The 112,173-nt window shown below is 71.2% G+C and carries 104 protein-coding genes and 4 tRNA genes (2 of these 108 only partly in view); 54 read left to right on the plus strand and 54 right to left on the minus strand.

Going from position 1 to position 112,173, the window contains the following annotated elements:
* The 4 genes from ACIBP6_RS33065 to ACIBP6_RS33080 all read left to right on the plus strand — a co-directional run.
* Positions 1 to 565 carry the 3' portion of a hypothetical protein gene (locus ACIBP6_RS33065; RefSeq protein WP_397057745.1) on the plus strand. The gene continues 779 nt to the left of window position 1, outside the view, so the window shows 565 of its 1,344 coding nt (coding positions 780–1,344); the start codon falls outside the window, past its left edge; it ends in the stop codon at positions 563 to 565.
* Positions 566 to 644: 79 nt separating this feature from the next.
* Positions 645 to 1,847 carry a cytochrome P450 gene (locus ACIBP6_RS33070; RefSeq protein WP_397057746.1) on the plus strand — a complete coding sequence of 401 codons (1,203 nt, stop codon included), beginning with the start codon at positions 645 to 647 and terminating at the stop codon, positions 1,845 to 1,847.
* A 50-nt stretch (positions 1,848 to 1,897) separates the two neighbouring features.
* Complete coding sequence (locus ACIBP6_RS33075) at positions 1,898 to 5,125, plus strand: ATP-binding protein (RefSeq protein ID WP_397057747.1); 3,228 nt, start codon at positions 1,898 to 1,900, stop codon at positions 5,123 to 5,125.
* 48 nt (positions 5,126 to 5,173) lie between these two features.
* The gene (locus ACIBP6_RS33080; RefSeq protein ID WP_397057748.1) at positions 5,174 to 6,133 is read left to right on the plus strand and encodes an NAD(P)H-dependent flavin oxidoreductase; all 960 of its coding nucleotides are present in this window, start codon (positions 5,174 to 5,176) and stop codon (positions 6,131 to 6,133) included.
* 110 nt (positions 6,134 to 6,243) lie between these two features.
* On the opposite strand, the gene ACIBP6_RS33085 is transcribed toward ACIBP6_RS33080, so the two are convergent.
* From ACIBP6_RS33085 to ACIBP6_RS33095, 3 genes are read right to left on the minus strand one after another with little or no spacing between them, the layout of a single operon-like run.
* Entirely contained in the window at positions 6,244 to 7,086 is an 843-nt protein-coding gene (locus ACIBP6_RS33085; RefSeq protein ID WP_397057749.1) for an ABC transporter permease, read from the minus strand.
* On the minus strand, positions 7,083 to 8,072 hold the full coding sequence (locus ACIBP6_RS33090) for an ATP-binding cassette domain-containing protein (RefSeq protein WP_397057750.1): 990 nt from the start codon (positions 8,070 to 8,072) through the stop codon (positions 7,083 to 7,085). Before ACIBP6_RS33090 ends, ACIBP6_RS33085 begins: the two co-directional genes overlap by 4 nt.
* Before the next feature lie 19 nt (positions 8,073 to 8,091).
* Complete coding sequence (locus ACIBP6_RS33095) at positions 8,092 to 8,664, minus strand: NADPH-dependent FMN reductase (RefSeq protein ID WP_397057751.1); 573 nt, start codon at positions 8,662 to 8,664, stop codon at positions 8,092 to 8,094.
* A 350-nt stretch (positions 8,665 to 9,014) separates the two neighbouring features.
* On the opposite strand from ACIBP6_RS33095, the gene ACIBP6_RS33100 reads away from it, so the two are divergent.
* A complete protein-coding gene (locus ACIBP6_RS33100) occupies positions 9,015 to 10,397 on the plus strand; it encodes a hypothetical protein (protein WP_397057752.1) in 1,383 nt (460 codons plus the stop codon).
* A gap of 56 nt (positions 10,398 to 10,453) precedes the next feature.
* Here ACIBP6_RS33100 and ACIBP6_RS33105 read toward each other — a convergent pair whose 3' ends face one another.
* The gene (locus tag ACIBP6_RS33105; protein ID WP_397057753.1) at positions 10,454 to 11,788 is read right to left on the minus strand and encodes an esterase/lipase family protein; all 1,335 of its coding nucleotides are present in this window, start codon (positions 11,786 to 11,788) and stop codon (positions 10,454 to 10,456) included.
* Between the two features lie 229 nt (positions 11,789 to 12,017).
* Here ACIBP6_RS33105 and ACIBP6_RS33110 point away from each other — a divergent pair, with 229 nt between their 5' ends.
* The 3 genes from ACIBP6_RS33110 to ACIBP6_RS33120 all read left to right on the plus strand — a co-directional run bounded on the left by ACIBP6_RS33110 (position 12,018) and on the right by ACIBP6_RS33120 (position 13,647).
* Positions 12,018 to 12,968: a DUF6221 family protein gene (locus ACIBP6_RS33110; protein ID WP_397057754.1), complete on the plus strand. Its 951-nt coding sequence runs from the start codon at positions 12,018 to 12,020 to the stop codon at positions 12,966 to 12,968.
* A 5-nt stretch (positions 12,969 to 12,973) separates the two neighbouring features.
* Positions 12,974 to 13,336 carry a hypothetical protein gene (locus tag ACIBP6_RS33115; RefSeq protein WP_397057755.1) on the plus strand — a complete coding sequence of 121 codons (363 nt, stop codon included), beginning with the start codon at positions 12,974 to 12,976 and terminating at the stop codon, positions 13,334 to 13,336.
* Positions 13,337 to 13,398: 62 nt separating this feature from the next.
* Positions 13,399 to 13,647: a hypothetical protein gene (locus ACIBP6_RS33120; RefSeq protein WP_397057756.1), complete on the plus strand. Its 249-nt coding sequence runs from the start codon at positions 13,399 to 13,401 to the stop codon at positions 13,645 to 13,647.
* A gap of 2 nt (positions 13,648 to 13,649) precedes the next feature.
* On the opposite strand, the gene ACIBP6_RS33125 is transcribed toward ACIBP6_RS33120, so the two are convergent.
* Entirely contained in the window at positions 13,650 to 14,057 is a 408-nt protein-coding gene (locus ACIBP6_RS33125; protein ID WP_132611336.1) for a DUF2267 domain-containing protein, read from the minus strand.
* Between the two features lie 263 nt (positions 14,058 to 14,320).
* On the opposite strand from ACIBP6_RS33125, the gene ACIBP6_RS33130 reads away from it, so the two are divergent.
* Positions 14,321 to 14,653, plus strand: a complete 333-nt coding sequence (locus ACIBP6_RS33130) for a chorismate mutase (protein WP_397057757.1) — start codon at positions 14,321 to 14,323, stop codon at positions 14,651 to 14,653.
* Here ACIBP6_RS33130 and ACIBP6_RS33135 read toward each other — a convergent pair.
* The 3 genes from ACIBP6_RS33135 to ACIBP6_RS33145 all read right to left on the minus strand — a co-directional run bounded on the left by ACIBP6_RS33135 (position 14,650) and on the right by ACIBP6_RS33145 (position 17,327).
* Complete coding sequence (locus tag ACIBP6_RS33135) at positions 14,650 to 15,225, minus strand: dienelactone hydrolase family protein (RefSeq protein WP_397057758.1); 576 nt, start codon at positions 15,223 to 15,225, stop codon at positions 14,650 to 14,652. The genes ACIBP6_RS33130 and ACIBP6_RS33135 overlap by 4 nt on opposite strands.
* Positions 15,226 to 15,290: 65 nt before the next feature.
* The gene (locus tag ACIBP6_RS33140; protein WP_397057759.1) at positions 15,291 to 16,181 is read right to left on the minus strand and encodes a class I SAM-dependent methyltransferase; all 891 of its coding nucleotides are present in this window, start codon (positions 16,179 to 16,181) and stop codon (positions 15,291 to 15,293) included.
* A gap of 90 nt (positions 16,182 to 16,271) precedes the next feature.
* On the minus strand, positions 16,272 to 17,327 hold the full coding sequence (locus tag ACIBP6_RS33145) for a trypsin-like serine peptidase (protein WP_397057760.1): 1,056 nt from the start codon (positions 17,325 to 17,327) through the stop codon (positions 16,272 to 16,274).
* 395 nt (positions 17,328 to 17,722) lie between these two features.
* On the opposite strand from ACIBP6_RS33145, the gene ACIBP6_RS33150 reads away from it, so the two are divergent.
* Positions 17,723 to 18,499 (plus strand): hypothetical protein, encoded by a 777-nt coding sequence (locus ACIBP6_RS33150; RefSeq protein ID WP_397057761.1) that lies wholly within the window; start codon positions 17,723 to 17,725, stop codon positions 18,497 to 18,499.
* Between the two features lie 374 nt (positions 18,500 to 18,873).
* On the opposite strand, the gene ACIBP6_RS33155 is transcribed toward ACIBP6_RS33150, so the two are convergent.
* Entirely contained in the window at positions 18,874 to 20,103 is a 1,230-nt protein-coding gene (locus tag ACIBP6_RS33155; RefSeq protein WP_397057762.1) for a serine hydrolase domain-containing protein, read from the minus strand.
* Between the two features lie 164 nt (positions 20,104 to 20,267).
* On the opposite strand from ACIBP6_RS33155, the gene ACIBP6_RS33160 reads away from it, so the two are divergent.
* From ACIBP6_RS33160 to ACIBP6_RS33170, 3 genes are read left to right on the plus strand one after another with little or no spacing between them, the layout of a single operon-like run.
* Positions 20,268 to 20,855, plus strand: coding sequence for a hypothetical protein (locus tag ACIBP6_RS33160; RefSeq protein ID WP_397057763.1), 588 nt, complete (start codon positions 20,268 to 20,270; stop codon positions 20,853 to 20,855).
* A 23-nt stretch (positions 20,856 to 20,878) separates the two neighbouring features.
* Positions 20,879 to 22,045 (plus strand): sensor histidine kinase, encoded by a 1,167-nt coding sequence (locus tag ACIBP6_RS33165; protein ID WP_397057764.1) that lies wholly within the window; start codon positions 20,879 to 20,881, stop codon positions 22,043 to 22,045.
* On the plus strand, positions 22,042 to 22,710 hold the full coding sequence (locus ACIBP6_RS33170; protein ID WP_397057765.1) for a response regulator: 669 nt from the start codon (positions 22,042 to 22,044) through the stop codon (positions 22,708 to 22,710). The genes ACIBP6_RS33165 and ACIBP6_RS33170 overlap by 4 nt, the downstream gene beginning before the upstream one ends.
* 6 nt (positions 22,711 to 22,716) lie before the next feature.
* Here the strand turns inward: ACIBP6_RS33170 and ACIBP6_RS33175 are convergent, their stop codons facing one another.
* Positions 22,717 to 23,100, minus strand: a complete 384-nt coding sequence (locus ACIBP6_RS33175) for an STAS domain-containing protein (protein WP_397057766.1) — start codon at positions 23,098 to 23,100, stop codon at positions 22,717 to 22,719.
* Positions 23,101 to 23,367: 267 nt separating this feature from the next.
* Between ACIBP6_RS33175 and ACIBP6_RS33180 the strand changes: the two genes are divergently transcribed.
* Complete coding sequence (locus ACIBP6_RS33180; protein WP_397057767.1) at positions 23,368 to 25,467, plus strand: PQQ-dependent sugar dehydrogenase; 2,100 nt, start codon at positions 23,368 to 23,370, stop codon at positions 25,465 to 25,467.
* A gap of 11 nt (positions 25,468 to 25,478) precedes the next feature.
* On the plus strand, positions 25,479 to 26,378 hold the full coding sequence (locus ACIBP6_RS33185) for a sugar phosphate isomerase/epimerase family protein (RefSeq protein WP_132611312.1): 900 nt from the start codon (positions 25,479 to 25,481) through the stop codon (positions 26,376 to 26,378).
* A gap of 39 nt (positions 26,379 to 26,417) precedes the next feature.
* Here the strand turns inward: ACIBP6_RS33185 and ACIBP6_RS33190 are convergent, their stop codons facing one another.
* The gene (locus ACIBP6_RS33190) at positions 26,418 to 27,023 is read right to left on the minus strand and encodes a dihydrofolate reductase family protein (protein ID WP_397057768.1); all 606 of its coding nucleotides are present in this window, start codon (positions 27,021 to 27,023) and stop codon (positions 26,418 to 26,420) included.
* Between the two features lie 87 nt (positions 27,024 to 27,110).
* Positions 27,111 to 28,877 carry a serine/threonine-protein kinase gene (locus ACIBP6_RS33195; RefSeq protein WP_397057769.1) on the minus strand — a complete coding sequence of 589 codons (1,767 nt, stop codon included), beginning with the start codon at positions 28,875 to 28,877 and terminating at the stop codon, positions 27,111 to 27,113.
* Positions 28,878 to 29,462: 585 nt separating this feature from the next.
* Between ACIBP6_RS33195 and ACIBP6_RS33200 the strand changes: the two genes are divergently transcribed.
* The 3 genes from ACIBP6_RS33200 to ACIBP6_RS33210 all read left to right on the plus strand — a co-directional run bounded on the left by ACIBP6_RS33200 (position 29,463) and on the right by ACIBP6_RS33210 (position 31,480).
* Positions 29,463 to 29,744 carry a hypothetical protein gene (locus ACIBP6_RS33200; protein ID WP_397057770.1) on the plus strand — a complete coding sequence of 94 codons (282 nt, stop codon included), beginning with the start codon at positions 29,463 to 29,465 and terminating at the stop codon, positions 29,742 to 29,744.
* Positions 29,745 to 29,885: 141 nt separating this feature from the next.
* Positions 29,886 to 30,386, plus strand: coding sequence for an SET domain-containing protein (locus ACIBP6_RS33205; RefSeq protein ID WP_397057771.1), 501 nt, complete (start codon positions 29,886 to 29,888; stop codon positions 30,384 to 30,386).
* Positions 30,387 to 30,565: 179 nt separating this feature from the next.
* The gene (locus ACIBP6_RS33210) at positions 30,566 to 31,480 is read left to right on the plus strand and encodes a TIGR03620 family F420-dependent LLM class oxidoreductase (protein WP_397057772.1); all 915 of its coding nucleotides are present in this window, start codon (positions 30,566 to 30,568) and stop codon (positions 31,478 to 31,480) included.
* 89 nt (positions 31,481 to 31,569) lie between these two features.
* On the opposite strand, the gene ACIBP6_RS33215 is transcribed toward ACIBP6_RS33210, so the two are convergent.
* Positions 31,570 to 32,439, minus strand: coding sequence for an LLM class F420-dependent oxidoreductase (locus ACIBP6_RS33215; RefSeq protein ID WP_397057773.1), 870 nt, complete (start codon positions 32,437 to 32,439; stop codon positions 31,570 to 31,572).
* 179 nt (positions 32,440 to 32,618) lie between these two features.
* Positions 32,619 to 33,749: an MFS transporter gene (locus ACIBP6_RS33220; protein ID WP_397057774.1), complete on the minus strand. Its 1,131-nt coding sequence runs from the start codon at positions 33,747 to 33,749 to the stop codon at positions 32,619 to 32,621.
* 195 nt (positions 33,750 to 33,944) lie between these two features.
* Here ACIBP6_RS33220 and ACIBP6_RS33225 point away from each other — a divergent pair, with 195 nt between their 5' ends.
* A complete protein-coding gene (locus tag ACIBP6_RS33225) occupies positions 33,945 to 34,493 on the plus strand; it encodes a TetR/AcrR family transcriptional regulator (protein ID WP_397057775.1) in 549 nt (182 codons plus the stop codon).
* Between the two features lie 119 nt (positions 34,494 to 34,612).
* Here the strand turns inward: ACIBP6_RS33225 and ACIBP6_RS33230 are convergent, their stop codons facing one another.
* The 3 genes from ACIBP6_RS33230 to ACIBP6_RS33240 are packed head-to-tail and all read right to left on the minus strand — an operon-like array spanning position 34,613 to position 39,957.
* On the minus strand, positions 34,613 to 35,230 hold the full coding sequence (locus tag ACIBP6_RS33230) for a hypothetical protein (protein WP_397057776.1): 618 nt from the start codon (positions 35,228 to 35,230) through the stop codon (positions 34,613 to 34,615).
* Between the two features lie 4 nt (positions 35,231 to 35,234).
* Positions 35,235 to 39,638: an FtsK/SpoIIIE domain-containing protein gene (locus tag ACIBP6_RS33235; protein ID WP_397057777.1), complete on the minus strand. Its 4,404-nt coding sequence runs from the start codon at positions 39,636 to 39,638 to the stop codon at positions 35,235 to 35,237.
* 16 nt (positions 39,639 to 39,654) lie between these two features.
* Positions 39,655 to 39,957 (minus strand): WXG100 family type VII secretion target, encoded by a 303-nt coding sequence (locus ACIBP6_RS33240; RefSeq protein ID WP_165969683.1) that lies wholly within the window; start codon positions 39,955 to 39,957, stop codon positions 39,655 to 39,657.
* Positions 39,958 to 40,107: 150 nt separating this feature from the next.
* Here ACIBP6_RS33240 and ACIBP6_RS33245 point away from each other — a divergent pair, with 150 nt between their 5' ends.
* The gene (locus tag ACIBP6_RS33245) at positions 40,108 to 41,412 is read left to right on the plus strand and encodes a hypothetical protein (RefSeq protein WP_397057778.1); all 1,305 of its coding nucleotides are present in this window, start codon (positions 40,108 to 40,110) and stop codon (positions 41,410 to 41,412) included.
* Between the two features lie 18 nt (positions 41,413 to 41,430).
* Positions 41,431 to 42,900 (plus strand): tetratricopeptide repeat protein, encoded by a 1,470-nt coding sequence (locus ACIBP6_RS33250; protein ID WP_397057779.1) that lies wholly within the window; start codon positions 41,431 to 41,433, stop codon positions 42,898 to 42,900.
* 11 nt (positions 42,901 to 42,911) lie between these two features.
* Here ACIBP6_RS33250 and ACIBP6_RS33255 read toward each other — a convergent pair whose 3' ends face one another.
* Positions 42,912 to 43,898, minus strand: coding sequence for a helix-turn-helix domain-containing protein (locus tag ACIBP6_RS33255; RefSeq protein ID WP_397057780.1), 987 nt, complete (start codon positions 43,896 to 43,898; stop codon positions 42,912 to 42,914).
* Positions 43,899 to 44,089: 191 nt separating this feature from the next.
* On the opposite strand from ACIBP6_RS33255, the gene ACIBP6_RS33260 reads away from it, so the two are divergent.
* The gene (locus tag ACIBP6_RS33260) at positions 44,090 to 47,044 is read left to right on the plus strand and encodes a S8 family serine peptidase (protein WP_397057781.1); all 2,955 of its coding nucleotides are present in this window, start codon (positions 44,090 to 44,092) and stop codon (positions 47,042 to 47,044) included.
* 53 nt (positions 47,045 to 47,097) lie between these two features.
* Here ACIBP6_RS33260 and ACIBP6_RS33265 read toward each other — a convergent pair whose 3' ends face one another.
* Together ACIBP6_RS33265 and ACIBP6_RS33270 are read right to left on the minus strand one after the other, a co-directional pair.
* On the minus strand, positions 47,098 to 48,021 hold the full coding sequence (locus tag ACIBP6_RS33265; RefSeq protein ID WP_397057782.1) for a CHRD domain-containing protein: 924 nt from the start codon (positions 48,019 to 48,021) through the stop codon (positions 47,098 to 47,100).
* Between the two features lie 139 nt (positions 48,022 to 48,160).
* Entirely contained in the window at positions 48,161 to 49,408 is a 1,248-nt protein-coding gene (locus tag ACIBP6_RS33270) for an MFS transporter (RefSeq protein WP_397057783.1), read from the minus strand.
* Positions 49,409 to 49,491: 83 nt separating this feature from the next.
* Between ACIBP6_RS33270 and ACIBP6_RS33275 the strand changes: the two genes are divergently transcribed.
* The 6 genes from ACIBP6_RS33275 (at position 49,492) to ACIBP6_RS33300 (ending at position 54,094) form a co-directional block, all read left to right on the plus strand.
* A complete protein-coding gene (locus ACIBP6_RS33275; RefSeq protein ID WP_397057784.1) occupies positions 49,492 to 49,929 on the plus strand; it encodes a winged helix-turn-helix transcriptional regulator in 438 nt (145 codons plus the stop codon).
* Between the two features lie 136 nt (positions 49,930 to 50,065).
* Entirely contained in the window at positions 50,066 to 50,287 is a 222-nt protein-coding gene (locus tag ACIBP6_RS33280) for a hypothetical protein (protein ID WP_397057785.1), read from the plus strand.
* Entirely contained in the window at positions 50,284 to 51,267 is a 984-nt protein-coding gene (locus tag ACIBP6_RS33285; RefSeq protein ID WP_397057786.1) for a polyprenyl synthetase family protein, read from the plus strand. The genes ACIBP6_RS33280 and ACIBP6_RS33285 overlap by 4 nt, the downstream gene beginning before the upstream one ends.
* Entirely contained in the window at positions 51,260 to 52,411 is a 1,152-nt protein-coding gene (locus ACIBP6_RS33290) for an oxygenase MpaB family protein (protein ID WP_397057787.1), read from the plus strand. Before ACIBP6_RS33285 ends, ACIBP6_RS33290 begins: the two co-directional genes overlap by 8 nt.
* 75 nt (positions 52,412 to 52,486) lie before the next feature.
* A complete protein-coding gene (locus ACIBP6_RS33295) occupies positions 52,487 to 52,639 on the plus strand; it encodes a hypothetical protein (protein ID WP_165970245.1) in 153 nt (50 codons plus the stop codon).
* 90 nt (positions 52,640 to 52,729) lie between these two features.
* Positions 52,730 to 54,094: an alanine/glycine:cation symporter family protein gene (locus ACIBP6_RS33300; protein ID WP_397057788.1), complete on the plus strand. Its 1,365-nt coding sequence runs from the start codon at positions 52,730 to 52,732 to the stop codon at positions 54,092 to 54,094.
* A 51-nt stretch (positions 54,095 to 54,145) separates the two neighbouring features.
* Here the strand turns inward: ACIBP6_RS33300 and ACIBP6_RS33305 are convergent, their stop codons facing one another.
* Complete coding sequence (locus tag ACIBP6_RS33305) at positions 54,146 to 54,676, minus strand: flavoprotein (RefSeq protein ID WP_397057789.1); 531 nt, start codon at positions 54,674 to 54,676, stop codon at positions 54,146 to 54,148.
* A gap of 290 nt (positions 54,677 to 54,966) precedes the next feature.
* Positions 54,967 to 55,896, minus strand: a complete 930-nt coding sequence (locus tag ACIBP6_RS33310) for a sulfotransferase (protein WP_165969518.1) — start codon at positions 55,894 to 55,896, stop codon at positions 54,967 to 54,969.
* Positions 55,897 to 56,191: 295 nt separating this feature from the next.
* On the opposite strand from ACIBP6_RS33310, the gene ACIBP6_RS33315 reads away from it, so the two are divergent.
* On the plus strand, positions 56,192 to 58,021 hold the full coding sequence (locus tag ACIBP6_RS33315) for an ABC transporter ATP-binding protein (protein WP_397057790.1): 1,830 nt from the start codon (positions 56,192 to 56,194) through the stop codon (positions 58,019 to 58,021).
* A 3-nt stretch (positions 58,022 to 58,024) separates the two neighbouring features.
* Here the strand turns inward: ACIBP6_RS33315 and ACIBP6_RS33320 are convergent, their stop codons facing one another.
* The gene (locus ACIBP6_RS33320; protein ID WP_397057791.1) at positions 58,025 to 58,573 is read right to left on the minus strand and encodes a hypothetical protein; all 549 of its coding nucleotides are present in this window, start codon (positions 58,571 to 58,573) and stop codon (positions 58,025 to 58,027) included.
* Between the two features lie 12 nt (positions 58,574 to 58,585).
* Positions 58,586 to 60,550 carry a serine/threonine protein kinase gene (locus ACIBP6_RS33325; protein ID WP_397057792.1) on the minus strand — a complete coding sequence of 655 codons (1,965 nt, stop codon included), beginning with the start codon at positions 60,548 to 60,550 and terminating at the stop codon, positions 58,586 to 58,588.
* A 148-nt stretch (positions 60,551 to 60,698) separates the two neighbouring features.
* Between ACIBP6_RS33325 and ACIBP6_RS33330 the strand changes: the two genes are divergently transcribed.
* Positions 60,699 to 61,493, plus strand: coding sequence for a hypothetical protein (locus ACIBP6_RS33330; RefSeq protein WP_397057793.1), 795 nt, complete (start codon positions 60,699 to 60,701; stop codon positions 61,491 to 61,493).
* Positions 61,494 to 61,708: 215 nt separating this feature from the next.
* On the plus strand, positions 61,709 to 62,338 hold the full coding sequence (locus ACIBP6_RS33335) for a GntR family transcriptional regulator (RefSeq protein WP_397057794.1): 630 nt from the start codon (positions 61,709 to 61,711) through the stop codon (positions 62,336 to 62,338).
* 31 nt (positions 62,339 to 62,369) lie between these two features.
* On the opposite strand, the gene ACIBP6_RS33340 is transcribed toward ACIBP6_RS33335, so the two are convergent.
* From ACIBP6_RS33340 to ACIBP6_RS33385, 10 genes are all read right to left on the minus strand, one after another.
* Positions 62,370 to 63,899, minus strand: a complete 1,530-nt coding sequence (locus tag ACIBP6_RS33340; protein WP_397057795.1) for a tripartite tricarboxylate transporter permease — start codon at positions 63,897 to 63,899, stop codon at positions 62,370 to 62,372.
* Position 63,900: 1 nt separating this feature from the next.
* Positions 63,901 to 64,362: a tripartite tricarboxylate transporter TctB family protein gene (locus ACIBP6_RS33345; RefSeq protein WP_397057796.1), complete on the minus strand. Its 462-nt coding sequence runs from the start codon at positions 64,360 to 64,362 to the stop codon at positions 63,901 to 63,903.
* Between the two features lie 55 nt (positions 64,363 to 64,417).
* Positions 64,418 to 65,410 carry a tripartite tricarboxylate transporter substrate binding protein gene (locus ACIBP6_RS33350; protein WP_397057797.1) on the minus strand — a complete coding sequence of 331 codons (993 nt, stop codon included), beginning with the start codon at positions 65,408 to 65,410 and terminating at the stop codon, positions 64,418 to 64,420.
* Between the two features lie 90 nt (positions 65,411 to 65,500).
* On the minus strand, positions 65,501 to 66,151 hold the full coding sequence (locus ACIBP6_RS33355) for a 3-oxoacid CoA-transferase subunit B (RefSeq protein WP_397057798.1): 651 nt from the start codon (positions 66,149 to 66,151) through the stop codon (positions 65,501 to 65,503).
* Positions 66,148 to 66,816 carry a 3-oxoacid CoA-transferase subunit A gene (locus ACIBP6_RS33360; RefSeq protein ID WP_397057799.1) on the minus strand — a complete coding sequence of 223 codons (669 nt, stop codon included), beginning with the start codon at positions 66,814 to 66,816 and terminating at the stop codon, positions 66,148 to 66,150. Before ACIBP6_RS33360 ends, ACIBP6_RS33355 begins: the two co-directional genes overlap by 4 nt.
* Before the next feature lie 8 nt (positions 66,817 to 66,824).
* Positions 66,825 to 67,976, minus strand: a complete 1,152-nt coding sequence (locus tag ACIBP6_RS33365; protein WP_397057800.1) for an acetyl-CoA acetyltransferase — start codon at positions 67,974 to 67,976, stop codon at positions 66,825 to 66,827.
* Complete coding sequence (locus ACIBP6_RS33370) at positions 67,969 to 68,328, minus strand: Zn-ribbon domain-containing OB-fold protein (RefSeq protein ID WP_397057801.1); 360 nt, start codon at positions 68,326 to 68,328, stop codon at positions 67,969 to 67,971. Before ACIBP6_RS33370 ends, ACIBP6_RS33365 begins: the two co-directional genes overlap by 8 nt.
* The gene (locus ACIBP6_RS33375; protein ID WP_397057802.1) at positions 68,318 to 68,791 is read right to left on the minus strand and encodes a hypothetical protein; all 474 of its coding nucleotides are present in this window, start codon (positions 68,789 to 68,791) and stop codon (positions 68,318 to 68,320) included. Before ACIBP6_RS33375 ends, ACIBP6_RS33370 begins: the two co-directional genes overlap by 11 nt.
* The gene (locus tag ACIBP6_RS33380) at positions 68,788 to 69,327 is read right to left on the minus strand and encodes an FAS1-like dehydratase domain-containing protein (RefSeq protein ID WP_397057803.1); all 540 of its coding nucleotides are present in this window, start codon (positions 69,325 to 69,327) and stop codon (positions 68,788 to 68,790) included. The genes ACIBP6_RS33375 and ACIBP6_RS33380 overlap by 4 nt, the downstream gene beginning before the upstream one ends.
* 2 nt (positions 69,328 to 69,329) lie before the next feature.
* On the minus strand, positions 69,330 to 70,889 hold the full coding sequence (locus ACIBP6_RS33385) for an acyl-CoA dehydrogenase family protein (protein WP_397057804.1): 1,560 nt from the start codon (positions 70,887 to 70,889) through the stop codon (positions 69,330 to 69,332).
* A gap of 359 nt (positions 70,890 to 71,248) precedes the next feature.
* Between ACIBP6_RS33385 and ACIBP6_RS33390 the strand changes: the two genes are divergently transcribed.
* The 5 genes from ACIBP6_RS33390 to ACIBP6_RS33410 are packed head-to-tail and all read left to right on the plus strand — an operon-like array spanning position 71,249 to position 76,607.
* Positions 71,249 to 72,709 carry an aldehyde dehydrogenase gene (locus ACIBP6_RS33390; RefSeq protein WP_397057805.1) on the plus strand — a complete coding sequence of 487 codons (1,461 nt, stop codon included), beginning with the start codon at positions 71,249 to 71,251 and terminating at the stop codon, positions 72,707 to 72,709.
* Between the two features lie 45 nt (positions 72,710 to 72,754).
* The gene (locus ACIBP6_RS33395; RefSeq protein ID WP_397057806.1) at positions 72,755 to 73,660 is read left to right on the plus strand and encodes an NAD(P)-dependent oxidoreductase; all 906 of its coding nucleotides are present in this window, start codon (positions 72,755 to 72,757) and stop codon (positions 73,658 to 73,660) included.
* 2 nt (positions 73,661 to 73,662) lie between these two features.
* Complete coding sequence (tcuA, locus tag ACIBP6_RS33400) at positions 73,663 to 75,138, plus strand: FAD-dependent tricarballylate dehydrogenase TcuA (RefSeq protein ID WP_397057807.1); 1,476 nt, start codon at positions 73,663 to 73,665, stop codon at positions 75,136 to 75,138.
* The gene (locus ACIBP6_RS33405; protein ID WP_397057808.1) at positions 75,122 to 75,925 is read left to right on the plus strand and encodes an N-acyl homoserine lactonase family protein; all 804 of its coding nucleotides are present in this window, start codon (positions 75,122 to 75,124) and stop codon (positions 75,923 to 75,925) included. The genes tcuA and ACIBP6_RS33405 overlap by 17 nt, the downstream gene beginning before the upstream one ends.
* Before the next feature lie 49 nt (positions 75,926 to 75,974).
* Entirely contained in the window at positions 75,975 to 76,607 is a 633-nt protein-coding gene (locus tag ACIBP6_RS33410; protein ID WP_397057809.1) for a GntR family transcriptional regulator, read from the plus strand.
* Positions 76,608 to 76,613: 6 nt separating this feature from the next.
* On the opposite strand, the gene ACIBP6_RS33415 is transcribed toward ACIBP6_RS33410, so the two are convergent.
* Genes ACIBP6_RS33415 through ACIBP6_RS33425 form a run of 3 tightly spaced genes read right to left on the minus strand, consistent with a single transcriptional unit; the run spans position 76,614 to position 79,010 of the window.
* On the minus strand, positions 76,614 to 77,855 hold the full coding sequence (locus ACIBP6_RS33415; protein ID WP_397057810.1) for an MFS transporter: 1,242 nt from the start codon (positions 77,853 to 77,855) through the stop codon (positions 76,614 to 76,616).
* Positions 77,852 to 78,415 carry a helix-turn-helix domain-containing protein gene (locus ACIBP6_RS33420; RefSeq protein ID WP_397057811.1) on the minus strand — a complete coding sequence of 188 codons (564 nt, stop codon included), beginning with the start codon at positions 78,413 to 78,415 and terminating at the stop codon, positions 77,852 to 77,854. The genes ACIBP6_RS33415 and ACIBP6_RS33420 overlap by 4 nt, the downstream gene beginning before the upstream one ends.
* 49 nt (positions 78,416 to 78,464) lie before the next feature.
* Positions 78,465 to 79,010 carry a TetR/AcrR family transcriptional regulator gene (locus ACIBP6_RS33425; protein WP_397057812.1) on the minus strand — a complete coding sequence of 182 codons (546 nt, stop codon included), beginning with the start codon at positions 79,008 to 79,010 and terminating at the stop codon, positions 78,465 to 78,467.
* A 167-nt stretch (positions 79,011 to 79,177) separates the two neighbouring features.
* Between ACIBP6_RS33425 and ACIBP6_RS33430 the strand changes: the two genes are divergently transcribed.
* The 4 genes from ACIBP6_RS33430 to ACIBP6_RS33445 all read left to right on the plus strand — a co-directional run bounded on the left by ACIBP6_RS33430 (position 79,178) and on the right by ACIBP6_RS33445 (position 84,533).
* Entirely contained in the window at positions 79,178 to 80,011 is an 834-nt protein-coding gene (locus ACIBP6_RS33430; RefSeq protein WP_397057813.1) for an oxidoreductase, read from the plus strand.
* Positions 80,008 to 80,904, plus strand: coding sequence for an SDR family NAD(P)-dependent oxidoreductase (locus ACIBP6_RS33435; protein ID WP_397057814.1), 897 nt, complete (start codon positions 80,008 to 80,010; stop codon positions 80,902 to 80,904). The genes ACIBP6_RS33430 and ACIBP6_RS33435 overlap by 4 nt, the downstream gene beginning before the upstream one ends.
* Entirely contained in the window at positions 80,901 to 82,349 is a 1,449-nt protein-coding gene (locus ACIBP6_RS33440; RefSeq protein ID WP_397057815.1) for an aldehyde dehydrogenase, read from the plus strand. Before ACIBP6_RS33435 ends, ACIBP6_RS33440 begins: the two co-directional genes overlap by 4 nt.
* A gap of 240 nt (positions 82,350 to 82,589) precedes the next feature.
* The gene (locus ACIBP6_RS33445) at positions 82,590 to 84,533 is read left to right on the plus strand and encodes a hypothetical protein (RefSeq protein WP_397057816.1); all 1,944 of its coding nucleotides are present in this window, start codon (positions 82,590 to 82,592) and stop codon (positions 84,531 to 84,533) included.
* Positions 84,534 to 84,589: 56 nt separating this feature from the next.
* On the opposite strand, the gene ACIBP6_RS33450 is transcribed toward ACIBP6_RS33445, so the two are convergent.
* Positions 84,590 to 85,585, minus strand: a complete 996-nt coding sequence (locus tag ACIBP6_RS33450; RefSeq protein WP_397057817.1) for an aldo/keto reductase — start codon at positions 85,583 to 85,585, stop codon at positions 84,590 to 84,592.
* Positions 85,586 to 85,689: 104 nt separating this feature from the next.
* Between ACIBP6_RS33450 and ACIBP6_RS33455 the strand changes: the two genes are divergently transcribed.
* A complete protein-coding gene (locus ACIBP6_RS33455; RefSeq protein WP_397057946.1) occupies positions 85,690 to 86,532 on the plus strand; it encodes a helix-turn-helix transcriptional regulator in 843 nt (280 codons plus the stop codon).
* 27 nt (positions 86,533 to 86,559) lie between these two features.
* On the opposite strand, the gene ACIBP6_RS33460 is transcribed toward ACIBP6_RS33455, so the two are convergent.
* Together ACIBP6_RS33460 and ACIBP6_RS33465 are read right to left on the minus strand one after the other, a co-directional pair.
* On the minus strand, positions 86,560 to 87,351 hold the full coding sequence (locus ACIBP6_RS33460; RefSeq protein WP_397057818.1) for an arginase family protein: 792 nt from the start codon (positions 87,349 to 87,351) through the stop codon (positions 86,560 to 86,562).
* Between the two features lie 84 nt (positions 87,352 to 87,435).
* Positions 87,436 to 88,071, minus strand: a complete 636-nt coding sequence (locus tag ACIBP6_RS33465) for a TetR/AcrR family transcriptional regulator (RefSeq protein WP_397057819.1) — start codon at positions 88,069 to 88,071, stop codon at positions 87,436 to 87,438.
* Between the two features lie 189 nt (positions 88,072 to 88,260).
* Here ACIBP6_RS33465 and ACIBP6_RS33470 point away from each other — a divergent pair, with 189 nt between their 5' ends.
* The 3 genes from ACIBP6_RS33470 (at position 88,261) to ACIBP6_RS33480 (ending at position 91,102) form a co-directional block, all read left to right on the plus strand.
* Positions 88,261 to 88,635: a nitroreductase family deazaflavin-dependent oxidoreductase gene (locus ACIBP6_RS33470; protein ID WP_397057820.1), complete on the plus strand. Its 375-nt coding sequence runs from the start codon at positions 88,261 to 88,263 to the stop codon at positions 88,633 to 88,635.
* Positions 88,636 to 88,823: 188 nt separating this feature from the next.
* Complete coding sequence (locus ACIBP6_RS33475) at positions 88,824 to 90,098, plus strand: erythromycin esterase family protein (protein WP_397057821.1); 1,275 nt, start codon at positions 88,824 to 88,826, stop codon at positions 90,096 to 90,098.
* A gap of 737 nt (positions 90,099 to 90,835) precedes the next feature.
* Complete coding sequence (locus ACIBP6_RS33480; RefSeq protein WP_397057947.1) at positions 90,836 to 91,102, plus strand: helix-turn-helix domain-containing protein; 267 nt, start codon at positions 90,836 to 90,838, stop codon at positions 91,100 to 91,102.
* 236 nt (positions 91,103 to 91,338) lie between these two features.
* Here ACIBP6_RS33480 and ACIBP6_RS33485 read toward each other — a convergent pair whose 3' ends face one another.
* Positions 91,339 to 91,659 (minus strand): hypothetical protein, encoded by a 321-nt coding sequence (locus tag ACIBP6_RS33485; protein ID WP_397057822.1) that lies wholly within the window; start codon positions 91,657 to 91,659, stop codon positions 91,339 to 91,341.
* 1,153 nt (positions 91,660 to 92,812) lie between these two features.
* Here ACIBP6_RS33485 and ACIBP6_RS33490 point away from each other — a divergent pair.
* Positions 92,813 to 94,732, plus strand: a complete 1,920-nt coding sequence (locus ACIBP6_RS33490) for a M14 family metallopeptidase (RefSeq protein ID WP_397057823.1) — start codon at positions 92,813 to 92,815, stop codon at positions 94,730 to 94,732.
* Positions 94,733 to 94,844: 112 nt separating this feature from the next.
* Here ACIBP6_RS33490 and ACIBP6_RS33495 read toward each other — a convergent pair whose 3' ends face one another.
* A complete protein-coding gene (locus tag ACIBP6_RS33495) occupies positions 94,845 to 95,387 on the minus strand; it encodes a helix-turn-helix domain-containing protein (RefSeq protein ID WP_397057824.1) in 543 nt (180 codons plus the stop codon).
* Between the two features lie 100 nt (positions 95,388 to 95,487).
* Here ACIBP6_RS33495 and ACIBP6_RS33500 point away from each other — a divergent pair, with 100 nt between their 5' ends.
* Positions 95,488 to 96,732, plus strand: coding sequence for a benzoate/H(+) symporter BenE family transporter (locus ACIBP6_RS33500; RefSeq protein WP_397057825.1), 1,245 nt, complete (start codon positions 95,488 to 95,490; stop codon positions 96,730 to 96,732).
* Between the two features lie 121 nt (positions 96,733 to 96,853).
* On the opposite strand, the gene ACIBP6_RS33505 is transcribed toward ACIBP6_RS33500, so the two are convergent.
* The 8 genes from ACIBP6_RS33505 to ACIBP6_RS33540 all read right to left on the minus strand — a co-directional run bounded on the left by ACIBP6_RS33505 (position 96,854) and on the right by ACIBP6_RS33540 (position 104,723).
* Positions 96,854 to 98,050, minus strand: a complete 1,197-nt coding sequence (locus ACIBP6_RS33505) for an MFS transporter (protein ID WP_397057826.1) — start codon at positions 98,048 to 98,050, stop codon at positions 96,854 to 96,856.
* A gap of 387 nt (positions 98,051 to 98,437) precedes the next feature.
* Entirely contained in the window at positions 98,438 to 99,832 is a 1,395-nt protein-coding gene (locus ACIBP6_RS33510; RefSeq protein WP_397057827.1) for a PP2C family protein-serine/threonine phosphatase, read from the minus strand.
* Complete coding sequence (locus ACIBP6_RS33515; RefSeq protein ID WP_397057828.1) at positions 99,802 to 100,464, minus strand: PAS domain-containing protein; 663 nt, start codon at positions 100,462 to 100,464, stop codon at positions 99,802 to 99,804. The genes ACIBP6_RS33510 and ACIBP6_RS33515 overlap by 31 nt, the downstream gene beginning before the upstream one ends.
* A 235-nt stretch (positions 100,465 to 100,699) precedes the next feature.
* Positions 100,700 to 101,164, minus strand: coding sequence for a cupin domain-containing protein (locus ACIBP6_RS33520; RefSeq protein WP_397057829.1), 465 nt, complete (start codon positions 101,162 to 101,164; stop codon positions 100,700 to 100,702).
* The gene (locus ACIBP6_RS33525) at positions 101,161 to 102,099 is read right to left on the minus strand and encodes an NADP-dependent oxidoreductase (RefSeq protein ID WP_397057830.1); all 939 of its coding nucleotides are present in this window, start codon (positions 102,097 to 102,099) and stop codon (positions 101,161 to 101,163) included. Before ACIBP6_RS33525 ends, ACIBP6_RS33520 begins: the two co-directional genes overlap by 4 nt.
* A 188-nt stretch (positions 102,100 to 102,287) precedes the next feature.
* Positions 102,288 to 103,178, minus strand: coding sequence for an RNA polymerase sigma factor SigJ (gene sigJ, locus ACIBP6_RS33530; RefSeq protein ID WP_397057948.1), 891 nt, complete (start codon positions 103,176 to 103,178; stop codon positions 102,288 to 102,290).
* A gap of 265 nt (positions 103,179 to 103,443) precedes the next feature.
* Positions 103,444 to 103,519: transfer RNA gene (locus tag ACIBP6_RS33535), tRNA-Lys, on the minus strand.
* A gap of 49 nt (positions 103,520 to 103,568) precedes the next feature.
* Positions 103,569 to 104,723: an acyl-CoA dehydrogenase family protein gene (locus tag ACIBP6_RS33540; protein WP_397057831.1), complete on the minus strand. Its 1,155-nt coding sequence runs from the start codon at positions 104,721 to 104,723 to the stop codon at positions 103,569 to 103,571.
* Positions 104,724 to 104,814: 91 nt separating this feature from the next.
* Here ACIBP6_RS33540 and ACIBP6_RS33545 point away from each other — a divergent pair, with 91 nt between their 5' ends.
* On the plus strand, positions 104,815 to 105,102 hold the full coding sequence (locus ACIBP6_RS33545; protein ID WP_132608385.1) for a PspC domain-containing protein: 288 nt from the start codon (positions 104,815 to 104,817) through the stop codon (positions 105,100 to 105,102).
* Here the strand turns inward: ACIBP6_RS33545 and ACIBP6_RS33550 are convergent, their stop codons facing one another.
* Positions 105,103 to 106,383 (minus strand): MFS transporter, encoded by a 1,281-nt coding sequence (locus ACIBP6_RS33550; RefSeq protein ID WP_397057832.1) that lies wholly within the window; start codon positions 106,381 to 106,383, stop codon positions 105,103 to 105,105.
* A gap of 110 nt (positions 106,384 to 106,493) precedes the next feature.
* Positions 106,494 to 106,844 (minus strand): metallopeptidase family protein, encoded by a 351-nt coding sequence (locus ACIBP6_RS33555; protein WP_397057833.1) that lies wholly within the window; start codon positions 106,842 to 106,844, stop codon positions 106,494 to 106,496.
* Positions 106,845 to 106,877: 33 nt separating this feature from the next.
* On the opposite strand from ACIBP6_RS33555, the gene ACIBP6_RS33560 reads away from it, so the two are divergent.
* The 4 genes from ACIBP6_RS33560 (at position 106,878) to ACIBP6_RS33575 (ending at position 108,757) form a co-directional block, all read left to right on the plus strand.
* Entirely contained in the window at positions 106,878 to 108,437 is a 1,560-nt protein-coding gene (locus ACIBP6_RS33560) for a metallophosphoesterase family protein (RefSeq protein ID WP_397057834.1), read from the plus strand.
* Positions 108,438 to 108,510 (plus strand) — tRNA-Glu (locus ACIBP6_RS33565).
* Positions 108,511 to 108,600: 90 nt separating this feature from the next.
* Positions 108,601 to 108,675: transfer RNA gene (locus ACIBP6_RS33570), tRNA-Asp, on the plus strand.
* Between the two features lie 5 nt (positions 108,676 to 108,680).
* Positions 108,681 to 108,757 (plus strand) — tRNA-Phe (locus ACIBP6_RS33575).
* Positions 108,758 to 109,146: 389 nt separating this feature from the next.
* On the opposite strand, the gene ACIBP6_RS33580 is transcribed toward ACIBP6_RS33575, so the two are convergent.
* Complete coding sequence (locus tag ACIBP6_RS33580; RefSeq protein ID WP_397057835.1) at positions 109,147 to 109,521, minus strand: tyrosine-type recombinase/integrase; 375 nt, start codon at positions 109,519 to 109,521, stop codon at positions 109,147 to 109,149.
* A gap of 296 nt (positions 109,522 to 109,817) precedes the next feature.
* Here ACIBP6_RS33580 and ACIBP6_RS33585 point away from each other — a divergent pair, with 296 nt between their 5' ends.
* The 3 genes from ACIBP6_RS33585 to ACIBP6_RS33595 all read left to right on the plus strand — a co-directional run bounded on the left by ACIBP6_RS33585 (position 109,818) and on the right by ACIBP6_RS33595 (position 111,505).
* Positions 109,818 to 110,222, plus strand: coding sequence for a hypothetical protein (locus tag ACIBP6_RS33585; RefSeq protein WP_397057836.1), 405 nt, complete (start codon positions 109,818 to 109,820; stop codon positions 110,220 to 110,222).
* A gap of 219 nt (positions 110,223 to 110,441) precedes the next feature.
* Positions 110,442 to 111,113, plus strand: a complete 672-nt coding sequence (locus ACIBP6_RS33590) for a hypothetical protein (protein ID WP_397057837.1) — start codon at positions 110,442 to 110,444, stop codon at positions 111,111 to 111,113.
* A 95-nt stretch (positions 111,114 to 111,208) separates the two neighbouring features.
* Complete coding sequence (locus ACIBP6_RS33595; protein WP_397057838.1) at positions 111,209 to 111,505, plus strand: hypothetical protein; 297 nt, start codon at positions 111,209 to 111,211, stop codon at positions 111,503 to 111,505.
* Positions 111,506 to 111,643: 138 nt separating this feature from the next.
* On the opposite strand, the gene ACIBP6_RS33600 is transcribed toward ACIBP6_RS33595, so the two are convergent.
* Positions 111,644 to 112,173 carry the 3' portion of an SDR family NAD(P)-dependent oxidoreductase gene (locus ACIBP6_RS33600; protein ID WP_397057839.1) on the minus strand. Its footprint extends 397 nt past the window's final position, so 530 of the gene's 927 nt are visible here — the last part of the coding sequence; its start codon lies off the right edge, out of view; the stop codon is at positions 111,644 to 111,646.

Consider the following 112,173-nt stretch of genomic DNA (forward strand, 5'->3'; position numbering starts at 1 on the left):
CGGCACCACCGCCATCGATCCGGCCCTGGTGTACGCGGGCGCCCCGGCCGGCTTCCCGCTCGACGGGGCCGAGTACGTCATCGGCGACGAGGGCGGCGAGCAGCCCTACCTCATCACGTACGGCTGGTCGCCGAACGCGATCGCCCAGCTCGGCAGCGTGCTCCGCGCCGTACGCGACAACCGGGTGACCGTCCCGAGGTCGTCGTCGTGGGCCGAGGCCTACTGGACCGGCGCGCCCCGCCCGGAAGTCCTGAACCCGGCCAGGTTCTGGGAAGGGCTGGACGCCAAGATCCGCTACACCCACGACTTCATCGAGGCCGTGCAGCTGCCCGTGCCGGCCGGCTTCCCCTGGATCGACCTCGAACGCGCCGCGTTCCCCTCGACGGGCGGCGAGGACTTCCGCCGCGGCGGCTGGTTCGACGGGTCCGGGCGCGGCACGATGTCGGCGGTCCACTCCCGCCTCGCCGTCGTGGGCTACGTCGAAAGCGGCGGACGTGACGCTGCCCTGCTCGACCGTCTCGGCCAATGGTGGGACCGCCTCCTCGTGTGGGACGCGGCCGCCTGACGCGCATTTCGGTCGAAGATCGCACTAGTGGATCAACGCCTGGATCAGTAGCGTGCTACGCAAAAAACCCCGGATCCAGGTGATTGCATTGAGCGAGACCACGATGCCGCTGCACATGCGGCGGGTGGAGTTCGATCCCGCGCCCGAGCTGGCAGCGGCGCGTGACGAGGAGCGGGTCAAGCGGATCAAGACGGTGTTCGGCGACGACGCCTGGCTGGTGACCCGCTTCGCCGACATCCGGGAGGTGCTCGGCGACCACGAACGCTTCAAGGTCGCCCCGCAGGGCGTCGCCCGGCTGCCCGGATCGCCACCGATGACCGAGGAGCAGAAGGCCAAGGTCCGCGCGGGCAACCTGCTGGGCGTCGACCCGCCCGAGCACACGCGGCTCCGGCGGATGCTGACCGCCGAGTTCACCATCCGCCGGATGCGCCGCCTGGAGCCGCGGATCCAGAGCATCGTCGACGACCACCTGGACGCCATGGAGGCCGCCGGGTCGCCCACCGACCTGGTGCCGGCGTTCGCTCTGCCGATCCCGTCGCTGGTGATCTGCGAGCTGCTCGGGGTGCCGTACGAGGACCGGGAGGGGTTCCAGCGCCGTACCGGCCGGATGCTCGACATGACGGCGCCCGGTGAGGACCGCCTGAAGGCCCAGTTCGAGCAGCGCGCGTACATGGTGGACCTGGTCGCCCGCATCCAGGCCGACCCCGGCGACGACCTGCTCGGCATGCTCGTCCGCGAGCACGGCGACGACCTGTCCGCCGACGAGCTGGTCGGGATCGGCGGCCTGCTGCTGTTCGCCGGCCACGAGACCACCTCCAACATGCTCTCCCTCGGCACGCTCGCCCTGCTGCGCCACCCCGAGCAGCTCGCCCTGCTGAAGCAGGAGCCCGAACGGATCGACGCCACGGTGGAGGAGCTGCTGCGCTGGCTCAGCATCGTGAACAACGGCACCACCAAGCTCACGACCGAGGAGGTCGAGGTCGGCGGCCAGGTCATCCCGGCCGGCGAGCTGGTCATCTGCTCCCTGCCCGCCGCGAACCGCGACCCCGGCTTCCTGCCGGACGCCGACCGTTTCGACCTCACCCGCGGCGCCCCGGGCCACCTCGCGTTCGGCCACGGCGTGCACCACTGCATCGGCGCCCCGCTGGCCCGCATGGAGATGCGGATCGCGTTCCCGGCCCTCTTCCGGCGCTTCCCCGACCTGCGCGCGGTCGAGGACGGCGCCGCCTTCCGCACGTTCAGCATCGTGTACGGGCTGTCGTCGCTGAAGGTGGCCTGGTAGGGCCCGCGTCGATGGGAATTGTCGTCCCAGCCGGATAGCGTGCGAAGGTCATGCCCATCGACCTCGCGGCACATGAGCTGATCGGCAGGGAGCACCCCGCCGCGCTCCTGCGTGCCGAGATCAGCCGGGTCGTCGTCAGCCACGGCGGCCTGGTGCTGGTCACCGGCGAGGCCGGCATCGGCAAGACCACGCTCGTCACCAGCGCGGCCGGCGAGGCCAGGCAGCGGGGCGCGCTGGTGGTCGGCGGCGCCTGCTGGGAGTCCGACGGCGCGCCGGGCTACTGGCCGTGGGTGCAGGTCATCAGGGCGCTGCGGCGGGCCGCCGACCCCGAGGAGTGGGCGGCGGCCACGGCCGAGGGCGGCGACAGCCTGGCCGCGCTGCTCGGCGAGGCGAAGGCGCCGCCGCTGGGCGAGGCTCCCGCCGACGACTTCCGGCTGTTCGACGCGGTCACCTCGGCCCTCGTCGCGCTGGCCCAGCGCCGCCCGGTCGTGATCGTCATCGAGGACCTGCACGCGTCCGACCCGGCCTCGCTGCGGCTGCTGGAGTTCGCGGCGCGGCAGACCTGGTTCGAGCGGCTGCTGCTGGTCGGCACCTACCGCGACGCCGAGGTCGAGCCGGTCGACCACCCGCTGCGCGACCTGCTGTCGCCGCTCGTCGCCAAGGCCGCCACGATCACGCTCACCGGGCTCGACCGGCCCGGCGTCGCCGCCCTCATGGCCCGCACCGCCGGTCTCGACCCGCCGCCGGAGCTGGTCGAGCAGGTTCATCTGCGCACGGGCGGCAACCCGTTCTTCGTCGAGCAGACCGCGCGGCTGTGGCGCAGCGGCGGCTCGGCCGACGTCATCGCCCCGGGCGTGCGCGACGCGCTGCTGCGCCGGCTGTCCCTGCTGCCGCGGCCGGTGGCCGAGCTGTTGCCCGCCGCCGCCGTGCTGGGCCGCGAGTTCCACCGGCAGGCGCTCGCCGCCGCCGTCGGGGCGCCGGTCGCCCACGTCGACCGGCTGCTGGAGCTGGCCGTCGTGGCCAAGCTGGTGGTGGCCGGGGGCGGCGGGGCGTTCGCGTTCGCCCACGGCCTGGTGCGTGAGACCCTCTACGACTCCCTCGACGACCCGCGCGACCTGCACGCCGCGGCCCTGGCCGCGCTGGAGGCCTCGGCCCTGCCCAGCGAGCTGGCGCGGCACGCCTACCTCGCCGGCGACCGCGTCGACCCGGAGCGGGCGGTCGAGCTCCTGCTGGCCGCCGCACGCGAGGCCGGCGGGCGGTTCGCGGGCGACGAGCAGCTCGTCCACCTGCGCAGGGCCTATGCCGTGAGCGCCGCGGCGAGCCCGCGCCGGCGCGGCATGGCCGCGGTCGACCTCGGCGTGGAGCTGCACCACCGGGGCCACCTCGACGAGGCGAGACGGATCCTCGACGAGGTGGCCCGCATCGCCCGCACCACCGACGACCCCGAGCTGCCCGCCCGCGTCGCGCTGATCTTCCACACCCACTACGGCCTGGCCACCGCCCTCGGCCACCTCAGGGAGGCCCACCGGCGGCTGATCGGCGGCGGCCCCGTGCCCGACGAACGCCTCCCGCTCGACCTGGTCCTCCACCTCGTCTCGCTGGCCAAGCAGGGCGGTGACGACGACGCGCTGTCGTTCAGCCTGTGGGCCCACCACGACATCATCTGGGGTCCCGGCACGGCCGCCGAGCGGCTGGCGCTGACCAGCGAGCTGGTCGAGCTGGCCCGGCGCACCTCCGACGACAACCTCGAACACTTCGCCACCGCCCTGCGCTGGGGGGCGATGATCGAGCAGGGCGACCCGCGCTACCTGGAGGAGTTCCGCCGCTACGCCGACACAGGCCGGCGCAGCGACCGTCCCCACCACGTCGTGACCACCGACGTCGACGTGAGCATCATCGCGGGCCTCGCGGGGCGGTTCGCCGAGGCCGAGGAGGTTCTCGCGGGCATTCCGCGCGGAGGGTGGCACGACCGTTTCGTCTTCATGCTCGAACACCACCGCTGGGCGCTGATGGCGCTGCAGGGCAAGATCGAGGAGCAGGAGGCGGTGCTGCGCGAGCTCAGGGGCACCGCTCACCCCTGCGTCCCGCTGCTCGAGGCGCTGACCGCCGTGCACGCCGGCGACCTCGACGCCGCCCTCCGCCACGCCGCCGACGAACAACCCGCGTCCGGCATGATCCAGCCGATCTGGCTGCGCCTGCAGGCCGAGCTGGCGGTGGCCACCCAGGACGCCGAGCTGTGCGCCAGGGCGCGGGCGCTGCTGGCGCCGCACCGGGGGCGGTGGCTGGTGTCGCTGTTCGGCTGGGAGGTCTCCGGGCCGTACGACTTCTGGCTCGGCCTGGTGGACGCCGCCGAGGAGCGGTGGGATGAGGCGGTCGAGGAGCTCACCGCGGCGTACCGCTCGGCCGACCGCATGCGAGCGCGGCCGTGGTCGGTGCTGGCGCGCGCCCACCTCGCCGAGACGCTGCTGTCCCGCGGCGCACCGGGCGACGCGCAGACGGCACAGACCCTGATGGAGGGGGTACGCCGCGAGGCCGCCGACCTCGGCATGCGACGCCTCCCCGACACCGCGCACCGCCTCCCGCCGGAGGACACTCGGCCTGCCGACGATCCACATGCGCGGCCCGCCTCCGGTGGCGCGGCCTCCGCATCGGGTGAGCGGCCGCCGGTCGATCACCACGTATCGTCGGCCTCCAACGGCGGGACGCCCCCGTCCGGGGAGGTCGCGTCCGGCGGCGGGGAGTTCCGGAGAGACGGTGCGGTCTGGGCGTTGCGGTTCGCGGGGCGGGTGGCGCACGTGCCCGACGCCAAGGGGCTGCGCGACCTGCACACGCTGCTGAGCCGGCCGGGCGACGACGTGCCCGCCGTGGTCCTGCTCGCCCCGGAGGGCGGTGAGGTGGTCGTCGCGGCCCACCGCATGGGCGGCGACGAGGTGCTGGACGACGAGGCCAGGAGCCGCTACCGCCGCCGCCTGTCACAGCTGGACGACGAGATCGACCGCGCCGCCGAGCTGGGCGACGACGGGCGGGCGGCGGCGTTCGACCGGGAGAGGGCGGCGCTGCTGGCCGAGCTGCGGGCCGCGGCGGGGCTCGGCGGCCGCACCCGACGGCTGGGCGACGAGGCCGAACGCGCCCGCAAGACCGTCACCGCCCGCATCCGCGACTCGCTGCGCAAACTCGACCGCGCCCACCCCGAGCTGGCCGCCCACCTGCGCGCCACCGTCTCCACCGGCTCCACCTGCCGCTACCAGCCTGAGGACCCCATCACCTGGCACCTGTGACCCCACCGGCCGACAACCCCCGCCCGGTGTCCGCTTGGATAGGCGGGTATGACGTTGTCGACGGTGTTCACGGAGATGTTCGGCGTGCGGCATCCGATCGCGCTGGCGCCGATGGGCGGGTCGGCCGGTGGCGCGCTGGCCGCGGCCGTCTCCCGCGGCGGCGGGTTCGGGATCCTGGGCGGCGCGTACGGCGACCCGGAGTGGCTGGCCCGCGAGGTGCCGATCGTCGCGGGCACCGCAGGGCCGTGGGGTGTCGGATTCCTGACCTGGGGGATCGATCTGGCCGCGGTGGAGCTGGCGCTGAGCTACGGCCCCAGCGCCGTGATGCTGTCCTTCGGCGATCCGGGCCCGTACGCCGAGCATGTCCGCCGGGCAGGGGCGCTGCTGATCCTCCAGGTCACCGATCTGGAGGAGGCCAGGCGGGCCGTGGACCTGGGCGCCGATGTGATCGTGGCCCAGGGAACCGAGAGCGGCGGGCACGGAGCCGCGCGCGGGCGCTCCACGTTGCCGTTCGTGCCCGCGGTGGTGGATCTCGTGGCTCCGGTGCCGGTGCTGGCAGCGGGCGGGATCGCCGATGGACGCGGAGTGGCGGCGGCTCTCGTGCTGGGTGCCGCCGGGGCGCTCATCGGCACCCGCTTCCAGGCGACCACCGAGGCCCTGGCCGATCCCTCGATCACCAGGGCGATCGTCGAGGGACGAGGCGAGGACACCGAGCGGAGCACCGTGCTGGACATCGCGCGAGGCTCCGGCTGGCCGTCGAAGTACCCCGCCCGCACCCTCGGCCACCCCTACCTCGACCGCTGGCGCGGCCGGGAGGCCGAGCTCGCCGCCGATCCCCGAGCCCTTCAGGACTACCAGGACGACGTGGCACGTGGCGCGATCCCGCCGTTGCCGGTCTGGGCGGGCGAGGCCGTCGACCTCATCGCCGACCTGCCGTCGGCGGAGGACCTGGTCACCACGATGGCCGCCCAAGCCGAGGACGCGCTGACCAGAGCGGGACGCCGCTGACCTCGCCACCGTCCACGCCGCAGCCGACCGGGCGCGAAGGCGAGGGGCTGCCTTCCTCGTGCCCGGCGCGGGCCGTCGTCGGGCCCTCGCAGCGTGAGAGCACCGGATGACTACTTGCGGTTGTAGAGGCGCATGGTGAGGGCGCCGAAGATGACGACGAAGGCCGCCGAGCACACCAGGACCCAGGTGACCTCGCCCATGTCGGGCGTGCCGGCCATCAGCGACCGTACGGCGCTCACCAGGTGCGTGATCGGGCTGGCGTTCACGAAGATCTGCAGCCAGCCCGGCATGGTCGACGGATCGACGTAGACGTTGCTCAGGAAGGTGAGCGGCATGAGCAGCATCATGCTCATGCCCATGACCGCTTTCTCGCTGCGCAGCAGCAGCCCGAACATCGTCCACAGCCAGGAGAACGCGAACGAGAACACCAGCACCAGCAGGATCCCGCCGACCACCCCGGTCACCCCGCCCTGCGGCCGGAAGCCCAGCGCCAGGCCGACCACCAGGATGACGATCGACGCGAGCGTGTAGCGCAGCAGGTCGCCCAGGAGGTAGCCGATCAGGGTCGACGGCCGCCAGATGGGAAGCGTGCGGAAGCGGTCGAAGACGCCCTTCTCGATGTCCTTGTTCACCTCCACACCGGTGTACATGGTGATCATCACGATGCTGGTCGTCAGGATGCCCGGCAGCAGGAACTGCAGGTACTCCGTGGGAGACCCGGCCAGCGCACCCCCGAACAGGTACGTGAACATCAGCGTCATGATGAGCGGGAACGCCGTCACGTCGAAGAGCTGCTCGGGCACGTGCTTGATCTTCAACATCGCCCGCCAGCCGAACGTGACCGACGCCGACCACGCGCTCGGTCGCGGCGGTCTCACCCCTGGGGCGAGGACCCCCGCCAGGGCGTCGGGCGCGGGTGCGTAGGTGGTGCCGGTCTCGGTGGTGGTGCTCATGCTGCCGCCTCCTCGGTGGCGCGGTGGTCGGTGAGGGCCAGGAAGACCTCGTCCAGGCTGGGCTGGCCGAGGGAGAAGTCGTCGACGACGATGCCGGCCTCGGCCAGCCGGCCGAGCGCGCGCGAGGCCTGCTCGGCCGCCGCCGAGTCCCGGCTCGCGCCGGTGGAGCCGCCCTTGAGGCGCGCGGTGAGCGCCACCGGGTCGGCCTCCAGGTAGACGGCCGCGTCGAGGGACTCGGCCAGCAGGCGCTCGGCGACGGGCCGGGTGGCGGGGTCGCGCAGTCGTACGTGGACGGACCCCGCCCCGACGGACGACTTCAGCTGACCGGGCGTGCCCTCCGCGATCACCTTGCCGCTGTCGATGACCGCGATGCGGGCGGCCAGCCGGTCGGCCTCCTCGAGGTACTGGGTGGTCAGCAGCACCGTGGTGCCGTGGGCGACGACGACGCGGATGATGTCCCAGACCTGATTGCGGCTGCGCGGGTCGAGGCCGGTCGTCGGCTCGTCGAGGAAGAGCAGGTCGGGCGTGTTGAGGATGCTGGCCGCGATGTCGATCCGCCGCCGCATGCCGCCGGAGTACGTCTTGACCCGCCGCCGCCCGGCGTCCGTCAGCCCGAACGCCTCCAGCAACTCCGCCGCCCGCTCGCGCGCGGCCGGTTTGCGGTGGCCGAGCAGGCGGGCGAGCAGGATCAGGTTCTCGGTGCCGGTCATGTCCTCGTCGACGGAGGCGTACTGGCCGGTCAGGCTCACCCGGGAGCGTACGGCGTCGGCCTCGCGCACCACGTCGCGCCCGAACACGGTCGCCTCGCCGCCGTCGGGACGCAGCAGCGTGGCGAGGATGCGGACGGCGGTCGTCTTCCCGGCGCCGTTGGGCCCGAGCACGCCGTACACGGCGCCGGCCGGCACGGCGAGGTCGAGGCCGTCCACGGCGCGCGTCTTGCCGAAGACCTTGACCAGGCCGGAGGTCTGTATCGCCAGATCTGGCATGGGATTCCTTTCGTGAGACTCATGAGACGTACGGCTGGGCGCGACGGCCCTCCCGCAGCGTGCGGCCCCACCAGGTGAGCTGGTCGAGCATGGCCCCGATGGCGCGCAGCCGGTCGTCGGTGTCGTGGGGCCGGCCGTGGCCGTCGACGGCCGGGCCCAGCAGATCGACCCCGACCCAGTCGCGCATGGTCACCGCGTGCAGGGCGGTGAAGACCGTGCGGAGCTGCTCGACCGCGTAGTGACCGGCCGAGCCGGAGCCGTACGAGACGATGCCCACGGGCTTGGCCCGCCACTCGTCGTACGCGAAATCGACGGCCTGCTTGAGCGAGGCGGGGAAGCTGCGGTGGTACTCGGGGGTGACCACGACGAAGGCGTCGGCGCGGCCGACGGCCCCGGCGAACCGCCGCATGGACGGCGTCGGGCGCTGCGGGTAGCACGCCGGGAAGGCGTAACCGGCCAGGTCGAGCACGTCGACGGCGAGGTCGTCGCGCTGCCCGGCCCGCTCGGCGAACCAGGCGCCCACCGCGTCGCACACCCGGCCCACCCGGGTGCTGCCGATGATCACCGCGACGCCGAGCCGCTCGCTCCTCATCGCGCCACCTCCCCTCACCCATGAGGCGCCAGGCGTCCCGCTAGATCGGATCTAGCGGGGCGCCTGGCGGCAGAGGCGGCAGGGGCCGGGAGCAAGTCCGGGTACGGCCATCCCGGCGTCACGGCCGGAATCGCGGCCCCGATCGGATACACGCTGCCGGCCGCCGGGCTCGTCGCCGTCGGCACGGCCGCGTTCACCGGCGTGATCCGGCCGCCTGAGCGGGAAGCGCAAATACGACGGGTGGCTACGCCTGGGCTTTACCCGGAACAATCCAGCCTTATAGTAATCGAACCACTACCCAAAGTTACGATGGCGGAAGTTCGCGCATCTATCGCTCCAGGGGGGCTGGAATGACTGACGAGACCCGGGCCGACGAGGTACGGATCGACACACTGGACGACGAGGCCGCGCTGCTGCACGTTCAGGACGACCCCGTGGCCGCCGCGGCCGTCGACGTGGCGGTCGAGACCGAGCTGCTGGACAACGCCCCCGCCCGCGAGGCGGTGGAGGCCCGGCGCGAGGCCGAGCGCCGCATCATCGGGCTCCCGGATGAGGAGCGGGCTCGCGTGCAGCGGCTCCAGCAGGAGCTGCGCACCATGGGCGCCGAGGTGTGGCCGGTCTCCCGATGGTGGGGCTACGAGATCCGCCTCAACGAGTCGGCCGCGCTGCTGTCGGCCGAGATCCCGCAGCTCGTCGGCGAGATGGCGGGCATCATGCTCGGCGCGTGGGTGGCCCCCGTGGTCGAGCGCAGCGTACGCGCCAAGGCCGACTGGATCGCCTCCATCGCCCGCCCGTACGGAGTCAAGCTGGTCTCCCCCTGGACCGCTCCCGGCATGCTCGTCCCCGCCCGCCAGGACGGCCGCACCCCGGCCGACGCCCGGCTCTACTGGACCGTTCACGAGCCGGGGGAGGGCTGGAGCCCGGCGCAGCGGTTCGTCGAGCACGTCGACGTGTCGGGCGCGGCACTCGCGGTGTTCCAGGACCGGCTCCACCTCGTCCACCGCGGCGTCGCCGGCGACGCCGCCCTGCGGTGGACGGTCTACGACGCCGAGGAGGGCTGGCGCGAGGACGAACGGTTCCCGAGCCACCTCACCGACGAGGCTCCGTCGCTGACGGCGTACGACGGGCAGCTCTACTGCGTGCACCGCGGCGCCGGCGGCGACGCGGCCCTGTGGTGGACCCGCTGGGACGGGTCCGCCTGGACGCCGGACGAGCGGTTCCCCGGCCACCTCACCGACGAGGCCCCGGCCCTGGCCGCGTACGACGGGCAGCTCTACTGCGTGCACCGCGGCGCCGGTGACGACACGTCGCTGTGGTGGACCCGCTGGGACGGCTCCACCTGGACTCCTGACCAGAAACTGCCCGGCCACCACACCTCGAAGGCCCCGGCGCTGGCGGTCTACCGCGGCCACCTCTACTGCGTGCACCGCGGCGCGGGCACCGACGCGTCGCTGTGGTGGACCCGCTGGGACGGCACGGAGTGGAGCCCCGACCAGAAGCTGCCGCGCCACCACACCGCCGAGGCTCCGGCTCTGACGGTCTTCAAGGACCGGTTGTTCTGCATGCACCGTGGCGCCTTCGACCACAACCTGTGGTGGGCCGCCTTCGACGGCGCCGCCTGGACCGCCGACGAGCAGGTGCCCGGGCACCGCACCTCGGAGCGCCCCGCGGTCGTCGCCTACCGCGACAGGAACGCGACCCACGACCAGCTCCTCTGCGTCCACCGCGGCTGAAACGCCGAAAGTGCCGGCTCGCGCGCCACGCGAGCCGGCACTTTCGTGTCGGTGGCTTACCAGCCGGCGAGCTGCTCCAGGAACCACTCGATCAGTGGCTTGGACACGGCGCTGTGCTCGCGGTTGGCGGTGTCGCAGCAGAACGCGTCCAGCAGCGTCTCGTCCTTCGGCAGGTCCCTGAGATCCTTGTAGAGGTCGGGCTGCCACTGGTACGGGTCGCGGGTCAGCGCGATCGCGCTGACGGTCGGGACGAAGCAGCTGTTGCGCAGCCGCTCGTGGATCGGCAGCCCCATCGCGTCGGCGATCCGCCCCCACGAGTCGAGCGTGCCGCCGGGGGCGCCGTCCCACGCGGCGACGTGGGAGGTTGCGCTCGCCCACACCGGCGGGCCGAGCTTGATCGTGCCGACGTTCTGCAGGGCGCCGCCGTCCGGCTGGACTCGGGCGGTGAGCTGGAGATCGGCGGACTGCAGGTCGAAGACCGGCGTGCCCGGCCCGAGGTCCAGGCCGATGCCGGTGCCGAGCCCGTTGGCCAGCCCCAGCTTGTACGGCCGCATCGGGAACCAGCCGACCCGGCGCAGGTCGTCCAGGAACTCCTGGCGCAGCGGGTTCGCGGTCACCGGCCCGGAGAAGTCGGCGCTGTCGACCCAGCCCCACAGCAGCTGCTGCGCGGCCGGGCTGCGGATCAGCTCGGCCTGACCTGGCTCGCCGCCCTCCGGCGGCTGCAGCGCCTCGTGCAGGTACGCCAGCTGCTGGAGCACCAGCGGGATCCAGGCGCCGAGGTGCGGCGTGTCGTAGGAGAAGTACTTGTCGGTCTGGTGGTCGAGACCGTCGGCCTCCATGCGGGCCAGGGCGTACCGGGTGACCATGCCGCCCATGCTGACGCCGCCGACGACCAGCGGGGCTTCGCCCGTCCGCTCGGCGAGGACGCGCTGCACGCAGCTGACCGCGACGGCGGCGTTGGCCTGCAGGTAGGTGTGCCGCTGGTTGAAGCCCAGCAGGACGACGTCGATGCCCATCGAGCGGAGCCGGTCCAGGAAGCCGGGCTTGCCGTCCTGGTACGGCGTGTTGAAGTGCCGCCACAGGGCGTCCAGGTCGCTCGGGCCGTGGCCGAAGCCGTCCGCCAGGATCAGCGGCCGGGTGAGCGTGCGGTGGCCCTCGGCCAGGTGGACGGCGGCCCGCCCCTTGGCGGTGACGCCCTGGTGCGGGCGGTCGGCGACCAGCTCCCAGGTCGTCTCGGGCCTGCGGGTGTCGGCGTCACCGTCCTGCTCGGCGGAGAACCAGACTCCTTGCCAGCCGAACGCGTCCGCGATCTGCTCGCCCTGCTCGTCGCTCAGGCTGCTCCTGATGCCCTGGGCTCTGGTCTCGACGTCGATTCTCGGTTCCTGCGCCATGATCGATCCTCTCGCTAAGCTGCGCGGCCGACTGGGGCCACTGACGCCACCCTACGGTGACGGTCAGTGACGAACCTGGGACGGAATGCAGTGGCACGGTCATCTTCCCGTATCGTGTTTTCGCAGGTCAGATGAGGTATTCGCCGTTTCGCGGGCCGACGCGTGACACCCCGTCGACAGGGGGCAGGGGGCAGGAGGGACAGCGGTAGCGAGCAGCTCGGGGGAGTCCATGCAGGCGTTCTGGATCGACGCCACCCACGAAGGGACGCAGGAGCGCTACGGCGAGGAGCTGCGCCGGTGGCGGCACGCGTTCGCGGTCGCGGAAGGGGAGCCGGAGGCGGGCGGCGTCACGCTCGACCCGGCGCACTTCGCCGCGGCCGCCTGGGAGGCCGCCACCCGCCCGGCCGCCGAGTTCCCGTACGTGCGGCGCCACTCCCGCGTGCTCGACGCGGCCTGCCGCCGGCCTGAGGAGGCCAAGGGCCTGCTGGCCGTGGTCGAGCTGGCCGTGCCGGCCCCGGTGCGGGTGCCCGCCGGCTGGGCGGGCTGGCAGCGCGAGAGCGGTGACGACCGGACGTACGCGCCGCCACCGTACGAGCGGCAGACCGCGCTCACCACGCTGGAGCTGCGCGTGCCGGTGCCGGCCGACCGGCTGCCCACGCCCACGCACGCCAGGGCCGCGGGGCTGCCCAACCTGGACGACGCCCAAGCCTCGCTGGAAGCGCTCGTGACCGAGCTGAACACGGTCGTCGCGCCGTTCCTGCGTGAGTTGGAGGGCGGCGGCGACGCCGGTGCGATGCCGGAGTGGCTGCGCACCCAGATCGAGGCCGACAAGGCGACGGCCGAGACCGCCGGCGCGGGCGCCTGGCGGTACGTGGCCGCCCACACGGGCAACCGGCTGGAGTTCGACGAGCAGCGCGGTGTCGACGCGATCGGGTTCCACGAGGGCGACCTGCTGCGGCCCGTCGAGGCCATCCACATCGCGCTGCACGACCCGGCCGACGTGATCGCCCGCTGCGAGGCCGCGCTGGCGCTGCTGGCCTTTCACGGCCGTGACTGCGCGGAATGCTGGTCAGGGATGCCCTGCCGGTCCGTACGGCTCCTCGCGACCGGCTACCGGCGCCGTCCCGGCTGGCGCGACGAGTGGGCGCTGCCGCCCGGTGACGAACCGACGAGGGGATGACAGGCATGACGCGACGGGACGAGCATCCCGATGACGAGTTCTTCGCTCCCGTGCTGAGGGAGCCGCCGGCTCCCGAGGAGGTCAGCGAGACGGGCCAGGTGAGCGACACCGGTGTGCCGGACGTGCCCGGCGCGGGCCGGGGAGACTGGGACGAGTCGCCCCCGCCCGCCAACAAGCTCAGCGTGGGCCTGCTCGTGACGGGCCTGGTGGTGCTGGTGGGGGTGGTGCTGACCGTGCTGGCGCTGATCGCCGGACGCCCGCTGCTGGCGATCGTGCCCGCCGTGGTCGCGCTGGCGGCCGCTTTCGGCCTGGTCGCGTACGGGCTGCGGCGCACCCGCTCGAACGGCGGGCCGCCCACCTTCGGCTAGAGGTTTCACCCCCTGCGGCTGGGTATTCGCCCTGCTGGACGGCACAAGACAAGGAGCCCGCGATGCCGCTGATCGATCGTGAGTGCGTACGGCGACTGCTGGAGTCGGAGGAGCCGGACGCCACGCTGGTGTTCGTGCGGGGCGACTGCGTCGTCCTGCCGGCCGGGGACGTGGACGACGCCCACAAGGGGCTCGTGATCGCCCGGCGTGACGACGTGCTGGCCCACGTGCCGGACGGCGCCCCGACGGACCAGGTGCTCGACGACCTGGCCCATCGGCTGGACAACGTCGTCCGCGACCTGGGCGGCTGACCTCAGAGGTGACCGCGGCTGCCGGCCGACGCCAGCTGGCGCAGGTCCTGTGACAGGCTGTCGCGGACCTTGTCCATGATCTTGCCCTGCGTCGCCTCCTCGGTCACCTCCAGCACCACCCGCGCGAGGTAGGTGGCCCGCGCCGTGTCGACACCGGCGCGGTCGGCTACGCGTTGCACGAACTCCTCCCGTCCGAAATGTTGCCCCGAGCCGAGGCCGCCCATGACCTCCGTACGCCGGAGGTGCTCGCCGATCTCGTGTGGCAGCTGGGCGGCCAGGTGGTCGGCGAGCCCTTCGGTGATGCGCTCGCCGAGCGTCTCCAACGTCGCCCTGCACGCCCGCTCGGCCTGGTCACGAGCGCCGAGGTGTGCGCGTGCCTGTACCTTTCCGATGAATTCGTCGTGTTGCACGATTCCTCCACACGGCTTGATGTCTGCCCTGTGCGTGGATTTCCCTGAGACGAGGATCGACCGTCTCCGCCCTCTGCGGCGGGCGGCCCCTCCAGCCGCGCATACCCGCCGCGACTATACGGAAACGACTCCTCCGACGCACTCGCCCGGCGGCCTTTTCCGGCGCGGTTCTTTACTGATTCCACACCCACGCCAGGCGCAATGTCCGTCTTTATGATAAAATGGCACCTTATTGAGCCGTGTAGCGTCTCAAGGGGTATTTTGTGGAAAATGGCACTGAAGGCCAGGTAGATCAGGACATCTACGTGCGGCAGGAGCTGCAGCGGCTGCGCGACAGCATCGACAACCTCGACGCCGCCCTCGTCCACCTGCTGGCCGAGCGGTTCAAGTGCACCCAAGAGGTCGGCCGGCTCAAGGCCCGCTATCAGCTCCCTCCCGCCGACCCCGAGCGTGAGGCATCGCAAATTCGCCGCCTGCGCGCGCTCGCGGAAGAGTCGAAACTCGACCCCGTCTTCGCCGAGCGCTTCCTGAATTTCATCATCGCCGAGGTGGTCAGGCACCACGAGTTGATAGCGGCCGCCGCCCGCGGCAACTAAACGCGGCCGAGGAAGGCGAGCACGCGCTCGGTGAGCAGCGCGGCGGCCCGCTCGTCGTAGCCGGGCAGGCTCGGGTCGGCGAAGACGTGGCGGTCTCCGGCGTAGAGGAACAACTGGGCGTCAGGAGCCGACTCGACCAGGGCGCGGGCCGCGTCGAGGTCGCCCTCGCCGGCGAAGACCGGATCGGACTCCATGCCGTGCACCTGCACCGGGACCTCGCCGGGCCACGCGTCACCGAACTCGGAGACGGGCGCGCAGCCCTCGATCAGCAGCGCGCCCTTCGCCCCGGCGCGCGTCTGGGCCAGCATCTGCGCGGACATCACGCCGAGGGAGTAGCCGGCCAGGACCAGCCCGGCGGGCAACCCCTCGGCGGCGGCCCGGCCACGCTCGATCAGCGTGCCGAAGCCCACCTCCTGGGCGTGGGCGATGCCGCCCGCCAGCGTGTCGAACACCCGCCCGTCGTACAGGTCGGGCAGATGCACGGTGTGGCCGGCCGCCCGCAGCGTGTCGGCGAACGCGCGCACCCCTGGCGTGAGCCCGTACGCGTGATGGAACAGCAGCACCTCGGCCATGCCGCCTCCTCGTTTCGATCAGGTTTTCGAAGAGTATGCCACGGCCGGGTTCGGGCGTACGGCCCCTACGCGGGGAGCTGAAAGTGCCAGACGAGGAGCGCCGGCGAGCCCTCGACGGCCGCCCGCGCCGCCTCCGGCGCGAAGTCGACCAGGGACCACGGCCACAGCTCCCACGGTTCGAGACTCGCGGGCCCGCGCTCGGGCCGGTCGTCGTCCGGCCCGGACGCGGGCGAAGGCTCCTCGCAGCGCCGCACCTCCAGCCCCGCCCGCAGCGCCGCGCGCACGTAGTCACCGGTCAGGTGCCGGTACGTCGCCACCCGCCCCGGCGACCCGTCGGCCAGCCGTACGGGCGGGACGATGCCGCGCGCCACCCCCTCGGGATGGATGTCGGAGGTGATCAGGTGACCGCCCGGCCGCAGCGCCCTGCCGAACTCGGCCAGCACCGGGTCGAGGTCGGGCACGTGGGCCAGCGCCAGCGAGCAGACCACCAGGTCCACCGAGTCGTCGTCCACCGGCAGGCGGCGCAGGTCGCCGAGGCGGAAGTCGCCGTCCGGCACGCGCACGCGGGCCCGCTCCAGCATGTCGGGCGAGCTGTCCACGCCGAGCACCCGATGACCCCGCCCGGCCAGCGCCGCCGCGAACCGGCCCGTGCCGCACGCCGCGTCGAGCGCGAGGCCCGCGGGCAGCTCCGCCACGATCTCGTTCACGATGGGCTCGTCGTAGTCGAACGCCGAGTTCGGCCCGTCGTACGTCTGCGACCAGATGCGGTAGCCGTCGACCGTCTCCACGCGGGCGACGTCCACCCCCGCGTCGGCCAGCGACTCGTCGTCGAGCAGTGCGCGGATCTCCGCGACGCGCGTCTCGACGAACGCGCGCCCGTGCTCCCCGGTGAACGATCGCATCAGGGCCATGCCCTGCAGGCCCAGCACGTACGCCAGCGGATGCTCGTACCTCATCACCCGCACGCTAATCGGGCGCACCGGCCGGAGGCCAGCGAATATCGGCCCGGACGGCCGGCGAGGGCCGTCCGGGCCCGGTCGTTCGGCTCAGGTGGCGTCGGCGTTCTGGGCCGCCTGGTAGACCGCCATCGCCTCGTTCCCGAAGAAGGGGCCGAACATGAAGTCCGGGGCGAAGGTGTAGGTGAAGCTGTTGACCGAGTTGAGCCAGCCCTGCCCCGTGGACTCGTCGAAGCCCTGGAACCACGGCCCGCCGCTGGACCCGCCGGTCATGCCGCAGCGCAGCCCCTGGTCGCGCGTCTGCACGGTGTCGTCGAAGGCCTGCCCGCTGCAGTAGATCAGCTCTGATCCGTCGAACGGCTCGGCCGCCGGGTAGCCGAAGGCGAAGTTCTGCCGGCCGCGCGGCTGGTTGAACGCCACGCCCTGGCCGCCGACGACGTCGGTCAGCGTCCGGCCGTCCAGCGGCGCGACGACGACGGCGGCCACGTCGAAGTTGATGTCCTCCTGGTCGTTCCACTGCCGGGTGGTCAGCATGCGTGCGGCCGCCCACGTCCCGAACGGACGCCGGCCGTCGTCGAAGGCCGGGACGAACACCCAGTTGCGGTGGGCGGCGCCGTTGAGCTTCACGCAGTGCCCGGCGGTCATCACGACGCTCTCGTTGGCGCTGGTCACCGCCGTGCCGGAGCAGGAGGAGTTGCGGCCGTCGGCGGTGGTGAAGAAGACCCGCCCCACGGTGCGCACGACGGCGCCGCCGTCCTCCCAGGTGAGCCCGGGGCTGTTCGGCACCGCGGCGGTGAGGGCCGTGCCGCCGTACGACGCCCTGCCGGTCGGGGAGTTCCGGTACGTCCAGGGCGTGTGGCGGGTCGTGGTGGCCGCCGTGCCCCTGGACGCCCAGGGCGTGCCGCGGGACGGCCCGTTCGACGAGGTCGCCCGCCGGGGCGGCGGCGCGTCCAACGGCCGCGCCGCCCGCATGCGCTGCGAGGTCCAGTACTTCAGCACGGTCCTGCGTTCCGACGAGGAATCCGTGGCGCTCCATCGGGCGGGCCTGGGGTCGGGGCCTGCGGCGGCCTGAGCGGTGCCCGCGAGCGCCGGCGCGCAGGTCAGGGCGAGCGCGGCGGCGGTGAGCAGGGCGGCTCTGCGGTGCATTGACGTACCTCCCGAAACGCGGAATCTGCCGCTCGGAGGTACGTACGGCCACCGCCGTATTCCTCAATTCCTGCACATACCGATATAGCACTATTGCGGAGTGAATGCGGGCCGACACGGAGCGTGACGGGAAAGGTGCGCAGGGGCCGGATGGTGATGCTCTTTCCGGCTTCTTTCCTTGGAGGGGAAATTCGGCTACGGCGTGGCGTTACAGGGTCGCTGTCCGTAACTGTAACCATCGTTGATGGTTCTCGGGCCTGACCCGTTTCGGCAGGCCAACGGGCTGCACTCCGGCCTGCGGCTCACGCGACCATGGGTCGCATTCCGAAAGGTAACGGTATATGTTCACCCCTGATAATCGGACAAAAGTTACATCCGACTCGGCTCGGCCGCGGGTGCGCCACTCGCTGAGAAAAGCGGCGGGGCTCGCCACGCACGGTGCCCTCGCGGTGGCGCTGGTCGCCACGATCGCCCCCGCGGCGCTGGCCGCGGACCCGTTCGACGGCGAGATGCCGGCGGTGACACCGACACCGACGCCGACACCGACGCCCACACCGTCACCGACGGCGACCGAAGAGGTGGTCGACGACAGGGACCACCGCCGCAAGCGCCGTCATCATCACCACCACTTCTTCAGGGAGCACGGGCGCTGCTCGCCGCACACCTTCTGGCGCGTCCACAGCCTGTCGCCCAGGAACTTCTTCCTGCCGCGGACCAGGTTCATCGACGGTCCGGGCGGCTCGATGACGGTGACGGTCACGCGTGAGCACGAGGTGACGGCGTTCCTCGAAACCGAGAACGAGCGCACGCTCTCCCGTACGCGGAACTTCTTCGAGCGCCGCCGCGCCGACGACGACACCTTCGAGAACCTCAACGTCGCGAACGTCGTCCACCAGCTGCGCAAGCTCGGCCTGCCGCACCTGGAAGAGCGGCACATGGTCTTCGCCGGGCACGAGTACACCCGTGAGATCAGCGAGAAGAAGTACGGCAACATGTGGTACCGGGTCTTCGGCTACCGCATCGGCTACTCCGCCTGGCGGGTGCTCGGCACGTGCCGTCACGTGCCGGTCGCGCGCGGCCTGGTGAACGTCCCCTCCCGGGTGGAGGGCTGGCGCTACTGGGAGACCAAGCGTCCGATGTTCAAGGGCAGGCGGCTTCCCTGGAAGAAGTAGCACGTCACCGCAGGTCAATGGTGGGGTGAAGGGGTTCTCGTCACGAATTCCCGGGTAGGGGACGAGCTCAGGGAGCGCCTCCCGTGACGCGCAGACGTCAGGTTGGCGCCTCCCCTGCCTTCCGTGAGGAGGACACCATGGCCGTCGCTCGACATCTGGCCATCACGCCGCTGAGGATCCCGCCGCCCGATCCCGGCGGCCACAGCTCCAGCCGCTCCCGGCGCCGCCGGCGCCGGCACCGCCGCTTCTGACGCGGCTCAGACGACCACCCAAGCGCAGCGCGGGGGTACATCAGGATCCTTCCGCGCTGCACCGGCCGCGGACGCAGCCCTCCTCCCCGGGCGCGCCCGCAGCCGGCATGTAAGGCCCCTTTCTCAGGACGGCTCGGCGAACGACGCCAGCGCGATGCCCAGCGTCCGCTGGTTCTGGCCGGACGCCTTGGCGTCGGTGGAGTTCACCGAGTAGACGAGGGTGCGGCTCAGGTCACGCGTCGCGCCGATCCCGGCCGCGTAGCCGTAGCGGGCGCCGGTCTTGCCGTACGCGACGATCCCGCCCGGCAGCACCATCCTCGACATGCCGGAGGTGTACGCGGCCGGCTCGCACGTGCCGTACGTCGTGACGCCGGGCACCGTGAACATCGGCTCCAGCTGGGCGGGCGGCACGATCTGGCCGGAGAACAGCGCTCTGACGAACTTCTCCAGGTCCGCGACCGTCGAGATCAGGTCGCCGGAGGCCCAGGTCGAGGTGGTGCTCATCTCGGTCATGTCCACGACGTGCGCCGTGCCGTACGGGACGGCGTCGGGGAAGCCCTCGGGGACCGCCTGGTAGCCCGTGTGATGGCGGCCCCGGATCCGGGGTGAGGCGCCGGGCAGGTAGCTGTCGCGCATGCCGACCGGCCGCAGGATCCTCGTGGTCACCTCGTGCTCGTACGAGTTGCCGGTGATCTGCTCGATCAGCAGGCCCGCCACGAACGTGTTGACGTTGAGGTAGTGCTGGCGGGTGCCGGGGGTGAACTCGACCGGGTTGCGTACGGCCAGCGCGACGTACTCGTGCGGCGTCCACGTACGGAACCTGGTCCGGTACACCCACTCCAGGGAGCCGGGCAGGTCGGGCGCGGGCAGCCCGCTCGTGTGGTCGAGCAACTGGCGCACGCGCACCTCGGGGTACGTCTCCGGCAGCAGTCCGGGAAGGTACTCCTGGACCGTCCCGTCGAGCGACACCCTGCCCTCGGCCACCAGTTGCAGCACGACCGCCGTGGTGAACGTCTTCGTCACGCTGCCCGCACGGAAACGGGCGTTCGCCGACGCCTTGCGCTTGCCCGCGAGGTCGGCCACGCCGCTCACGCCCCGCCACGAGCCCTTGGCGCCGCCCACCCGGACGATCGCGGCGGTGGCGTCGGCGGCCGGCAGCCCGGCGATGGCCCGTTCCAGCGCGGCCCGGTTGACGGGCGGGATCTCGGCGTCCGGATCGGGCCGGACGTCGGCCGGCGGCGGGCACGCAGGTGAGGTGGCGACCGGCTGGGGGACCGTGCGGCCGGTCGCCTGGGCGGGTGCCGCCACGAGGAGGGTGGCCAGGGCCAGGCAGGCGACTGCGGTCTTCTTCACGACGACTCCAGGTCACGAGGGTGATCAGTTCGGCCATCGTGGCCGTCGCCGGGCCCTGGACGGATCGCCGCCGCGGGGGATTTCCGCTCGCTCGTGTGAGGGAGGCTCGCAATCCCTCGTACCGGCGATGTGCCGTAGGGCTCCGGGCGGTGAGGATCTTGGCCATGAACTCCCGCATCTCCTTCGTCGCCGCGCCGCTGCTCGTGCTCGCCTACGGCGTCATCCGGATCCTCGACGGGCTGGACGGCAGCCGCGGCCCCGGTCTCGCCTGGACCGCCGGGCATCTCGCGTTCATGGCGGCGCTCGTCCTGTTCGTCCAGATCTTCTGGCGGCTGCGGGCGATGGCGGGGCGGAACGGACTCGCCACCGTCACCGCGGCGGCCGGCACCGTCGGCATCGCGACGCTGCTCGCGCAGTTCGGCATCGACATCGTGGTCGGGTTCATGGCCGCCGACCACGACGCCATGGGCCCGCTGTTCGACCAGGTGCAGAGCGTCCCGGGCGGGCAGCTCGCGATCTACGACGGCGGGCCGTTCCTGTTCTACCTGGCCCAGCTCGGCCTGGTCGTCCAGCTCGCCGTCATGCGCCGGACCAAGGCGTGGACGCCCGTGCTCGTCCTGATCGACCTCGCCCTCCCGTTCGCCGACAAGGACCTCATCCCGCTCGGCGCCGTCTTCCTGCTCGTCTCGTTCCTGCCGCTCGCCCGGCGGACGACCGAGGCGGCGGCGCGACCCGCCGCGGCGCTCGCATGACCCACCCGGCACCATGGGATGCCATGTCCGAGTTACGGGTTCTCGCGCGGCTGAGCCGATGGGCGAACGCGCTGCCGCCGATCTGGGTGGACTCCGCGCTCGCGGCCGCGGCGCTGGTCGCCCAGCTGTGGCCGCTGCTGTTCCGCGACAACCCGTACGGCGGGTCCTGGGACTGGTGGGGGTACGCCTCCGTGATCGCCGCCACGGTGCCGCTGGCCTGGCGGCGGCGCGCGCCCGCGGTCGTCCTGATCGTCTCGCTCGTCCTGGGCGAGAGCTACGACCTGGTCGACGAGGTGGCCGCCCAGCCGATCTGGTACGGCGGGCTGGTGGCGCTCTACACGGTGGCCGCCTACTCCGGGCGGGTGACGCGGGTGGCCATGTTCACCGTGACGATCGGCGGCGGACTGCTGATGGTCGGCTCGTGGGAGACCGCGATGCGCGGAATCGTGCTCTTCGTGGCCGCGTACGCCATCGGCCGGGCCGCGGCGGCCTCCCGCGCCCGGGCTGCGGCGCTGGAGGAGCGGGCCGCCCAGCTCGCCCGCGAGCGCGAGATCGAGGCCGAGCGCGCCGCCGAACGGGAGCGGGCCAGGATCGCCCGCGACATGCACGACATCCTCGCCCACGCCGTCAGCGTCATGGTGGTCCAGGCCGAGGCCGGGCCGCTGGCGGTGGAGGGCGACCCGGCGCGGGCCGTGGCCGCCTTCGACGCCATCGCCGCCGCCGGGCGCGACGCGATGGAGCAGCTGCGCCGCATGCTCAACGTCCTCAAGGAGGGCGAGGGCCCGCGCGCGCCGCAGCCGACGATCGCCGCCCTGCCCGGGCTGGCCGACCAGGTCCGGGCGACCGGGCTGGAGGTGACATACTCCACGGCGGGCGAGCCGCGGCCGATGTCACCCGACGCCGAGGTGGCCGCGTACCGGATCACTCAGGAAGCCCTCACCAACGTCGTCAAGCACGCGGGCGGCGCCCGCGCCGGCATCGCACTCACCTGGCAGGAACGCGAACTCATGATCGACATCACGGACGACGGCCGGGGCCGCGACCCGGGCCTGCCCTCGGGCGGCAACGGGCTGATCGGCATCCGCGAGCGGGCAGCCGCGTGCGGCGGCAGCGCGCAGGCCGGGCCGCGCGCCGACGGGAGAGGGTTCCGGGTGAGCGTCCGGCTGCCGGTGCAGGGGGTGACGGCGTGACCGTGCGCGTGGTGGTGGCCGACGACCAGGAGCTCGTCCGCGCCGGGTTCGGCATGATCCTCGACGCCCAGCCGGACATCGAGGTCGTCGCCGAGGCGGGCGACGGCGCGCAGGCGGTCGCCGCCGTCCGGGAGCACCGTCCCGACGTGCTGCTGCTCGACATCCGCATGCCGGTCATGGACGGCATCGAGGCGGCCCGCGTCGTGTGCGGCGAGGGCGACTGCCGCGTGCTCATGCTCACCACGTTCGACCTGGACGACTACGTCTACGACGCGCTGCGCGCCGGGGCGAGCGGGTTCCTGCTCAAGGACGTGCGCCGCGACGACCTCGTGCACGCCGTCCGGGTGGTGGCCGCCGGAGAGTCGCTGCTCGCGCCGGCGATCACCACGAAGCTGATCGCCGAGTTCACCTCCAGGGCGGCGGCCCCGCGCCCGGCCGGGCCGCCGCCGGAGCGGCTGGCAGCGCTCACCGCCCGCGAGCGGGAGACGCTGCGGCTCATCGCGCGCGGCCTGTCGAACGCGGAGATCGCGCGGGAGCTGGTGGTCAGCGAGCACACCGTGAAGACACACGTCAGCAACGTGCTCACCAAGCTTGGACTGCGCGACCGCGTGCAGGCGGTGATCGCCGCGTACGAGACAGGGCTCACCGTCCCCGGCGGGCACTGAGCGTGGTCAGAGCGACGCCAGGCCGATCAGGCTCATCAACCTCCGCATCTGGTGGGGGACGTTGCGCACCTCCACGTCGCCGCCGGCGGCGAAGTCGCGCAGCGCGCGGACCGCGGCGACGTCGGCGAAGCTCACCCCGGCCAGGTCGACGATCAGCTCGTCGTCGATGAGCCGGGCCCGCTCCAGCGTACGCCGCAGCTCGTCGCTGTTGCCGCCGTCGATCTCGCCGGACAGCCTGATGACCGACGGGCCGGGCATCACCGCGCAGGTGACCCGCAGGGTGTGGTCGACGTACAGCACCTGTTCGGGTGGCGCCCAGGCGGGGGCCGGGCCGATCGCCGGGTCGGCGAGGCGGTGGGGTTCGAGTGCGGCGTCGTGGCTTGTGGTCATCACCTCAGCCCATCGGGGCGGTCCTTCGGTCGGGGTCGGTCAAACAGTGCCGGACCGGACACATCTGACTCTTTCAGAGTAACGCCCTCACGAGAATACCGGAATAGTTTTTCGGTAGTGGATCTTCCCTTGTGCGGGACCCTTCGGTCGATCGAAGGCGGAAGTTGGGCGATCAACCGCAATTAGGCCCTACTCGATCGGCGTAAGCCGGGTTACATTCACGTTGTTTTGCCCTCTCTTATCCCCCGAGTAGACCGAAGGAGAGGCGTGAGAGCGAGAACCGTGATCGCGGCGCTGACGGCCGCGGCATTCCTCCTGCCGGCCACGGTGGCGCAGGCCGCCGGGGCCACCACCGCGGTGGCACCGCCCCCCGACGACCAGTTCCAGAAGGTCACGCTCAACGACCATCCCGGCGAGCCCATGGACATCGCGGTCCTGCCGGACTCCCGCGTCCTGCACACCACCAGGCAGGGCGAGGTCTGGCTGCACGACCCGAAGACCGGGCTCAACACCCTGGCCGCGGAGATGGACGTCTACCAGCACGACGAGGAGGGGCTGCAGAGCATCGCCCTGAGCCCCGGCTTCGGCAAGGGCTCCAAGAAGGACGACTGGGTCTACCTCTACTACTCCCCGCCGCTCGACACCCCGGAGGACGACCCGTCCACGCCGGACGTCAACGAGGGCGACGCCCCGGAGACCGGTACGCCGGAGGACTTCGAGCCCTTCAAGGGCCAGATCCGGCTGTCGCGCTTCCGTTTCACCGGCTCGACCATCGACCTCGGCACCGAGCAGCAGATCCTCGAGGTCCCGGTGGACCGCGGCATCTGCTGCCACGTCGGCGGCGACATCGTCTTCGACGCCAAGGGCCTGCTCTACCTGGCCACCGGCGACGACACCAACCCGTTCGCCTCGGACAGCTTCGCGCCGATCGACGAGCGCGCCGACCGCAACCCGGCGTTCGACGCCCAGCGCAGCTCCGCCAACACCAACGACCTGCGCGGCAAGATCCTGCGCATCAAGGTCGGTGCGGACGGCTCGTACACGATCCCGGACGGCAACCTCTTCGCGCCCGGCACGGAGAAGACCCGGCCCGAGATCTACGCGATGGGTCTGCGCAACCCGTTCCGCATCGAGCTCAACCGGACCAACGGCGACCTGTACGTCGCCGACTACTCGCCCGACGCGCGCCAGCCCGATCCCGAGCGCGGCCCGGCGGGGCAGGGCAAGTGGACGATCATCCGCAAGCCCGCGAACTACGGCTGGCCGTACTGCGCGACGGCGGAGCTCCCGTACGTCGACTACGACTTCGCGACCGGCGAGTCGGGCGAGCCGTTCGACTGCGCCGCGCCCGTGAACGAGTCGCCGCACAACACCGGCCTGCGCGAGCTGCCCCCGGTCGTGCAGCCGGACGTGTGGTACGGGTATGCGCTGTCGGAGAAGTTCCCCGGTCTGGAGACCGGCGGCATCGGGCCGATGGCCGGGCCGGTGTACGACTACGACCCGCGTGACGCGCGCGGCAAGAATCCCGTGGCCTGGCCGGAGTACTACGACGGTGTGCCGCTCTTCTACGAGTGGACCCGCGACTACATCAAGGCGTTCCACCCTGACGGGCGGATCGAGGACGTGCTGCCCTCGGTCTTCTTCGACGCCCCGATGGACATGGAGTTCGGCCCCGAGGGGGCGCTCTACGTGCTCGAATACGGCAACGACTACTTCGAGGTGAACGATACGGCCCAGCTCTCCCGTATCGACTACATCGGCCACACGGGCAACCACAGCCCGATCCCCGCCGCACAGGCGTCGGTGACGGCCGGCCAGGCCCCGCTCGCCGTCAGTTTCACCAGCGAGGGCACGAGCGACGCCGACGGTGACCGGCTCAGGTACGCCTGGGACTTCAACGCCGATGGCAAGGTCGACTCGCGTGAGCCCGCGGCATCGTTCACGTACACCGAGAACGGCGTCTACGACGCCACGTTGCGGGTCAGCGACAGCGCCGGCATGTCGGCGGCGACGTCGGTGCGGATCGTGATCGGCAACAACGCGCCGGTCGTGGAGCTCGTCCAGCCGGTCACCGGCCAGCCGTTCGAGTTCGGCGATGTCGTCCAGTTCGAGGTCCGGGTCACCGATGACCAGCCGGTGAACTGCGACGACGTGGTGGTCAACTACAACCTCGGCCACGACGATCACAGCCACAACCTGAGCATGGCCCGCGGCTGCACCGGCAGCTTCCAGACCACCGCCGGCGGCCACGACCCGGAGACCGACAACCTCAGCGCCGTCTTCATCGCCGAGTACACCGACCAGGGAACCGGCGACCTTCCGGAGCTGAGCGGCAGCGACCAGGTCGTGCTCCGGCCCAGCGAATAGGAGATCCACCCATGTGCTACGGCTACCGTCCGACCAGGCGCGGCCTGCTCGCCGCGGGGCTCGGGCTCGGCGCGGCCGCGTTCGCCGCCACCTCGATGTCACCGGCCGCCGCCGCGTCCGGCCCCAAGCCGAAGGGCAGGCGCGTGCCCCCGGGCCAGATCAGCATCCAGATCTACAGCGTCCGCGACGACCTGGCCAGGGACTACGACGCCACGCTCACCTACCTGGCCGAGATCGGCTACCCGAAGGTCGAGCTCGCGCTCGGCTACTTCGGGCGTACGGCGGCGCAGCTGCGGGAGTTCCTCGACGGGCTCGGCGTCCACGCCACCTCCAGCCACGACGGCATCAGCCCCGACGACGCGGCGCTGGAGGCGAAGATCTCCAACGCGCTGACCCTGGGCCAGAGCTACATCGTGGTGCCCTACCTCGACTCCAGCAACCTGGACGACTGGAAGGGCTGGGCCGAGCGGATGAACGTCGAGGCCGAGGCCGCACGGGCGGCCGGGCTGCACTACGGCTACCACAACCACGCCCACGAGTTCACCACCGACCTCGGTGGCGGCACGACACCCTGGGACGTGCTCACGAGCGAGCTCGACCCGAAACTCGTCCACCTGGAGATCGACATCTACTGGGCGGTCACCGGCGGCGTCGGCGTCGGCGCCGCCGACCCGGTGGGCTTCGCCATCGACGTGATCCGCGACGCGCCCCAGCGCGTGCTGCAGTACCACGTCAAGGACAGGCACCTGGACGGCGACATGGCCGACCTCGGCACCGGGACGATCGACTTCCGGCGCGTGTTCGAGGCGCACCGCGTGCGGGAGTACATCGTCGAGAACGACACCCCCGACGTCACGCCGCGGCGTACGTCGGAGGTGGGGTACGACTACCTGCGTAACCTGCGCTACTGAGATCCCGCCGAGCCCGGCCCCGCGCCGGGCTCGGCACCCTCAGGCGACGCTTCCGATGACCGGCTCGCCCGTCGTCTCGTACGTGACGTAGACGACCCCGGAGCCGGTGGACCGCGTACCGGTCAGCTTCAGGCCGGCCGCGGCCGTGCCCTCGGCGAAGATCCGCTTGCCCACGCCGAGCACGACGGGGAAGACCAGCAGGCGGTACTCGTCGACCAGGCCGGCCTGCTGCAGGGAGTGGATGAGCCGGCTGCTGCCCTGGGTGACGATCTCGCCGTCGGTGCGCTTCTTCAGCTCGGCGACCGTCTCGGCGGCCTCGCCCACCAGCACCTCGGTGTTGCGCCACTCGGCGGTCATGGGCTCGCGCGTGGTGACGTACTTGTTCATGTCGTTGATCCAGCCGCCCTCCTCGTCGGGGACGTCGGGCCAGTGCGAGGCGAGGATGTCGTACGACCGGTGGCCCAGGAGCATGCCGGTCGCGTTCGCGAACACCCCGCCCATGATCTCGCCGAAGCCCTCGTCCACGTGCGGGGCCAGCCAGCCGCCGTAGGGGAAGCCGTTGTCGTCGTCCTCGCCCGGACCCCCGGGAGCCTGCATCACACCGTCCAGCGACACGAACGCCGCGACCACCAGTTTGCTCGTCATCGTCGACTCCTCTCAGGTGGGGGCTGTCCGCCCCGCTCGGGTGACCCCAGCTTCGCGGGGGCGGTTTACGGATCTCTTACGGCTTTCCTACGGTCGGGTGCTCCGGCCCTCCGCCCTGGTGACGGTGATCGTCCCAGTGGTGGCGCGCAGGCCGAAACCGTAGCGGAAACGGCCGCGGATCTCGGCGGTCGTCAGCGCGCCGGCGATGGAGGTGTCGTACAGGCGGCGCCACGTGCCGGCGTGCTGGGCGTACGACGTGAGCGTTTCACCGGTCAGCAGCACGGCGAGGCGGTCTCCCGGCTCCAGGGTGGCCGGGATCTGGTCCGCCACGTCGAGGAACTCGCCGTTCACGCGCACGTCGAACCCGGTGGTCCCGCGGGTGTTGTTGTACCAGGCGGTGGCGTAGTCGCGGCCGTCCTTGATCCAGCCGACGAAGACGCTGTCCTCCTGCCGGCCGCTCTCGGCGAACGCGCCTATGGTCACCACGCTGAGCGCCTGGTCGGAGGCGAGCGTCTTCCCCCCGGCCATCAGGCCGAAGTACGGCTCCGTGCCGGTACCCCTGAAGCGCCCGTCGCCGACGGTGACCGTGGGCAGCTCCTCCCCGGGGAACGGCCGGTAGGTGGCGTACCGGCCGGAGGTGTCCGCGGAGAACCCGTCGGTGAGAGCGATATGCGGGAGCGCTCCCAAATCGAGCGTTTCTCCCGGCCGCACGCGGGCCGGGGGGCTCTCCGGCTGGACCGATTTCCCAGCGGGCGACCGGCTCGGCTTCGCGGTCGCTGACCGGCTGGGCTTGGCGGCCGACGATCGGCTCGGCTTCGCGGCCGGCGTTCGGCTCGGCTCCGCGGCAGGCGACCGGAGCGGTTTCGCGACCGACGACGAGAGCGGCTTCGCGACCGCCGGCAGGCTCGGCTGCGCGGGCGACGACTGGTTCGCCTGCGCGACGACCGGCTCCTCCCGGCTGCTGAGCCAGGGCGGCACCACCAGCACACCCGCGGTCACGAGCAGCGCCGTGGCCCCGGCCGCCACCGCGAGCACCGCCCCCTTGGAACGCCGCGGGCGCGACAGCCCGGAAGCGTTGGTGATGTTGTGCTCGTTGTGCGACCGTGGCAGGGGCCCGCCGGTGAGGGCGCGCAGCACCTGGTCGGCGGACGGGCGGGCCGCCGGGTCCTTGGCCAGGCAGGCGAGCACCAGGGGACGCAGCGGCTCCGGCACGCCCGACACCTTGGGCTCGCCGTTCAGGATGCCGTGGAGGACCACGGGGATCGCCGAGCCGGGGAAGGCGCTGTGCCCGGTCGCGGCGAAGACCATGCACCCGGCCCACGAGAACATGTCGGAGGCCGGGGTGAGCGGGAGGTTGGCGAACTGCTCCGGCGACATGTACGACGGCGTGCCGGTCACCCGCGTGTTGGTGGTCACGTGGTCGAACGCGCGGGCGATGCCGAAGTCGATCACGACCGGCCCCTCCGGGCCGAGGATCACGTTGGCCGGCTTGATGTCGCGGTGCACGACGCCGGCGTTGTGGATCGAGGCGAGCGCGGTCAGCGTGGAGACCGCCAGCCGTTCCAGGCCGCTGCCCGTCCGGGGCCCGTCGCGTCTGACCAGCTCGTCCAGGGACGGGCCGGGGACGTATTCGCTGACGATGTACGGTTGTCCGTCCACCAGACCGGTGCCGATGATCCGGGCCGTGCAGAAGGCGGCGACGCGCGCCGCGACCTCCGCCTCGCGCAGGAACCGGCGCCGCGTCTCGGGGTCGGCCGCGAGTTTGCGGTGCAGGACTTTGATCGCCACGCGCAGGCCGCCGGGGGACTCGCCCAGGTAGACCGTGCCCTGACCGCCCTCCCCCAGGACACTCAAGATTCGGTGTTCACCGAGCTGCCCGTGTTCCGGCGCGCGATGGACGGTCACAGCACCACTCCGCAAGGGTCGGACGATCTTTCCATGTCGCGATCAGATTAGCCGCGTACTGGGAGGTAGATCCGAAAAGAAAGAAAACGACCAGGTGTCGGCGGCCGCTCGTAGGCTCGGTGCGGCTTCTCCTCCGAAGTGGCGCGTTCTCCGGCGATCCGGCGAAGCAGGTGGCGAGTTCTCCTCTGTTGTGGCGAGATGATCGGGTGAGAGGAAGGAGCCCGATGAACGTGCGATCTCCCGGCTCGTCTTCTGAGAACCCCGAGGTGGCGGTAAGAACGCGACGGGTCCTGCGGATTCTCCTGGCGGTCGTCATGGTCTGTCTGCTGGCGGGTGCCGACAGGCTGGGGCCGCAGGTGCGGTACCACGTCGCTCAAGGCCTTCGCGTCGGCTATCCGGCAGGCTGGCGAGTCGATGTCGATGCTGACTTGCGCCCGCCGATGGTCATGACGGCGGAGCCGCCATGGTGGCCGTTCGGTTGGTGGGCTGACTATCACGTGTCCCTGCTCCCGCACGGAGCCTCGGGAAGAAGCGGTGGAGGAGCATCTCACGTACGTCCGCGACGTTTACCGCGAGGTCGTCCTGGAGGAACGCGAGAGAGTGGCAGTGGGCGCCGGTGCGGCGGCTTACCTGCTGCGTATTTCCTATGTCGAGTACGCCCCCGACATGGAAAGCTTCCCCACTGGCGAAATCGTGCTGCTCACCGTGACGGAGGATGGCCAACCGTTCATGGTGCGCTACGTCTGCGCACTACAGCGATGTGCGTTCGAAGACGCCTCCATCCGCTCTGTCCTGAAGTCGATGGTGCCGATGTGAAGGCGCAACCGCCACGTACGCCCGGACAGGACAACGTGCGACGGCATACCCGATCACGGTGACCACGCCGGATGCGACTGGCGAACGGCAGGTCAGCGGCGCCGGCAATCGACAAAGCAAGAGAGAGGCCACACTCGGGCCATGAGTGAAACGTACGCCTCAACCTGCTGGCTCACGCCGAGTGCCGTGAGCGGACCGTCCACGATCCACGGCACCGGGCTGTTCGCCGTCGCGCCGATCCGCCGCGAGGAGGTCGTGATGCGCTTCGGCGGTCAGGTCATCGACGACGCGGCCCTGGCCCGGCTGGCCACGCCGTACAGCAGCCTGACCGTCGCGGAGGGCGTCCACCTGCTGCTCGACGTCGATCACCCGGTCAGCCACGGCAACCACTCCTGCGACCCCAACCTCTGGCACCGTGACGCGACCACGGTGGTGGCCCGGCGCGCCGTCGCGCCGGGGGAGGAGCTGACCATCGACTACGCCACGCACACCGGCGTGGAGAGCTGGTCGATGGAGTGCCGGTGCGGCGCCGGCCTGTGCCGCGGCGTCGTGTCAGGCCGCGACTGGCGCCTGCCGCGCCTACGGGCGGCGTACGCCGAGCACTGGTCCCCGCCGCTGCTCGCCCGCATCAAGGACCGCTGAGCTTCAGCGGGCAGAGAAGAGGAACCTCTCCTACGGCGTCACCCTCCACCGCACCGACATCGTCCGCATCCGCATCATCCGTTGGGCATCCCTGGGATTAAACAGGGGCGGTGCTTGGCTGTATCGGGGCAGATGTGCAGTGCTGTGACTCAGGCGACGAGCAAGGTGGGTGGAGTGGGATGGCCGGAAGTGTGGACGTCGCGGCGCTGAAGCGGCGCATGGGGCGGGTCGGGGTCTGGAACGGCACGCTGGGCGGGGAGTCGGCGGCGTTCGAGCGGGACGCCGCCGCCGAGATCGAGAGCCTGGGCTACGGCACGCTCTGGATCGGTGAGGTGCCGTCCGGCAAGGAGGCGTTCACGCACGCGGCGGTGCTGCTGAGCGGGACGCGGTCGCTGATGGTCGCCACCGGCATCGCCAGCATCTGGTCCCGCGACGCGGTGGCCGCGGCGAACGCCGCGAACACCCTGGCCGAGGCGTACGACGGCCGGTTCGTGCTCGGCCTGGGCGTGAGCCACGCGCCGTTGGTGAACACCCGGGGGCACGACTACGGCAAGCCCGTCTCGGCGATGCGCGCGTACCTCGACGGCATGGACCAGGCCGAGTACATCGGCCCGCTCCCGGAGCCGGTGCCGCGGCTGCTGGCGGCGCTGCGGCCGAACATGCTGGAGCTCGCGGCGCGGCGGGCGCAGGGGGCGCACCCGTACTTCGTCACCCCGGAGCACACCGCCCGCGCCCGTGAGGCCCTCGGCCCCGAGCCCGTGCTGGCGCCCGAGCAGACGGTGTTGCTGGAGACCGACCCTGAGCGGGCGCGGGATGTGGCGCGCCGGTTCACCTCGCGTTACCTGGCCCTGCCCAACTACGTGAACAACCTGCGCGCCCTCGGCTGGGACGACGCCGACCTCACCGACGGCGGCAGCGACGCGCTGGTGGACGCCATCGTGGTGTGGGGCGAGCCGGAGAAGGTGATCGAGCGCGTACGGGCCCACCTCGACGCGGGCGCCGACCACGTCTGCATCCAGCCCCTCGCCGACACCTCGCAGCAGGTGCTCGAACACCTTCGCATCCTCGCCGAATCCGACGTCATCGCCTCCTGACCCGGCCGGCTCGCCGTACCGGCGGCGGCCGATCACGCAGAAAGGCCACCCCTCGCGCAGGGGTAGCCCTTCGCGTCGCCTGAATGACGTCACTTCTTGGACAGGCCCAGTGCCTCGGCGGCGGTTGCCAGGGCGGCGAGGTGGTCGTCGGGGGAGCGCAGACCGGCGTTCATGGTGTTGATCGCGAGGTGCGTGGCACCGGACTCCTCCCACTCGCGGGCCGTGGCCGCCAGCTCGTCCGCGTCGCGCGTCCAGGCCAGACGGCCTTCCATGCCGAGCGCCGACGGGTCGCGCCCCGCCTCGGAGGCGGCCTGCTCGACCATGGCCTTCGCCTCGTCCAGCTCCGGGCCCGGCCCCATCTGGGGGAACCAGCCCTCGGCCAGCCGCCCGGCCCGCCGGTACGCCCGGGGCGACTGCCCGCCGAACCAGAGCGGGATCGGCTGCTGCACCGGCAGCGGCGCCAGCCCCGCGCCCGTCACCCGGTCGAAGTGGCCCTCGAACGTGATCGACTCCTCCGTCCACAGCCGGCGCAGCAGCTCCACCTGCTCCTCGACGCGCCTGCCCCGGGTGCCGAAGTCCTGGCCGAGTGCCTCGTACTCGACCGCGTTCCACCCCAGCCCCACACCGAGCCGGAACCGCCCGGACGTCAGCAGGTCGATCTCGGCCGCCTGCTTGGCCACCAGGGCCGTCTGCCGCTGCGGCAGGATGATGATGCTGGTGACCAGCTCCAGCGAGGTGATCGCGGCGAGAAAGCCGAAGAGCACCATCGGCTCGTGGAACGTGGACCGCACGTCGTAGGGGCCCTGCCAGCCCTTGTGCACGGCGGGGTCGGCGCCGACGACGTGGTCGTAGGCGATGAGGTGCCGGAAACCCAGCTCCTCGACCCGCTGCCCGTACGCGCGCACCGCGCCGACGTCCCCGCCCATCTCGGTCTGCGGAAAGACAACACCGATCTGCATATATGGCTCCGCCCGAAGATCCTGCTCGATGAACGACCATCATCACCCGTGACGAGCCGTCACCGCCCATCGACGCTCCGGGACGGCCGGTCGGCGGTCAGGGCGGCCTCGGGAGGACGCGCCGTACGGCTCGGCCGTCCTCGGGGATTCGGTGGCGGCGAACGTGATCGGCGAGACGGTCAGCCAAGGCTGTCGATTCGGCGTGCGCTCCACACTGCCGCTCCGGCCATCAGGACGAGGACGCCGGCGAGCCAGAGGATGCCCTGGAGCGGCAGGGCGTCGACGATGGTGCCGCCGGCCAGCGCGCCGAGACCGATCGAGAGGTTGAACACCGCCACCCATAGAGCGGAGGCTTCCTCGACCGCCTGGGGCGCGGCTTTGATCATCCACGTCTGAAGGCTGGTGGAGACCCCGCCGTACGCCAGGCCCCAGATGGCGAGCAGCGTCACCCCGCCCGCGGCGGTGAGCCCTGCCATGGGGTAGAGCAGCAGGGTCACTCCCAAGGTGGCGGCGATGGTGAGGACCGTGCGATGGAGCCGTTTCGCCACGGTGGCACCCGCGACGAAGTTCCCTGCGACGCCCGCCATGCCGAATGCGAACAGCAGTGGTCCGACGAGTCGCTCGTCGATGCCGGACAGGTCCCGCAGCACGGGGCTGATGAACGTGTAGGCCGCGAAGTGGCCGGTCACGAGCAGGAAGGTCGCCACGATGCCGGTCCGGACGCCCTGGTTGCGGAACTGGTCGGCGAGCCGCCGCAGGCCGACGGGTTGAGCGGCGGTCAACGGTGGCAGCACGGCCAGCAAGGCGACCAGCACGACCAGTGCGAGGGCGCTCAGCGCGCCGAACGCGATCCGCCAGCTCGCCAGCCCGCCGATCATCGTGCCGATGGGGACGCCGAAGACGTTCGCCGCGCCGACGCCGCCGAAGATGATCGCCGTGGCCCGCGGCACGAGCGGGGCGGGGACGAGCCGGACGGCCAGACCGCCGGCGACGGCCCAGAACCCGCCGATCGCCACCCCGACCAGCACGCGGGCGGCGATCAGGAGCGGATAGTTCGGGGCCAGGGCGGAGGCCAGGTTCGCGAGCGTCATGAGGCCCATCAAGGCGACGAGCAAGAGCCGGCGATCCATCCTGCCGACGAGTACCGGGACCGACGGCGCCGCGACGGCGGCGACGATGCTGGGGACCGTGACCATCAAGCCCGCCGCACCTTCAGAGACCGACAGTGTCGATCCGACGGGGGTGAGCAGCCCGATGGGGAGCTGCTCGGCCGTCACCAGGAGAAATGTGCCGAAGGCCACGGCGGACACCGCGATCCAATGATTCCTCGCTGACGCGTCTCGCCCGGTCAGCGCAGGGTCCGTTGCCGTCACGTCGAATCTCCCCTCACTCATTCGGGAGCGATCGCTCCCATACGACGGCACACCCTAATACGGGAGCGATCGCTCCACAACGTCGGTAGGGTGGTGAGCATGGCACGGCCCAGGGAGTTCGACGAGCAGGACGTGATCGCCAAGGCGACCGACCTGTTCTGGCGTCGCGGCTACAACGCCACGTCCGTCCGCGATCTGGGCGCCGAGCTCAGACTCAAGCAGAGCAGCCTGTATCGCACCTTCAACGACAAGCGCACACTGTTCTTGCGGACGCTGGATCACTATCGGGCGACGGAGTCCACGCAAGCCGAAGAGCAGCTCAGCGCCCCCGGCCCCAGCCTCGAAATTCTGCGGGAGTGGCTGATCTGGATGATCACCCACGAGGCCGGTCGCGGCTGCTTCGTGGTCAACACGGCTGCCGAACTCGGCACCACCGACCCTGAGGTCCAGCGAAAAACCGAGGCCGCGTTCGACGTCACCAGGAAAACCCTGGCGTCACTGCTCCGCCGCGGGATCCGCGACGGCGACCTGCCCGCCACGTTGGACGTCGACGCCGCGGTGGAGTTGCTGTTCACGACGGTGCTTGGCCTGCGCGTACGCGAACGCGCCGGACACGACCCCCAACGGCTCACCACGGCAATCGACTTCACGATCAGAACGCTCGCGACATCTGCGACCTGACCACGCCCGTCCCGGTCGCGGAGCGATGAGGGGCCGGCCGCCGCCGTTCGGCAGGTCCTGACAGCCGGGCCTGCCGGTGTCGGAGGAGCCTGTTCCCACGACGGTCACCGTAGTGGGGATCAGTGGGGCGTGGCCTTGGCTCCGGTGGGGGCGATGGGGTACCAGGCGCCGTCGGCTCCCTGGCCGTGCATGTCGCCTGGTCGTGTGTCGCCCGTGTGGCGGTAGACGGGCCGGCCGCCGACGGTGAGCTGGATGGTCCCGTCCGCGCGCCGGATGGCGGCGACGGCGGACGGGTCGGCCCCCGGGGAGAGGTAGATCTTGCCGCCCTCCCGGATGGTGACCGGCGGGAAGACCAGCGCGCACGCGTCGGCGCAGCTCGACACGCCCGGGGCGTCGTGGTCGGTGCGGTAGAGGGTCGAGCCGTTCACATCGGCCAGGTACGCGCCCACCGCGTCGGACGAGGCGACGGAGAGCTGCACCCACTTGGCCGGCTGCGGCTGCGGTATCGCGCCCACCGGGGTCCCGCCGTCGCCGCTCAGGCCGTGCTCCGCGGCCGTGCCGCCGACCAGTCGCAGGCCGGTGTTCGAGACGGGCGAGGACGGGGCCGAGGCGGCGGACCCCGAGGCGGCGGGCCCCGAGTCGACGAGGACGAGGGTCTTCCCGCAGGCGGACGTGCCCAGCAGGAGACAGGCGGCCAGCAGGCCCACGCGTACGCGCCGGCCGTACGTGAAGATCATCGTGTCACTCCTCGAAACGGGTGTCCGGGACCTGGACCGTGCGCAGGGTGCCGTCGCCCAGGTGCAGGTGGCCGCGTCCCGGCTGCGGCGGCCGGCCGATGACGCCCCGGGACAACCGCACGCCCACCAGCTCTCCTTCGGCGAAGTTCTGCGGCGAGAGCAGCAGGCCCGACCGGTTGCGCTTGACCTGGGCGATCCAGCCGCCCAGGGTCGTGGAGAGCACCTCGGCGTTGCCGCCCGCGACCACGCCCCAGCCGGGGCCCGCGCCGCCCCGGGCGAGCAGCGTCAGGTCCGGTTCGAGGTCGGAGCGGGCGAGCAGCTCGGCGTCGTCCACGACGATGACGCCGTACTCCTCGGGCACCTTGCGCAGCGCCTCGCGGAAGGCAGCCTGCGTGATCTCCGCGTCCGCGAGGACGGCGGCGACACCCGACGCCCCGGACAGCCGCCGCAGCGGCGAGCGCGCGGGGGTCAGGACGATCAGCCCCGCGCCCGCCTCCAGCAGCGACGAGGCGATGGCGGCCAGCGCGGTGCTGCGCCCCGAGCGGGGCGGCCCGGCGACCACGAAGGTCGGGATCTCCGCCAGGTCAGGGCCGAGCGCCGTGAGCGTGTCGCCGCCGACGGCGACCATCGGCCGCGTGGGGGAGAGCCCGCCGGGGCCGCGCAGCGCACGGGCCTCGGCGTACGAGATCCGGTCGGGCAGCACGTCCAGGCGCATCGGCCGCCGCTCGGCCGGCACGCCGCTCTCGCGGGCGGTCAGCTCCTGTCCGAGGGCCGCCAGCGCCCGGGCCTGGCCCGCGCCGGTCAGGTCGGGGCCGAGGACGGCGATCTGGACCTCGCTGAGGTCCCGCGCCCTGATGCCGCGGCCGGGTGGCAGCTGCTCGGGCACGTTCCTGGCGCTGAGCCCGATCACGTTGTAGTCACCGCGGTCGTTGAGCCGCAGCACGATCCGGTCCTCGGTGGTGCCGGCGTACCGGCTGGAGCCGAGCAGCCGGTCACCGGCGAGCACGAGGTGGATGCCGGCGGCGGCGCCGTCGCGCATGAGGCGGACCAGCCGCGTCAGATAGCTGCCGTTGTCGTGGACGGCGTAGTCGCGTTCGAACACCTCGAACCGGTCCAGCAGCACGACGACGTGCGGCGGCCGTTCGCCCGGCGGCAGGAGGCGGCGCAGCTCGGCCAGGTCGGCGACGCCGCGTCCGCCGAGCAGGGCCTGGCGGGCGGTGAGCTCGGCCACGAGCCGGTCGAGCAGCCTTCCGAGGCGCTCGATCTCGGTGCGGTCGACGACCGTCCCGCAGTGGGGAAGCGCGGTCAGGGCGTTCAGCGCGCCGTTGCCGCAGTCGATGCCGTGCAGGTGGAGGTCCGCGGCGCCGTGCGCGCGGGCGAGTGCGGCGGCGAGCGTGCGCAGGACCTGGGACCTGCCGGTGCGCGGCGAGCCGATGACGTGCAGGTGGCCGGCGCGGTCGAGGTCGAGGACGAGCTCGGCGCGGCGCTGCTCGCCGGGCAGGTCCACCAGCCCGTAACCGACCGCCGGCAGCGCGGCCTCACCCACAGCGGCCCCGTCCGCGGCGGCGCCGGTGGGCGCGGGTCGTCCCGTGGGGGTCGCGTTCACCGGGCTCAGGTCGGACAGGTGCAGGGTCTCGGGCAGGGCCGGCAGCCAGGGGCTGGGCTGGCGGGGGATGCCCGCCGTACGGGCGGCCGCGGCGATCGCCTCGGTGAGGACGGCCAGGTCGGTGGCGGTGTCCTGGCCGGCGGCGACCGCGCGGGCCGGGGCCTGGGCGACCGGCCCGCCGAGCTCCCGCCAGTCCACCCGCACCGCCCGCACCGCGGCGCCTGCGGCGCTCACCTCGTACGCCGGCCGCCGGCCGCCCACCCGGCCGGCCTGGAACGGCAGCAGGGCGGCGGGCCCGAGCCGCGCGTACGCCCGCCCCGGCGTACGCGTCGAGATCTCGCCCGCGTCGGGCGCGTCGATGATGTCGCGGCTCTCGCTGACGTCGGTGGTGCGCAGCGCGATGCGCAGGTTCGTGTTGGCCCGGATGTCCGCCGTCACCGCACCCGCGGGCCGCTGGGTCGCGAGGACGAGGTGGATGCCGAGCGAGCGCCCGCGCTGCGCGATGTTGACCAGCCCGCTGACGAAGTCCGGCAGCTCCCGGACCATCGAGGCGAACTCGTCGATGACCAGCAGCAGCCTCGGCAACGGCGCCAAAGAGCCGTCACGGGCGCGTTTGTCCTGGTAGTCGGGCAGGTCCTTGGCGCCGGCCCCGGCCAGCACTCGCTCGCGGCGGCGCAGCTCCGCGCCCAGCGAGACCAGCGCGCGTTCGACGAGGTGGGTGTCGAGGTCGGTCACCAGGCCGACCGTGTGCGGCAGCTCCGCGCATTCGGCGAACGCGCTGCCGCCCTTGTAGTCGACCAGCACGAACGTCATCTCGTCCGGCCGGTTCGCCACCGCGAGGGAGGCCACCAGGCTCTGGAGCAGCTCGGACTTGCCGGAGCCGGTCGTCCCGGCGATCAGCGCGTGAGGGCCGTCGCGTACCAGGTCCACGGCGAAGTCGCCGTCGAGCCCGGTGCCGAGGACGGCCCGGGTGCCGCGTCCTGAGGCCGTCCAGCGGGCCAGGATCGCGTCGGGGGTGGGCGGTTCGACGCGCAGGACGTCCAGGAGCCGGACGGCGTCGGGCAGCGTGGACCCGGCCTCCTCCGAGCGGCCCGCCGCGCGCAGGGGAGCCAGGGCGCGGGCGACCTCGTCGTACCAGTCGGGGCGGGGCGAATCGGGGCGTACTCGCGTCATGGCGACGGAGCCGCGGGTCCGTACGGCGAGACCGCCCTCGCCGGGGGCCACGACGGCGCCGCACTCCTCGGGCAGCAGCCGCTCCTCGGCCGCCAGGCAGACGGTGTGGACGCCGACGGACGGGCCGTCGCGCAGCAGCGTCACGACGCCCGGCAGGGTGCGCACGCGGCGGGCGTCCTCCATGACGACGAGCACCGCCGGGGCGGACGGGTCGGCGCCCGCGGCGAGCCGGTCGGCCACCAGCCGGCCCAGCTCACCGAGCCGCCGCGCGACCGACTCCGCGCCGGTGCCGACGAACGCGTACGTGTCCTCGCCCTGCGGCCGGGTGTGCGGCAGCCAGCGCGTCCACGACCAGGCCTGTTCGCCCGCGGCCGAGGTCAGCACGCAGATGCGCAGGTCGGCCGGGCTGTGCAGGACGGCGGCCTGGGCCACCAGCCAGCCGGCCAGGGACACGGCCGCCTCCCCGGCCAGGCCCACCACGCCGCCGTCGCGTACGGACACCGGCACCGGCACGTCCTTCAGCATCGGCGAGGTCCGCCGCCGGTACTCCTCCAGCGCCCGGTCCTCCACGGTGATCGTGGCGGGCACGTCGGCGGTGCCGACGCGGACGGTGAGGAAGTCGGGGTCGCGGCGGCGGCGCTCCCACAGCCGCTCGGACGGCAGCGCGGCCATCCGCAGCAGCGAGGCCGGGTCGGGCAGCGCCAGCCGCCGGTTGTGCTGCTCGGCCAGCACGGCGGCGGTGACGTCGGTGCGTACGCGGGCCACACGCTTCTCGTGCTCGGCGAGCTGGTCCGCGTAGCCGATCCGGCTCTGCTTGCGGTTGCCGGACTGGGTCAGCAGCGCGCCGATCGGCGAGAGCAGCGCGAAGAAGACGAACGCCCACGTACCGGTCACCACGATCGCGACGACGGCGGCCAGCGCGGGCACCAGCAGGATGGGCAGCAGCGGCACGACGCGCCGCTGCGGCTTGTCCGGCGGCGCCGGCAGCTGGAAGTGCGGCGCCGGAGAATCGGGGACGAAGCGCGGCGGCCGGTTGAACTCCAGGCCCAGCCCGTCGGGCGTCAGCGGGGCCCGGTTCTGCGTCGCCGTGGACAGCTCCAGCAGGTTGGCGCCCGCCTCCAGCTGGCTGCCCTCGGGCCAGGCGGCGGCGCCCGACAGGGTCGCGCCGTCCAGCAGCGCGCCGCCCACCGGAGTGACCTCGACGGAGGCGTCCACCCGGACGAGGACGCGCACGGCCACCGGGGGAGCGGCCCCGTCGAGGCGGACCCGGCAGGCGGGAGCGCTTCCGATGTCGTAGTCACCCGGCGGCAGCCGGTAGATCGTGCCGGCGCCGGGGCCGCTCACCACCCGGAGCTCGACCGTGCCCTCGGCGTCCTCCCGTACGGGCGGCGGAACGCCGAGGCCCAGGTCGAGCCCGTCCCGTACGCCTGCCTCCGCCAGCGTCGCCGCCGGGTCCGCGGGGTGCGGGCCGACGTACAGCGCGGGCATCCCGGGCACGCCGTGAGGTGACACGACCCGGGCCAACTCCGCGGCGAGCTCCCCCACGCGGGCGGACGGCTCGGCCTCGACGACGACGGCCGCCGGCGTCTTGGGGCTCCGCGCGTCGCGGACGCTGACGTTGATGCGCACGGTCGGGACTTCCTCGTCAGGCGGTGGCCGTGAACTGGCTGGCGATCTGCTGGTCGGCCTCCTGGAAGCTGGTGCCGGCGGTCTTGAGCACCTGGCTCATGTCCTGCAGGCTCTGCGTCACCTGCTCGAAGCCCTTGCTGAACTCGTCGAACTTCGCCTGCATGGCCTGCTGCGCGGTGGGTGTCTGGAAGCCCTCGCTGAGCAGCGCCTGCACCTGGGTGCGCACGCCGTTGAGCCGGTCCTGCAGATCGGTGAAGGCGGCGCTCAGCGCGTCGGACGTCTGGGCGGTCTGGTTGAGATCAACGGTGAAGTCGGGCATCGGGACTCCTCTGGTCGGGGGATCGAGACGATGGCGGATCAGGGGGGCGGATCACGGGGGCGGGACGCCTCTCCGGCCCCCGGCGTCACTTTGTACACTGACGCACCGGGAGAAAGGTAGCAGGTGGGAATTTTGAGGCTGAAAACTTCTGTGTGCCATCGTGTTCCGCCTGTTCCGCTCACGGTCGCCGTGCTGCTGGCGTTGTGCGCGTTGCTCTGGCCCGCGTCGCCCGCGCTCGCCGCCCCCGACGGCGACCTCGTGAAGGTGTACGTCGTCAAGAGCCCTGACCAGAACGGCGGCCTGCCGGAGAACCTGCGCTCGATCGCCCAGCGCACCCTCGGCGACCCGGGGCGGTGGAGCGAGATCTTCGCCCTCAACCAGAACCGGCCGCAGGACGACGGCGGCGCCCTCACCGACCCGGCCGACCTCCACCCCGGCTGGCTGCTGCGCCTGCCCAAGGACGCGAGCGGCCCCGAGGTCCGGATGGCCCGCGAGACGACGACCTTGGCCGGCTACGGCATCCCGCTGCCCGCCGCGATCGCCGCGGTGGTGGCCGTCCTGCTGGGCCTGGTCACGGCCGGGGTGCTGGCCCGGCGCAGGCTGCGCGCCGCCGCCCTGGCCGTGGGCCGCCGGGCGTACCGGCTCGGCGATCCCGTACGGCGTTCACGCCGGCGCCGCTACCGGGCGTCCCTGACGGCGGCCCTCGCCCAGGACCTGGACGCCCCGGCCCGCGCCGCCCGCGCCGTACAGGACCTGGCCGCGCGCGAGCCGTCGACGCGCGGCTCCGTCCACGCCGTCGTGGTGGACCGCGAGGACGTGACGGCCTGGGTCGACACCGCAGCCTGGCCCCCGGCCCCGTGGGAGCCGGTGGACCGGGCCCGGTGGCGGCTGGCCTCGCGGCAGGCGCCCGCCCGTACGACGCTGAGCGGGCCGGCGGTGGCCGCGCCGCTCGCGCGGGCCGGCGTACGCGACGACGGCGGCCAGGTCTTCGTGAACCTCGGCCGCCTCGACGGCATCCTCAGCCTCACCGGGGACGCGGACGTCGCCCGGGACGTCGTCCACGGGCTGATGGCCGACGTGCTGCGCACCCACCCCGGCCTGCCGGTCGCCGTCGTGGGCGGCCCGCCCGCCGCGCTGCCGCCCGGCGCGACGCTCGTCAACCCCGCCGAGCTGTTCCACCAGGCCCCGCCCTGGCCGTCCGGTCGCGGCGGCGGCGCCGTACGCGCCACGGCCCGCCGCCGCGACCTGCGCGGGCTGCTGGTGGTGACCGGCACGCCCACGGCGGCGGAGACCGAGCGGCTGCACGCCGTGTGCGCCGCCGGCGGGCTCGGCTGGACGGGCCTGGTCTGCGGGGACGTCGACGGGGCGCACTGGCGCTGGCACGCGGCGGACGACGGCAACGTCACCATCCCCACCCTGAACGTCACCGTGACGGCTCCGGCTTGTCGGCCTTGACCTATATGCTCCTGCGCCATGCCGACCCCACCCACGTCGCTCGATCTGGCCTTCGCCCTGCTCCGGGAGGGCCGCCTGGTCGACGCCGAACAACTCATGGTGCGTGAGCTGCACACCACCGAGCTCCGGTACGGCCGCGACACCCCGCAGTGGGCGTCGGCCCAGTGCGATCTCGGCACCGTCCTGCTCAACTCCGACCAGCCCGAGCGCGCTGTGGAGTGCTATCGCGCCGCCTGCTCGATCCCGCGGCCCGAGGACCCGGAGGCGCACAAGGATCTGCTGACCTACCGCCTCAACCTCGGCATGGTGCTGGCGATGTCGGGGCGGCTGGACGAGGCCGAGGCCGAGCTGCGCCGCAACCTGCGGGAACGCCTCGACTTCTACGGCCCCGAGCACGCCGGTTACGCCTTCGGCCTGGAGCCGCTGGCCGACGTACTGCTCCGGCGCGGCGACCTGCGGGGAGCCCGCGCGGCCGTCGAGGAGACGATCGGCATCTTCTGGCGCGACGGACACGAGAGGGTCGCCACCGCGCTGGCGCTGCGGGCGCGGATCGTGACGGCCGCCGGCGGCCAGGAACCCGCCTTCCCCGCCCTGGAACAGCTGCCGGACGCGATCGTCGAGGAGCTGGCCCGCGCCGTGCTGAACGGGACCGGCGAGCACCCCGACTCGGACGGGGTCGTGCTGTCCCGTCTCGCCGAGGCCGTGGAGGCGCGGCTCGGCCCTGACCACCAGATGACGCTGAACGTGCTGTCCCAGCTGGCCAACGCCGGTCGCGACCGCGGCGACGAGAGCGGTCGCGTCGAGGCGATCCAGAAGGTGCTCGCCTCGTACGAGCGGCAGGGCAGGCACGACGACGCGCTCATGGCCGAGCTGGGCCTCGCGATGGCGCAGAGCGACGCCGGCGACCTCGACGGGGCTCTGGTGACGTACGCCCGGGCGCGGGCCCGCGCGGAGCGCATCGGCCGTCCGGAGCTGACCGCGCAGGTGCTGCGGAACTGGGGTCTCGCGCTGTCGGAGGCCGGCCGTACGGGCGAGGCCGAGCCGTGCCTGCGCGAGGCCGTCGCCGCCGCCGAGTTCAGCGGCGACGCGGAGCTGCTCGGACGCTCGCGGATCGCCCTCGGCCTGTTCCTCCAGCACCAGGAACGCCTGGCCGAGGCGGGTCAGGTCGTCGAGGCCGGGCTGGCCACCCTCGACGTGGCACACCGCGACGCGGTCGTCGGCCGCAGCCACCTGGGCGCGATCAAGGAGGGCCGGTCGTGCGGCTGCGGCGACATGCCGGGCGCGATGGCGGCGGCGTTCCGCGAGTTCGTCCTCGGGCGGCTGCCGCAGGACCTGCTCGCCGGGCTCGACGTGACCATCACCGACGGAGACTTCTCCGTCAACGTCGAGCTGCGCCGCGAGCCTACGGAGCAGGAGCTGGAACACCTGAACTCCGTCATGCAGACCGCCACCGCCGAGTTCCGCCGCCGCGTGACGACCACGAGCTAGCCGGGGTCGCCTCAGATCCAGCCGCGGGCGGCCGCCTCGGCGCCGGCCTGGAAGCGGGTCTCCGTGCCGAGCCTGGCCATGATCGTGGCGATCCGGCGGGTGGCGGTCCGCGCGCTCACTCCCAGCTGGCGGGCGATGGCCTGGTCCTTCAGGCCGGCCTTGAGCATCTGGAGCAGCAGCAGGTCGTCCTCGCTCGGCTCGTCCCGGCTCTCCGCCCGGGCGGGCCGGGCGATGGGGGTGGCGCGGCGCCAGTACGCCTCGAACAGCTCGATGAGCGCGTCCAGCAGGCCGGACGGGTGGACGACCACGAGGCTGTCGTAGATGCCGCCGACCAGCGGCACGAGCGCGACCTTGCGATCCATGATGCGCAGCTTGAACGGCAGGTTGGGCAGCAGCCTGGCCTGCTCCCCGAGGGCCACCAGCTTCACCACCGTGTCGAACCGGCCGGACCGCTGCATGGACTCCGGGCAGTACACCGAGCGGACCTCCACGCCCCGCCCGATCATCGCCCGGGTGCGCGCCATCTCGCTCTCGTTCGTGTCGGACTCCCCGTCCGGCCGCTCCAGGTAGGGCGGCCGGTCGAGCACCCACAGGTGCGTGCTGATCGCCCGCGTGAGCTCGTCCACCCGCTGGTTGACGGCGTTCCGCCCGGACAGCACCTCGACGAGCCGGCCGGGGTCGTACCGCAGCCGCCCCACCTGGTAGGCGTGGGCGAGATCCGCCACCTCCTCCTGCACCCTGCCGAGGGCGCTCTCCATCTCCACCCGGCGGCGGCTGACCAGCGCCGGCACCGCGGTGAGGGGCTCGACCGGGCGGTAGCGGCCGGGCGCGATCCGGCGGACGAGCTCCAGCGCGGTGAGCCGGGCCAGGGCGTGCCGGACCCGCGAGGAAGGCGCGCCCAGAGCGGCGGCGAGCTCGGCGACGCCCTGTTCGCCCTGGTCGAGCAGGGTTCGATAGACGTTTTCCTCGAACTCCTTGATCCCCAGCGCCGCTAACACAGGCGCTCCTTCCGGCCGCTAAACCTCTTCCGGCTGACCACTTTCGCCACAGTGGCAGAAGTCGTCACGACAGTATCTCGACAACCACAGTCAGGGAGAAGTTCACTTTCTTTGCCAAAACCACCCGTTGCCGAATATTGCCTACATAACACGCAATGTCCCTCCTCGCCCCCGGAGCACCCCACGTGGCCTTGACGTCACATCGAACCGCCGCCGCGTACGGCGCGGTGGTCCTCATGGCGCTCGCGTTCGCGGCGCCAACACCCCCGACCTCCTCCGAGGCGGCGACCACCCAGGTCGCCGCCGGCCGCTACCTCGTCACGCTCGCCGAGAAGCCGATCGCCACCTACGCGGGCGGCGTGGCGGGCATCGGCCGCACCAAACCGGACAAGGGCCGCAAGCTCGACGTCGGCTCCGCGGACGCCGAGCGCTACCGCGCCCACCTCACCGCCCGGCAGCGGGAGGTGGCCTCCGCCGTGGGCGTCACGCCCGTGCGGCACTTCGCCGTCGCGGCCAACACCTTCGTCGCCGACCTCACCGGGGCCCAGGCGCTCACCCTGATGAGGTCGCGGGGCGTCGTGTCCGTCGTCCCGAACAGGCTCCTCAAGCCGGCCGACGACCGCGACTCCACCGACTTCCTCAAGCTGTCCGGGCCCAAGGGCGTGTGGTCGGCGCTGGGCGGTACGGACGAGGCGGGCAAGGGCGTCGTCGTCGGCGTCATCGACACCGGCGTGTGGCCGGAGAGCGCCTCGTTCGCCGCGCCCGCGCTGACCGCCACCCCGCCCGGCGACGACGACCCGTACCGGCCGTACGCGCGGGCCGGCGAGGTCGTCATGCGGAAGGCGGACGGAGGCACGTTCACCGGGACCTGCCAGGCCGGCGAGCAGTTCACCGCCGCCCTGTGCAACGAGAAGATCATCAGCGCCCGCTACTTCAGCGACGGCTGGACGCACGCGGTGCCGCCGGAGCAGCGGGCCGACTACCTGTCGCCCCGCGACGCCCAGGGCCACGGCACCCACACCGCCTCCACGGCCGCCGGCAACGCCGGCGTCGAGGCGGACGTGGCCGGCGTCGGCTTCGGCGAGATCTCCGGCGTGGCGCCGGGGGCCTCGATCGCCGTCTACAAGGCCCTCTACCAGGGCAAGACATCCGACGACACCGGCGGCGCGGAGCAGGACCTCCTCGCCGCGATCGACCAGGCCGTCGCCGACGGCGTCGACGTGATCAACTACTCCGTCGGCGCCGGGGCCGAGTCGGCCGTCACCGACCCGATCCAGCTCGCGTTCCTCAACGCCGCGGCGGCGGGGGTGTTCGTCTCGACGGCGGGCGGCAACAGCGGGCCGGGCGCGAGCAGCCTGGACAACACCGCGCCGTGGGAGACCACGGTGGCGGCGTCCAGCATCGGGCAGTACACGGCCACCGTGGCGCTGGGCGACGGCCGCAGTTTCACGGGCGTGAGCACCACGGTCGCGGCGGAGGTGAAGGACCGGCCGCTGGTGCTCGGCACGGCGGTCAAGAACCCCGCCGCCGCGGACGGCGCGGCGGCCGCGTGCCTGCCGGACACCCTCGACCCGGCGAAGGCGGCCGGCACGATCATCGTCTGCCAGCGCGACACCAACCCGCGGGCGGAGAAGTCGGCCGAGGTCGCCAGGGCGGGCGGCGCCGGCATGGTGCTGGTCAACACCTACGACTACACCACCGACCCCGACCTGCACGCGGTGCCGACCGTGCACCTCAACGTCCCGGCCGCGACGACGGTGCGGACGTACGCGGCCACGGAGGGCGCGCGGGCGAGCCTCGTGCCCGGCGGGGATGACATGCCGTACCCGCAGGCCGCCGTCTTCTCCTCGCGCGGGCCGTCCGAGATCAACGACGGCGACCTGCTCAAGCCGGACATCGCCGCCCCCGGCGTGTCCATCCTCGCGGCGGTGGCGCCGCCCGCCTACGCGGGGCACGACTTCGACTTCCTCTCCGGCACCTCGATGGCCACGCCGCACGTCGCCGGGCTCGCCGCTCTCTACTTCGGCGAGCACCCCACCATGTCGCCGATGGCGGTCAAATCCGCGCTGATGACCACCGCGGGCCCGATCAGCACCGCGACCGGCGAGGTCAGCACCGACGTCTTCGCGTACGGCGCCGGCGAGGCCGAGCCGTCGAAGATGCTCGACCCCGGCCTGGTGTACGACTCCGGCGAGGAGGACTGGCTCGGCTACCTGGAGGGCCGCGGCGTCGACACCGGCACCGGCGTGCCGGCCATCGCCCCGAACGCGCTGAACTACCCGTCCATCGCGGTCGGCGACCTCATGGGCACGGTGTCCGTCCGCCGCGAGGTCACCGCGCTGACGCCCGGCGTCTACCACGCGGAGATCGACCTCCCGGGCATCGAAACCAAGGTGAAGCCGCCCACGCTGAAGTTCGACGAGGCCGGGCAGACCAAGGAGTTCACGGTCACCTTCGCCCTGGGCAAGGGCACGCCGGGGCAGGCCCACAGCGGCTCGCTCACCTGGACGGGCGCCGGCGCCGCCGTGCGCAGCCCGATCGTGGTCACGCCGCAGGTCGTCGTCGCCCCGGAGACGCTCACCGGGAGCGGGGCCACGGGGAGCATCACGTTCCAGATCACCCCGGGCGTGCCGAAGCTGCCGATCGACGTCTACGGCCTGGCACACGCCGAGCCGGTCGCCGGTTCGGTCGCGCCGGGCGGCGAGCAGGACGTGACGTTCACGGTGCAGCCGGACACCAAGCTGCTGCAGACCGTCGTACGGACCGACGCGCCGGCGGGCTCGCTGCTGCCGCTGCTCGTCCGCCTGCCGGAGGACGCGACCTCCATCTTCGACGGCGGCGTCATCGTCGCGTCGGCGGACGACCCCGCCGACCCCGCGATCACCGTGGTGGATCCGGAGCCCGGCCGGTACGCGCTCGCCGTCTTCTCGTTCGGGGCCGCGGATGCGTCGTTCACCACGCAGGTCAACACGGTGCCCGTCAAGGGCGGCAGCGGCGGCCTCACGCTCTCGCCCCGGCACCCCGAGGTGACGCCGGGGACGCCGATGGACCTCACGCTCTCCTGGTCCGGCCTGACCGGCGGCGGGCGGCACACCGGCTACCTCGAATACCCCGACGGCACCGGCACGGTGGTGTCCGTCGGCTGAACCGCGGAACCGCTGAAGGGTCGCCGGCCCCCGCTCGGCGACCCTTCGAGCGGTTACCAGGCGCCGTTGGCGGAGTAGAGCTGCCCGCGGACGGCGCCGCCCGGGAACTGGCCGGTGTGCAGGTTGGCGTACCAGTTCTTCGGGTTCTTGGAGATGCCCTTGGCGGTGTCCTTCTTGATCGTGGCGGTGCCGGCCAGGCCGTTCACGCCCGCGGGCAGGCCGTTGGAGTCGGCGAACAGGTCCACCGCCACCGGGCCGTTCTTGCCCTTGGCGCCGCTGTGGATGTGGGCCAGGGTGGGCGGGGCGATCCCGTTGAACAGCGTCGCGTACTCGATCTTCCCGCCCTTGATGTCGAACAGCCACTCGGCGAAGCCGTCCTTGTCGCCGACCTTCTGGCCGGGCGCCGGGACCTCCTGCTTGCCGTCGGCCTTGACGTGGAACCTGCTGCCGTTGCCGATGGCGAGCACCGAGGCCAGGTTCACCGGCTTGATCCGGTACATCTGCGCGCGCACCGCGCCGCCGGGGAACTCGCCGGTGTGCAGGTTCGCGTACCAGTTGCCGGGGTTCCTCGTGATGCCGGCCAGCAGGTTCTTGTCCTTGACCGGCACGGTGCCGGACACGGCGCTGGTGCCCTTGGGCAGGCCGTCCATGAAGAAGCCGATCTTGACGTCGCCGTTCTGGCCCTTCTTGCCCTGGTGGATGTGGAACATCGTCGGCGTGGCCGTGCCCTCCCACCGGATGGCGTACGAGACCTTGTCACGGTCGATCACGAAGACCGCCAGCGCGCTGCCGTTCTTGTCGCCCACCTTCGGGCCGCCCTTGACCGGCACCTCGTTCTTGCCGGTGAGCTTGGCCGCGAAGTAGACGGGCGCGGCGTACGGCGAGGCGTCGGCCTGGGCGGCGCCGGGCACGAAGGCCGCGCTGAGAAGGCCGGCGGCCAGGACGGCACCGGGAAGGGCGAGGGCGCGCTTGTTCATGGTGAACCTCTCGGGTGTGCTGGCGAGGGGCCGTCGGGTACGGCCGGAAGCTGACACTGAAGACCCTGCCGCTAACTCCCGCCCACAAGTACGTACAAATCCTCACTGGCCACCGAACATGCATAAGTACGGCTTTTTCCTACTCCACGCCCCTAGGAGCCCGGATGGTGGAGGGGCAGGAGAGACATTCGGGCGGCTGGTGCGGAGCCGCGCCGGGGGGACGAGGTCGAGGGGACAAAGCCCAGACCGCGAGGGCCGCGGTCGCGTAGCCGGCGCCGAGCAGGCAGGCGGCGGGCCATCCGGCGGTGGCGTAGGTCCACGCCGTGGTCACCGCGCCGAGGGCCGAGCCGAGGGAGTAGAAGGCCATGTACGCGCCGATCACGCGGCCGGCCTGGCCCGGCCGGGCCGTGGTGATGAGGTGCTGGTTGCTGACGTGGACGGCCTGCACCGCGAGGTCCAGGAGGATCACGCCCGCGGCCAGCAGCCACAGGGACTGCCCGGTGCAGGCGGTGAACGTCCACGACACGATCAGGACCACCAGTGCCCAGCCCGTGACCGGGCCGGCGTATCCGCGGTCAGCCCACCGTCCCGCGCGGGCTGCACCGAGAGCGCCGGCGAGCCCGGCGAGAGCGAACAGGCCGATCTGTGCCGGTGTCAGGTGCCAGGGTTCGGCGCTCAGCGGGAGCGCCAGACCGCTCCAGAGCGTCCCGAACGAGGCGAACACGAAGAACGCGAGGGCCGCTCGGCTGCGGAACATCCGGTCCGCGGCGACGAGGCTCCCCATGGAGGCGATCACCTGCCGGTAACCACCGCGTGCGCGCTCACACGAATCGTCGGGGGGCAGCGACATCATGACGAGTCCGGCCAGGACCACCGAGGCGGCGGCCAGTGTGGCGTACACGCTGCGCCAGCCTGCCGCCTCGGCCAGGAAGCCCGACATCACGCGGGCGCCGAGGATGCCGACGACCACGCCGGAGGTGACCGTGCCGATGTTCCTGCCGCGCTCGTGCGGCGCAGACACGGCGGCCGTGTAGGCGACGGTCGTCTGCACCACGACCGCGAACATCCCCGCCAGGCCGAGACCCGCCAGCGCGAGCGGTGCTGTCGTCGAGGCCGCGACGACCGCGCTTCCGGCCGCGGTGAGCACCAGCTGGCCCGCGATGAGCCGCCGCCGGTCGAGCACGTCTCCCAGCGGAACGAGCGTGACCAGCCCGGCCAGATAGCCGGCCTGACCGACGGCGACGAGCCATCCCAGACCGCCTGAAGTGAGCCCCAGATCCGATCCCACCGCGTCCAGGACGGGTTGTACGGCGTAGACGTTCGCCACGGCTACCGCGCACACCACGGCCGGCAACAACCTGCGCCGTCCACCGAGGATCGTCGCCACACCATTCCCCAATCAGTAGCAAATTGCAACCAATCGGAGGCTAGGGCAGAATGGTTGCGAAAAGCAACCGAATGGAGGTGTGCATGACAGCCGAGCGCTGGACCGACCCGAACTGCCCGGTGGCCAGGACCGTCGACCTGGTCGGCGACCGCTGGAGCCTGCTCATCGTCCGGGACGCGATGGACGGAGCGTCCGCCTTCACCGACTTTCACCAGCGGCTCGGGATCGCCCGCAACGTCCTCACCGACCGGCTGCGCCGCCTCACCGAGTGCGGCATCCTCGCCCGGGACACCGCACCGTCCGGCAAGCGGCAGACCTACACGCTGACGGACGCGGGGCGCGACCTGTTCACCGTGATGCTGGCGCTGCGTCAGTGGGGTGAGCGCCACGCCTTCACCTCCGGGGAGGAGTACTCGGTGCTCGTCGACCAGCGAGGAGAGGCCGTCCCCGAGTTGCGGGCCATCGACACCACCGGCACCCCGCTCACCTCCGGCACGACTCGCGTCCAGAAGGTGAGTTGACCCGGCGTCGGCGAGCACGGCCGGACGGCCCATGACCTTCCGGAGAAATCCGTGAACGTACCGTGGTCATCTCATTACTCTCTGTGCTTCACTGTCGGTGTCGCCTATAGAACGGTGAGTGCCGATGGATCGGGATGTGAGCGCTGATCTGCGCCAGGAGGCGCTGTATCTGGCGGCCGGGGTGGCCGACGTGCTGCTGGGCGGGGCGCGCGACGTGCTGCGTCAGATGCCGCAGCTGGCGGAGATCCGGCAGGAGCTTCGGGCGCGGGGGGAGCTGGCGTGGGGACGCGGTGTGCCCCTGGGGGAGGCGCACCTGGAGGTGCTGGCGCGACGGGTCAGTGAGCGTAACCCACGGTGAGCGATCTTCGGACCCGGGTGGAGCGGGCGCTGGAGGAATTCGTCGACGAGGAGATCGCCGAGCTGCTGAGGCTCGACGCGGAGCTGGCGCCGGTCGCCGAGCAGGCGCGGGTGTCGGTGACCGGCGGCAAGCGCATCCGTCCCGCCTTCTGCTACTGGGGGTGGCGGGCGGCCGGGCAGCCGGACGCGGAGCCGATGGTCCGCGCGGCCGCGGCGATCGAGCTGGTGCACGCCGCGGCGATCGTCCACGACGACCTCATCGACCGCAGCCCGCTGCGCCGCGGCCGTCCCACCGCCCATCGGCGGCTCGGCGACGGGCTGGCCGTCATGGTCGGCGACCTGTTGCTGGCGTGGGCCGGTCAGCTGTTCCACGGCTGCGGCCTGCCGCGTACGTTCACCGCCAGGGCCGTGTCCCTGTGGACGGCGATGGGCCGCGAGCTGATCGCCGGCGAGTGCCTGGAGCTGCTGCGGACACAGGGCCCGCCGGACGTGGCGCGGTCGCTGCAGATCGTCCGGTTCAAGACCGGCTCCTACACCGTCGACTGGCCGCTGCGGATCGGCGCGGTGCTCGGCGGGGCCGACCCGGCGACGCTGGAGACCCTGTCCGGGTACGCCCGCCCGCTCGGTGAGGCCTTCCAGCTGCGCGACGACCTGTGGGGGGTGTTCGGCGACCCCGCCGTGACCGGCAAGTCCGCGCTCGACGACCTGGCGGGCCGCAAGCCGACCGCCTTGCTGGCGATCACCCTGGAGCGGACACCGGACCGCGCGGAGCTGCACGCCCTGCTGCGGGCTCCGGTCGAAGCGCCCGAGGCGGCGCGGATCACCCAGATCATGCAGCACTGCGGCGCCGCCGACGAGGTCCGCCGCATGATCGGCGAACGCGCCGACGCCGCCCGTACGGCGCTGGAGCGGGCTCCCCTGCCCGCCGACGCCGCCTGCGCCCTGACCCGACTGATCGAAGAGGTGACAGCCGATGTCTGACGGTTCGTACGACGACGTCTTCATGGACGCCCTGCGGCTCAAGGGCGACGACCTGGCCGATGCCACGGTGGCGGCGTTGTTCGCCGAGGGGCAGGTGGGCCGGTTCAACACGCTGATGCGCTGGTTCACCACCTCCGGCCAGGAGCTGCCCGACGGGCTGCCGGACGCCGCCCGCGACTACCTGAAGGCCACCGCGAACCCGCCCGACTGGGTGGACTGGGCGATGATGGAGCAGGCCAGGCGGTTCTTCATCGACAACGACGTGCACATCAGCACGGCGCTGTCGTTCGCGGCCATGCCGGCCTGCTACGTCGTCCCGCACGTCGCCCGGCTGCTGTCGGCCACGCACTCGCTGGCGTACCCGTCGCGGCGCATGGCCGAGACGGGGCAGTTCACCGTCTATCTCATGCGACCGGACGCGTTCGAGGCGGGCGGACGGTTCCTGCCGGCCGCCCAGAAGGTGCGGCTGCTGCACGCCTCCATCCGCCGTCACCTGCGCGAGACGGGCGGCTGGCCCGAGCCGGTGGCGATCTGCCAGGAGGACATGCTCGGCGGGCTCATGATGTTCAGCATCCAGGTGCTCGACGCCCTGCACCGCCTGCGCGTCCGCATGACCCCGCAGGGCGCGGAGGCGTACTACTACGCCTGGAAGGTGGTCGGCGCGATCCTCGGATGCGACCCGGCGGTCATCCCGGCCGACCTGGGGGCCGCCCGCGAGTTCTCCGACCGCTACATGGTGCGCCACATGGGGCCCTCGCCCGAGGGCGTCCACCTGACCGGGCAGCTCATCGACATGTACGAGCAGGTCGTGCCCGGCACCCTGCTCGACCCGGTGGTGCCCGCGCTGATCCGCTTCCTGATCGGCGACACCGCCGCCGACTGGCTGCGGGTGCCGCGATCCGGCTGGGACACCACGGTCAAGCTCGTTCCCGCCCTGCTCGGCGTCATCGAGGGGCTGGAGGACCGCGGGCCCTGGGCGGCGCAGCTGTCCGACCGGCTCGGCCGCCTGGTCACCCAGCTGGAGCTGACGTCCCTGACCCGCGGCCGGGTCATGCACTACGCCATCCCCGACGAGCTCAAGCCCGACTTCGGCGTCCCCGCCGCCGCCGGCCGCTGGACCCCGCCGCCGCCGATCCCGGCCTGAACCGTGGAATAGGGCGGGGGAGGGCGATGTTGGAGGCAGAAGCTTTAAAATTCAATTTCTGACGGAGGGACTGTCATGGCCATCGCCTTCATGCTCGTCATGAGCGTCATCATGGGCAGCGTTCTCACCGGTGGGGTGGCAGCCATCGTGCTGAACGGCATCAAGGGCCGCCAGTGGCCGGTGCTGCTGCGGCGGCGCGTCGTCTACCGCGGGTTCGTCGTCCGCTAAGGCAGGCTCGTTGTCCTCGTCGCGTTTTCCCTGGCAGCGGGCATGGAAGGTTCCGAATGCCGACCATCGCCCGCGACCAGGGGAGTTTGCGTGCAGGAGATCCTGTCGACGATCTCGGGCTTCGTCTGGGGCCCGTTCCTGCTGATCCCGCTGCTCCTGCTGACGGGGCTCTATCTCACGGTCCTGCTGCGCGGCCTGCAGTTCAGCAAGCTCTTCTACGCCCTGTGGCTCGCGCTCATCAAGCGCAAAGATCCCACCGGCGAAGGGGACATCACCCACTACCAGGCGCTGTCCACGGCCCTGGCGGCCACCGTGGGCGTCGGCAACATCGCCGGCGTCGCCACGGCCATCCACTTCGGCGGGCCCGGCGCCGTCTTCTGGATGTGGGCCACCGGCCTCGTGGGCATGGCCACCAAGTACACCGAGGCGTTCCTCGGCGTACGGTTCCGCCGCGCCGATGCCAAGGGCGAGCAGAGCGGCGGTCCGATGTTCTACCTGACGTACGGGGTGGGCGGCAGGCTCGGCGCGACCCTGGGGGTGCTGTTCGCGGTCTTCGGCGCGCTCGCGGCGTTCGGCATCGGCAACATGGTGCAGTCCAACAGCGTGGCCGACGCCATCGACGCGCAGTGGAACGTGCCCGTGTGGCTGACCGGTCTGGTCATCACCGTGCTCGCCGCCACCGTCATCCTGGGCGGCATCAAGAGCATCGGCGCGGTCACCAGCGCGTTCGTGCCCGTGATGATCGTCTTCTACGTCCTCGGGGCCCTGTGGGTCATCATCGCCAACATCGAGAACCTGCCGGGCGCGCTGGAGACCATCATCAGTGACGCCTTCACCGGCACCGCGGCGACCGGCGGATTCGCCGGCGCCGGCGTCCTGCTGGCGATCCGGTACGGCGTGTCGCGCGGCATCTTCTCCAACGAGTCCGGCCTCGGCACCGGCGGCATCGCGGCGGCGGCCGCCAAGACCACCGAGCCGGCGCGGCAGGCGCTCGTGTCGATGACCCAGACGTTCATCGACACGCTCGTCGTCGTCAGCATGACCGGCCTGGCGATCGTCGTCACCGGCGCTTGGCAGAGCGGCACGAACGGCGCCCCGCTCACCGCCCTCGCGTTCAGCCGCGGCCTGCCCGGTCAGTGGGGCGGCCTCGTCGTCACCCTGGGCCTGATCTTCTTCGCCTTCTCCACGCTGCTCGGCTGGGCCTACTACGGGGAGCGCTGCATGGACCGCCTCTTCGGCCGCGTGTCCGTGACGCCGTACCGGCTGGTGTTCATCGTGCTCATCTTCGTCGGCACGGTGCTGGAGCTGGAGACCGTGTGGACGTTCTCCGACATCATGAACGGGCTCATGGCGCTGCCCAACCTCATCGGCCTCATCATGCTGTCCGGCCTCGTCGTCCGGGAGACCCGCGCCTACTTCGACCGCCCCGACTGGAAACGCGTCCCCGTCGCGTGACGTTCCACTGTGGAGCTGCGGTCCGGTGACCACGAGCGGGTGGCCGACGTCCTACGGCAGGTTCTCCAGGGTGAGAGCCCAGGGGTAGGCGTCGGCGGCGTCGGGGTCCGTGCTGGGCGGGCGGGGCTCGTACTGGCCGGGGCCGAGCAGGACGTGTACGCCTTCGGCGCGGAGGCGGTCGACGCTCTGCCGGAAGGGGACGCGGGCGGCCAGGGCGGTGTTGACGAACGGCAGGACGACGACCGGGATGCCGAGCCCCGGCGCCTCGGCGAGCAGGCCGAGCGCGTAGGTGTCGGCGATGCCCTGGGCGAACTTGTTGACGGTGTTGTACGTGGCCGGGGCGACGATGATGGCGTCGGCGCGCGGCGGCTTCGGCTCGTGCGGCTTGCGGTAGCGGCTGCGGACGGGCCGGCCGGTCCGCCGCTCCAGGTCGGCGACGTCGACGAAGTCGAGGGCCGACGGGGTGGCGACGACCTGGACGGTCCAGCCGGCGTCCTGGGCCAGGGTGACGAGGCGGCCGACTGCGGAGGCGGGCCCCGCGGCGCAGACGATGACGTGGAGGACCTTGCCGGATGGGGTCACGCGACAGCTCCCTCGCGGGTTCACGGCGGTTGGCAGGAGGTCACGTACCCGGCGGCGGAGCGCCTCGCACGGCCATGCCGCTCTGACCGGCCCGCCGCCGGGCACCGTGGTGGTCACGCCGGGGCGGGTGCCGCTGGACTCGACGGCCGGGTACGCCCTGGCCCGGCTGCGGTTGCGCGGGCGCTGCCCACGCTCCCGCCGACCTTGCCTGGTCGGGACGCCCGGACAGGTGGTGCGGGGGCCGTCCGTACGGATGCCGGACACGAGCCGGCCTGACGCGGGCCGGCCCGTCAGCGCAGCGGGTAGCCGTAGCGGAGCATGCCTGGGGCGGTGAAGGCGGTGATCATACGGCGGCGGCCCGGGCCCATCACCGTCCGCCACTCCTCGTCCGCCCTGAGCGGCACCTCGCCCGTACGGATGCGCATCGGGTTGCCCGCCACGCTGTGGTCGACGGGCAGGTCGATCGTGCCGTCGCCGAGGAACGGCAGGTCGGCCGAGGGCAGCCCGGCGAACTCCAGCACCCTCGACAGCTCCTCGCGGGGCTGGTCGACGAAGTCCTCGTACCGCATGAGGGTCCACGGGGTGCGGGTCAGGCGGAAGGACTCGATGACGGCGTTGAAGGCCAGCCACTCGGCGGCGGTCTGCGCCGGGGAGTGGGTGGCCATCAGCCGCCCGCCCTTGTCGGCGCGGTGGACCTGCCGCGACCAGGAGTGCACGACGCCGTGCGGGCCGCGGACGAGCTGGACGATGCGCAGCTCGATGCCGGGCACCCGGCGCAGCAGCAGCGCCGAGGTGGGGAACTTGGAGGAGTCGACGATCACCGGGCTCTGGCTCACCTCGGCGATCCCGCGGTAGACCTTGGCCATGGTCTCGGCGTACGTCTGGACGTCGCGGCCGAAGCCGCCGGAGACACCGGGCAGCACGTGGCGCGGGGCGTGCCGGATGCGCATGACGGAGCGGTGCACCCGGGCCATCTCGCGGGCGTCCACGTTCCGCCAGCCACCGAACGCGGCCCGGCCGACGGCCTTCCAGAACGGGCAGCGGCGAAAGCGCGTGCTGCACCCGCAGAGCTGGTTCTTGGTGACGCCCTGCGTCCACAGGTAGCGCAGCTCGCCCACGCAGGCGGCGCCCTCGGCGGCGCCGAGGGCCCGGGAGACCAGCGTGCTGCCCGACCTGCCGTGACCTCCGACGAACAGGATGCGGATCGGCTGTTGGCTCATGGAGATGAAGAGGTAGGTGGGGTCATGGGGACGCCAGCCTACGGTCCCGGGCCCGTTGACCGAAACCGGTTCGCGAAAAACACCACACCCGTCAGTGTCCCGTTCGACCAGCAAGGTGGCGGCCGCGCTGGAGGACCACCCCGGCAACCAGGTCACGACGGTGCTGCGCTGACCACCCCCGGCGCGGCGGCGCCGGGCCGCCGCGCCGGGCCGCTCGGCCGGAAAATCGTTGGCTCCGGACTCACGTCCTGCGGCAGCATGGCCACGGTGGGTGTCGGCGTTCGGGGGAGGACGGATGACTGTGCTCGCGTCGGGCGAGGGCTCCCAAGAAGGTACAACACCACGGAAATCGGCGGTTCTGCTGGCGCTGCGCCACTACTGCGGTGAGCTGAAGCGCCAGTGGCCGGTCGCGGCGCCCGCGCTGACGTTGCCGGCGATGGGCAACATCTGCCTGTTCTACCTGGCGCCGCTGGCGGTGGCCGGGCTGGTGGGCCATCTGGCCGGCGGCGGCGACGGCACCGTCGCCACGCTGCTGCCCTTCGTGCTCGCCTTCGCCGCGATGCTGCTGGCGGGCGAGGTGTTGTGGCGGCTGGGGCTGCACTTCCTCAACCGTACGGACGCCCGCGGCATCGAGCGGCTCGGCGTGGTCGGCATGGAAGAGCTGCTGACGAAGGACGCCGCGTTCTTCCACGACAACTTCGCGGGCTCGCTGACCAAGCGCGTGCTGGGCTTCTCCGGCCGGTTCGAGGACTTCGTCGACACGGTCGCGTTCTCGATCATGGCCAAGCTGGTGCCGCTGCTCTTCGCCTCGGTGGTGCTGTGGCAGTACCACCCGCTGCTGGTGCTCGTCCTGGTGGGCCTCATCATCGTCACCGGCCTTCTCGTCGCCCCGCTCATCCGCCGCCGCCAGGCGCTGGTCGACCAGCGTGAGGCCGCCAGGGTCCGGGTGTCCGGCCACGTCGCCGACGTGCTGGCCAACATGGACACCGTGCGCGCCTTCGCCGCCGAGGATCGCGAAGCCGCCGAGAACCGCGTCAGGATGGCCGAGGCGAGCAGGCTCTCGCTGCGCTCGTGGGACTACGGCAACCTCCGCGTCGACACCGTCGTCGCCCCGATGTCGGTGCTCACCAGCGCCGTGGGCCTGCTGCTGGCCGTCGCGCTGCGCGGCGGTCTCGGCGTGGAGGCCATCGTGGTGACGTTCACCTACTACACGAACGCCATCGGCATGATGTTCGAGTTCAACCAGATCTACCGGCGCATGGAGACCGTGCTCACGGAGGCGGCCCAGTTCACCGAGCTGCTGCTCGTGCCGCCGTCCGTGACCGACCCGGCCGATCCGCAGCCGCTGCGCCCGGCCGACGCGGGCGTCCGCTTCGAGCGGGTGCGTTTCTCCTACACCGACGGCCGGCCGCTGTTCCGGGGCCTCGACCTCGACATCCCCAGCGGCGCCAAGGTCGGCCTGGTCGGCCAGTCCGGCGGCGGCAAGACCACGCTCACCCGGCTGCTGCTGCGGCTGATGGACATCGACGGCGGCCGCATCCTGATCGGCGGCCAGGACATCACCCGGCTGCGCCAGGCCGACCTGCGCAGCCTCATCGCGTACGTCCCGCAGGAGCCGGCCATGTTCCACCGGTCGCTGCGTGACAACATCGCGTTCGCCCGGCCGGGAGCCACCGACGACGACATCCTCAGGGCGGCGCGGGCGGCGCACGTGACGGAGTTCGCCGAGTCCCTGCCGGACGGCTTCGACACCCTGGTCGGCGAGCGCGGCGTCAAGCTCTCCGGCGGCCAGCGCCAGCGCCTCGCGCTCGCCCGCGCCATCCTGCGCGACGCCCCGGTCCTGCTGCTGGACGAGGCGACCAGCGCCCTCGACTCCGAGAGCGAGCTCCTCGTCCAGGAGGCCCTGTGGCAGCTGATGCAGGACCGCACCGCGATCGTGGTGGCCCACCGGCTGAGCACCGTCGTCCGGATGGACCGCCTGGTCGTGCTCAACCGCGGACACATCGTGGAGCAGGGCACCCACAGCGAGCTGCTCAAGGCCGAGGGCCCCTACGCCCGCCTGTGGCATCACCAGTCGGGCGGCTTCCTGGTCGAGGACGACGCCCCCGACGCCCTCCACCGCTGACCGTTACGCCGCTCCCGGCGGCCAGACGACGCCGTCGAGGAAAGCCTCGACGGCCGTCGTCACGTCGCCGAGCACCTCTGCCGTCCGGCGCAGCGGCCCCGGCACCTGCATGCCGTGGTCGGCGCCGTCGACCTCGACGACGTGCGGCGTCAGCTCCCGCGCCAGCGCGCCGTCCCAGAAGCCGTCGGCAGTGCCGCCGACCAGCAGGAACGGCTCGCTCGCCCGGCGCAGCGCCGCCACGCACGCGGGCACGGTGAGCAGCGGCGTCAGCCAGATGCCCGCCAGCCGCCGATCGGCCGCGACAGCGGCCCCGAACGAGCCGAGCGACTTGCCGATCAGCACCGGCCGGTCCAGCCCCTCCACCAGGGGCGTCACCTGGCCGCTGACCCAGGGCGTCGCCTCCGCCACGACCAGGTCCTCCGGCGGCCGCCAGGAGACCAGCTCCACGGCGGCGTCGCGGCGGCGGGCCGCTTCGCCGACGTAGGCGAGCAGCCCGGCCTGCGGACCGTACCGCCCGCCCGGGATGACGACGGCGCTGCGGCCTGCGCTCATGTCCGCCTCCCGCTAGTTGGCGGGGTTGTTCGTGTAGACCGGCGTGATGTCGGCGTCGTCGTCGGCCTCCAGCAGCTTGTCCATCAGCTTGCCGTCGAACGCCACGACGCGGATCTCGTCCTTCGGGTTGTTGTCCTGTTCCCAGCAGTACAGGTGCGACTCGCCGTACCAGCCGAGGACCTTGTCGCAGTCGGAGGAGAACCGGCGCACCTGCTTGCCGGTGGCGGCGTCCCAGAGGCAGTGGTGGCCGTCGCCGCCGTCGGGGCAGTCGGTCACGAACGTCTTCCCCGACGGCGAGAAGATGTCGATCGTGCCGGACGCCAGCGGCCCCACGCCCGGCAGGTCACGCGTGGCCTTGCCGGAGGCGTCGAAGAAGCGCAGCCCCTCGTCCTTGCCGTAGTCGATGACCACGCCCTGCTCGGCGGCGTCCCAGCCGAAGTCGCTGTCGCGGATGGACGCGTCGTTCACGTCGACCACGCGTACCTTGCTCTGGGCCACGTCGCTGGTGGCGACGTCCACGACGGCGAAGCCGACGGAGATCCAGCTTTCCTTGCCCTTGTCGTCCTCGATGCGCTCGTTGAGGTTGAGCAGGATCTTCGAGCTGTCCTTCGACCAGGTGCGGACGCTGGTGTCCAGCGGTTTGCGCACGGTCTTGACCCGGAAACTCACGCCGGCCTGGCGGTCGGTGATGAGGATCGAGTCGTAGCCGTCGGAGGTGTAGTCGTGCGGCCGTCCCGCGAGGTAGCGGCCGTTGGGGGAGACCAGCGACTCCAGGTTGCCCGGATACCGGACGAACTCGCCCTGCAGCGACTGCCGGGCGTAGTCGACGTCCTCGTCGAGTTTCTTGTCGTACATCTCGTACGCCGTCAGCTTGATCGGGTCGGACGAACGCTCGTAGATCGTGACGTCGCCGCCGGGCAGCGTGGCCTTGACGGGCGTGGCGGGCGCGGCCGGAGTCGTCGGCCGCGACGGCGGGGCGCCGGACTCGGCGGCGACCGGCGGCGGCGTGCTCGACCACAGCCGGGTGGGCACGGCGATCCCGGCCGCCACGACGACGGCCGCGGTCACCACCCCCGCGCCGATGAGCACGGGCCGGCGCGACGGCCCGCCGGTGTGCTGGGCGTCCTTCGGGGCGGCCTGTCTGGTGCCCTCCACCAGCGGGTCGGCGCCGGGCGCCGGGTTGCGCAGCAGGCGGCTGATCGCCTCCATGGCGGTCGGCCGCCGCGCCGGATCCTTGTCCAGGCACTGCTCGACCACCTCGCGCAGCCGTCCGTCGAGCTCGCCCAGATCGGGCGGCTCGCTGAGCACCCGGTTCATCACCGCGTGGGTCACGCCGGTGCCGAACGGCGCCCGTCCGCAGGACGCGAAGACCATCGTGCCGGCCCACGAGAACATGTCGGCCGCGGGCCCGAGCCCGTGCCCCATGATCTGCTCGGGAGCCATGTACGCGGGCGTGCCGATCTGCGTGCTGCTCGTCATGGTGGCCGGGCCGAGCGTGCGCGCGATCCCGAAGTCGATCACCCGTGGGCCGCCGGTGCCCATGATGACGTTGCCCGGCTTGAAATCGCGGTGCACCACGTGGGCCTCGTGGATGGCGGCGAGCGCGGTGGCGGTGCCGATGGCCAGCCGCTCCAGGTCGGCGCCAGCGAGCGGGCCGCCTTCCCTGACGACCCGCTCCAGCGAACGGCCCTCGACGTACTCGCTGACGATGTACGGGCGGCCGCCGTCGACGCCGGTGCCGAGCACGGTCGCGGTGCAGAACGGCGCCACCCGGCGGGCGACCTCCGCCTCCTGCAGGAAGCGTTCGGCGATCTCCTCGTCGCCGGACGGGCTCAGCCACTTGACGGCCACGTGCGTGCCCATGGGGGTGCGGGCAAGGTAGACGACGCCCTGCCCGCCCTGGCCGAGCCTCCCGATGAGCTCCAGGCCACCTAACTCCTGAGGGTCACCGGTCGTCAGCGGCGTGAAGTCAACCATGCGGTCATTCTCATTGCACGCCGTGGATCTCCCACAGTCCTACTTGCCGGTAACTACGACAGAATAACCTTCGGTAGAGGATCGGGAGCCCTCCCGGAAGCCGGCGGCTACCGTTGACATCCGGCGCCGTGTGGGGAGGATCGGCGGCATGACACGGACGACGCGCAGACCCCCGACCAAGGTGGAGTTCCTGCCCAAGGGCTCCCTCGCGGACGGGCTTCCCCCGGCCGTGCCCGGCACCCTGTACGTCCAGGGCGCCCATGGCGGCATCCGCGTCGCGCCCGATGCCGGCTTCGACGTGGTGTTCGGGCGCTGCGAGCCGGACGTCCACGTCTGCGTCGGCCCCAACGACCCTTACGTCAGCCGGCGGCACGGCCACCTCACCTGCGAAGCCGGGCGATGGGCCCTGTACAACCTCGGCAAACTCCCCATCCGCCTGCCGGGCGGGCAGCTGGTGCTCACCGGGCACCGTACGACGCTGCCGGTGGCGTACACACCGCTGTTCATCGTCGCCCCCGAGCAGGAACACCTGCTGGAAGTACGGGTCGTCAGGAACGCGCCGCCCCCCGGCCCGGAGGACCGACGGGAGGCCGACACCCGCGAGCCGGCCGGATGGCCGCTGAGCCCGCTCGAACGCCTCGTCCTGGTCTGCCTCGGCCAGCGCTATCTCCGGCCCGACCCGTGGCCGCAGCCGCTGCCCTGGGCCCAGGTCGCCGACGAGCTCTCCCGCCTGCGCCCCGGCGAACGCTGGACCGCCAAACGCGCCGCCCACATCGTCACCCAGACGCGCAGGCGGCTCAGCGCCAGGGTGTCCGGGCTCCTGGAGGAGGAGATCCCGCCGCCGCTGGGCAACGCGCTCAACCACAACCTGATCACCGCCCTGCTGGCCACCGCCACGATCGGCCCGTCAGACCTCCGCCTCCTCGACGACCCGACCGAGTGACCCCCGCGCCTGCCGCCGAGCAGGCCTCTGCAGGGCAGGCGGCCACGGCTGCGCGGGTTCCGCACGTGAGCCGTCGAGAGCCTCGTCCCGGAAGAGCGATGAGTACGTCCATCCCCTGTGTGGGCGGACTTGCGGCCGGAGTAGCGTTCCCATGGATAGCCTTCTTTCATGATTCTTTTTGATCATCCGTCTCCGGCTCGAGAAAGGGAGGCCATGTGAGATCGGACGTCTACCAGCGCATGCGCGACGACATCGTGTCGGGCGCGCTCGCCGCCGAGACGCCGCTGGTGGAGATCACTCTGGCCGCGAAGTACGGGACCAGCCGCACGCCGATCCGCGAGGCGCTGCGCAGACTGGAGCAGGACGGTTTGGTGGTGCGGGCGGACCGCAGCATGCGGGTCCGCGCGCGCAGCCCCGAGGAGATCTTGGAGATCTACGAGGTCCGCATCTCCCTGGAGGGCATGGCGGCCCGCGGCGCGGCCGAGCGGCGCACCGCGCTCGACCTGGCCAAGCTGCGCCGTACGGCCGAGCGGATGGCGGAGGCCGACACGGACGACCCGCGGGCGATGGCCGACGCCAACCGCCGCTTCCACGAGGCGGTCTGGGCCGCCAGCCACAACGCCACGCTCCTGGACCTGCTCACCAGGCTCAACGACCACCTGATCCGCTACCCGTCGACGACGCTGAGCCATCCCGGGCGCTGGGAGGAGGCCCTGCGCGAGCACGCCGAGCTCGTGGCCGCCATCGAGCGCCATGACGCCGCGGCGGCCACCGAGGTCGCCGAGCGGCACATGACCAAGGCCAGGGACGTCCGGCTGCTGATGTACGGCGACGAGGGGCCCTGAGAGCCGCCGCCGGACGTCCCGGCTGAACGGCTCACGTGCGGGTCGGCACCTTCTCCTTGGCGTCGGCGGCGGGCTGCTCCGCGTGGCCGCGCCCGCGCCGTACCGCGGCGACCACGGTCACCACCAGCACCAGGCACACCACCGCGAAGACGGCAGCGGAGACCGGCCGGTGCAGGAAGATGCCGAGGCTGCCGTCCGACAGCAGCATGGTCTGCCGGAAAGACTGCTCCATGATCGGCCCGAGCACGAAGGCCAGCACCAGCGGTCCCGGCTCGAACCCGGTCTTCTTCATCAGCCAGCCCAGCACGCCGAAGGCCAGCACGACCCACATGTCGAAGGGATCGTTGTTGACGGAGAACACCCCGGCCATGGTGAGCATCAGCGCGAATGCCGCGAGGATCCCCGCACGCACCCGCAGCAGCCGCACGAACGCCCCGACCAGCGGGATGTTCAGCGCCAGCAGCATCAGGTTGCCGATGTACATGGAGGCGATGACGCCCCAGAAGACGTCGGGACGCTCGGTGATCATCTCCGGGCCGGGGGTGACGCCCTGCATCAGCAGCGCGCCGAAGATGAGCGCGAGCACCACGTTGGCGGGGATGCCGAGGGTGAGCAGGGGGATGAAAGCCGAGGTCGAGGAGGCGTTGTTGGCCGTCTCCGGCCCGGCCACGCCCTCGATGGCGCCCTTGCCGAACCGGCTCGGGTCCTTGGCCCTGCGCTTCTCGAGCGCGTAGGAGGCGAGCGAGGACACCACGCCGCCACCGCCGGGGAAGATCCCGATGACGAACCCGAGCAACGACCCCCGGGCGATGGCGCCGGAGGACTGGCGGAAGTCGGCCTTCGTCGGCCAGACCTTCTTGATCTTGGAGGTGATCGCGTCCAGCTTGCCCGAGCGTTCCAGGCTGTGCAGGATCTCGCCGACACCGAACAGGCCCATGGCCACCGCCACGAAGTCCAGCCCGTCGAACAGGCTGACCTGGCCGAAGGTCATCCGGGTGGTGCCGGTGATCGGGTCCTGGCCGATGGTGGCCAGCAGCAGGCCGAGGCCGGCCGAGCACAGGCTCTTGAACGTGGAGCCGGAGCCGAGGTAGGTGACGAGCAGGATGCCGAGCACGGTGATGGCGACGTACTCCGGCGGGCCGAAGGACACCGCGACACTGGCCAGCAGCGGCGCGAGCAGGGTCAGCCCGGCGACGGCCAGGGTGCCGCCGACGAAGGAGCCGACCGCCGCGATGCCGAGCGCCGGCCCGGCGCGGCCCTGGCGGGCCATCTGGTAGCCGTCGAAGGTGGTGACCACCGCGGCGGCCTCGCCGGGGAGCCGGAGCAGGACCGAGGTGATCGTCCCGCCGTACATGGAGCCGTAGTAGATGCCGGCGAGCATGATGACGGCGGTGGCCGGCTCGATCGTGTACGTCAGCGGCAGCAGCAGCGCGATGGTCGCGGTCGGGCCGAGGCCGGGCAGCACGCCGACGGTGGTGCCGATGAGCACCCCGAGGAAGACGTAGAGCAGGTTGATCGGGTCGGCCGCGACCGCGAAACCCTGGAGTATCCCGTCGAGCACGTCAGCCCACCACCCCGGGCGGGAACGGCACGCCCAGCGCCACCACGAACAGCAGGTGCATCACGACGGCGCCGCCGGCGGCCAGCGGCAGCGCCCACCGCCACGGCTCGCCGCCGAAGACCTTGAGCCAGAACAGCAGGGCGCAGAACGCCGCGACCGGGAACCCCAGCACCTGGAACAGCACGATGAACAGGCCAAGCCCGGCGACGCCCGCCGCGACCCTGGCCGATCCCATCGTCCACGGCTCGTAGTCCTCGGCGCGGTCGGTGAACACCAGGACGGCCGCGGTGATCGTGACCACCGCGGCGGCGGTGAACGGCCACAGGCCGGGGCCGGGCTCGGTCAGGTTTCCCACGGACAGACCGACCGCCATGACGATCGCGGCCAGCCCGGTGAGCATGATCGCGAGCGGGGCTGCCCGGTGCGCCCAGAGCCTGCCGGGTGGGGTACGAGGTGGCGACATGCTGGTTCCTGCTCTCGGCGATGGGGGGAAGGCACGGCGGCGACGTGCCGCTCGGCTACGACTTCTTGATGACCTTCTCGTAGGCCACCTGGGTCTCGTCGAGGATGCGCTTGAGCGCGGCCCCGTCGATGAACTCCTCGGTCACGATGATGTCGCCGAGCTGCTTGCGGACCTCGGGGTCGGCCTGGGCCTTGCGCAGCACGCCCTCGATCTTGGTCGCGATCGCCGCGGGCAGCCCGGTGGGAGCGCCGAGACCGTGGACGGAGGTGGCCAGGGTCAGCGCGGGGAAGCCCAGCTCGGCGAGGGTGGGCACGTCGGGCAGCGCGGCCACCCGCTTCTCCGGGGAGGTGGCGATCGCCAGGAAGTCACCGTTCTCGACCTTGTCGGTGACTCCGCGCGCCGCGGTGGTCCAGAACGCGTCGATGTTCCCGCCCAGCAGTGCGGCGGTCAGCTCGGCGTTGCCGGGGAACGGCACGGCGGTGACCTTGACGTTGTACTCCGCGGCCAGGCGGGTCAGCTCCACGCCCTGCGGGGTGGTGGCGCCGGGCACACCGACCTTCAGCGCGCCGGGGTTGGCCTTGGCGTGCGCGAAGAACTTCTCTCCCGTGTCGTACGGCGAGTCCTTCTTGACCACCAGGAGCGACGGCGGCGAGGCCAGCACGCCGAGCGGCGTGACGTCGTCCTTGGTGTAGCCGACCTCGTTCGACAGCGGCGTGGAGACCAGCGTGCCGGTCGAGATCAGCGCCAGCGTGTACCCGTTCGGCTTGGCGGAGATCAGCTCCGTGGTGCCGACCGCGCCGGAGCCGCCCGGCTTGTTCTCCACCACGACGGTCTGGCCGAGCTCCTTCTGCATGAACTTGCCCACGGCGCGCATGGTCGTGTCGGCGTCACCGCCGGCGCCGTACGGCACGATGACGCGGATCTTGGCGCTGGGGTAGGCGTCGGGGGACTCCTGGGAGGCCGCGCCGGAGTTGCCGCCGCAGGCGGTCAGGGATGCCGCCAGCACGGCGACGGCGGCGATCGCGGTCGGACGAAAGGTCAGGCGCATTTCGGATCGCCCTTTCTAGGGGGGCGGAATTAGCATGCAAGGGTATACAAGTGTGTGCCAATGTCAATGGCGGGAAACGCGCTGGTGACGTCAGGGAAACACCAGCTTGGCGGCGGTGGCCGCGACCAGATCGGAGCGGGTCACGCCGGGTGCGATCTCGCGTACCACGAGGGCGCCTTCCGCCGCTCCCACGTCCAGCACCGCGAGGTCGGTGTAGACCCGGTCGACGACACCTGCCGCGGTCAGCGGATAGGTGCAGCGGGGGAGCAGCTTGGGAGAGCCGTCCTTGGTGGTGTGGGTCATCATCACGAGGATCCGCCGCGCGCCCGCGGCCAGGTCCATCGCCCCGCCCACCGCGGGCGGCATCGAGGAGTCACCGGTCGTCCAGTTGGCCAGGTCGCCCCGTTCGGAGACCTGGAAGGCGCCGAGCACGGCGATGTCGATGTGACCGCCGCGCATCATCACGAAGGCGTCGGTGTGGTGGAAGTAGGCGCCGCCGGCCACCAGCGTCACCATCTGCTTGTTGGCGTTGATCAGCTCGGGGTCCTCCGCGCCGGGGGCGGGCGGCGGCCCCATGCCGAGGATCCCGTTCTCGCTGTGGTAGACGATCTCCCGGTCGGACGGGACGAACCCCGGCACCAGGACGGGCAGGCCCACGCCGATGTTGACGTAGGAGCCGTCCGGGATGTCGGCCGCGACCCTGCGGGCCATGTCCTCCCTCGACCATCCTGCGCGGCTCATCCTCCCGGCACCTCCACCACTCGGTCGACGAAGATCCCCGGAGTGATCACGGTCTCCGGGTCGAGTTCGCCCAGTTCCGCCAGCTCGCGTACCTGGACCACGGTCAGCGCCGCCGCGGTGGCCATCGTGGGGCCGAAGTTCCTGGCGGCGCTGTGGTAGGTGAGGTTGCCCCACCGGTCGGCGCGATCCGCTTTGATCAGCGCCACGTCACCGCGCAGCGGCGACTCCAGGACGTGCAGGCGGCCGTCGATCATCCTGGTCTCCTTGCCCTCGGCGAGCTGGGAGTCCGCGCCGGTCGGCGTGTAGAACCCGCCGATCCCGGCGCCGGCCGCACGCAGCCGCTCGCTCAGCGTGCCCTGCGGCACGAGCTCCAGCTCGATCTCGCCGGCCTCCCAGCGCTTCTGGAACCACACGGATCCGATCGCCCGGGGGTACGAGCAGATGATCTTGCGGATCCGGCGTTCCCTGATCAGCGCCGCGATGTCGGTCTCCCCGCTGCCGGCGTTGTTGTTGACCAGGGTCAGATCGCGCACGCCCAGGTCCAGCACGGCGTGGACCAGCTCGGCCGGGATGCCCGAGCTGCCGAACCCGCCGACGAGCAGCGTGGCGCCGTCGCGGATCCCGGCCACCGCCTCCTCCACCGTGGCGACCCTCTTGTCGATCATCAGGGCTCCTAGAGGGTCGCGGCGGTGCCGAGGACGGCCGTGGCCTGGTGGGACAGCACGCCGCCGTTGCCGTGCACGAGCGCGGTCTGCGGCCCGGGCACCTGCCGTGCGCCCGCCTCGCCGCGTAGTTGCCGTACCGCCTCCACGATGAGAAACATCCCATACATCCCTGGATGTCCGTAAGAGAGGCCGCCGCCGTTGGTGTTGACCGGAAGCGTGCCGCCGGGCCGGATCGCGCCGCTCTCCACGAACGGCCCGCCCTCGCCCTTCGCGCAGAACCCCAGGTCCTCCAGGAAGAGCACGGTGTTGACGGTGAAGGCGTCGTACAGCATGAGCAGGTCCATGTCGGACGGCCCGAGCCCGGCCATCGCGAAGGCGCGCGCGCCGGAGTCGGCGGCGGCCGTCACGGTCAGGTCGGGCATCTGGGAGATGGTCCTGTGCCAGTGCGCCTCTCCAGCTCCCAGGACGAACACGCCCGGCTTCGGCGAGTCGGCCGCCCGGTCCGCGCGGGTCACCACCACGGCGGCCGCCCCGTCGGTGACCAGGCAGCAGTCCAGCAGGGTGAGCGGGCTGGAGATCATCCGCGACTCCAGCACGTCCGCCACGGTCAGCGGGTCGCGCGCGTACGCCGCCGGGTTGAGCCTGGCCCACTCGCGCGCCGCCACCGCCACTCCGGCGAGCTGCTCGCGGGTGGTGCCGTACTCGTGCATGTGGCGGGCCGCGGCGAGGGCGTAGGCGCTCAACGGCAGGCGCGGCCGGAAGTCGCGCTCGTAGGGGGACGGCTCGGCGATCGTCACCAGACCTCCGTCGGAGCGCTGGGTGCTGCCGTAGCAGATCAGCGCGACCTCGCAGCGCCCGGCCTCGACGGCTGCCATCGCGTGGCCGAGGTGGGCGATGAAGGAGCTGCCGCCGACGTTGGTGCCGTCGGTGTAGGCGGGCCGGATGCCGAGGTACTCGGCGACGTTGAGCGCGCCCATCGGATAGTAGGACGAGGCGGTGAACAGCGCGTCCACGTCCGACAGGCGCAGCCCCGCGTCGTCGAGCGCGCCCCGTGTCGCCTCCGCCATCAGGTCGAGCGGCTGCACGCCGCCTCCGACGTGGCCCACTCCCGCCTCGGCGACTCCCACGATGGCGGCGTTGCCGCGCAACCGGTCAGTCATCGCACACCTCGAACACCGGCACCTCGCCGCCGCGCACCACGCACCGGACGGGCAGCCCGATCGGTATCACCGCGCTGGGATGCCCCTCCACGGTGCTCATCATCCGGAACCCCTCCGCGAGGTCGATCAGGGCGACGTTGTAGGAGCCGTCGCGCTTGTAGACGGTGGTGGCGGCGTAGACGACGCCGCGGCCGGCGCTCACCTGCCAGGTGAGGTCCGTGCCGAAGCAGCCCGGGCACGCCACCCGCGGGGCGAAGACCGCCCGTCCGCAGCCGTCGCAGCGCTGGTAGCGCAGCTCGCCGTCCTTCAGCCCGGCGCGGTAGACCGCGTCCGGATACAGCTCATGTCCCATGGAGTGCTCCGATCCGGTCCGCCACGTCCAGGTAGCGTTCGGCGCCGTCGGGCAGCCAGAGGGTGTGCCGGGCGGCGCAGCGCTCGTCGTCCGGGTCGCCCAGGGCGGATTCGATCTCCACCAGGCCGACGTCCGAGCTGCGGCGCACCCCGGTCACCGTGCCGCGGGCGGTCACCGTGTCGCCGGCGACGATCGGGCGCTTCATGGTCAGCCGCCGCCGGACGATGAAGGCGTCCGGGCCGCTCCAGCCGGTGACGAACCGGTCCATCAGCCCCTGCAGCAGGATCGTGTTGGCGTAGATCGACGAGATGCCCTGGCCGCGCGCGTAGTCGGGATCATGGTGCCCGGGGAAGTAGTCCCAGGTCACGGCGGTGTTGAGGATCACCCGACGGAACGGCATGGCGACCTCCAGCGCGGGCAGCCGCTCACCTTCCCGCACGTCCTTCCACAACCTGCGGGTCATGCCTCCTCCACCGGGGTGAAGCGGAACAGCGTGTTGCGGCTCTCGGCGACCCGCTCGCCCGCCTCGTCGCGGTAGACCACCAGCGTGGTGACGAAGTTGCCGGTGCCGAGCCGGGTCCGCTTGGTCTCGGAGACGTCCACGACCTCCTCGGTGGCGTTGAGCCGGACGCCCTGGTAGATCGGCCGGAAGAACGTCGTGTCGGTGGCGACGTTGATCATGGACGTGCCGGGCAACGGCAGCCGGGGGGCCAGGTTGCCGGAGCCGCAGGCGTGACCGCGCTCCGGGGTCCACTGCAGGGGCATCAGCCAGGTGGTCAGCAGGCCGGGCGGGCTCACCGTCCCGCCCCAGTGCGTCACTCCGGTCTCCGGCCGCCAGTAGTGCGGGTTGGGGTCCTCGGTGGCCGCGCAGTAGTGGCGGACCATCGCGTCGTTCACCGGGTGGTCGGCGAACCGGGTCTGCGACCGGTGGCCGATCATGGCCCGGCCGTCCTCCTCGGCGCCGGTCGCGACGCCCGTCTCGGTCTCGGTGGCCGTCACCGTCAGACCTCCGCCGTACGGGCCTCGATCAGGTCCCGGTCACCCACGAAGTCGGGCACGCGCAGGCGGTACCACTCGGGGTCGTGCGCCTCGCGCAGCCCGGCGAAGGTGGCGCGCACCATCCGCACGTCGTCCGTGGACGGCCAGGCGATGACCTTGCCGTCGCGGACCAGCTCGCCCACGGCGGCGTCGAGCGCCGCGGGGTCGAGCCCGGCGGCGGCCGCCAGCTCGCCGGCCCGCATGTAGAGGCCGGGGTCGGTGACGTAGCCGTCGGCGAGCGCGGCCAGCACGCGTCCGGTGTCGGTGCTCTGCTCGGCCACGGAGCTCGCCCGGCCCTCGCGCCGGTCGGCGGGGAAGAAGCCGTGCACGTCGCCGTACAGGTCGTCGGCCATCTGGCGGGTGGCCTGCCGGTAGATCAGCCCGGTCATGACCTCGTTGGAGCCGCCGCCGATGCCCTTGACCTTCATGGACCTGGCGAGCTGCTCGACCGGGTAGTACTTCGAGACGCCGTCGCCACCCATCGCCTGGATCATGTCCATGCAGATGTCGACGCCGTCCTTGGACGTGACGAGCTTGGTGATCGAGGCGTCGAGGGCGCAGCTCTCCCCGCGGTCCATCAGCGCGGCCGTGTGGTAGAGGAACGACCGGTCCATCCGGACCCGGGCGATCGCCTCGGCGAGCTTCGTCTCGACCCGCTGGAAGCGGTCGACCGGCTGGCCGAACTGCAGGCGGCGGCTGGTCCAGCTGGCGCCGAAGTAGAGCGCCTCGCGCATCATGCCGACCGCGCCCGCGGAGACCAGGACCCGCTCCAGGTTGAGACCGGAGGTGAGGATGCGCCAGCCGTCGCCCTCCTCGCTGATCCGGTCCTCGGTGGGGACGAACACGTCGTGGAAGTTGAGGATGCCGTTGCGGACGTACTCATGGCCGCCCAGCTCGTGGAAGCGCTCGACGGTGAGGCCGGGGGTGCCGCCCCGTACGTAGAAGACGGACAGGTGGCGGCGCTTGGCGCGGGCCTCCGGGGTCGCCTCGCCCTCGACGACGGCGTAGACGAGGTAGTGCCCGGCCGCCCCGATGTCGGTGATGTAGCGCTTCTTGCCGTTGAGCACGTAGCCGCCGTCCACCCGGGTCGCGGCCATCTCGATGCCGGAGGCGTCCGAGCCGGCGAAGGGCTCCGTCACGCACACCGCGCCGAACGACTCGCCGCGCGCGATGCGGGGCAGCCAGCGGCTCTTCTGGTCGTGGTTGGCGTGGTCCACGATCTGCTTGGTGCCGCCGAAGGCGGTGACCGGGAAGGGCCAGGTGGCGCAGGGGACGCGGCCGAGCTCCTCGCTGAGGATGGCGAGCGAGGTGACCCCGCCCAGCTCGTCGGCGCAGCCGCCGTACTCGTCGGGGATGGTCGCGCCGAGCCAGCCCTTGCGGCCGATCTCCTCCATCACGTCCCAGGGGTATTCGCTGGTCCAGCCGATCTCCCGGCTGCGCTCACGGTGTGAGTCGGCGAACTCGGCCGCCTCCTTCATGAGCGCGCGCTGCCGATCGCTCCACCAGAACATGGGTTCGGCCATTCTCAGTTTTCCCTTCACCCGAAGATCTGTATGCGATGGTATACAGTAGTGCGCAGATGTCAACGGCCCGGTGACCCGGCGGAAACAGGCTCGTCACCTGCGTCTGCCCGGCCAGGGGCGGCCGGGCGGCGGCGCCAAGGGCCGCCTCCCACTCTCGTGCCGAGCGCACCTCGTGAGGCCAGAGCATGTGAGCAGTGAGTGTATGCAACGGTATCCATGATGTGTCAACGGTTGAATTCCCTGGTTGACAGTGGACACGGCCAGCGGATATTCCGGTATTCATCGGTATACAAACCTCGGGAGGCGACCTTGACGCTTGCGCAGCGGGCCGATCGGAACGAAACGATGGAGACGGCTCGATGAGATATCGCATGCTGGTCGGCGGCGAGCGAGTGGACGCGAGCGGTGACCGCCGCCTTCCCGCGGTGAACCCGTACACCGGCGAGGAGTTCGCCACCGTGCCGGACGCCGGCGCGGCCGACGTGGCCGCGGCGGTGCGGGCCGCCACCGACGCCTTCGAGCGCACCTGGTCGGCGACGCCCGGCGTGGAGCGGGCCCGCCTCATGCACCGGCTGGCCGACCTGATCGAGGAACGCGCCGACGAACTCGGCCGGCTGGAGAGCTCCGACAACGGGAAACTGCTCAGGGAGACGGCCGGCCAGGCGAGGTTCGCCGCGCGTAACTACCGCTTCTTCGCCGGGTACGCGGACAAGCTGTACGGCCGGACGATCCCCCTGGACAACCCCGACACCCTGGACTACACGCTCAGGGAACCGGTCGGCGTGGCCGCGCTCATCACGGCGTGGAACTCACCGATGCAGCTGCTCGCCAACAAGCTCGCCCCCGCCCTCGCCACCGGCAACTGCGTGGTGATCAAACCGTCCGAGCACGCCTCGGTCACCACGCTGGAGCTCGCCGACCTGGTCGAGCGCGCCGGATTCCCGCCCGGCGTGGTCAACATCGTGACCGGCGGCGCCGAGGCGGGCACGAGCCTCGTCGGTGACCCGCGCCTGGGCCGGATCAGCTTCACCGGCAGCGTCGCCACCGGGCAGGCCATCGCCGCGGCGGCCGCGCGCACGCTCGTCCCCGTGACCCTCGAACTCGGCGGCAAGTCGCCGAACATCGTGTTCGCCGACGCCGACCTCGACGCGGCGATCTCCGGCGCGATGGCCGGCATCTTCGCCGCCGGCGGCCAGACCTGCATCGCGGGCAGCCGGCTGCTGGTCGAGCGGTCCGTCTACGACCGGGTGGTGAAGGAGCTCGCCCGGCGGGCGGACGCCATCCGCCTGGGCGACCCGCTTCTGTCCGAGACGCAGATGGGCCCGGTGGCGAACGCGCCGCAGCACGAGCGCATCCACCGGATGATCGCCGCCGGGATCGAGGCGGGGGCGCACGCCGTCACCAGTGAGCGCGACGTGCCGGAGCGCGGCCTGTTCGTCCGCCCGACCGTCTTCGCCGACGTCGACAACACCATGCCGATCGCCCGCGAGGAGATCTTCGGCCCCGTGCTCAGCGTCATCCCCTTCGACGACGAGGAGCAGGCCGTCGCGATCGCCAACGACAGCGACTACGGGCTGGCCTCCGGAGTCTGGACGACGAACCTGGCGCGCGCCCACCGCGTCGCCCGGCGGCTGGTGGCCGGGACGGTCTGGGTCAACACCTACCGGGCCAGCGCGGCCCAGGCGCCGTTCGGCGGCACCCGGCGCTCCGGATACGGCCGCGAGCGCGGGGAGGAGGCCATGGAGGAGTACCTGAACACCAAGAACGTCATGGTCGACCTGTCGGGCCGCACCCCCGACCCCTTCGCCATGCGCACCTGAGCCCTGTCGAGCCATGCCTGTCGAGCCATGGAAGGAAATCCACGAATGACATCACCGGTGGGGCTGTGCGGCCTCGGGAACATGGGGTCCGCGATCGCGCGGCGGCTGTCCCCGACGTACCCCTTGATCGCTTTTGACCTCGACCCTGACCGGACCAAGACGGCAGGGGAGCTGGCCGGCGTGACGGCGGCCGGAGAGGCCGCCGACCTGGCCGGCGCCGACACGGTCCTGCTGTCGCTGCCGTCCCCCGCGGCGTCGGCGCGGGCCGCCGCCGCGATCGCGCCCGCGATGCGGCCCGGCTCGCTGATCGTGGAGACCAGCACGGTCAACCCGGGGGACATGCGGCGGCTCGCCGACCTCTGCGCGCCGCACGACGTGCGGGTGATCGACGCGGCCATCCTGTCCGGCGTCGCCCAGATGGCCGAGGGCAGGTCCACGCTGCTGATCGGCGGGGAGAGCGAGGACGTCGCCCGCGCGCAGCCGCTGCTGGACGCGCTCGCGCCGCGGCAGCTCGTCCTCGGCGGCCTCGGCGCCGGCATGGCCGCCAAGGTCATCAACAACGCCGTCGCGCACGCCGTCATGATCGTGCTCGCCGAGGCAGGGGCGATGGCGGCGGCCACCGGCGTGTCGCAGCGGCGGCTCGCCGAGCTGCTGGCCGACCCGGAAGCCGGGCTCACCCGGCCGCTCACGCACCGCTTCGTCGAGCGCGTCCTGCCGGGCGAGTACGCCGGTGGCATGCCGACGGACGCCGCCAGGAAGGACTCCACCCTGGCGCTGGCCCTGGCGCAGGAGGCGGGCATCCCGCTGTTCGCCATCCAGGCGTGCCACACCGTGTACGAGATCGCCAACGGCGCCGGGCTGGGCCGCCAGGACTACGCCTCGGTGGCCACGCTGTGGGAGCAGTGGACCGGCCGGCCCATCACCGAATCCTCTACAGACAAGGACGCCTGAGCATGACGCAATACGACGTGATCGTCGTCGGCGGCGGCAACGCCGGGTTCTCCGCCGCGCACGCGGCCCGCGAGCAGGGGGCGCGCGTGCTGCTCCTCGAGAAGGGCGCGCAGGACGTGTCCGGCGGCAACTCCTTCTACACGGCGGGGGCGTTCCGCTTCCCCTTCGCCGGGCTGGACGAACTGCGGCCGCTCCTCGATCCCGAGAGCCTCGACGACCGGATCGACGCGACCGACGTGCCCGCGTACACCGCCGAGGACTTCCACGCCGACATGAAGCGCGTCACCGACGGCCGGTGCGACCCGGTGCTCACCGAGCTGCTGGTGGGTGACGCGGCCGGCGCGGTGCAGTGGCTGGCCACCAAGGGGATCCGGTGGCGGCTGATGTACGAGCGCCAGGCGTTCGAGACGGACGGGACCTGGCGGTTCTTCGGCGGGCTGGTGGTCGGCACCGTCGGCGGCGGCAAGGGCCTGATCGCGGAGCACACCGCGGCCGCGGCCGCGTCCGGCGTCGAGATCCGGTACGAGGCGGCGGTCACCTCCCTCGTCCGCGACGGTGAACGTGTGACCGGGGTCCGTTACCGCGACTCCTCCGGGACCGAGCACGTCGTCACCGCACCAGCGGTCGTGCTCGCCGCGGGCGGGTTCGAGGCGGACCCGGTCCGGCGCGCCCGGCACCTCGGGCCCGAATGGCGGCGCGCCAAGGTCCGCGGCAACCCGCTGAACACCGGAGAGGTGCTCGACCTCGCCCTGGAGGCGGGGGCGCAGCCGTACGGGGACTGGACCTCCTGCCACAGCATCGCCTGGGACGCCGGAGCCGCCGACCAGGGTGGTAACCGCATCCTCACCAACCAGCTGTCCCGGCAGAGCTATCCGATCGGCATCGTGGTCAACCGCGACGGCCGGCGCTTCGTGGACGAGGGCGCCGACTACCGCAACTACACCTACGCCAAGTACGGCAGGGAGATCCTCCGCCAGCCGGAGGGCATCGCGTTCCAGCTGTTCGACGCCAAGAGCAGGCCGCTGCTGCGCACCGAGGAGTACGACTCCAGCCCGATCACCGGGGCGCGGGCCGACACTCTGGCCGAGCTGGCGGCCGAGCTCGGCATCGACCAGGCCGGGCTGGAGGAGACCGTGGCCCGGTTCAACGCGTCGATCGCGGACGTCCCCTTCGACCCCGCCGTCAAGGACGGCCGCGCGTCGGCCGTCCAGCCGCCGAAGTCGAACTGGGCGCTCGCCCTGGACACCCCGCCCTACTACGGGTACGCGGTCACCTGCGGCATCACGTTCACCTTCGGGGGAGTGCGGGTCGACGAGCACGCCCGCGTCGTGTCGGAGGCCGGCACGCCGATCCCCGGCCTGTACGCGGCGGGGGAGCTGGTCGGCGGGCTGTTCTCCGGCAACTACCCGGGCGGCTCCGGGCTGACCTCGGGCACCGTTTTCGGCCGCAGGGCGGGAACACATGCCGCCCGCGGCTGACGAAGGCCCCCCGTACGAGCTGTACGCCATCCGTTACGCCCACCGCGACGTCTCCGTACGCGGCGAGCACTTCTACGGCCATGACCCGGGCTGCCAGGACCCCTGCCCGATCGACTACTACGTCTGGGCGGCCGTCTCCGAGTCCGACGTCGTGGTCGTGGACGCCGGCTTCACCGAGGAGACCGCGGAGCGCCGCGGCGACCGGCACTACCTGCGTTCCCCCGTGGAGACGCTGGCCGCTCTGGGGGTCGACGCCGGCCGGGTCGGGCACCTGGTGCTCAGCCACCTGCACTACGACCACACCGGCCACATGGCGGACTTCCCCGCCGCGCGGATCGTGGTGCAGCGGGCCGAGCTGGCGTTCTGGACCGGCCCGCACGCCCATCGGGGAAAGCACCCCCACCTGGCGAACCCCGACGACGTCGCCTTCCTGGTGCGGGAGAACTTCGCCGGCCGCGTGACCCAGCCCGACGGCGACCACGAGGTGCTGCCCGGCGTCGGTGTGCACCACGTCGGCGGGCACACCCCGGGCCTTCAGGTGGTGCGGGTGCGCACCGCCGCGGGCCACGCGGTCGTCGCCTCCGACGCGAGCCACTTCTACGCGAACATCGAGGGCGACCGGCCGTACGGCATCGTGACCTGCCTGCCGGCCATGTACGACGCCTTCGACCGCGTCCGCGCGCTGGCCGACTCGGCGGAGCTGATCGTGGCCGGGCACGACCCGCTCGTGCTCGACCGCTATCCGGCCGTGCCCGGGCTCGAAGGTTACGCGGTTCGCGTCGCCTAGGACTGGATACACTTGTATACCGATTATCGCGGGGGGACTGGAGGCATGGGTGGCCGGTGACGTTTACGAACGTATCCGTGAGGAGATCGTCTCCGGCGCCCTCCCCGCGGGCGCGCCGCTCGTCGAGGCGTCCCTGGCGAGCGCGTACGGCATCAGCCGCACCCCCGTCCGGGAGGCGCTGCGCCGGCTCGAACACGACGGCCTGGTCGAGCGGGCCGAGCGCAGCCTGCGGGTCAGGACCCGCAGCCCTGAGGAGATCCTGGAGATCTACGAGGTCAGGATCGTGCTCGAAGGCGCGGCCGCGCGGGCCGCGGCCGAGCGGCACACCGCCCTCGACCTGGGCCGGCTGCGCGCCGCGCTACGGGACCTGACGGCCGTCGACGCGGCCGACCCCACCGCGATGGCCACCGCCAACCGGCGCTTCCACGAGGTGGTGTGGGCCGCGAGCCACAACGCCGCCCTCGTGGACGTGCTCTCCCGCCTGCAGAGCCACCTGACCCGCTACCCCACCACCACGCTCACCCATCCGGGCCGCTGGCAGACCGTCATGGACGAGTACGAGCAACTGCTCAACGCCATCGTCCGGCGCGACGGCGCGCAGGCGGCGCGGATCGCCGAGCACCACATGACCCAGGCCCGCGACATCCGCCTCCAGATGTACACCGCGGAGACCATCTCCTGACCGTCGTCATCGCGCCGGGAAGTCTCGCGCCGGGAAGTTCCGCATCGGGCGGATCCGGCTGAGGAAGAGGAGGGCGACGGACGAGAGCTGGGTGGCCGCCATGGTCCACAGGGCCTGGCGGACGCCGATGGTCTCGCCGAGCACGCCGCCGAGCAGGCTGCCCAAGGGCACCGCGCCGTAGTTCAGCGCGGAGGTGCTCGCCGTGATCCGCGCGAACAGGGCAGGCGGGCAATACTGCTGGCGGAACGTGCTGGTCACGATGTTCGAGGCGACGATGCCGGCGCTCATGCCGAAGCCCGCGGCGGCGAACAGCGCCAGGCCCGCGCCGGCGCCGGCGAGCGGGCCGAGGAGCATCATCGGCGCGGCGAACGCCTCGCACACCAGGAACGCCCGAGCCGTTCCGACCCGGCCGGCGACCCGTCCCGCGACCATCGCGCCGAGCAGCCCGCCCGTACCGGCCAGCGCCAGCACGGCCCCCACCTGCCCGGGCCCGGCGCCGAGCTCGCGGGTGAGGAAGACGACCTGGATCGACTGGTAGCCCATCAAGGCGATGTTCGACATCGCGCTGAAGGCGGTGAGCGTCCGCAGACAGGGATCGTGGACCACGAACCGCAGCCCGTCGCGGATCTCCGACAGCAGCCGCCGTTCCGCGGCGGCCCGTCGCGCCTCGTGGACGCGTACCCGCCGTAGGCACAGCACGGCGATGCCGAAGCTGACCGCGTCGGCCAGCACCCCGCTCGCCGCGCCGAACGCCTGCCCGAGCAGCCCCGCCAGCCCGGGCCCGGCGATCCTGGCCGCCGATTCGCTGCCCTGGAGCTTCGCGTTGGCCTCCATCAACCGATCGCTTCCGACCAGGAGCGGCAGGAACGCACGGTAGGCGAGGCTGAAGAACACGTTCGCGACGCCGCCGACCAGAGCGATGACGACCAGGTGCGTCACCGTGAGCCTGTCCAGCCAGGCCGCGATCGGCACGGTCGCGAACGCCACCATGGAGACGGTGTTGCACGCCAGCATCACCGGCCGTTTGGGCAACCGGTCCACCCACGCGCCGGCGGGCAGCCCGATCAGCGGCCACGGCAGCCAGGCCGCCGCCGTGACCAGCGCGACGACGAACGTGCCGGCGTCCAGGGTCATCACGCTGACCAGCGGGAGCGCGACACCGGCCACCGAGCTGCCGAGCACGCTGGTGGTCTCCCCGGCCCATAACAGCCGGAACTCCCGCATCCGCAGGAGCGTGGCTGCGGTCACGGCTTGGCGGGCACGGCGCGTACGGTCAGGAAGACGGATCGACGTTCCGCGCCGTCGTCGGGGATCTCCCTGGCCGCCAGCTCGGTCAGCAGCGCGAGGATCTTCTCCTCCAGCTCGGCGAGCTCGGCGACGGACAGCCAGGCCCAGTGGTCGGAGGTGAACGCCGCGCGCCGCCATGGCTCGGGATGGCCGTCGCGTTCGGCGAACCACTGCCGGGCCAGCGCGGCCTGCCGTTCCAGGACGAGGGATTCGGCGGCCTCGGCCACGGGGTCGTCCGGGAAGTCCGATGGCGACCAGTCGACCCGGCCCGACGTCGTCCGCCACCAGCGTTCGCGCCGATCGCGAGCCAGCTCGGGGACCTCTTCGATGAGCTCGCCGGCCGCCAGGACCTTCAGGTGGTGGCTGATGCTGCCGACGGCCTGTCCCGTCCTGGCGGACAACGCCGACACCGTCGAAGGGCCGTCCAGCCGCAGCACGTCGAGCAGCCGCCGCCGCAGGGGGTGGGACATCGCGGCCAGCACCTTGGAGTCCCGGATCTCACGCCGCGCAGAGTCGGACATGTCCGGACCCTATATGGACAACATCTCTTGTACAACTACTCCGGTACGACTACGTGGCGCCGAGGCCGTTCAGGAACGTGTCCACGACCAGGTCGGCCGCCTGGGGGGGCGCCACTTCGGGAAACCGGTGCGCCATGCTGTCGACCAGCTGGTCGAGCACTGCCCTCGCCCACGCCGGTGAGACATCGGGACGCAGGTGACCCTCGTCGGCCGCGCGTTGCACGAAGGCGTCCAGCCGCGCGCTCTGCTCCTGGCGCCGGCGGTCGGCCTCGGGGTCTTTCCGCATCATGCGTCGCGTGTCGACCGGCCACTCACGGCTGACGGGGATGATGCCTTCCACGTAGCGGTGCAGCGCGACCGCCACGGGGGCCTCCACGAGCCGCGCCTCGTCGAGGACTCGTTCGGCCGAGTCGAGTTTGGCCTGGAAGACGGCGCTCAGCAGGGCTTCGCGGGTGGCGAAACGACGGTGGACGGTCGTGCGGTCCACGCCCGCCTCGCCGGCGATGGCCGACATCGAGGTGCTCGGGTCTTCGGCCAGCAGCCGGGCCCCGGTACGCAGGACCGCGGCCAGGTTGCGTGCGGCATCAGCTCTCATGATGCCGCCAGCCTACCAGCGAGTAGCAGTTACCCGATCATTCTCAACATTTTCGACGCGATAGAAATAATTACTGCTACAGTAGTGCTGCATTTAAGAGCAGATCGTCTACACCGCTAAGGCGCCCGCACATGGCGGGCTCATCGCAACAGGAAGAAGGACGTGTCATGGCACGGACGTGGCTCATCACCGGTGGTTCCCAAGGACTCGGCAAGGCTCTGGCGCTCGCGGCCCTGGAGGCGGGCGATCAGGTCGCGGTGACCTCGCGCCGGCCGGAGTCGCTGGCCGACCTGGCGGAAGCGCATCCCGGGCGGTTCCAGACCCTGCCGCTGGACGTCACCTCGTCCTCGGCCGCTCGGGAGGTCGTCGCGGCGGTGGCCGAACGGTTCGGCTCCCTCGACGTGGTCGTCAACAACGCCGGGTACGCCGCCACCAGCTCGATCGAGGACTTCCCCGAGGACGAGTTCCGGGCGCAGGTCGAGACGAACCTGTTCGGAGTGATCAACGTGACGCGGGCGGCGCTGCCGGTCATGCGCCGCCAGCGTTCCGGGCATTTCGTGCAGATCTCGTCCATCGGCGGACGGGTCGGCGGCACGCCCGGGCTGAGCGCGTACCAGACGTCGAAGTTCGGCGTCGAGGGCTTCTCCGTGGTGCTGGCGAACGAGGTCGCGCCGCTGGGCATCAAGGTGACCATCGTGGAGCCGGGCGGCATCCGTACCGGCTGGGCCGCCGGCGCGGCGATCTCAGCCGGCGGGATCAGCGCCGACTACGAGCAGACCGTCGGATGGTGGCTGAAGGAGTTCGCCGACTACAGCGGCAAGGAGCCCGGCGACCCCGCGCGTATGGCGAAGGCGATCGTCGACGTCGTCGGCGTGCAGGACCCGCCCCTGCGGCTGCTGCTCGGCACCGACGCCCTCGAGATCGCCCTCAGCGCCGAGGAGGCGCGGCTGGAGGAGGCCAGGAAGTGGGCCGAGGTCAGCCGGTCGACCGACCTCGCATGAAGACCTTCCTGCTGACCGGAGCGGCGGGCGGCCTGGGACGACACCTGGTCGAGGCCGCTCTGCGGGCCGGGCACAACGTGCTGGCGACCGACCTGACGGTCGACGGCCTGCCGGAGCTCCATGACCGGCTGCGGGTGCGCGCCGTGGACGTGACCTCCACGGCCGCCGCCCGCGCGGCGGTGCGGTACGCGGTCAGCGAGTTCGGCGGCCTCGACGTGCTGGTGAACAGCGCCGGCCACCGCAGCGCCGGCTCGATCGAGGACATGCCGGAAGAGGAGTTCCGCCGCAACGTCGAGATCAACTTCTTCGGCGCGGTCAACATGGTGCGCGCCGCCCTGCCGGTGATGCGTCCCCGACGCAGGGGCAGCATCGTGAACGTGTCGACCATCGGGGGCCGGCGCGCTCAGGCGGGGCTCGGGGCGTACCAGGCGGCCAAGTGGGCGCTGGGCGGCTTCACCGAGATCCTCGCCCGCGAGGTCGCTCCCATCGGCATCCACGCCACGCTGGTCGAGCCCGGCGGCATCCGGACACCCTGGGCCGCCGCCCCGCTCCCCATGCCGCCCCTCCACGACGAGTACGAGCCGACGGTCGGCGCCTTCGTCCGCACGTACAGCGACAACCCGGACGTGCAGCGCGGCGACCCGGCGAAGATGGCGCGCGTGATCCTGCGGATCACGGACGAGCCGGAGCCTCCGGTACGGCTCCTCCTGGGCTCGGACGCGGCCTGGCTCGCGCCGCTGATCGCCGAGGCCCGCGCCGCCGAGGACGCCGCCTGGCACGAGGTGAGCGTCTCCACGGACCTCGACGGGCTCGGCGACTTCTCGCAGACGCCGGTCGCACGGATGGTCCGGCCCCCACAGAAACCTTTTGACGAGAGAAGCAGCGACAGATGATCGTCCGCGACAAGCTCTACATCGGCGGTTCCTGGGTGACGCCCGGCGACCCCGACCTGTTGGAGATCCGCTCTCCGCACGACCAGTCCGTACTCGGCCGGGTGGCCCAGGCGGGCAACGCCGACGTGGACGCGGCCGTCGCCGCGGCGCGGAAGGCGTTCGACCACGGGCCGTGGCCGCACACCGACCCCAAGGAGCGGCAGGAGGTGATCCGGCGGCTCAACGCGCTGCGCGAGGCCCGCGCCGACGAGGTCGCCGCGGCCATCTCCGCCGAGAACGGCTCGGCGGGCTGGTTCACCAAGGCCGGCCAGCCGTTCCTGACCCTCCAGGTCAACGCCTATCTCAAGGCGGCCGAGGAGCTCGGCTGGGAGGAGACCGTGGAGCCGTCGGATCCTTCGGCGCCCTACGACACCATCGTCAGGCGTGAGCCGATCGGCGTGGTCGCCGCGGTCATCCCGTGGAACTCGCCGTTCTCGGCGGCCACGGCGAAGCTGACCCCCGCCCTGCTGGCCGGCAACACCGTGGTGCTGAAGGTCTCCCCGGAGAACTCGCTGAGCATGATGCTGCTGGCCGACCTCTACCACGAGGCCGGGCTCCCCGAGGGAGTGCTCAGCATCCTGCCGGCCGACCGGGAGACCAGCGAGTACCTCGTCTCGCACCCGGACATCGACAAGATCGCGTTCACCGGGTCGACCCGGGCCGGCCGGCGCATCGCCTCCATCGCCGGCGAACACCTCAAGCGGGTCAGCCTCGAACTGGGCGGTAAGTCCGCCGCCGTCATCCTGGAGGACGCCGACCTTCCCGCGGTGATGCAGGGGCTGCGTTCCGGCTCCCTGGGGAACAACGGCGAGGCGTGCATCCTGCAGACCCGGATCCTGGCCCCGCGCAGCCGCTACGACGAGATCGTGGCCGCGCTGAAGGAGATGGTGGAGTCGCTGAAGGTCGGCGATCCCGCCGAGCCGGACACCTTCATCGGCCCCATGATCCGGCGGGACCAGCAGCAGCGCGTGATCGACTACATCAAGCTCGGCATCGAGGAGGGCGCCCGCCTGGTGACCGGCGGCCCGGAGGTCCCGAAGGGCCTGGAGAAGGGCAACTACGTCACCCCGACCGTGTTCGCCGATGTGGACAACCGCATGCGCATCGCCCAGGAGGAGATCTTCGGCCCCGTCCTGGTCGTGATCCCCTACGACGACGAGGACGACGCGGTACGGATCGCCAACGACTCCGAGTACGGCCTGTCCGGAGGCGTCTGGTCCGCGAGCGCCGAACGCGCCCTCACCGTCGCCTGCCGCCTGCGGACCGGAACCGTCACCCTGAACGGCTCACCGATCAGCTTCGACGGCCCGTTCGGCGGCTACAAGGGAAGCGGCGTAGGCCGCGAATACGGCCGAGTAGGCCTGACCGAATACATCGAACACAAATCGATCACCCGCCGCCACTGAGCAGGCCTCTTCCCCGGCACGGCCGGGCGGGCGCCCGATCATGAGGATCGGGCGCCCGCCCACGTCAGGGAGGGAACGGCTCGCGAAGACGCACACGCCCCGGAGCTCAACCGGTTCGTCATCGCGCTGTCCCGCTCGGCCGGCTTCACGCCCACCCTCTACGAGGGCACCGTGACCTCCTCCCTGGATCCCGCGCCCGCCGCGACCGGCTGTCGTCGCGGTCTGCCATCATCGAGCCCGATGACGATCAATGCGGATGACGAGCAGCTCCCCTACGCGCTCTACGGACTCATCGACGCGACCGGCCACTGGCGGGCCGGGACGCTCCGGGCCATCGCCCTGACCGCTGACCTCCTCACCGGGAAGGTGGCACCTGCCGAGGATGCGCCTCCGGGCACGGCGGGCGGCGGCACCTGGACCCGGTTCATCGGGCGGATCGGCGCCGTCGCCCTGCGCGCCGCCGCGCCGTTCACCCAGGAGGAACACCGCGAGCGCCTGCTGGCCTTCCTGGACACCTGGGCCGCGACGCCGTTCGCGGACCCGCGGGCGCGGCTCCGCGTGGGGGTGGTCGCGACCGATTCCTGGGTCTCGCGGGACGACAACGGCGCGGCCGTCGCCACGTACTGGCACTTCTCCAACCGGAACCACCGCACTTTCGTGGATCTGCGGTACGGCGAGCAGCCGCCGCCGTCGCTGGGGCCCGTCGTCGAGGTGAACGACGTCCCGCGCGGCTGGGGGAGCGCCGGGCAGCTCCGCACGCTGACCGAGCTGATCCGGGAACGCGGCCCCATGCCGTGGGACCCCGCCGCGGTGCGGGAGCTGACCGAGGGCACCGGCATGAGCCGTGCCGCGGCCGCCCTGGTGCTGGCGGGCGTTCCGGGGGCCGGCTACACCAGGTCGTTCCCGGACGCCGCCGAACGCAAGATCATGGGGATCAGCACCGCAGAGGCCGACGACGCTCGCACCGAGCTGCGCCACCTGGACGCTGCGGCCCGGCTGGACCTGCTGGCCGACGTCCTTCCCGCCGACCCCGCCGAGCTGTGGGAACCCGGTGGTGCCGTGACGCTCGCGCGGCGGATCGCCGAGCAGTGGTGCGGGCGTCACGGCCGGCGCGTGCCGATGCCGGAGGCGACGTTCGCCGCCGCGCTGATGGTGGCCGACCAGAGCATGTCGGCGGCTGAAATCTGGGCCACGTTCACGACCCCCGCGGCCGACACCCGGCTCACCCGCGATGTCGACACCTCACTGAGGCGGAACGAGCACGGATGCTTTCTCCGGGGTGACGGCCATCTGCCGTTCGACGAGCTGCTCTGCTCCATGCCGAGGCTGATCCGGTGGGCCTACGGCGAGCTGCCGGCCGGCGACCCCGTGCGTGCGGGGGTGCCCGAGGTGGTGCGCTTGATGCGCGAGCGCCTGTCCCATCCGGGGCTCCTCCTGCACGCGGGATCGACGCCCCACGGCGACCACTCCATCGAAGTGTTGCGTCACACGTTCGGCCACGCCTCCTACCCGCTCGTCGACCAACCGACGGCCGACGACGGGCTCAGCATCGCCGCCCCCAGCGAGGACGGCCGGTACGCGAGGATCTTCTTCCGTCCCGCCTGCCACGACGATGGCGACGAGCGCGCCCGCCTGCTGTCAGCCGTGGTGAGCCCGTACGGCGACCGCAGCCTCAGGGCGTTCCAGTGGCTGCGCGGTGAAGCGTGCGAACGCATCGTCGAGCGGATCCGCACGGGCGCTCTTCCGGACGGCCGCTACGAGAGCGATCCCCGCGCGGTCCTCCCCGACCTGGTACGCCGTGTCGCCGAGCGGCACACCCTGACCGAGGACGCGGCCACCCTCTACCTCCAGCTGCTCGCCCTGCCGAACCCGACCGACGCCAACATCCGCACCTGGAACGGCTGGAAGGCGCCGCGGCACCGCCAGGCCATGACCGCCCTCGTGGACGCGGCCCTGGTCGTCCAGGACAAGCGCCCTCGCGCGGGGCGTACCGTCTTCCTCCCCGGCGGCTGGGCCTCCGCCAAGAAACTGACGCCGATGGAGACCTGGAAGGCCGACCTCCTCGGGGTGACGCTGTCCTACGACCGGACCGAAGTGAGGAACTGGCGCGGCGGCCTGCCCGGCACGCTGCCCGACCTGTTCACCCAGGCTTGGCAACGGGCGGAGAACGGTCACCCCTTCTGATCGGCTCGCTCTGGTCCATCGGCCGCCGGACGGCCTTGTCGTCGCAAGCCGGCGGGTCAGCGCTCGCTGTCCAGCTGGGCCATCGCCTGGCTGGGGTACCGGTCGCCCCTGGCCGCGCCGCGCGGGATCAGGTCCTCGATCTGCGCGAGCTCCTCGGCGTCGAGAGAGACGCGGCCGCCGTCGATCATCGTGACGACCTGCTCCAGACGTCGCGAGCCGACCACCGGCACGATGTCCGCACCCTGCGCCGCCACCCAGGCGATCGCCAGCTGCGCGACGGAGGCCTCCTTCGCCGCGGCCAGCTCCGCCAACCGTGCGACGAGGGCGCCGTTGTGCTGGAGATTGGCGCCTTGGAAACGCGGTGACATCGTCCGAGCCCCCTCGATGGCCCCGCTGCCGCCGATCAGGCCGCGGGACAGCACACCGTAGGCGGTGATGCCGATGCCGAGTTCGCGGCACACGGGCAGGATCTCGTCCTCGATGCCGCGAGTGAGCAGCGAATACTCGATCTGCAGGTCGCAGATGGGTGCGACGGCCGCGGCGCGGCGGATCGTCTCCGCCCCGACCTCGCTGAGGCCGATGTGACGCACGTAGCCCTTGTCGACCAGCTCGGCGATCGCGCCGACGGTGTCCTCGATGGGCACGGACGGGTCGAGCCGGGCCGGGCGGTAGATGTCGACATGGTCGGTACCGAGACGCTGCAACGAGTACGTCAGGAAGTTCCGCACCGCGGCGGGCCGGGCGTCGATCCCGACGAGCCCGCCGTCAGGGCCCCGCATGGCGCCGAACTTGACGGAGAGCACGACGTCGTCACGGCTCCGGCCCTCCAGCGCGCGCCGGATCAGCAGCTCGTTGTGTCCCGAACCGTAGAAGTCGCCGGTGTCCAGCAGCGTGCCGCCGGCATCCAGGTACGCGTGCACGACCCGCACGCCTTCGTCGTCGTCCAGAGGGCCGTAGGCGCCGGACAGGCCCATACAGCCGAGACCGGGTGAGGAAACCGCGGGACCGGTGCGGCCGAGGCGGCGGGTGCCGAGTCGCGTTGTCGTTGTCATGTCTCCACTGTGTGTGTCGCCGCGTTGCTGGAACAGGCCTGACTCATCCAGGGACAACCCGTCCCTGGATGACCGGTGGGACGCGGCCGATACTGGTGAACGTGATGGATCGCGCAGGGCTCGCCGATTTCCTCCGCCGCCGCCGGGAGTTGCTGCGCCCGTCCGATGTCGGCCTGCCCGACGGCGTACGGCGCCGCACACCCGGTCTGCGGCGGGACGAAGTGGCCCAGCTGGCCGGCATGTCCACCGACTACTACGCCCGGCTGGAGCAGTGCCGTGGCGCGAACCCTTCCGAGCCGATCGTGGCCGCCCTGGCGCGCGCACTCCGCTGCGACCTGGACGAACGCGACCACCTTTTCCACCTGGCCGGACTGGCGCCACCGGCACGCCGTGCCGGGGGGCACATCCGCCCAGGGCTGATCAGCCTGGCCGGCCGGCTCACGGATGTCCCGGTCTGCATCTGCACCGATCTGCACGAGGTGCTGTGGCAGAACGCCCTCGCCGACCTCGTGCTCAGCACCCAGGACCACGGTGCCGGCCGTTCGCGCAAGACCGCCTGGCGATGGTTCACCGAGCCGGCGTCACGCGCCCGCGTCCCTGAAGAGGACTGGCCCCGGCATTCGCTCGCGCTCGTCAACGATCTGCGGGCGACGTACTCCCGCCGCGCGGGTGAGCGCGATGTCGTGGACCTGGTGCACGGGCTGTTGAAACGCAGCACGGAATTCCGCACGTTGTGGGAACGGCACGAGGTCGCGGTACGCCGTTCCGCCCGCAAGCGGCTCCTCCACCCGGAGGTCGGCATGCTCCATCTGACCTGCGAAATCCTGCTCACACCCGAAGCGGACCTCATGGTGATGGCGTTCTTCCCGACCGAGGGCACCGACGCCCGGGAGAAACTCGACCTGCTGCGGGTCATCGGCACGCAGAACTTCCAGACGACGGTGTGACGCCTCGGCAGTCGACCGCAGACAGCGTCAACGCGTCAGCGCTGCACCCAGCCGCCGGATCACCTCGGCCTCGCCGGGGTCGACGTCGTCGCCGGCCGGCGCGTGCTCGGTGATGGCCGCCCCGACGATGTCGTCCACCTGGGCGACGAGGTCGATCAGTCGCTGCGGCCGCACGCCGTCCGGCTCCGGGTAGCAGGTCGCGCCGAACGCGGAGGGCTCCAGGACGTCCAGGTCGATGTGCACGTACACGGGGCCGTGCAGACCGTCGAGCACGCGCTCGAGGTCGTCGACGCCGTACCTGCGCAGGCCGATCTCCGCCAGGTACTCGTGCTCGGACGCGTCGCCCGCCCGCTCGCCGGCGATGATCACCTGCTGTGGCGTGAGGTGCCGCTCAAGCGCGAGCCCGGCCGGCCCGTCGCCGAGCAGCGCGCGTACCACCATCCCGTGGAAAGCCCCCGAGGGCAGGGTCTGCGGGCTGTAGACGTCCGGGTGCGCGTCGATCCACAGCACCGTCAGCGCGTCCCCATAACGGGCGTGGGCCGCGGAGATCGGCGCGATGTCGACGGCGCAGTCGCCGCCGACGGTGATCACCCGGTCGTCGATGGCGGCCAGCGCCTGCCGCGTCAGCCACTGGTTCTCCACGAGCACGTCGAACGCGCGGACCCCGGCGACCTTGTCCCCACCGGCTTCGGCCACCGGCACCGTCACCACCTCATCGGCCGGAACGAGCTCGGCGGCGCGGTGGGCGCCGACCACCAGCCGCGGCGCCTTGCCCGACGCCGAACCTTGCCATTGTGGTACGCAGAGCACAGTGGTCACGCGGCGACAATACGAGACCCAAGGATCAGATCTCTAGATCATCAGAGATCCGGGCGGCCTGAGCGCAGCATTCCGGACTAGTGCTCACGGAGCGGTGTCGGGGGTCCGCCTCCGGCGTGCTTCGAGCGCATCCAGAATCAGGTCCAGGCCGTAGCCGAACTCGCTCGTGTGGTCGTAGCCCGGCCGCAATGCGTGATCGACGATCATCTCGGTGAGGTACGGCAACTCGTCCACCGGCAGACGCTCGAGGATGCCGCCGGCCACTTCCTCGACATCGTCCGGCGTCATCACCGGCAGGCTCGCCTCCTGGAGGACGAACCCGCTGATGTAGCTGTCGATGAGCGAGACGGCGTGCGCGGCCATCGGCAGCGTGAACCCCGCCTCGCGGAGGGCACCGAGGACGGCGTCGTGGTGACGTAGCGTCGCCTGCCCCGGGTTGCGACGGGAGTCCATGAGGCCGAGAGCCCAGCTGTGCCGCGACAGGACCGCACGCGCGGAGGAGGCACGCGCCCGGATCGCGTCGCGCCAGTCGTCGCACTCGGCACGGGGCAGCTCGATCGCCGCGAAGACCATGTCGACCACCCCGTCGAGGATCGCGTCCTTGTTCGGTACGTGGTGGTAGAGCGACATCGCCTCCACGCCCAGTTCCTGCGCCACCCGTCGCATCGTGATCGCCTCCACGCCGCCGCGATCCGCGACCCGGATCGCGGCTTCCAGCACGAGATCTCTGTTGAGTGGTTGCGGCGGTGGCGGGGACACGACGGCTCCAGAGTTCGGTTGACAACCTTACGAGCGTAAGCCAGCCTTACAGACGTAAGCCATCTTACGGGTGTAAGGCTTTCTGGGCCCGCATCAGCTGGGGCTCGGCGACCGCGACGCGCCCCACCGGGGCGAGAGAAGGAGATCCCGATGCCGATGCCGAGATGGTGGGGCCACGTGAACAAACGGGTGTTCAACCCTCGCGCGATCGCGGGCGGGAAGTGGCCGGTGCTGACGCACGTCGGTCGCGTCTCCGGCGCGACGTACCGCACGCCTCTCGATGCGTATCCTGTCGACGGCGGCTACCTCTTCGTCCTGGTGTACGGATCGCGCTCGGACTGGGTGCAGAACGTCCTGGCGGCCGACGGCGCGCGGCTCCGGGCCGACGGGAGGGAGCTGGAACTCGTCGCCCCGCGCCTGGTCGGGAAGGACGAGGCGTTCCAGGCGCTCTCCGACGAGGCGCCACGCCCACCGAGGCTGCTCCGCATCACCGAGTTCCTCCGCATGGACCTGGCCGCGAGCTGACCGCACGCGAGCGGGGCCAGGGGTACTACCAGCGCGGTAGTTCGAGCCACGGCTGCTCCGTACTGCGTAGCCGAATCGCCTTCGCCGGAACGACGACCGCTGCCGGCGTGCCGCGAGACGCTCTTCCATGACAGCCGAGCCAAGGGCGCCCACGCGCACGACTCACCACGACGGCATGGAGACGAACGATGAGCGGCCGGAGGAGTTTCGCAAGCTGGGTACGCGACCACGGGGCCGCCCTCGACACCCTGGACCTTGAGGCCGCTTCGGACGATCTCGAACCGCTCCGGGACGTCGTCGGCGATGCGCGGGTGGTGGCATTGGGAGAAAGCTCCCATCACGTCCGGGAGTTCTACCAGGCGCGCCATCGCATCCTGCGCTTCCTGGTCGAACGCTGCGGTTTCCGCGTGTACGCCCTGGAGGCTCCGTTCACCCAGGGGCAGGTCCTCGACGCGTGGGTCCAGGGCGCCCCCGGGACGGTGGAACAGGTCGCCGAGACCGGCATCGCCATGTCCCTGGGGCGGTGCCGACAGATGTACGAGGTGCTGACCTGGATGCGGCAACGGAACGAGACGAGCGAAGGACCGTCGCTCAGATGTGTCGGAACCGACCTTCCCGGCGCCTTCGGATCACCCATGCCCGCGCTCGACGAGCTGGCCGGCTACCTGAACCGGTCCTGTCCCGACGCGCTCCCGGCCCTGGAGACGGCCGTCGACGTGGCCGAGCGCTTCCACGACCCGGTGACCATGCGGGCCTTCGCTCGCTACCAGGAACTCGGCCCCGGCGAACGAGACGCGCTGACCAGTGCGCTGAGCCAGTTGAAAGCCCTCATGCGGCGACTGGCCTTCGTACAGCGGAGCCGAGGCCACGGGGCCGAGCACGACACAGCGCTGTGGCACCTGCGCGGGGCCTGGTACCTGGATCAGCTCCACCGCGCCACCGCTGAGGAGGGCTTCGAGGTCGCATCGACGTTTCGTGATGTCTACATGGCGGAGTCCGTGCTGCGGCTCTTGGACGGGGACGCGGGCACTCGCGTCGTGCTGGCCGCGCACAACTGGCACATCCAGAAGACTCCCGCGGCTGACGGCGGCGGCCGCCTGCTGCTGCCCACCGGAGTCCACCTCGCCGCCGCTCTGGGAGACGGCTACCGGGCCATCGGCCTGACATCGAGTCACGGCCGTACCGCCATCGTGGGCGAACCGACGCCGGAGCGCCCGGAGGGCACCTGGTACGACGCGCCGCTCCCGCCGCCTACCGGGAGCAGCATCGAAGCGGCATTCCCCGCTGGCCCGCTCTGGACCATGGCGAACCTGCGCGAGGCCCGTCCCCACATCGACGACGCGGAGTCCTTCCAGCAGTCCCGCATGGCCGACTACTTCCTTGACATGCCGGTGTTCGCGGCGTTCGACGCCATGGCTCACGTATCTCATACGACGGGCACCGACTACGTGATACAGCCCTGATCCGCTGTGCTGAGAAACCTGGCCGGCCGAAGATCGAACCGCTGAACGCCGACGCTGATCACTGAACACCTGCTCCCGCACCATGGGCCTGGCCGAGCAATCCGCAGCTGGAAAGCTGTCGTACCTCGCACGGAAAATCTGTCGTCGCCGTAGTAGACATTCGCGGCCGTGGGTACTATGGTTTCTGACATCGCAAGGAACGGATCCACCGGGCAGCAGCAGTAGTTACCAGCTTCACGACGAACTGCCCGGAGCAAGGTGAAGTCAAGATCGACGGCAGAAGGTCGGACGCGAAGGGCCAGCGCAGTGGTAAGGGGCCCAGAGCGTGGACGCGCTGCCGAAGGTGAAGTTGGGCAAGTGGTTTCGGAAGAGAGATGAAGGGAGTGTTGACGCCATCGGGATCGCCCGTTGCCGGCTGAGTTACGCCGCTCGGGTACCGCAGTTCCACAGATAGGAAGGTGGTCTACGGTCACGAATCCGCGATCCGCGCATCATCGCCGCTCAGTACGGCGGATGCGCACAAGGTAAGCCGGCCGATGGCCGGTAGATGGTGTTGAACTCTTCGGGGCCCCGGCGCAACAGGCGTCGGGGCCCCCTGTGCGCGTTACGGGAAGGAATGTATGGATCAACGTCGCTCGGCTGCCGAGGGTGACACGCTCGCTCGCGGCAGGATTACGGACACGGCCGAACCTACGGCCGAGGACCGGTTCGACGATGAGGACTACCCCGCCTACAGCATGGGTACTGCCGCCGAGATGCTCGGCGTCACCCCGACGTTCCTGCGGGCTCTGGGCGCCGCCCATCTGATCGAGCCGAAACGCTCCAGCGGTGGGCACCGCCGCTACTCTCGCTACCAGTTGCGTCTGGCCGCGCGCGCCCGGGAACTCGTCGACCAGGGCACTCCCGTGGAAGCCGCCTGCCGGATCATCATCCTGGAAGACCAGCTCGCCGAAGCGCTGCGCATCAACGCCGCATACGAACGCGAGCGCACAGCCGGAGACTGACCCGGCGGCCTCGTCGCCCTACGGCCTGGTCTCGGAACGCGCTGACCAGGCCAACCAAGGTCCAGGCTCGTCTGGGCCACCTTCATGCCCGATCTTCGAACTCGATCCAGTCGGCAGTCGCCGCGACACCCCGGCAAGGTGCTCGACGTGACCGATCCGGAAATGGTCGTGGGGGCATTCCGGGAGCCGACCCATGTGATTCGCGTCCGCCCGGCCGGGCCCGAAGAGTCCTGGACCTACCGGACCTGCGTCCAGGCCTCGACGACGTGGCAGCCTTGGCTGTCGCCGGAAACGATGGAGGGTGGTCCTGGTTGACCGGAGACCTTGGTCACCCACGGGCCGACGACGGTTCTCGTGTAGGGGTAGTGAGCCGAGTTGCACTTCGCGGCCACCCGGTAGCTGCCGAAGCCGCCCGTGCATGCCGCCCCCGCCACGTTCGTTCGCGTGTCCACGTCGGTGTAGCAACCCCATACTTCGGCGTGCGCCGGGGTGGCGATTCCAGCGAGGACCATCGCGCCGCCCGCCACCGCAGCCAGGACCCGTGCGAAGTTGCGCATGACGCCTCCTTTGGTCTTTCCGCTTGCTGACGTGCTCCATGCTCATGCGACCGCACGGTGTCAGGACAGGGCATGAAGAGGACATTCGCCGGACAATTCGCGTCAACGTGAGCAGCCGGATCGGAGCAAGACACCAACTCCGGCGGCCCGCCGCTTCGGACCGCGCGTCAGGGGGATGACGATGTACCGCGCGATGGCACGCAGATCGACAAGACCACCACGGCGACGGCGGTCACCGCCGTACCCGGTGACCGACCGGTGGCGAAGGTCGTTGAACGCGTCAACCTCGGTGAGGCGGCTTGATCGTTCGTCAGAACCGAGTGGTTGTGGCCGTGCCGGCGACCCGGCGGATCTGCGCCCCACTTTCTGTTTTTCCTGGCGCCGCCCTACTCACCTGTGGTCATTCAGTCGATAGCCGATGCCAAACAGGCAACAAATAACCGCCGATATCGATCGGGCCGGCACCTGATTCAACTCGTCACCTCCACATCCCGTCCTTAATCAAAAGTGCGCGACCGGAAGCGGTTATCCGGCGAACCCCGGTGTCGATTCAACCGTCCATTGGAGTCGCACGCACGTGCACAGAACAACCATTCACCCGGCTCCTGTTCGAACCGTGTGACGGCGACCCGATCCACCATCGCGGCGGGTGGCCACGGTGGCGTCGCCGGCATCGCCACCTGGTCCGCAACGGACGCGAGCACGAGCCACGGGCAGTGCGAATCGCCCGTGACGGATCGCCTCAGCCGCGGACCTTCCGTTCCCGTCGGCCCGTCCGCCTCGGTCGCGCCGACGTCACCGACCGACGGCCGGGCCTGCCCGGGTGCCGTCGGCCGGTTCGCCGGTCGCCGAGCCGGCCGACGACACGGCGCCAACCAGGCAAAACATCCGAAACAGGGATTGATGTACCAGTTCGGTCGACTTTGATATTTACATCCGGAAAATGGTGGTTTACGTTGATCACTGGAATTACCCCTCGGGTGGCGCCCCCGGCCTGGAGCGTGATTGCCATGCCTCCGATCGGCGAGGCATTCACCAAGGTGACGATAGGAGATTTGCCGTGGGCTCCTCCGACAACTCTCATCCATTACCCGACGAACGTCACGACCCGGCGATTACGCATTCACCGCGGGCGGCGCGCCGCCCGCGGCGTATGGTTCGCCCGCTCTCGACGCTGACCGCCCTGCTGGTGGGCGCCGCCGTCGTCATGACCAATGCGCCCATGTGGGGAGCAGACGGCACCGTCGCATTCGGCGACACGGCGCTGTCCTCGGCCACGAAGCACGCCGTCGGCCTGCAGCCGGCCACGGACCCGGGTCCCTTCCCGGAGAGCGTCACCCCGACGACTCCCACCATCACGATCGGCGGCACGCGTGACGGGCAGAGCACCTTCGACGTCGTCAAGTACCCCCAAGTCCAGCCGAAGCAGCCCGGGCAGATGGACTTCGACCACTTCCACACCGGGATAGAGATCCAGTGGTGGCTGAAGAAGTGGGCCCACGACCATCCTGACCTGGTCGACCTGTACGTCGTCGGGGAAAGCTTCAGCGGTCAGCCGATCTACCAGCTGACGATCACGAACAAGTCCACCGGTGCCGACACCGACAAGCCGGCCGCCTTCTTCGAAGGCAACCGCCACTCCGGCGAGACGTCCTCGGCCGAGAGTGCGCTGTGGCTCGCGCACCATCTGATCACGCAGGCCGGCAAGGACGAGAAGGTCGACGAACTGCTCGCCGAGAAGGCCTTCTACATCCGGCCGGTCAACAACCCGGACGGGCACGACCTGTACCTCTACACCGCCCAGACGAACCGGTCGTCGGTGCGGCCGCAGGACAACGACGGCGACGGCAAGCTCGACGAGGACTCCGGCGACGACCTCAACAAGGACGGATACCTGAGCCAGCTGCGCCAGCACGTCGGCGCCGGCAAGGGAACGCACGTGATCGACGAACGTGACCCGGCCAAGAACGTCATGCGCAGCGTCGGCGCCGGTAACGGCGACTACCTCATGTTCTCCGAGGGGGTCGACAACGACGGTGACGGTGATCTCAACGAGGACGGTATCGGCGGCCTCGACCTGCATCGCAACTACCCCTACAACTGGCACGTGATGCCCGAGAACGACGCGACAGGGCGGAACCTGACCCAGGGCGGCGCCGGAGCGTACCCGTTGTCGGAGCCGGAGACGCGCCATGTGTACACCTGGCTGATGTCGCACACGAACATCGGCGTGGTGAACAGCATGGACACGCGGGTGCCCATGCACCTTCGGGGGCCCTCGACCTGTGACCCGAAGGAGTGCATGTACACGAGTGACCGCAAACTGTACGAGCACTTCGACAAGGCGGGCGCCGGGTTCACCGGCTACCGCTACACCGGCAGCGTCTACATCGACTACGCCACCCGCAACGGTGGTGACCCCCAGCCGCTGTTCGGCCACGGGCCCGACTTCGGCTACTTCCAGTACGGCTCGATCTGGTACGGCGACGAGCTGTGGAACGGCGGCGACTTCAAGGACTACGACGGCGACGACAGGTTCTCCGACTGGGAGCGGTCGCGGTGGTGCGCCGAGAACGGCCGTACCGACTGCTTCCTGCCGTGGACCACGGTCCAGCACCCCAAGCTGGGCACGGTCGAGGTCGGCGGGATCAACCCCAAGTTCTGGTCGCAGAACCCGTCCGCGGATCTGATCGGTGAGTGGGCCGCGAACCAGGCACGCTTCAACCTCTACCTGTCCGAGTCGCTTCCGCAGGTGAGCCTCTCGCAGGTGAAGGTGAAGCCGCTCAGGGGCGGCCAGAGCGACGGTGCGACCCACGAGATCGCGGCCACCGTCACGAACACGGGCCGCATCCCCACCGCGCTGGAGCAGGCGAAGGAGATCAAGATCGTAGCCCCTGACACCGTCGAGGTCGACGGTGCGAGGGTCGTCGGTGAAGCTCCCGAGTTCTACCTGGACGGAGGGAAGGCGCAGAAGGTGACGCTCCGAGTGGCCAAGGGCGACGTCGACACGGTCAAGGTGACCGCCGTCAGCGTTCGCGGCGGCCTGTCCTCCTCGACGGTGCCTCTGAGCTGATCTTCTGAATCGTCCCCGTCTCACGCTCGCGTGGGGCGGGGACGATGTCGTGAAGCCGTGCATGCTCGCGTTCCGGCCATCGCCGCGATCAGCCGGCCCGGGGTTCGGTGGCTCAGGTCCGGCGGGGGGAGCGGATCAGTAGGGTGGCCAGTGCTTCGTCCGGGCCGACCGTGCTGTAGATGTGCGGGACGTCGGCCTGCCAGGAGATGTGCTCGCCTGGCGCGGCCAGCAGGGGGGCGTCGGCCGGGCCGGCGCGCAGCACGCCCGCGTAGACCGTGACGTGTTCGGTCACGCCGGGGGCGTGGGGCGGCGAGTGTTGCACGACGCCGGGGCGGACGCGCATGCGCAACAACTCGAACGTTGCGGTCGGCTCCTCGAAGACCTCCAGCAGGGTGGCCGTCACAGCGGCGCCGGGCACGTGGACGGCCTCTGCGGGCGGTGAGCCGGGCTCCAGAACCAGGGCCGTCAACGGTACGCCCAAGGCTCCTGCCACCGCGTAGAGCGTCTCCAGCGTCGGGTTGCGGGTGCCCAGCTCCAGGCCGGACAGCGTGGCCTTGCCGATGCCGGCGCTGCGGGCCAGCGCCGACAGGGAGATGCCGCGGGCCTCCCGCAATCGCCGCAGCCGGCTCCCGATATCCGTGTTACGGCCGTCCACCCGGCAATCCTTGCATTCCGCCGCCGGGCTTGTCCCGCGGTGGCCACGTCGATAGGGTCGTTCCGCAAACGGAACGATTTGCGAGACTGGTGACCGAGGGGTGGGCGTACGGGTGCGGGCCGTCATGGCGGGGCTGGTCAGCGCGGTGGTCGGCTACGCCAGTTCGTTCACCGTCGTCCTCGCTGGGCTGCGTGCCGTCGGGGCGACGCCGGGGCAGGCCGCGTCCGGGCTGCTCGCCCTCTGCTGCGGCATCGGGGCGGTGGCGGTCCTCCTCGGGCTGCGGTACCGCATGCCGATCAGCATCGCCTGGTCCACCCCCGGCGCGGCGCTGCTGGTGGCGACCGGTCCCGTGCCCGGCGGCTTCCCGGCCGCGGTCGGCGCGTTCATCGTCTGCGCCGGGCTCATCGTCCTCGCCGGCCTGTCGCCATGGCCGGCCCGGGCGATCGCCGCCATCCCGCGTCCCATCGCCGGTGCCATGCTGGCGGGCGTCATCCTCAGCCTGTGCACCGCACCGGTCCGCGCCGTCGTCGACATCCCGCTGTTGGCCGTGCCCGTCGTCCTGACCTGGGCGGTGTTACAGCGGTACCTGCGGCAGTGGGCCGTTCCTGGCGCGCTCGTCGCGGCGGTCGTCGCCATCGCGGCGCACGGGACCGGCAACGGCCTGTCCGGCGCGGCGCTGCGGCCCGCGGTCGAGCTGACCACCCCGACGCTGAACCCGTCCGTTGTGGTGAGCATCGCCATCCCGCTGTTTCTCGTCACCATGGCCGCGCAGAACGTCCCCGGTATGGCGGTCATGGCGACGTACGGGTACGTGCCGCCCCTGCGCCCGGTCCTCGTCGCGACCGGTCTGGCGAGCGCGGCAGCGGCGCCGTTCGGCGGGCACGCCGTCAACCTGGCCGCGATCACCGCAGCGCTGACCGCCGGCCCGGACACCCACCCCGACCCCGGCCGCCGGTGGATCGCGACGGTGGCCCTCGGCGCCGGGCAGCTGACACTCGGCCTCGGCGCCGGCCTCGCCATGGCGCTGGTGCTGCTGTCCCCACCGGTGCTGGTCACCGCGGTGGCCGGCCTCGCGTTGTTGTCGGCGCTCGGCTCGTCGCTGGCCGGCGCGGTGACCGAGCCGGAGGGACGGGAGGCCGCGGTGGTCACGTTCGTGGTCACCGCGTCGGGGATGACGATCCTCGGCATCGGCGCGGCGTTCTGGGGCCTGATCGCGGGCGGCCTGACCGCACTCCTGCTGCACAGGCGACGACCGCTGGAACAGCAACCGTCATCCACAGCGGAAGCCGGCCCGGAACGTCCCGCGGGCCGGGTGGCCGGCATGCCGGCCGATCAGCAGTCGTAGGCGGATATCCCGCGAAATCCTGCACGGCCGCCACGGGCTCGCACCCTCGTGCCGGTCCGCAGGGTGTCGATCATCTGATCAGGCTCTGGCACACGCTCGCGGCGCCTCGCCTGGTGGTAGCTCACTGGTGGGATGTACCGAAGCGTTGGACGATGATGATCGCGATCACGAGGAGCGCGCCGCACGCCGTAAGTGCGAGGAACACCCCGGCGAGGTCGGTGATCAGGGCGACAGCGAGCCCGCAGGCGATCTTCCCCGCGTACTCGGCCTGGGCGAGCAGCGAATGTACGGTGGCCCTGACGGCGCCGACGGTCTGGTCGTTGACCCAGATGGTGCCGAAGCTGCGGGTCAGCGGCAACGCGCCGGCGGCCAGCAGCACGGCGAGGCTGCCGCTGGTCGCCTCGTATGCGAGGGCGAGGCCGACGGCACCCACCGCGGCGACGGCGCACGCGACGACGTAGCCGCGCCGGGCGGTGTTTGGGCAGCGGATCCGGGGCTGCGCGACGCGCAGGGCGGCTGCCCCCGCGAGGCACATCAGCACACCCAGGCCGGTGAACCAGGCGACCGGATCGACCGCCGGTGCGAGGGTGACCAGCCGCAGCGGATACAGCCGGCCGAAGGCGTCGGCGACGCCGTTGACCAGGAACGTCGCGGTGAAGACGGCGAGCAGCATACGGCTGCCGCGTACCAGGCGTGACCCGCGGGCCAGGATCGACCAGGCAGCCGACCACCGTCTTTCCGGGACCGGGACGAAGCGCTGCTCGCGGAAGCCGACGACGACGTACAGGCCGAGGAGCAGCATGGCCGCTCCGGCGAGCACCATCGCCGGACTGCGCCCGGTGAGCCAGGCCAGGCCGCCGATGCCCGCCAGCCCGGCGACGGTCCCGGTGAGCTGGGCCCGCTCCGCCCGGATCAGCACCACCGGGACGCGCACCGGATCGTCGAGTTCGTCGCTGATCCACGCCACATCCGCGCCGCTGGCGAAGGTCCACGACAGCCCCCAGAGCATCTGCGTGGCCATCAACGGCGGGAAGTCACTGATCAGGCCGGTGGTGATCATGGCGATACCCATGAGCGCATGGGAGACGACCAGCGACCACTTGCGGCTGAGGGTGTCGGCGACGACACCGGCGGGAACCTCGAACACGAGCGCGGCGACGGCCTGCGCGACGCCGATCAGCACCAGTTCCGACGCCGGCAGACGCGCGTCGACGACGAGGTAGACGCTGGTCACCAGCCACCAGCCGCGGTGCAGTACGGCTCGGCACCAGATCCACCGCACGAACATGGTGCCGTGGTCCGGGCGGATGCCGCTCACCAGACCCGTCTGCCGTGCTTGTCCAGTGACACCAGCTCGATCGTACGGAGCGGTCGACCACCTGCACCAGCGAATAAGGGGCTGCCTGTGTGTGTCAGCAAGGAGCAACGACAGGGCGGGCGCCGTCCCTTGATCGTTCTCATTTGGCCGTCCCTTGGCGGGACCGCCTCGTGCTCTTGGTCGCGTCCGTTTCGAGATGGTGGGAAGGGCAGCGCCGCTTTCCCCCAGCGCGTGACCCCTGCCGATCCGGGTCATTGCCGAGGGAAGCGGGGCTGTCGTCACGTCTTCGGGACGACGCGGAGGGGTTCACTGGGGAGCAGGCCCTGCTTGAGGATCGACTGCTCCGGCGGTAGATCGGGACGGCGGGCGATCACCGCCCACGTGTGCTCAAATCCCCGGCAGGCGTACGGCGATCATGGCGACGTCGTCCCTGTACACCGAAGGCAGCTGGAGCAGTCTGTCGCAGAAGTTGTCAAGAGGCTCGTGGGCCAGCGAGGCGGAGCCGCGGCGGAGCCGTTCGAGTCCCAGGTCGAGATGCTCTCCTGGCACTTCCACCAGGCCGTCGGTGTAGAGCAGCAGCGTGCCACGTGCGGGAAGCACCGCGACGGAGCTGCTGCGCGACATGTCGTAGTCCGCGCCCAGGAGGGGGTTGACGGTGCCTTCGAGGAAGCGTGCCTCGCCCTCGGGGGTGACGAGCAGGGGCGGCGGGTGGCCGGCCACTGAGTAATGAAGCGACCAGACGCCGCTGTCCGGCCTTTCCAAGTGGGCGAGGATGCAGGTCGCCGTGCCCTCGCCGTTCAGCAACTCGGTGGCGACGTCCATACGGCGCAGGATGTCACCGGGGGGCTCCTGGCGGTCCACCGCCAGCCCTCTGAGCATGTTGCGCAGCTGGCTCATCGTCACCGCCGCCGCCAGGTCGTGGCCGGCCACGTCGCCGATCGTCAGCACGGCGGAGCCGTCGGGCCGTACGAAGCAGTCGTACCAGTCGCCGCCGATCTCCGCCGAGGTGGCGCTGGCCCGGTACCGGGCGGCGATCTCCAGCCCCGGCACCCGCGGCGGGTCTCGGAGCAGGTACTTCTGCAACGCCAGGGCCACGCGCTGGGTGCGCTGGAACCGCATCGCGTTGCTGAGATGGACATGCGCGTGAGCCAGCATCCGGCCCAGCAGATCGACATCATCCGGATTGAGCCGTTCGCGGTCCCCATAGCGCCCGGCGGCCACCACCGCCGCCACCGCGCCGTCCACGATCACCGGCGCCATTGCCACGCTGTTGAGTTCGGTGCCGACCGCGTAGTCCTCGGCACCCGGCGGCATGCTGCCCGGTGGCGGTTCTCCCTTGGGGAAGACCCGGAGGATCGGGCGGCGGGTCCTGATCACCGTGACGAAGTCGCGCTCTTCGTCGATCGTCTGCGGGCCGACCGCCGGTGGGATGCCCGTCCGCGCGATGCTGATGAGGCGCTCAGCGACGAAGGGCAGCTGGATCGACTCACCCTCGAACTCCGGCAGCAGGAAGACGGCGCACACGTCGGCCAGCGCGGGCACGATCACGTCGGCCAGCGTGCGCACCACCTCATCCAGGCTCCCGAGGTCGGCGGTGGCCGCGGCGGCCCGGTCGAGCAGTTCCTTGCGGCGTTCCTCCTGCCACTCCTGCTCGACGTCGGTGAAGGTGCCGACCCACTCGACCACCTCACCGCCCTCGACGACGGGTACGGCGCGTAGGCGAACATGCCGATAGCTGCCGTCGCGTGTCTTCAGGCGGTTGACGTAGTCCCAGTCACCCACCCGTTCGACCGTCTCGAGCCACTTGTCTTGGTGGATTCGCGGTCGTCGGGGTGCACGGCATTCAGCCAGCCGTGACCGCGGTGTTCCTCCCACGGCTGCCCGGTGAGCCGGTGCCAGCCGGGACACGGCTCGATCACCTCCCCCCTGGAATCGGACACCCAGATCTCCTGCCTCTCAAGCTGAGTCAGGCTCTGATAGCGCTGCAGGAACCTGTCCCGCTCCGCGGTGATGGAGCCGCCCAGCCGTTTGGACTCGACCTGGTCCGTGACCTCCACGGCCGTGATCATCACGCCTTCCTCGCCGTTTTCCAGTGAGATCCTCGACAGGCTGACCGAGGAGTAACGCTCCCGTCCCGCCAGCGGGGGATCGCGGTACTCGAACGGGATCTCCTTCACGGCCTTTCCCGTTTCCCTCACCTGATCGAGCACCGTGAAGAATCCCTGCTGGGTGATGTCGTGAAACACTTCCCTGGCCGGGGCTCCGAGCGGGTGTTCTCCGACGATCTCCTGGTAGGCGTGGTTCATGTAGATCAGCCGATGATCGGGACCGCTGAACACCGCCACGCCCGCCGGGGCAGTGTCGAAGACGCCCAGCGGCAGGTCGCCGGCCCTTCTGGTGTTCTCGTCCTTCATCCGTGCCTCCCGCTGCCGGAACCCGCGACCCGGCACCGCGCAGCTGAGCCTTCGCCGGTCGTCGAGAGATCTCCGAAGGCAGCGCCGAACCTGCTGGAAGTCCACTCCTCACCGATCGGACAAGGATGATCGTCGATCTTCCGTGCTTGGGGCGCGTCCTTTGTGGCCGGTGTCTGGGTTCCGGCAGAGGCAGTGAGTGCGTGCGGACACGTTGGCGCCCGTCGCGTACGACGCGCTACGACCCAGGGTCGTCGACTTTGAGCTTGTCTCCGGTGTTGGAGACGAAGACGACCAGGAGCTTGGCCCGTTGGGTCCGGCTGGTGTTCTCGGTGAGGACGTGGTGGGCGCCCGGCGACTCGACCCAGTTCGCGCCTTGGCGGTAGGTGGTCGCGGGCTTGCCGTCGAGCTTGCTGCGCACGGTGCCTGCGAGTACGTAGGCGTAGACGAACGCCTTGCCGTGCCGGTGCGGCATCGCGCGTGCGTTGGGCGGGAAGTCGACGATCGCCGAGGTGAACGTCTTGCCCTTCACATTCGGCAGGCTCTGCTCGAGCAGTGGCTTGAAGGTCTCGGCGGGGTGCTCCGATGTCACGGCCGCGGTCGGCGTCGTGGCTGGGGCGGGCTGGTCCGAGGTGGAGTGGGGCGTGGCCGCAGTCAGCGCGGCGACGGCCAGTACGCCACCGGCGATCCGCATTCCGATCATGATTGGTCTCCTGTTCGGTCTTCCGTGACGCGGATGATCGTCTTGCCCGGGGTGCGCGTGGCGGGGGCGAAGGCGGCGGGTGCTTCAGCGAGTGGCCGTACGTCGCCGATGACCTGCTTGAGCCGGCCGTCCCTCAGTCGCGTGGCCAGCTCGGTGAGCCGGGCGCGGTCGGGTTCGACGACGAAGAAGACCGCCCGCCCGTCTTTGGGCTGGACCTTGGGCGGCAGGGTGATGCTGACGAGCGTGCCGCCGGCCCGGACCAGGGCGGCCGATCGGTCGAGAATGTCTCCGCCGATCACATCGAACACGACGTCGGCCTCGCCGGCGTCTTCCAGCTTCTCCGTCTGCAGGTCCAGGAAGGCGTCGACGCCCAGGGCAAGCACCCTGTCCCGGTCGGCGGACCGCCCGGTGCCGATGACACGGGCGCCGACCTCGCGGGCGAGCTGCACCGCGATCGAGCCGACGCCGCCCGCGGCGCCGTGGATCAGGACGGTCTGGCCTGTGACCAGGCGCCCGTGGTCGAACAGGCCCTGCCAGGCGGTCAGCCCGGAGATCGGCAGTGCCGCGGCCAGGATGTGGTCGACATCCGCTGGCAGCGGCGCGAGATTGCGGGCCTCCACCGCGACGTATTCGGCGAGCGAGCCGTTGCGGGTCCAGTCAGCCAGGCCGAACACCCGCTGGCCGACACTCAAGCCGGTCGTGCCGTGCCCCAGCTCTTCGACCACACCCGACAACTCGTGCCCGGGTACGCTCGGCGTCCGGTCACGGCCCGCGCGATCGGTCCACGTGCCCGGCCAGTCCAGCTCTCCAGAGGTCATGCCCGCGGCGTGTACCCGCACGATGACGTCGTTCTCGGCCGCATGGGGGTAGGGCATGTCCGTCAGGGACAGCCCGGAGAGACCGGCTTCACGGTCTCGTACAGTGATGGCTTGCATGAAGGTCCTTACTGGGAGGCGGCTCTCGAGCGCGCATCCCGGTCACAGACGGGGCTCATCGCGGCTCGTCGTCGGAGGAACGCAGCAGGTGGGCGCATACCTGATCTCATCTGCTCGCAAGCGTTCCTTCGTCTGTCCCGTTCTGGTTCTCATCAGGGAGACGAGGCAGCCCCTCGGGGTGTGACAGCTCAGAGGTGAGAAAGCTTGTCCGGGTTGATGACCCTGCGGTACGCGCTGATCAGGCCGTCTGTGATCTGCAAAGTGTCCACGGAGAAGACACGGCCGTCCCGGTAGAACGCCAGGGCGAGCTCGCCACCGACCTCGACGACCTCGATGCGGTCCGGCCGCCACTGGCGGCCCACCCGCACCAGCACCTCAGCGACGCGCTCACCACCGTAGACGGGCTTGCGCATCGCGGCGGCCTTGCCGCCGCCGTCGGTGACGTAGAGGGCGTCCGGGTGCAGCAGCCTGACCAGCCCAGCCAGATCCCCGGCCTCGTACGCGGCGCGAAAGGCCGCCAGCACACGTTCGCGCTCCGCCTGCGACGCCTGCGGCAAGGACTGCTTCGCGTTGGCCACCCGCCGCCGCGCCCGTGAGGCCAGTTGCCGGGCACTCGGCGCGGAGACATCCAGCACTTCGGCGATCCGGCCGAACTCAAGACCGAACACATCGTGCAGGACGAAGGCCACCCGCTCCGGCGGGCTCAACTCCTCCATGATCAGTAGCATCGCCGAGCCGACGGACTCATCGACGAGGACCGGCTCGGATGCGTCCGGCCCCGTCAGCAGTGGCTCCGGCAGCCACGGCCCGACGTAGGTCTCCCGGCGGTAACGGGCACTCTTGAGAATGTCGTACGACCGCCGTGCGGCCACCGTCACCAGCCAGGCCCGCAGATCATCGATACCCCGCAGATCCGTTCCGGCCGCCCGCAACCACACGTCCTGGGTCACGTCCTCGGCATCGGCCACACTTCCCAGCAGCCGGTAGGCCACGCCGAAAACCGCAGGCCGGTGGCTCTCCCATTCGGCTCCGAGCATGCCCTCCCGCTCAGACCGGCCACTCGCGTGCCCATCGCCCATACAGATCGCCGCCTCCCCACCCGGCAGATCCAGCGTAGTCATCCGAGCCCGGGACCTACGCCGACGGCCTCGGAAGCGAGCCATCCGTCACGCTCACACCGAGCAGCGCCGCGAAGACCTGGCCACGCGCGGGCGTGTCTTTCCTGCGGCGCCGCCGCTGTGCCGGACGCGTGCCGAAGAGCATGTGACGAGCATGAACTCGGCCATCCTGCCTCGCAGGAGAAGGCCGAGGATCGAGAAAGTGCAAGTCAGGTGGGGTGTGGAGTGGTAGGGCGCCCGGGGCTCGAACCCGGAACCTACGGATTAAAAGTCCGCAGCTCTGCCAATTGAGCTAACGCCCCTCGCACGAGCAAGGGTACAGAGATTACCGTCCTGCCCGCGACGCCTCCATCACCGGTAAGCCGGCAGCCCGGTCAGCGCCTCTCCCAGCACCAGCGTATGGATTTCCTGTGTGCCTTCGTACGTCAGCACACTCTCCAGGTTGTTCATGTGCCTGATCACAGGGTACTCCAGCGTGATCCCGTTGCCGCCCAGGATCGTACGGGCCTGGCGGGCGATGTCGAGGGCGGCGCGGACGTTGGCCAGCTTGCCGAAGCTGATCTGGCGGGGCTTCAGCGTGCCGGCGTCCTTGAGCTCGCCGAGATGGAGGGCGGTGAGCTGGGACTGGGCCAGGCCGACGTACATCCAGGCGAGTTTCTCCTGGGTGAGCTGGAACGCGCCGATCGGCTTGTCGAACTGGACGCGCGTCTTGGAGTAGTCGACGGCCGCCTCCACGCAGGCGCGGGCGGCGCCCACGACGCCCCAGATGATGCCGAAGCGGGCCTCCGACAGGCACGACAGCGGCCCGCGCAGCCCGACGACCCCGGGCAGGGCGGCCGTGGCGGGCAGGCGTACGTCGTCGAAGTACAGGGAGGAGGTGACCGAGGCCCTCAGGGACAGTTTCTTGTGGATCTCAGGGGCGGAGAAGCCGGGCGTCGAGGTCGGCACGACGAAGCCGCGGACGCCCTCGTCGGTCTGCGCCCACACCACCGCCACGTCGGCGATCGAGCCGTTCGTGATCCACATCTTGGAGCCGTTGAGGATCCAGTCGGATCCGTCCTTCTTCGCGTACGTGCGCATGCCGGCCGGGTCGGAGCCGTGGTCGGGCTCGGTCAGGCCGAAGCAGCCGATCGCCTCGCCGGCCGCCATCCGGGGCAGCCACTCCTGCTTCTGCTCGTCGGAGCCGTACTTCCAGATCGGGAACATCGCCAGCGAGCCCTGCACCGACACGAACGAGCGCAACCCCGAGTCGCCGGCCTCCAGCTCGCGGCAGGCCACGCCGTACGAGGTCGCGTCGGTGCCGGCGCAGCCGTACCCCTCGAGGTGCATTCCGAGCAGGCCCAGCGAGCCGAGCGCGGGCGCGAGCTCGCGCGCGGGGAAGACGGCCTCCTCGAACCAGTCACCCACGTGCGGCAGGACGCGGTCGGCGACGAAGGACCTGACCGTGTCGCGGATCAACCGCTGGTCGGCGTTGAGCCGGTCGTCGAGGCGCAGCAGGTCGTCCATTGCGGATCCTCTCCTCGCATAGGGGACTACCAGGGTTCTACCAGGGGTAATCCTGATGTGCGAATACCGGCCCCACGGGCAGTCTTGAGGCATGAGCGAATACCAGGTCAAGAAACTCCGCAGGACCGAAAAAGGCCGGATCGTCGCGGGTGTGTGCTCGGGCGTCGGCGAGTTCGTCGGGATCGACGCCAACATGGTGCGGATCGCGCTGGCGATCCTGACGCTGTTCGGCGGGCTGGGCGTCGGCATCTACGCGATCGGCTGGCTGCTCATGCCCGACGAGCACCACGAGACCTCGATCCTCCAGGACGTGATCAGCAAGCAGCAGCAGCGCAAGTCCACCACCGACTGGAGCGGCGAGCAGAAGCCTCAGCCGTGATCAGGCGGCTGCCTGGGCGCGCACCCGGGCGGTCTTGTCGCGAGACTCGGTCCACATCATGGTGAGGACGGCGGCGCAGGTCACCCCGCCGATCCCGGCCAGCGCGACCACCGGCTCAGGGCCGAGTCTCTCCGCCGCGAACCCTCCGATGAGGATCCCGATCCCCTGTACGGCCATCAGCCCCGACTGCACGAGACCGAACGCCTGGCCGCGGCGTTCGGCCGGTACGGCTTGCACGAAGGCGGCGTTCGCGGCGAGTTGGTACGCCCCGCCGACGCCCGACAGCACCCACGCGGCGAGCACCACGGCGAGCGGCGGCCGCAGCGCCGTCACGATCAGGGGCGCGCAGCTGAGCATGGCCATCCACCCCATCAGCTGCAGCCGTCGCGGCGGTGACACGAACCTGCTGAACAGGAACGCCCCGATCACCGTCCCGGTCGGCATCGCCGCCATGAGCAGCCCCGTGATGACCGGCACCGGAAACGCGTCGGTGGAGAACGTGGCCGCGTACGGCGCCGCTATGCCCTCCGGCAGGATGTAGAAGCCGCACAGCCACGCGAAGAGCACCAGAGTGCGCAGCTTGGGAGAGCCGAACACCAGCCTGGCCCCGCCCTTGGTCATCGTCCACATGGACGGCTTGGCGCCGTCGCGACTTGGAGCGGGACGCCGGCGTACGCCGGAGACGATGATCAGCGCCGACCCGAGGAACGTCGCGGCGTCGAGGGCGAGCGCCCGGTAGGGGCCCATCGCGGCGATCATCGCTCCGCCGGCCGCGAAGCCGATCATCTGCACGGCCTGGTTCGTCATGTTCTGCAGGGCCGAGCCCATGACGTACGCGTCGCCGTCGAGGATCTCGGGCAGCAGCGCCGCCCGCGCGGCCGAGAACGGCGCACTGAGCAGCACCACGAAGAACACCAGCACGCACAGCACCCAGAACGGCAGCCCCGGCACCGCCATCGCGGCCACCAGCGCGGCCCGCAGCAGGTCGCAGGTCAGCATGACGCCGCGGCGCGCGAACCGGTCGGCCAGCCCCGCGAGCAGCGGGCCGCCGACGATCGACGGGAGGTACGTCAGCGCGTACACCGCGGCCGTGGCCAGGGGCGAGCCCGTGCGGTCGTAGACGAGCACGGCGAGCGCGACCTGCGCGAGCTGGTCGCCGAGGAGCGACAGGCCCTGGCCGAACCAGAGGGCCCGGAACTCCCTGACGGCGATGACTTCCCGGTATGTGACTCGCGGCGTTCCGGCACGGCGATGCCGCCCCGGCGGCCGTCGCGCCCGCATGGCCCCCATAGGACTCCGCTGTGCCTGACTCAGAGTGTTCGGTATGTCACCTAAGGTGCCCGAACGACAGGGGTGACCGCAACCTAAAGCAGCCAACCAAATGCAAAGGGTTACCAGCCCAATTCATGAAGGCGGGCGTCGTCGATGCCGAAATGGTGACCAACTTCATGGACGACCGTGATGCGGACCTCTTCGATCACGTCCTCTTCCGTATCGCAAATCTCACATATCGCATTGCGGTAGATCTCGATGCGGTCGGGCAGGACTGCTGAGTACCAGTCGCCGCGCTCCGTGAGGGGGACACCGGTGTACAGGCCGAGCAGGTTGGGCTCCGGCGGGTCATCGACGACCGTGACGACCACGTTGCTCATGAGGCCGGTGAGGTCAGGGGGGATGCTGTCCAATGCCTCGGCCACGAGTTCCTCGAACTTCTCCCGCGATACCTGGATCACGCTTGCCATTCTGCCCCGTCCGTCAGGTAGGCAAGAATCCGTATGAAGTTCGTCCACAGGTCGAAGGCCATCCTTCGGTCGCGGACCGCGAGGGTCCTGTCGGTTCTCCTCGTCGCCGCGGCCGGTGCCTGGCTGGGCATCTTCCTCAGCGGCACCGTACGGTCCCAGGTCGGCCCGGTCGAGACCGGCATGTCGCTCCGCCCCGCCTGGCACGGCGAGACGGTGGTCGACGCGAGCCCCCTCGGCACGCTCACGTTCCACACGCATGACGCGCCGCTGCGGCTGCGCATCACCCTCGAGAACATCGACCAGGAACGCGCCCGCGCCCTCCTGGAGGACCCGCGGCTGGCCGATCGCCTGCCCGCCACGATCGAGGGCGATCTGCTGGACGGCGTCCGCATGCTCGTCGTCCGCTCGTTGCTGTGTGCGGGGGCGGGGGCGCTGCTGGCCGTCCTGATGGTCTACAAGCGCCCCAAAGTGGCTCTGGTGGGCCTTCTGGCGGCCTCTGTGGGGCTTGCCGGGACGGGGGCGCTGGCGGCCCTGACGTTCCGTCCCAACTCGCTCGTGGAGCCGCGCTACTCGGGTCTGATCGCCGCGGCGCCGTCACTGGTGGGCAGCGCGGAGTCGATCGTCACGCGGTTCGAGTCGTACCGGACACAGCTCACCAAGCTCGTCACGAACGTCTCGAAGCTCTACGAGACGGTCTCGACCCTGCCGGTGTACGACCCGGACCCGAAGTCCATCCGGGTCCTGCACGTCTCCGACATCCACATCAACCCCATCGCCTGGAACGTCATCCGCTCGCTCAAGGACCAGTTCGCCGTGGACATGGTCATCGACACCGGCGACATCTCCGACCACGGCACCAGGGCCGAGAACAAGTTCGTGGACGAGATCGGCCGCCTCGGCGTGCCGTACGTGTACGTCCGGGGCAACCACGACTCGATGACCACCCAGCGGGCGGTGGAACGGCAGCGGAACGCCATCGTCCTGGACGACGAGACCCGGACCGTCGCCGGCCTGAAGATCTACGGCCTCGGCGACCCGCGGTTCACGCCGGACAAATCCGTACCCATCGACTCGGACCCGTCCGTCCTCGCCCGGTTCGCCCGTGCGCATCTGAGCAAGGTGGCCAAGCCTGACGTGATCGCCGTACACGACCCTGACGTCGGACGCGGCTTCAGCGGCGCCGCGCCCATGATCCTGGCCGGCCACACGCACGAGCGGAAGACGACCATGCTGCCGAGCGGGAGCCGCATGCTCGTCCAGGGCTCTACGGGCGGCGCCGGCCTGCGCGCACTCGAACACGCCCAGCCCACCCCCGTACAGGCGTCCGTCCTGTACTTCGACCGCGAGACGGGGCGCCTGCAGGCCTGGGACGACATCACGCTGGGTGGATTGGGCGAGCAGTCGGTCTACATCTCCCGTCACGTGGAGGCCGACCCGCAACGTATGATTTCCCCAGAGCCAACGAACGCCCCGTCGCCAACGGGACCGGTCACTGGCACGCCGACGCCGACCGCCGGTCAGCCGCTTTGGCATCAGGGGCAATCGTCCCCTATGCTTCAGGGGTCTCCGACGGAAGGCGACAGGGAATCCTGAGCCCCCATCGTCTAGCGGCCTAGGACACCGCCCTTTCAAGGCGGCGGCACGGGTTCGAATCCCGTTGGGGGCACTGCGAGCGCCTGGCGCACCCGCACAACGGATGGTCTAAGACCACCGAAGAGCTGGTAAGCTAAGCGAGCGCAAACAGCAAGAAACGCAAGGTCCTGTAGAGCAGTTTGGAGTGCTCGCCACCCTGTCAAGGTGGAGGTCGCGGGTTCAAGTCCCGTCAGGACCGCTCTGGGTCAGGTAGCTCAGTTGGTACGAGCGTCCGCCTGAAAAGCGGAAGGTCGGCAGTTCGACCCTGCCCCTGACCACCAGCTTTGAACAGCCAAGATGCCCCGTAGCGATTACCGCTCCGGGGCGTTTTTGTTGCTCTGACGACAACGCTGACGACAGTAGCCGTGGCGGTCAGGTCCTGAGGGTTGCAGAATCCATGCCGTGAGCCGGACCGACAATACGATGCCGCTGCGCATACAAGAGCAGGATGGCCGCCGCCACAGGCATGACGCGGGCGGGTCCTACAAGGGCATCGGCAAAGACACGAGCATCGCCGAACGGAAGGCTCGGCAACGCGTTAGGTTGACTCTGCTACGGGTCGAGGAACCGGAGCCTACGAGGCACCGCCACAGCGAGAAGTGGCTCTACTAGGGAACGTGGAGAAGCGCTCCAGGACCCCTGGAGCGCTTCGCCGTGTGGAGCGGTCGCGTCAGCTCAGTGCTTCGCCCAGCTTGCCGAGGGCTCTGCGCTTCTCGTCGAGGGAGGCGTGCGCGTAGATCGTCATGGTGACCTCGATGTCGGAATGGCCGACGATCTCTCGAACGATGTGAGGTGGTATGCCCATGTCGAGCAGGAGCCTCACACAGGTGTGACGTAGGTCGTGGAGACGGACCGAGCCCAGTCCGGCCGCTTTCCGGATCTCGCTCCAGCTACGTCGTAGGTTGTCAGGCTCCATGGGTGTGCCGCGGCGTGAGGGGAAGACGAGCCCGTGATCTTCCCAGCCCGGGTAACGGTCGGACCGTTCTATGCATTGTCGCTTTCGGTGCTCCTTGAGAGCGCTGAGGCAGACCGAGGGGAGCGGCACCGTCCGAGCCGAGTCGTCTGTCTTGGGCCGGACGAACTGGAGGCGACCGCCGACTCGTTGGAGGGTCTGGCCACTTCCAAGGTGCCGGCCTCCAAGTCGACGTCCTGCCAACGGAGCCCGAGAAGCTCGCCGCGTCGCAACCCGAGGCAGACGGCCAGGACGTAGAGCGCGCCGAGGCGGTGATCCTGGGAGGCATTAAGTGGCCGATGACCTTTGGTCCCTGACCGTGGGGATGGGTCGCGTCGCCGGTCACATAAGAGATCACGGGTGGACGGTACGCCAGCGCCCTGACATTCGTGTCCGAAGCGATCTTCAGTAGAAGACGTTCTGCGAATGCCGAGCAGCGGAAGCTGCGGCTTTCGAACTTTGAACCGGGCGATCGGCTTCGTGGTGGTGCGGGCGACCTCGGCGATGATCTGGCAGCCGGCGTGGGTGATGCGGAAGGTTCCGTCGGTGTCCTCGATGGTCACGGTCGCTCCAGCATGGGCGATACCGACACGGATGCGCTGGCCGGCGATGGAGAGCTGGCCGCGGCTGCTGACCCGCCGCTGCACCCGGACCGGCTCGGCGGCTGGTTGGGGTTCCGGGCCGGCAGGGCGGACATCCCGAAGGCGGGCCCTCTCGTCGCTGGTGGGCGGGTTGGGCAGGGTGCGCAGCAGCGTGTGCCCCTCGGTCAGATGCGAGACGGTTGTGGACAGTGATCGCGTTCTCACCCGTGATGAAGCGTTCGGGCTGATGCCGTGACGATCGCAGACTCCGGCGCTCACGTGAACGCGTGGACCGGTGGCGCGCAGGACTGGACTCCTGCATCACCGACGCGTTCTCCCTGGACGGGCGCGGACGGATGAGGGAACTGGGAACGCGTGGGCGTACCTTCGTGCTGATCGTTCGACACAGACACGCGTGAAGGAGCCCGTCGGGTGACCCGTACTCTCAACTTACAAGCGCTGCGGCGACTGAGGACCGCGCCTGGCGGGCAGCTCGACTGCCTGATCAGCTTCTCCGACGGACCGGGAACTTCGCGGCCGGTCGCTTATGTGGAACGTGAGTTGCCGCCCAACGGCATATCCGCCTACCTCGCGGCCCGGAAGACGGGAGCCCGCTCCTTCGTCCTGTGGGCGGACGAGCACCGCCAGGCGCGGGTCGCCACCCTGGTCACCGTCTCCGCGGGCAGCGGGCGGGCACAGTTCCAGGTGCTCGGCCCGCAGGGCGAACTGCTCGGTATGTTCACCCGCGACAAGGCGTTCAGCGGGGGACTGCGCACACGCTGGACGGTGAGCCGGGCCGGCAGTCCGGACGCGGTGGGATACAAGGGCCGGCTCTTCTGGTGGTGCGTGTGGTGGCTCTGCTCGCCCCTGCTGCCGATCATCCTCGTGGCCGCCCTGTTCAACGGCGGCGGCGACTACCCGCGCGGCCCCCGCCGCATCAAGTGGCGCTCCGGCGGACAGCTCCCGCTGGAGTTCAGGTCGGCCGGGGACACGGTGCATCTGTACGCACCGGAGCTGGACTGGCGGCTCGGGGCCGCACTCGTGGCACTGATCCCGTCCTTCGACGGCTGGATCGGGGGCCCCTGGGACCGCAGGAAGGACTGACGGGGCGGTGCGGCTCGCCCGTGATGCGGCGATGGGAGGCGGAGGATGGGCGTCTTGTCCGGTGTGGGGACCATGCGGGCTGGTACAAATGGGGCATGAGCGAATCCGTCGGGTATCCGCCACAGCCGGACGTGCGGTCGGCCCGGCGTGTCTACAGTCGGAGGTACCGTTTGTGGGCCCACGTGCTCCTGTGGACGCCGATCGCGCTCACGGTGGCCGGTGTCGTCCTCGGCCTGGGGCTGTTCGCGGCCGCTGACGCCGACCCGACGCACAGTTCGTCCGCGCTCGGCTATCTCGGCCTCGTCGTGTGGGGCGGCCTCGCGGTCGTGTCGCCGGTCCTGCTCGGGTCGTTCGTCGCCGGGCTCGTCATGCTGATCCGCACGCGCGGCTGAGGTCGAGGCGGGACGCGGCCCCGCCTCGACATGCTCCTGGATGACGTCGTGGTCGCTGAGGTGGGTGGGGGTGTCCGGATGTCTGTCAGCGGACCTGGGCCGTGATCTCTGCGAGCGCGCGGCGTTGTCGTCCCTGGCTCAGCGGGCGGCGGCGAGCAGGTCGAGGGATACGTGCCACAGGCGCTCGGCCGCCTCGGGGTCCAGTGCGTGGTCTGCGACTCCGGTGCTCTGCCCGGGCTCGTTGCGTACGGCCTGGTTGCAGTTCTCGAAGTACATTCCGCCCTTGCCTTCCAGGTGGGGCCAGGTGGCCAGAAGGGTCGGGGTGGCCGCGCCCTGCTCGGCCGTCCGGTAGTCGAAGTCGGGCAGCGCGGCCTGGGCATCAGCGCTCAGGTGCCGGTCGAGGTTGGTCTTGATCGGCCCGGGGTGCACGGTGTTGGCGGTGACACCGTCGGCGGACCAGCGCCGCTGGGCCTCGACGGCGAACAGCGCGGTGGCGGTCTTGGACTGGCCGTAGGCGACGGCTGGATCGTACGGCCGCTCGCGGAAGTTGAGGTCGTCGAAGTCGACGGGTCCGTAAATGTGGGCATCCGAGCTGAGGGTGACCAATCGCGCGCGTCCGGCAGCAGCGAGCGCCGGGTGCAAGCCGGTGGTGAGCGCGAAGTGCCCCA

This window comes from Nonomuraea terrae (assembly GCF_044465245.1).
GTDB classification, from domain to species: Bacteria; Actinomycetota; Actinomycetes; order Streptosporangiales; family Streptosporangiaceae; genus Nonomuraea; species Nonomuraea terrae.

Excerpts from the sequence above, each read along its gene's own strand:
- ACIBP6_RS33075 (WP_397057747.1), top strand. The coding sequence starts at position 1,898 with ATGCCCATCGACCTCGCGGCACATGAGCTGATCGGCAGGGAGCACCCC.
- ACIBP6_RS33080 (WP_397057748.1), top strand. The coding sequence starts at position 5,174 with ATGACGTTGTCGACGGTGTTCACGGAGATGTTCGGCGTGCGGCATCCG.
- ACIBP6_RS33085 (WP_397057749.1), bottom strand. The coding sequence starts at position 7,086 with ATGAGCACCACCACCGAGACCGGCACCACCTACGCACCCGCGCCCGAC.
- ACIBP6_RS33090 (WP_397057750.1), bottom strand. The coding sequence starts at position 8,072 with ATGCCAGATCTGGCGATACAGACCTCCGGCCTGGTCAAGGTCTTCGGC.
- ACIBP6_RS33095 (WP_397057751.1), bottom strand. The coding sequence starts at position 8,664 with ATGAGGAGCGAGCGGCTCGGCGTCGCGGTGATCATCGGCAGCACCCGG.
- ACIBP6_RS33100 (WP_397057752.1), top strand. The coding sequence starts at position 9,015 with ATGACTGACGAGACCCGGGCCGACGAGGTACGGATCGACACACTGGAC.
- ACIBP6_RS33105 (WP_397057753.1), bottom strand. The coding sequence starts at position 11,788 with ATGGCGCAGGAACCGAGAATCGACGTCGAGACCAGAGCCCAGGGCATC.
- ACIBP6_RS33110 (WP_397057754.1), top strand. The coding sequence starts at position 12,018 with ATGCAGGCGTTCTGGATCGACGCCACCCACGAAGGGACGCAGGAGCGC.
- ACIBP6_RS33115 (WP_397057755.1), top strand. The coding sequence starts at position 12,974 with ATGACGCGACGGGACGAGCATCCCGATGACGAGTTCTTCGCTCCCGTG.
- ACIBP6_RS33120 (WP_397057756.1), top strand. The coding sequence starts at position 13,399 with ATGCCGCTGATCGATCGTGAGTGCGTACGGCGACTGCTGGAGTCGGAG.
- ACIBP6_RS33135 (WP_397057758.1), bottom strand. The coding sequence starts at position 15,225 with ATGGCCGAGGTGCTGCTGTTCCATCACGCGTACGGGCTCACGCCAGGG.
- ACIBP6_RS33140 (WP_397057759.1), bottom strand. The coding sequence starts at position 16,181 with ATGAGGTACGAGCATCCGCTGGCGTACGTGCTGGGCCTGCAGGGCATG.
- ACIBP6_RS33145 (WP_397057760.1), bottom strand. The coding sequence starts at position 17,327 with ATGCACCGCAGAGCCGCCCTGCTCACCGCCGCCGCGCTCGCCCTGACC.
- ACIBP6_RS33160 (WP_397057763.1), top strand. The coding sequence starts at position 20,268 with ATGAACTCCCGCATCTCCTTCGTCGCCGCGCCGCTGCTCGTGCTCGCC.
- ACIBP6_RS33165 (WP_397057764.1), top strand. The coding sequence starts at position 20,879 with ATGTCCGAGTTACGGGTTCTCGCGCGGCTGAGCCGATGGGCGAACGCG.
- ACIBP6_RS33175 (WP_397057766.1), bottom strand. The coding sequence starts at position 23,100 with ATGACCACAAGCCACGACGCCGCACTCGAACCCCACCGCCTCGCCGAC.
- ACIBP6_RS33185 (WP_132611312.1), top strand. The coding sequence starts at position 25,479 with ATGTGCTACGGCTACCGTCCGACCAGGCGCGGCCTGCTCGCCGCGGGG.
- ACIBP6_RS33190 (WP_397057768.1), bottom strand. The coding sequence starts at position 27,023 with ATGACGAGCAAACTGGTGGTCGCGGCGTTCGTGTCGCTGGACGGTGTG.
- ACIBP6_RS33205 (WP_397057771.1), top strand. The coding sequence starts at position 29,886 with ATGAGTGAAACGTACGCCTCAACCTGCTGGCTCACGCCGAGTGCCGTG.
- ACIBP6_RS33210 (WP_397057772.1), top strand. The coding sequence starts at position 30,566 with ATGGCCGGAAGTGTGGACGTCGCGGCGCTGAAGCGGCGCATGGGGCGG.
- ACIBP6_RS33215 (WP_397057773.1), bottom strand. The coding sequence starts at position 32,439 with ATGCAGATCGGTGTTGTCTTTCCGCAGACCGAGATGGGCGGGGACGTC.
- ACIBP6_RS33230 (WP_397057776.1), bottom strand. The coding sequence starts at position 35,230 with ATGATCTTCACGTACGGCCGGCGCGTACGCGTGGGCCTGCTGGCCGCC.
- ACIBP6_RS33240 (WP_165969683.1), bottom strand. The coding sequence starts at position 39,957 with ATGCCCGACTTCACCGTTGATCTCAACCAGACCGCCCAGACGTCCGAC.
- ACIBP6_RS33250 (WP_397057779.1), top strand. The coding sequence starts at position 41,431 with ATGCCGACCCCACCCACGTCGCTCGATCTGGCCTTCGCCCTGCTCCGG.
- ACIBP6_RS33265 (WP_397057782.1), bottom strand. The coding sequence starts at position 48,021 with ATGAACAAGCGCGCCCTCGCCCTTCCCGGTGCCGTCCTGGCCGCCGGC.
- ACIBP6_RS33275 (WP_397057784.1), top strand. The coding sequence starts at position 49,492 with ATGACAGCCGAGCGCTGGACCGACCCGAACTGCCCGGTGGCCAGGACC.
- ACIBP6_RS33290 (WP_397057787.1), top strand. The coding sequence starts at position 51,260 with ATGTCTGACGGTTCGTACGACGACGTCTTCATGGACGCCCTGCGGCTC.
- ACIBP6_RS33295 (WP_165970245.1), top strand. The coding sequence starts at position 52,487 with ATGGCCATCGCCTTCATGCTCGTCATGAGCGTCATCATGGGCAGCGTT.
- ACIBP6_RS33310 (WP_165969518.1), bottom strand. The coding sequence starts at position 55,896 with ATGAGCCAACAGCCGATCCGCATCCTGTTCGTCGGAGGTCACGGCAGG.
- ACIBP6_RS33315 (WP_397057790.1), top strand. The coding sequence starts at position 56,192 with ATGACTGTGCTCGCGTCGGGCGAGGGCTCCCAAGAAGGTACAACACCA.
- ACIBP6_RS33320 (WP_397057791.1), bottom strand. The coding sequence starts at position 58,573 with ATGAGCGCAGGCCGCAGCGCCGTCGTCATCCCGGGCGGGCGGTACGGT.
- ACIBP6_RS33325 (WP_397057792.1), bottom strand. The coding sequence starts at position 60,550 with ATGGTTGACTTCACGCCGCTGACGACCGGTGACCCTCAGGAGTTAGGT.
- ACIBP6_RS33330 (WP_397057793.1), top strand. The coding sequence starts at position 60,699 with ATGACACGGACGACGCGCAGACCCCCGACCAAGGTGGAGTTCCTGCCC.
- ACIBP6_RS33345 (WP_397057796.1), bottom strand. The coding sequence starts at position 64,362 with ATGTCGCCACCTCGTACCCCACCCGGCAGGCTCTGGGCGCACCGGGCA.
- ACIBP6_RS33350 (WP_397057797.1), bottom strand. The coding sequence starts at position 65,410 with ATGCGCCTGACCTTTCGTCCGACCGCGATCGCCGCCGTCGCCGTGCTG.
- ACIBP6_RS33355 (WP_397057798.1), bottom strand. The coding sequence starts at position 66,151 with ATGAGCCGCGCAGGATGGTCGAGGGAGGACATGGCCCGCAGGGTCGCG.
- ACIBP6_RS33360 (WP_397057799.1), bottom strand. The coding sequence starts at position 66,816 with ATGATCGACAAGAGGGTCGCCACGGTGGAGGAGGCGGTGGCCGGGATC.
- ACIBP6_RS33365 (WP_397057800.1), bottom strand. The coding sequence starts at position 67,976 with ATGACTGACCGGTTGCGCGGCAACGCCGCCATCGTGGGAGTCGCCGAG.
- ACIBP6_RS33370 (WP_397057801.1), bottom strand. The coding sequence starts at position 68,328 with ATGGGACATGAGCTGTATCCGGACGCGGTCTACCGCGCCGGGCTGAAG.
- ACIBP6_RS33375 (WP_397057802.1), bottom strand. The coding sequence starts at position 68,791 with ATGACCCGCAGGTTGTGGAAGGACGTGCGGGAAGGTGAGCGGCTGCCC.
- ACIBP6_RS33385 (WP_397057804.1), bottom strand. The coding sequence starts at position 70,889 with ATGGCCGAACCCATGTTCTGGTGGAGCGATCGGCAGCGCGCGCTCATG.
- ACIBP6_RS33390 (WP_397057805.1), top strand. The coding sequence starts at position 71,249 with ATGAGATATCGCATGCTGGTCGGCGGCGAGCGAGTGGACGCGAGCGGT.
- ACIBP6_RS33395 (WP_397057806.1), top strand. The coding sequence starts at position 72,755 with ATGACATCACCGGTGGGGCTGTGCGGCCTCGGGAACATGGGGTCCGCG.
- tcuA (WP_397057807.1), top strand. The coding sequence starts at position 73,663 with ATGACGCAATACGACGTGATCGTCGTCGGCGGCGGCAACGCCGGGTTC.
- ACIBP6_RS33405 (WP_397057808.1), top strand. The coding sequence starts at position 75,122 with ATGCCGCCCGCGGCTGACGAAGGCCCCCCGTACGAGCTGTACGCCATC.
- ACIBP6_RS33420 (WP_397057811.1), bottom strand. The coding sequence starts at position 78,415 with ATGTCCGACTCTGCGCGGCGTGAGATCCGGGACTCCAAGGTGCTGGCC.
- ACIBP6_RS33425 (WP_397057812.1), bottom strand. The coding sequence starts at position 79,010 with ATGAGAGCTGATGCCGCACGCAACCTGGCCGCGGTCCTGCGTACCGGG.
- ACIBP6_RS33430 (WP_397057813.1), top strand. The coding sequence starts at position 79,178 with ATGGCACGGACGTGGCTCATCACCGGTGGTTCCCAAGGACTCGGCAAG.
- ACIBP6_RS33435 (WP_397057814.1), top strand. The coding sequence starts at position 80,008 with ATGAAGACCTTCCTGCTGACCGGAGCGGCGGGCGGCCTGGGACGACAC.
- ACIBP6_RS33440 (WP_397057815.1), top strand. The coding sequence starts at position 80,901 with ATGATCGTCCGCGACAAGCTCTACATCGGCGGTTCCTGGGTGACGCCC.
- ACIBP6_RS33445 (WP_397057816.1), top strand. The coding sequence starts at position 82,590 with ATGACGATCAATGCGGATGACGAGCAGCTCCCCTACGCGCTCTACGGA.
- ACIBP6_RS33450 (WP_397057817.1), bottom strand. The coding sequence starts at position 85,585 with ATGACAACGACAACGCGACTCGGCACCCGCCGCCTCGGCCGCACCGGT.
- ACIBP6_RS33455 (WP_397057946.1), top strand. The coding sequence starts at position 85,690 with ATGGATCGCGCAGGGCTCGCCGATTTCCTCCGCCGCCGCCGGGAGTTG.
- ACIBP6_RS33470 (WP_397057820.1), top strand. The coding sequence starts at position 88,261 with ATGCCGATGCCGAGATGGTGGGGCCACGTGAACAAACGGGTGTTCAAC.
- ACIBP6_RS33475 (WP_397057821.1), top strand. The coding sequence starts at position 88,824 with ATGAGCGGCCGGAGGAGTTTCGCAAGCTGGGTACGCGACCACGGGGCC.
- ACIBP6_RS33480 (WP_397057947.1), top strand. The coding sequence starts at position 90,836 with ATGGGTACTGCCGCCGAGATGCTCGGCGTCACCCCGACGTTCCTGCGG.
- ACIBP6_RS33485 (WP_397057822.1), bottom strand. The coding sequence starts at position 91,659 with ATGCGCAACTTCGCACGGGTCCTGGCTGCGGTGGCGGGCGGCGCGATG.
- ACIBP6_RS33490 (WP_397057823.1), top strand. The coding sequence starts at position 92,813 with ATGGTTCGCCCGCTCTCGACGCTGACCGCCCTGCTGGTGGGCGCCGCC.
- ACIBP6_RS33515 (WP_397057828.1), bottom strand. The coding sequence starts at position 100,464 with ATGAAGGACGAGAACACCAGAAGGGCCGGCGACCTGCCGCTGGGCGTC.
- ACIBP6_RS33520 (WP_397057829.1), bottom strand. The coding sequence starts at position 101,164 with ATGATCGGAATGCGGATCGCCGGTGGCGTACTGGCCGTCGCCGCGCTG.
- ACIBP6_RS33525 (WP_397057830.1), bottom strand. The coding sequence starts at position 102,099 with ATGCAAGCCATCACTGTACGAGACCGTGAAGCCGGTCTCTCCGGGCTG.
- sigJ (WP_397057948.1), bottom strand. The coding sequence starts at position 103,178 with ATGGGCGATGGGCACGCGAGTGGCCGGTCTGAGCGGGAGGGCATGCTC.
- ACIBP6_RS33540 (WP_397057831.1), bottom strand. The coding sequence starts at position 104,723 with ATGGACGACCTGCTGCGCCTCGACGACCGGCTCAACGCCGACCAGCGG.
- ACIBP6_RS33545 (WP_132608385.1), top strand. The coding sequence starts at position 104,815 with ATGAGCGAATACCAGGTCAAGAAACTCCGCAGGACCGAAAAAGGCCGG.
- ACIBP6_RS33550 (WP_397057832.1), bottom strand. The coding sequence starts at position 106,383 with ATGCGGGCGCGACGGCCGCCGGGGCGGCATCGCCGTGCCGGAACGCCG.
- ACIBP6_RS33555 (WP_397057833.1), bottom strand. The coding sequence starts at position 106,844 with ATGGCAAGCGTGATCCAGGTATCGCGGGAGAAGTTCGAGGAACTCGTG.
- ACIBP6_RS33560 (WP_397057834.1), top strand. The coding sequence starts at position 106,878 with ATGAAGTTCGTCCACAGGTCGAAGGCCATCCTTCGGTCGCGGACCGCG.
- ACIBP6_RS33595 (WP_397057838.1), top strand. The coding sequence starts at position 111,209 with ATGAGCGAATCCGTCGGGTATCCGCCACAGCCGGACGTGCGGTCGGCC.